This is a genomic window from Coprothermobacter platensis DSM 11748 (genome assembly GCF_000378005.1).
Taxonomy (GTDB): domain Bacteria; phylum Coprothermobacterota; class Coprothermobacteria; order Coprothermobacterales; family Coprothermobacteraceae; genus Coprothermobacter; species Coprothermobacter platensis.
Genome location: NZ_KB899040.1, coordinates 345,811 through 461,153 on the forward strand (window position 1 = coordinate 345,811; position 115,343 = coordinate 461,153).

The 115,343-nt window shown below is 43.7% G+C and carries 110 protein-coding genes, 1 tRNA gene, 1 other RNA gene and 2 pseudogenes (2 of these 114 only partly in view); 74 read left to right on the plus strand and 40 right to left on the minus strand.

Annotated elements, in window-relative coordinates:
- Positions 1-1,180: the 3' portion of an MATE family efflux transporter gene (locus D890_RS07510; RefSeq protein WP_051073660.1), read on the plus strand. It extends 176 nt beyond the left edge of the window; the window shows 1,180 of its 1,356 coding nt (coding positions 177-1,356); its start codon lies beyond the left edge, outside the window; it ends in the stop codon at positions 1,178-1,180.
- A gap of 36 nt (positions 1,181-1,216) precedes the next feature.
- Here D890_RS07510 and D890_RS0101925 read toward each other — a convergent pair whose 3' ends face one another.
- Together D890_RS0101925 and D890_RS0101930 are read right to left on the minus strand one after the other, a co-directional pair.
- Positions 1,217-3,619, minus strand: a complete 2,403-nt coding sequence (locus tag D890_RS0101925; RefSeq protein WP_018962849.1) for an adenosylcobalamin-dependent ribonucleoside-diphosphate reductase — start codon at positions 3,617-3,619, stop codon at positions 1,217-1,219.
- Between the two features lie 3 nt (positions 3,620-3,622).
- A complete protein-coding gene (locus D890_RS0101930) occupies positions 3,623-4,087 on the minus strand; it encodes a GatB/YqeY domain-containing protein (RefSeq protein ID WP_018962850.1) in 465 nt (154 codons plus the stop codon).
- Between the two features lie 111 nt (positions 4,088-4,198).
- On the opposite strand from D890_RS0101930, the gene D890_RS0101935 reads away from it, so the two are divergent.
- From D890_RS0101935 to D890_RS0101970, 8 genes are all read left to right on the plus strand, one after another.
- Complete coding sequence (locus tag D890_RS0101935; RefSeq protein WP_018962851.1) at positions 4,199-5,827, plus strand: uridine kinase family protein; 1,629 nt, start codon at positions 4,199-4,201, stop codon at positions 5,825-5,827.
- A 175-nt stretch (positions 5,828-6,002) separates the two neighbouring features.
- Positions 6,003-6,629, plus strand: a complete 627-nt coding sequence (locus D890_RS0101940; RefSeq protein ID WP_018962852.1) for a redox-sensing transcriptional repressor Rex — start codon at positions 6,003-6,005, stop codon at positions 6,627-6,629.
- Positions 6,619-7,152 carry a ferredoxin domain-containing protein gene (locus D890_RS0101945; RefSeq protein ID WP_018962853.1) on the plus strand — a complete coding sequence of 178 codons (534 nt, stop codon included), beginning with the start codon at positions 6,619-6,621 and terminating at the stop codon, positions 7,150-7,152. Before D890_RS0101940 ends, D890_RS0101945 begins: the two co-directional genes overlap by 11 nt.
- A 10-nt stretch (positions 7,153-7,162) precedes the next feature.
- On the plus strand, positions 7,163-8,287 hold the full coding sequence (locus D890_RS0101950) for a metallophosphoesterase family protein (protein ID WP_018962854.1): 1,125 nt from the start codon (positions 7,163-7,165) through the stop codon (positions 8,285-8,287).
- Positions 8,284-11,205: an AAA family ATPase gene (locus tag D890_RS0101955; protein ID WP_018962855.1), complete on the plus strand. Its 2,922-nt coding sequence runs from the start codon at positions 8,284-8,286 to the stop codon at positions 11,203-11,205. The genes D890_RS0101950 and D890_RS0101955 overlap by 4 nt, the downstream gene beginning before the upstream one ends.
- On the plus strand, positions 11,196-12,230 hold the full coding sequence (locus tag D890_RS0101960) for a hypothetical protein (RefSeq protein ID WP_018962856.1): 1,035 nt from the start codon (positions 11,196-11,198) through the stop codon (positions 12,228-12,230). The genes D890_RS0101955 and D890_RS0101960 overlap by 10 nt, the downstream gene beginning before the upstream one ends.
- Entirely contained in the window at positions 12,220-14,304 is a 2,085-nt protein-coding gene (locus tag D890_RS0101965; protein WP_018962857.1) for an ATP-binding protein, read from the plus strand. Before D890_RS0101960 ends, D890_RS0101965 begins: the two co-directional genes overlap by 11 nt.
- A gap of 42 nt (positions 14,305-14,346) precedes the next feature.
- The gene (locus tag D890_RS0101970; protein WP_018962858.1) at positions 14,347-14,817 is read left to right on the plus strand and encodes a hypothetical protein; all 471 of its coding nucleotides are present in this window, start codon (positions 14,347-14,349) and stop codon (positions 14,815-14,817) included.
- 8 nt (positions 14,818-14,825) lie between these two features.
- On the opposite strand, the gene D890_RS0101975 is transcribed toward D890_RS0101970, so the two are convergent.
- Positions 14,826-15,383 carry a hypothetical protein gene (locus D890_RS0101975; protein WP_083916924.1) on the minus strand — a complete coding sequence of 186 codons (558 nt, stop codon included), beginning with the start codon at positions 15,381-15,383 and terminating at the stop codon, positions 14,826-14,828.
- Between the two features lie 48 nt (positions 15,384-15,431).
- Here D890_RS0101975 and rdgB point away from each other — a divergent pair, with 48 nt between their 5' ends.
- The 14 genes from rdgB to D890_RS0102050 are packed head-to-tail and all read left to right on the plus strand — an operon-like array spanning position 15,432 to position 27,748.
- Positions 15,432-16,052, plus strand: a complete 621-nt coding sequence (gene rdgB, locus D890_RS0101980; protein WP_018962860.1) for an RdgB/HAM1 family non-canonical purine NTP pyrophosphatase — start codon at positions 15,432-15,434, stop codon at positions 16,050-16,052.
- A complete protein-coding gene (locus D890_RS0101985; protein WP_018962861.1) occupies positions 16,042-18,654 on the plus strand; it encodes a valine--tRNA ligase in 2,613 nt (870 codons plus the stop codon). Before rdgB ends, D890_RS0101985 begins: the two co-directional genes overlap by 11 nt.
- A 3-nt stretch (positions 18,655-18,657) precedes the next feature.
- Positions 18,658-19,437, plus strand: a complete 780-nt coding sequence (locus D890_RS07515) for a class III extradiol dioxygenase subunit B-like domain-containing protein (protein WP_018962862.1) — start codon at positions 18,658-18,660, stop codon at positions 19,435-19,437.
- Entirely contained in the window at positions 19,434-19,973 is a 540-nt protein-coding gene (gene amrA / locus D890_RS0102000) for an AmmeMemoRadiSam system protein A (RefSeq protein WP_018962863.1), read from the plus strand. Before D890_RS07515 ends, amrA begins: the two co-directional genes overlap by 4 nt.
- A complete protein-coding gene (gene amrS, locus D890_RS0102005) occupies positions 19,970-20,962 on the plus strand; it encodes an AmmeMemoRadiSam system radical SAM enzyme (RefSeq protein ID WP_018962864.1) in 993 nt (330 codons plus the stop codon). Before amrA ends, amrS begins: the two co-directional genes overlap by 4 nt.
- Before the next feature lie 3 nt (positions 20,963-20,965).
- Entirely contained in the window at positions 20,966-21,208 is a 243-nt protein-coding gene (locus tag D890_RS0102010; RefSeq protein ID WP_018962865.1) for a DUF4321 domain-containing protein, read from the plus strand.
- Between the two features lie 50 nt (positions 21,209-21,258).
- The gene (locus tag D890_RS0102015) at positions 21,259-22,266 is read left to right on the plus strand and encodes a rod shape-determining protein (RefSeq protein WP_018962866.1); all 1,008 of its coding nucleotides are present in this window, start codon (positions 21,259-21,261) and stop codon (positions 22,264-22,266) included.
- 6 nt (positions 22,267-22,272) lie between these two features.
- Positions 22,273-22,956, plus strand: a complete 684-nt coding sequence (locus D890_RS0102020) for an MreC domain-containing protein (protein ID WP_018962867.1) — start codon at positions 22,273-22,275, stop codon at positions 22,954-22,956.
- A complete protein-coding gene (locus tag D890_RS0102025) occupies positions 22,950-23,279 on the plus strand; it encodes a hypothetical protein (RefSeq protein ID WP_018962868.1) in 330 nt (109 codons plus the stop codon). Before D890_RS0102020 ends, D890_RS0102025 begins: the two co-directional genes overlap by 7 nt.
- Positions 23,269-24,993: a penicillin-binding protein 2 gene (gene mrdA, locus D890_RS0102030; RefSeq protein ID WP_018962869.1), complete on the plus strand. Its 1,725-nt coding sequence runs from the start codon at positions 23,269-23,271 to the stop codon at positions 24,991-24,993. Before D890_RS0102025 ends, mrdA begins: the two co-directional genes overlap by 11 nt.
- A complete protein-coding gene (locus D890_RS0102035; protein WP_018962870.1) occupies positions 24,974-25,621 on the plus strand; it encodes a hypothetical protein in 648 nt (215 codons plus the stop codon). Before mrdA ends, D890_RS0102035 begins: the two co-directional genes overlap by 20 nt.
- Positions 25,597-26,400, plus strand: a complete 804-nt coding sequence (gene minD, locus D890_RS0102040) for a septum site-determining protein MinD (protein ID WP_018962871.1) — start codon at positions 25,597-25,599, stop codon at positions 26,398-26,400. Before D890_RS0102035 ends, minD begins: the two co-directional genes overlap by 25 nt.
- A complete protein-coding gene (gene minE, locus D890_RS0102045) occupies positions 26,400-26,657 on the plus strand; it encodes a cell division topological specificity factor MinE (RefSeq protein ID WP_018962872.1) in 258 nt (85 codons plus the stop codon). The genes minD and minE overlap by 1 nt, the downstream gene beginning before the upstream one ends.
- Positions 26,654-27,748, plus strand: a complete 1,095-nt coding sequence (locus tag D890_RS0102050) for an FtsW/RodA/SpoVE family cell cycle protein (RefSeq protein ID WP_018962873.1) — start codon at positions 26,654-26,656, stop codon at positions 27,746-27,748. Before minE ends, D890_RS0102050 begins: the two co-directional genes overlap by 4 nt.
- Here the strand turns inward: D890_RS0102050 and D890_RS0102055 are convergent.
- The 3 genes from D890_RS0102055 to D890_RS07520 are packed head-to-tail and all read right to left on the minus strand — an operon-like array spanning position 27,745 to position 30,262.
- Positions 27,745-28,956, minus strand: coding sequence for a M16 family metallopeptidase (locus D890_RS0102055; RefSeq protein ID WP_018962874.1), 1,212 nt, complete (start codon positions 28,954-28,956; stop codon positions 27,745-27,747). The two genes, D890_RS0102050 and D890_RS0102055, sit on opposite strands and share 4 nt — an antisense overlap.
- Positions 28,957-28,989: 33 nt before the next feature.
- Positions 28,990-29,238, minus strand: coding sequence for a S4 domain-containing protein (locus D890_RS0102060; RefSeq protein ID WP_018962875.1), 249 nt, complete (start codon positions 29,236-29,238; stop codon positions 28,990-28,992).
- On the minus strand, positions 29,225-30,262 hold the full coding sequence (locus tag D890_RS07520; protein ID WP_018962876.1) for a MazG family protein: 1,038 nt from the start codon (positions 30,260-30,262) through the stop codon (positions 29,225-29,227). Before D890_RS07520 ends, D890_RS0102060 begins: the two co-directional genes overlap by 14 nt.
- Before the next feature lie 83 nt (positions 30,263-30,345).
- On the opposite strand from D890_RS07520, the gene D890_RS0102070 reads away from it, so the two are divergent.
- Entirely contained in the window at positions 30,346-32,346 is a 2,001-nt protein-coding gene (locus D890_RS0102070) for a sodium-translocating pyrophosphatase (RefSeq protein WP_018962877.1), read from the plus strand.
- Between the two features lie 39 nt (positions 32,347-32,385).
- Here D890_RS0102070 and rnpB read toward each other — a convergent pair.
- The 8 genes and pseudogenes from rnpB to plsY form a co-directional block, all read right to left on the minus strand.
- An RNA gene (gene rnpB / locus D890_RS07805) (RNase P RNA component class A) lies at positions 32,386-32,753 on the minus strand.
- Between the two features lie 34 nt (positions 32,754-32,787).
- Positions 32,788-33,078, minus strand: a pseudogene (rsfS, locus tag D890_RS08095) (ribosome silencing factor); the annotation flags it as partial.
- A 6-nt stretch (positions 33,079-33,084) separates the two neighbouring features.
- A complete protein-coding gene (nadD, locus tag D890_RS0102085) occupies positions 33,085-33,687 on the minus strand; it encodes a nicotinate (nicotinamide) nucleotide adenylyltransferase (RefSeq protein ID WP_018962880.1) in 603 nt (200 codons plus the stop codon).
- On the minus strand, positions 33,662-34,921 hold the full coding sequence (gene obgE, locus D890_RS0102090) for a GTPase ObgE (protein WP_018962881.1): 1,260 nt from the start codon (positions 34,919-34,921) through the stop codon (positions 33,662-33,664). Before obgE ends, nadD begins: the two co-directional genes overlap by 26 nt.
- Before the next feature lie 2 nt (positions 34,922-34,923).
- Positions 34,924-35,187 carry a 50S ribosomal protein L27 gene (gene rpmA / locus D890_RS0102095; protein ID WP_018962882.1) on the minus strand — a complete coding sequence of 88 codons (264 nt, stop codon included), beginning with the start codon at positions 35,185-35,187 and terminating at the stop codon, positions 34,924-34,926.
- 5 nt (positions 35,188-35,192) lie between these two features.
- Positions 35,193-35,510, minus strand: coding sequence for a 50S ribosomal protein L21 (rplU, locus tag D890_RS0102100; protein ID WP_018962883.1), 318 nt, complete (start codon positions 35,508-35,510; stop codon positions 35,193-35,195).
- 28 nt (positions 35,511-35,538) lie between these two features.
- Positions 35,539-35,626 (minus strand) — tRNA-Ser (locus D890_RS0102105).
- Between the two features lie 101 nt (positions 35,627-35,727).
- Entirely contained in the window at positions 35,728-36,330 is a 603-nt protein-coding gene (gene plsY / locus D890_RS0102110) for a glycerol-3-phosphate 1-O-acyltransferase PlsY (protein WP_018962884.1), read from the minus strand.
- A gap of 135 nt (positions 36,331-36,465) precedes the next feature.
- Between plsY and D890_RS0102115 the strand changes: the two genes are divergently transcribed.
- The 6 genes and pseudogenes from D890_RS0102115 to D890_RS0102140 all read left to right on the plus strand — a co-directional run bounded on the left by D890_RS0102115 (position 36,466) and on the right by D890_RS0102140 (position 42,263).
- Positions 36,466-37,806, plus strand: a complete 1,341-nt coding sequence (locus tag D890_RS0102115; protein WP_040363531.1) for a S41 family peptidase — start codon at positions 36,466-36,468, stop codon at positions 37,804-37,806.
- 71 nt (positions 37,807-37,877) lie between these two features.
- Positions 37,878-38,636 carry a basic amino acid ABC transporter substrate-binding protein gene (locus D890_RS0102120; RefSeq protein WP_018962886.1) on the plus strand — a complete coding sequence of 253 codons (759 nt, stop codon included), beginning with the start codon at positions 37,878-37,880 and terminating at the stop codon, positions 38,634-38,636.
- Positions 38,637-38,688: 52 nt separating this feature from the next.
- Positions 38,689-39,338: pseudogene (locus tag D890_RS07525) on the plus strand (amino acid ABC transporter permease).
- Between the two features lie 11 nt (positions 39,339-39,349).
- Positions 39,350-40,081 (plus strand): ATP-binding cassette domain-containing protein, encoded by a 732-nt coding sequence (locus D890_RS0102130; protein ID WP_026291281.1) that lies wholly within the window; start codon positions 39,350-39,352, stop codon positions 40,079-40,081.
- A 63-nt stretch (positions 40,082-40,144) separates the two neighbouring features.
- Positions 40,145-41,362, plus strand: a complete 1,218-nt coding sequence (locus tag D890_RS0102135) for an aminotransferase-like domain-containing protein (RefSeq protein WP_018962888.1) — start codon at positions 40,145-40,147, stop codon at positions 41,360-41,362.
- Positions 41,363-41,513: 151 nt separating this feature from the next.
- Complete coding sequence (locus D890_RS0102140) at positions 41,514-42,263, plus strand: SDR family NAD(P)-dependent oxidoreductase (protein ID WP_018962889.1); 750 nt, start codon at positions 41,514-41,516, stop codon at positions 42,261-42,263.
- 112 nt (positions 42,264-42,375) lie between these two features.
- Here the strand turns inward: D890_RS0102140 and D890_RS0102145 are convergent, their stop codons facing one another.
- From D890_RS0102145 to D890_RS0102155, 3 genes are read right to left on the minus strand one after another with little or no spacing between them, the layout of a single operon-like run.
- Positions 42,376-43,005 carry a phosphate signaling complex PhoU family protein gene (locus tag D890_RS0102145; RefSeq protein WP_156802652.1) on the minus strand — a complete coding sequence of 210 codons (630 nt, stop codon included), beginning with the start codon at positions 43,003-43,005 and terminating at the stop codon, positions 42,376-42,378.
- A gap of 36 nt (positions 43,006-43,041) precedes the next feature.
- Positions 43,042-44,103 carry a PAS domain-containing sensor histidine kinase gene (locus D890_RS0102150; RefSeq protein WP_018962891.1) on the minus strand — a complete coding sequence of 354 codons (1,062 nt, stop codon included), beginning with the start codon at positions 44,101-44,103 and terminating at the stop codon, positions 43,042-43,044.
- Positions 44,103-44,813: a response regulator transcription factor gene (locus D890_RS0102155; RefSeq protein WP_018962892.1), complete on the minus strand. Its 711-nt coding sequence runs from the start codon at positions 44,811-44,813 to the stop codon at positions 44,103-44,105. Before D890_RS0102155 ends, D890_RS0102150 begins: the two co-directional genes overlap by 1 nt.
- A 107-nt stretch (positions 44,814-44,920) precedes the next feature.
- On the opposite strand from D890_RS0102155, the gene D890_RS0102160 reads away from it, so the two are divergent.
- Positions 44,921-45,676: an NAD-dependent protein deacylase gene (locus D890_RS0102160; protein WP_018962893.1), complete on the plus strand. Its 756-nt coding sequence runs from the start codon at positions 44,921-44,923 to the stop codon at positions 45,674-45,676.
- A 28-nt stretch (positions 45,677-45,704) separates the two neighbouring features.
- Positions 45,705-46,472 carry a 5'/3'-nucleotidase SurE gene (surE, locus tag D890_RS0102165; RefSeq protein WP_018962894.1) on the plus strand — a complete coding sequence of 256 codons (768 nt, stop codon included), beginning with the start codon at positions 45,705-45,707 and terminating at the stop codon, positions 46,470-46,472.
- Here the strand turns inward: surE and trmB are convergent.
- Genes trmB through D890_RS0102180 form a run of 3 tightly spaced genes read right to left on the minus strand, consistent with a single transcriptional unit; the run spans position 46,446 to position 48,909 of the window.
- Positions 46,446-47,399, minus strand: coding sequence for a tRNA (guanine(46)-N(7))-methyltransferase TrmB (trmB, locus tag D890_RS0102170; protein WP_018962895.1), 954 nt, complete (start codon positions 47,397-47,399; stop codon positions 46,446-46,448). The genes surE and trmB overlap by 27 nt on opposite strands.
- A gap of 15 nt (positions 47,400-47,414) precedes the next feature.
- Positions 47,415-48,092 (minus strand): rhomboid family intramembrane serine protease, encoded by a 678-nt coding sequence (locus D890_RS0102175; RefSeq protein WP_018962896.1) that lies wholly within the window; start codon positions 48,090-48,092, stop codon positions 47,415-47,417.
- Positions 48,067-48,909, minus strand: coding sequence for an SDH family Clp fold serine proteinase (locus D890_RS0102180; protein ID WP_018962897.1), 843 nt, complete (start codon positions 48,907-48,909; stop codon positions 48,067-48,069). Before D890_RS0102180 ends, D890_RS0102175 begins: the two co-directional genes overlap by 26 nt.
- A gap of 132 nt (positions 48,910-49,041) precedes the next feature.
- Between D890_RS0102180 and D890_RS0102185 the strand changes: the two genes are divergently transcribed.
- The 15 genes from D890_RS0102185 to D890_RS0102255 all read left to right on the plus strand — a co-directional run bounded on the left by D890_RS0102185 (position 49,042) and on the right by D890_RS0102255 (position 61,733).
- Complete coding sequence (locus D890_RS0102185) at positions 49,042-49,311, plus strand: AtpZ/AtpI family protein (protein WP_245533124.1); 270 nt, start codon at positions 49,042-49,044, stop codon at positions 49,309-49,311.
- A complete protein-coding gene (gene atpB / locus D890_RS0102190) occupies positions 49,301-49,942 on the plus strand; it encodes a F0F1 ATP synthase subunit A (protein WP_018962899.1) in 642 nt (213 codons plus the stop codon). The genes D890_RS0102185 and atpB overlap by 11 nt, the downstream gene beginning before the upstream one ends.
- Positions 49,935-50,174 carry an ATP synthase F0 subunit C gene (atpE, locus tag D890_RS0102195; protein WP_018962900.1) on the plus strand — a complete coding sequence of 80 codons (240 nt, stop codon included), beginning with the start codon at positions 49,935-49,937 and terminating at the stop codon, positions 50,172-50,174. The genes atpB and atpE overlap by 8 nt, the downstream gene beginning before the upstream one ends.
- Positions 50,175-50,185: 11 nt before the next feature.
- Positions 50,186-50,914: a F0F1 ATP synthase subunit B gene (locus tag D890_RS0102200; RefSeq protein WP_018962901.1), complete on the plus strand. Its 729-nt coding sequence runs from the start codon at positions 50,186-50,188 to the stop codon at positions 50,912-50,914.
- Entirely contained in the window at positions 50,904-52,394 is a 1,491-nt protein-coding gene (locus D890_RS0102205) for a F0F1 ATP synthase subunit alpha (RefSeq protein WP_018962902.1), read from the plus strand. Before D890_RS0102200 ends, D890_RS0102205 begins: the two co-directional genes overlap by 11 nt.
- The gene (locus D890_RS0102210; RefSeq protein ID WP_018962903.1) at positions 52,372-53,190 is read left to right on the plus strand and encodes a F0F1 ATP synthase subunit gamma; all 819 of its coding nucleotides are present in this window, start codon (positions 52,372-52,374) and stop codon (positions 53,188-53,190) included. The genes D890_RS0102205 and D890_RS0102210 overlap by 23 nt, the downstream gene beginning before the upstream one ends.
- Entirely contained in the window at positions 53,180-54,535 is a 1,356-nt protein-coding gene (atpD, locus tag D890_RS0102215; RefSeq protein WP_018962904.1) for a F0F1 ATP synthase subunit beta, read from the plus strand. The genes D890_RS0102210 and atpD overlap by 11 nt, the downstream gene beginning before the upstream one ends.
- Positions 54,528-54,872, plus strand: coding sequence for a FoF1 ATP synthase subunit delta/epsilon (locus tag D890_RS0102220; RefSeq protein WP_018962905.1), 345 nt, complete (start codon positions 54,528-54,530; stop codon positions 54,870-54,872). Before atpD ends, D890_RS0102220 begins: the two co-directional genes overlap by 8 nt.
- A gap of 80 nt (positions 54,873-54,952) precedes the next feature.
- On the plus strand, positions 54,953-56,179 hold the full coding sequence (locus D890_RS0102225) for a molybdopterin molybdotransferase MoeA (protein WP_018962906.1): 1,227 nt from the start codon (positions 54,953-54,955) through the stop codon (positions 56,177-56,179).
- Positions 56,176-58,020 carry a substrate-binding domain-containing protein gene (locus D890_RS0102230; RefSeq protein ID WP_018962907.1) on the plus strand — a complete coding sequence of 615 codons (1,845 nt, stop codon included), beginning with the start codon at positions 56,176-56,178 and terminating at the stop codon, positions 58,018-58,020. The genes D890_RS0102225 and D890_RS0102230 overlap by 4 nt, the downstream gene beginning before the upstream one ends.
- Positions 58,021-58,026: 6 nt before the next feature.
- Positions 58,027-58,962: a GTP 3',8-cyclase MoaA gene (locus tag D890_RS0102235; RefSeq protein ID WP_018962908.1), complete on the plus strand. Its 936-nt coding sequence runs from the start codon at positions 58,027-58,029 to the stop codon at positions 58,960-58,962.
- A gap of 10 nt (positions 58,963-58,972) precedes the next feature.
- A complete protein-coding gene (locus D890_RS0102240; RefSeq protein WP_156802656.1) occupies positions 58,973-60,208 on the plus strand; it encodes a bifunctional folylpolyglutamate synthase/dihydrofolate synthase in 1,236 nt (411 codons plus the stop codon).
- Positions 60,201-60,725 (plus strand): cyclic pyranopterin monophosphate synthase MoaC, encoded by a 525-nt coding sequence (locus tag D890_RS0102245; RefSeq protein ID WP_018962910.1) that lies wholly within the window; start codon positions 60,201-60,203, stop codon positions 60,723-60,725. The genes D890_RS0102240 and D890_RS0102245 overlap by 8 nt, the downstream gene beginning before the upstream one ends.
- A complete protein-coding gene (locus tag D890_RS0102250; RefSeq protein WP_018962911.1) occupies positions 60,710-61,240 on the plus strand; it encodes a cyclic pyranopterin monophosphate synthase MoaC in 531 nt (176 codons plus the stop codon). The genes D890_RS0102245 and D890_RS0102250 overlap by 16 nt, the downstream gene beginning before the upstream one ends.
- Complete coding sequence (locus D890_RS0102255) at positions 61,224-61,733, plus strand: MogA/MoaB family molybdenum cofactor biosynthesis protein (RefSeq protein ID WP_018962912.1); 510 nt, start codon at positions 61,224-61,226, stop codon at positions 61,731-61,733. The genes D890_RS0102250 and D890_RS0102255 overlap by 17 nt, the downstream gene beginning before the upstream one ends.
- Here D890_RS0102255 and D890_RS0102260 read toward each other — a convergent pair.
- Genes D890_RS0102260 through D890_RS07530 form a run of 3 tightly spaced genes read right to left on the minus strand, consistent with a single transcriptional unit; the run spans position 61,723 to position 64,997 of the window.
- Positions 61,723-62,592, minus strand: a complete 870-nt coding sequence (locus D890_RS0102260) for an ROK family protein (protein WP_018962913.1) — start codon at positions 62,590-62,592, stop codon at positions 61,723-61,725. The two genes, D890_RS0102255 and D890_RS0102260, sit on opposite strands and share 11 nt — an antisense overlap.
- Positions 62,593-62,628: 36 nt before the next feature.
- Positions 62,629-63,828 (minus strand): NAD(P)-dependent malic enzyme, encoded by a 1,200-nt coding sequence (locus tag D890_RS0102265; RefSeq protein ID WP_018962914.1) that lies wholly within the window; start codon positions 63,826-63,828, stop codon positions 62,629-62,631.
- Positions 63,819-64,997 (minus strand): sodium ion-translocating decarboxylase subunit beta, encoded by a 1,179-nt coding sequence (locus tag D890_RS07530; RefSeq protein ID WP_040363532.1) that lies wholly within the window; start codon positions 64,995-64,997, stop codon positions 63,819-63,821. Before D890_RS07530 ends, D890_RS0102265 begins: the two co-directional genes overlap by 10 nt.
- 61 nt (positions 64,998-65,058) lie before the next feature.
- Here D890_RS07530 and D890_RS0102275 point away from each other — a divergent pair, with 61 nt between their 5' ends.
- Positions 65,059-65,805: a phosphocholine cytidylyltransferase family protein gene (locus tag D890_RS0102275; protein ID WP_018962916.1), complete on the plus strand. Its 747-nt coding sequence runs from the start codon at positions 65,059-65,061 to the stop codon at positions 65,803-65,805.
- Positions 65,798-66,844 carry an iron-containing alcohol dehydrogenase family protein gene (locus D890_RS0102280; protein WP_018962917.1) on the plus strand — a complete coding sequence of 349 codons (1,047 nt, stop codon included), beginning with the start codon at positions 65,798-65,800 and terminating at the stop codon, positions 66,842-66,844. The genes D890_RS0102275 and D890_RS0102280 overlap by 8 nt, the downstream gene beginning before the upstream one ends.
- Here D890_RS0102280 and D890_RS0102285 read toward each other — a convergent pair.
- From D890_RS0102285 to D890_RS0102310, 6 genes are read right to left on the minus strand one after another with little or no spacing between them, the layout of a single operon-like run.
- The gene (locus tag D890_RS0102285) at positions 66,770-67,555 is read right to left on the minus strand and encodes a lytic transglycosylase domain-containing protein (RefSeq protein WP_018962918.1); all 786 of its coding nucleotides are present in this window, start codon (positions 67,553-67,555) and stop codon (positions 66,770-66,772) included. The genes D890_RS0102280 and D890_RS0102285 overlap by 75 nt on opposite strands.
- Complete coding sequence (locus tag D890_RS0102290) at positions 67,522-69,063, minus strand: bifunctional metallophosphatase/5'-nucleotidase (RefSeq protein ID WP_018962919.1); 1,542 nt, start codon at positions 69,061-69,063, stop codon at positions 67,522-67,524. Before D890_RS0102290 ends, D890_RS0102285 begins: the two co-directional genes overlap by 34 nt.
- 2 nt (positions 69,064-69,065) lie before the next feature.
- A complete protein-coding gene (locus D890_RS0102295; protein WP_018962920.1) occupies positions 69,066-69,872 on the minus strand; it encodes a DegV family protein in 807 nt (268 codons plus the stop codon).
- 33 nt (positions 69,873-69,905) lie between these two features.
- On the minus strand, positions 69,906-70,715 hold the full coding sequence (locus tag D890_RS0102300; RefSeq protein ID WP_018962921.1) for a DegV family protein: 810 nt from the start codon (positions 70,713-70,715) through the stop codon (positions 69,906-69,908).
- A gap of 22 nt (positions 70,716-70,737) precedes the next feature.
- Entirely contained in the window at positions 70,738-72,030 is a 1,293-nt protein-coding gene (gene asnS, locus D890_RS0102305) for an asparagine--tRNA ligase (protein ID WP_018962922.1), read from the minus strand.
- Between the two features lie 49 nt (positions 72,031-72,079).
- On the minus strand, positions 72,080-72,508 hold the full coding sequence (locus D890_RS0102310) for a type III secretion system chaperone family protein (RefSeq protein ID WP_018962923.1): 429 nt from the start codon (positions 72,506-72,508) through the stop codon (positions 72,080-72,082).
- Between the two features lie 104 nt (positions 72,509-72,612).
- On the opposite strand from D890_RS0102310, the gene yfcE reads away from it, so the two are divergent.
- Positions 72,613-73,143 (plus strand): phosphodiesterase, encoded by a 531-nt coding sequence (yfcE, locus tag D890_RS0102315; protein WP_018962924.1) that lies wholly within the window; start codon positions 72,613-72,615, stop codon positions 73,141-73,143.
- Here the strand turns inward: yfcE and D890_RS0102320 are convergent.
- Positions 73,140-74,189, minus strand: a complete 1,050-nt coding sequence (locus D890_RS0102320; protein WP_018962925.1) for an asparaginase — start codon at positions 74,187-74,189, stop codon at positions 73,140-73,142. The genes yfcE and D890_RS0102320 overlap by 4 nt on opposite strands.
- 225 nt (positions 74,190-74,414) lie before the next feature.
- On the opposite strand from D890_RS0102320, the gene D890_RS0102325 reads away from it, so the two are divergent.
- Positions 74,415-75,149 (plus strand): radical SAM protein, encoded by a 735-nt coding sequence (locus D890_RS0102325; protein ID WP_018962926.1) that lies wholly within the window; start codon positions 74,415-74,417, stop codon positions 75,147-75,149.
- Positions 75,150-75,165: 16 nt separating this feature from the next.
- Here D890_RS0102325 and D890_RS0102330 read toward each other — a convergent pair whose 3' ends face one another.
- Complete coding sequence (locus D890_RS0102330) at positions 75,166-75,690, minus strand: type II secretion system protein (RefSeq protein WP_018962927.1); 525 nt, start codon at positions 75,688-75,690, stop codon at positions 75,166-75,168.
- A gap of 310 nt (positions 75,691-76,000) precedes the next feature.
- On the opposite strand from D890_RS0102330, the gene infC reads away from it, so the two are divergent.
- Genes infC through D890_RS0102355 form a run of 6 tightly spaced genes read left to right on the plus strand, consistent with a single transcriptional unit; the run spans position 76,001 to position 82,770 of the window.
- Positions 76,001-76,582, plus strand: a complete 582-nt coding sequence (infC, locus tag D890_RS0102335; RefSeq protein ID WP_026291284.1) for a translation initiation factor IF-3 — start codon at positions 76,001-76,003, stop codon at positions 76,580-76,582.
- Entirely contained in the window at positions 76,539-76,733 is a 195-nt protein-coding gene (locus D890_RS08100) for a 50S ribosomal protein L35 (protein WP_083916925.1), read from the plus strand. Before infC ends, D890_RS08100 begins: the two co-directional genes overlap by 44 nt.
- Before the next feature lie 13 nt (positions 76,734-76,746).
- A complete protein-coding gene (rplT, locus tag D890_RS0102340; RefSeq protein ID WP_018962929.1) occupies positions 76,747-77,103 on the plus strand; it encodes a 50S ribosomal protein L20 in 357 nt (118 codons plus the stop codon).
- Positions 77,100-78,116: a phenylalanine--tRNA ligase subunit alpha gene (locus D890_RS0102345; protein ID WP_018962930.1), complete on the plus strand. Its 1,017-nt coding sequence runs from the start codon at positions 77,100-77,102 to the stop codon at positions 78,114-78,116. Before rplT ends, D890_RS0102345 begins: the two co-directional genes overlap by 4 nt.
- A gap of 38 nt (positions 78,117-78,154) precedes the next feature.
- On the plus strand, positions 78,155-80,446 hold the full coding sequence (pheT, locus tag D890_RS0102350; protein WP_018962931.1) for a phenylalanine--tRNA ligase subunit beta: 2,292 nt from the start codon (positions 78,155-78,157) through the stop codon (positions 80,444-80,446).
- Positions 80,443-82,770 carry an endonuclease MutS2 gene (locus tag D890_RS0102355; RefSeq protein WP_018962932.1) on the plus strand — a complete coding sequence of 776 codons (2,328 nt, stop codon included), beginning with the start codon at positions 80,443-80,445 and terminating at the stop codon, positions 82,768-82,770. Before pheT ends, D890_RS0102355 begins: the two co-directional genes overlap by 4 nt.
- A 19-nt stretch (positions 82,771-82,789) precedes the next feature.
- Here the strand turns inward: D890_RS0102355 and panD are convergent, their stop codons facing one another.
- The 4 genes from panD to D890_RS0102375 are packed head-to-tail and all read right to left on the minus strand — an operon-like array spanning position 82,790 to position 85,585.
- Positions 82,790-83,152 carry an aspartate 1-decarboxylase gene (gene panD, locus D890_RS0102360; protein ID WP_018962933.1) on the minus strand — a complete coding sequence of 121 codons (363 nt, stop codon included), beginning with the start codon at positions 83,150-83,152 and terminating at the stop codon, positions 82,790-82,792.
- Positions 83,153-83,171: 19 nt separating this feature from the next.
- Positions 83,172-84,029: a pantoate--beta-alanine ligase gene (panC, locus tag D890_RS0102365; protein ID WP_018962934.1), complete on the minus strand. Its 858-nt coding sequence runs from the start codon at positions 84,027-84,029 to the stop codon at positions 83,172-83,174.
- Between the two features lie 38 nt (positions 84,030-84,067).
- Positions 84,068-84,829 carry a 3-methyl-2-oxobutanoate hydroxymethyltransferase gene (gene panB / locus D890_RS0102370; protein WP_018962935.1) on the minus strand — a complete coding sequence of 254 codons (762 nt, stop codon included), beginning with the start codon at positions 84,827-84,829 and terminating at the stop codon, positions 84,068-84,070.
- Positions 84,830-84,832: 3 nt separating this feature from the next.
- A complete protein-coding gene (locus D890_RS0102375) occupies positions 84,833-85,585 on the minus strand; it encodes a Rossmann-like and DUF2520 domain-containing protein (protein ID WP_018962936.1) in 753 nt (250 codons plus the stop codon).
- 150 nt (positions 85,586-85,735) lie between these two features.
- Here D890_RS0102375 and D890_RS0102380 point away from each other — a divergent pair, with 150 nt between their 5' ends.
- On the plus strand, positions 85,736-87,040 hold the full coding sequence (locus tag D890_RS0102380) for an acetamidase/formamidase family protein (RefSeq protein WP_018962937.1): 1,305 nt from the start codon (positions 85,736-85,738) through the stop codon (positions 87,038-87,040).
- 25 nt (positions 87,041-87,065) lie between these two features.
- Here D890_RS0102380 and D890_RS0102385 read toward each other — a convergent pair whose 3' ends face one another.
- Genes D890_RS0102385 through D890_RS0102405 form a run of 5 tightly spaced genes read right to left on the minus strand, consistent with a single transcriptional unit; the run spans position 87,066 to position 97,662 of the window.
- Complete coding sequence (locus D890_RS0102385; RefSeq protein WP_018962938.1) at positions 87,066-87,887, minus strand: alpha/beta hydrolase; 822 nt, start codon at positions 87,885-87,887, stop codon at positions 87,066-87,068.
- Positions 87,888-87,923: 36 nt separating this feature from the next.
- Positions 87,924-90,719, minus strand: a complete 2,796-nt coding sequence (locus D890_RS0102390) for an SNF2-related protein (protein WP_018962939.1) — start codon at positions 90,717-90,719, stop codon at positions 87,924-87,926.
- A gap of 12 nt (positions 90,720-90,731) precedes the next feature.
- Positions 90,732-93,713: an anti-phage-associated DUF1156 domain-containing protein gene (locus D890_RS0102395; RefSeq protein WP_018962940.1), complete on the minus strand. Its 2,982-nt coding sequence runs from the start codon at positions 93,711-93,713 to the stop codon at positions 90,732-90,734.
- 14 nt (positions 93,714-93,727) lie between these two features.
- Positions 93,728-94,348: a DUF3780 domain-containing protein gene (locus tag D890_RS0102400; protein WP_018962941.1), complete on the minus strand. Its 621-nt coding sequence runs from the start codon at positions 94,346-94,348 to the stop codon at positions 93,728-93,730.
- A complete protein-coding gene (locus D890_RS0102405; RefSeq protein ID WP_018962942.1) occupies positions 94,348-97,662 on the minus strand; it encodes a DUF499 domain-containing protein in 3,315 nt (1,104 codons plus the stop codon). The genes D890_RS0102400 and D890_RS0102405 overlap by 1 nt, the downstream gene beginning before the upstream one ends.
- Before the next feature lie 562 nt (positions 97,663-98,224).
- Between D890_RS0102405 and rpsF the strand changes: the two genes are divergently transcribed.
- The 16 genes from rpsF to tsaE all read left to right on the plus strand — a co-directional run.
- Positions 98,225-98,509 (plus strand): 30S ribosomal protein S6, encoded by a 285-nt coding sequence (rpsF, locus tag D890_RS0102410; protein ID WP_018962943.1) that lies wholly within the window; start codon positions 98,225-98,227, stop codon positions 98,507-98,509.
- 1 nt (position 98,510) lies between these two features.
- Complete coding sequence (locus D890_RS0102415; protein WP_018962944.1) at positions 98,511-98,996, plus strand: single-stranded DNA-binding protein; 486 nt, start codon at positions 98,511-98,513, stop codon at positions 98,994-98,996.
- 82 nt (positions 98,997-99,078) lie between these two features.
- Positions 99,079-99,303, plus strand: a complete 225-nt coding sequence (gene rpsR, locus D890_RS0102420; RefSeq protein ID WP_018962945.1) for a 30S ribosomal protein S18 — start codon at positions 99,079-99,081, stop codon at positions 99,301-99,303.
- A 10-nt stretch (positions 99,304-99,313) separates the two neighbouring features.
- Positions 99,314-100,339 (plus strand): DUF2232 domain-containing protein, encoded by a 1,026-nt coding sequence (locus tag D890_RS0102425; protein ID WP_018962946.1) that lies wholly within the window; start codon positions 99,314-99,316, stop codon positions 100,337-100,339.
- A gap of 6 nt (positions 100,340-100,345) precedes the next feature.
- Positions 100,346-100,810, plus strand: coding sequence for a 50S ribosomal protein L9 (gene rplI, locus D890_RS0102430; RefSeq protein ID WP_018962947.1), 465 nt, complete (start codon positions 100,346-100,348; stop codon positions 100,808-100,810).
- A gap of 52 nt (positions 100,811-100,862) precedes the next feature.
- Positions 100,863-102,233, plus strand: a complete 1,371-nt coding sequence (gene dnaB, locus D890_RS0102435; RefSeq protein ID WP_018962948.1) for a replicative DNA helicase — start codon at positions 100,863-100,865, stop codon at positions 102,231-102,233.
- A complete protein-coding gene (gene leuS, locus D890_RS0102440; RefSeq protein WP_018962949.1) occupies positions 102,223-104,736 on the plus strand; it encodes a leucine--tRNA ligase in 2,514 nt (837 codons plus the stop codon). Before dnaB ends, leuS begins: the two co-directional genes overlap by 11 nt.
- On the plus strand, positions 104,694-105,383 hold the full coding sequence (locus tag D890_RS0102445; RefSeq protein WP_156802657.1) for a ComEA family DNA-binding protein: 690 nt from the start codon (positions 104,694-104,696) through the stop codon (positions 105,381-105,383). Before leuS ends, D890_RS0102445 begins: the two co-directional genes overlap by 43 nt.
- A 4-nt stretch (positions 105,384-105,387) precedes the next feature.
- The gene (locus D890_RS0102450) at positions 105,388-107,133 is read left to right on the plus strand and encodes a ComEC/Rec2 family competence protein (RefSeq protein ID WP_018962951.1); all 1,746 of its coding nucleotides are present in this window, start codon (positions 105,388-105,390) and stop codon (positions 107,131-107,133) included.
- A 107-nt stretch (positions 107,134-107,240) separates the two neighbouring features.
- Complete coding sequence (locus D890_RS07535; RefSeq protein ID WP_018962952.1) at positions 107,241-108,575, plus strand: LCP family protein; 1,335 nt, start codon at positions 107,241-107,243, stop codon at positions 108,573-108,575.
- A gap of 115 nt (positions 108,576-108,690) precedes the next feature.
- On the plus strand, positions 108,691-109,131 hold the full coding sequence (locus D890_RS0102460; protein WP_156802658.1) for a hypothetical protein: 441 nt from the start codon (positions 108,691-108,693) through the stop codon (positions 109,129-109,131).
- A complete protein-coding gene (gyrB, locus tag D890_RS0102465) occupies positions 109,116-111,029 on the plus strand; it encodes a DNA topoisomerase (ATP-hydrolyzing) subunit B (RefSeq protein ID WP_018962954.1) in 1,914 nt (637 codons plus the stop codon). Before D890_RS0102460 ends, gyrB begins: the two co-directional genes overlap by 16 nt.
- A gap of 10 nt (positions 111,030-111,039) precedes the next feature.
- On the plus strand, positions 111,040-113,316 hold the full coding sequence (locus D890_RS0102470) for a DNA gyrase/topoisomerase IV subunit A (protein WP_018962955.1): 2,277 nt from the start codon (positions 111,040-111,042) through the stop codon (positions 113,314-113,316).
- Positions 113,317-113,320: 4 nt separating this feature from the next.
- Positions 113,321-113,704, plus strand: a complete 384-nt coding sequence (locus tag D890_RS0102475; protein WP_018962956.1) for an archease — start codon at positions 113,321-113,323, stop codon at positions 113,702-113,704.
- 36 nt (positions 113,705-113,740) lie between these two features.
- Positions 113,741-115,192 (plus strand): RtcB family protein, encoded by a 1,452-nt coding sequence (locus D890_RS0102480; RefSeq protein WP_018962957.1) that lies wholly within the window; start codon positions 113,741-113,743, stop codon positions 115,190-115,192.
- Positions 115,189-115,343 carry the 5' end (the start) of a tRNA (adenosine(37)-N6)-threonylcarbamoyltransferase complex ATPase subunit type 1 TsaE gene (gene tsaE, locus D890_RS07540; protein ID WP_018962958.1) on the plus strand. It continues 259 nt past the right edge of the window, so only the first 155 of its 414 coding nucleotides appear in the window; the start codon lies at positions 115,189-115,191; its stop codon lies beyond the right edge, outside the window. The genes D890_RS0102480 and tsaE overlap by 4 nt, the downstream gene beginning before the upstream one ends.

The window sequence follows — 115,343 nt, forward strand, 5'->3', positions numbered from 1 at the left end:
TTCCATAGGAGTTGTCTTTGCTACAGGGGCATCTACACTTATCTCTATTGAGCTGGGCAAAGGTCATAGAGAACAGGCGAACAATATCTTCAGTACGATAACTTTGATTGTTATTCTGATAAGCGTTTTTCTGGCATTGGTGACGCTATTCAACTTAAAGAGTATAATTTCGCTCCTTGGCGCTCCGGAAGACGTTTTCCTTTTCTCTTTTCAATATCTGCGTATCATTGTTATATTTGCGGTATTTCTTATACTCTCTTATTTCTTTGAACTGGTGGTAAAAGTGGATGGCTTTCCGGGTTTAGCCATTGCGGGGGTACTGCTCTCAGGGATAGCAAACATTGTTTTAGATTACCTTTTCATAATGCAATTCGGGTGGGGCGTTACAGGAGCTGCTGTAGCCACAGGCATTTCGCAAGTAGCTGCCACATTGTTTTACATTTTTCATTTCTCCCGTGGACACTCGAACTTGCAATTTGTGAAACCACGTATGCCCCGTGAAATAGTTCGTAAGTCCATTGCTATAGGCTTATCCGCGGGTATCATGGAGATTTCCAGCGGTCTTGTAACTTTCATTTTCAATATGGTAATAGGGCTTAAGCTCGGTAGTGATGGACTGATCAGCTTTGGCGTTATTTCATATATAAACCAGTTTGTTTTTATGACTGTAACGGGCATTAGCCAAGGTTCGCAGCCACTAATCAGTTTCTATTTTGGCAAGAGGGAGCAGAAGGCAGCTTCTGAGGTTCTACATCTTGGTATGGTCTACGTAACTGCGGTAGGTGTTGTGGCTTTCGTGATTTGTAACGTTCTCACGTCGCTATTGGTAGGTTTGTTTTTAGACATGCATGATGACCTGGAGGTATTTACGGCGACGTTGCTACCATTGAGATTATTTTCACTATCATTTCTATTTGTGGGATACAATGTGCTTTTTGCCTCGTATTTTTCTTCGGTGACGAAGATAGGAGAGAGTGTTGCCGTTACGGTGCTTAGGGGGCTCGTATTTGCTTTGTGCTCCATGGCTATTTGCATATTGTTTTTGGGTAATTTAGGCATTTGGATATCGCAGTTTATTTGTGAAATAGCTACATCAATATGCATCATGATCATGTTAAGAAGGCAACCTAATTGGAAACACATTTCACAAGAAAGGGAGGAAAGAAAAGTTCCAAGCTAAATTTTCTTCCTCCCTCAAAGGATCATTTAAGCAATGTTATCCGCATTTACTGTAGCCGCAGTTAGGGCAGGTGAGACACCCTTCTTCGTTCAACATGGGTGTACCACATACTGGACACAAGCTTATGCCCTCACTGCTTAGAATCTCTTGTACTCTTTCATCTCCGTAAATTGCTTTCATGGCATCGATCTGTTCTTTATCAAGTTTCGGAACCTTATGGTTGTTTTGACTGTGGCTTCTTTCTTCATTAACACCCAAGGAGAATATGGGTGTAGCGCTTTTCAGCCCATTTCCGAGGATATTAAGCCCTTTATTAACTGCCTCTCTAAGGGACAAAGCTATGCCGTGTGCAGTGCTTCTTAACCCTTCAGGTGATAGTTTATAACTCACAGGATCCACAGGTTGCGTAAGCTGGTCAACGATTTCATCCAAAGGAATGCCATATTGCAAACCGATGGACACAAGGCGTGCTATGGCTTCAATCTCTGCGGGAGCCACAGAACCGCTCACATTTGTGAAAACTTCAATGGGGCGACCGTTTTCGTCGACATTTACCGTAACGTAGAGAGTTCCGGTACCTGTTCTGAACTTCTTGGTAAAACCTGTGAGCACTTCGGGCCGTTTGGGGAAAATACGCTTTGGCTTGCCAACTTCTACGTTTTCTTCAATGGCGCTTTCGCCTTGCGATGTGCTGGACGGTGCGTTCAAAACTTGCAAATCTAATGATTTATCGCGGTAAACGGTTATTGATTTTGCACCAAGTTCATAAGCCAGCGCATATATTTTTTCTACATCTTCCACAGTAGCTTCGTAAGGTAAATTCACCGTTTTCGATATAGAACTGTCGATGTTTTCTTGCCATGCGGCTTGCATTCGCACGTGCCATTCTGGATCTACTTCCATCGCTGTAGGGAACACACTTTTCAATTCTTCAGGCAAATCCTCAATGCTTCTAAGTTTGCCCTCATTGTCAATGATGCGTGTTACAAGTTCTTCGCTATAGAGATTTCTTTGTTTTAGTATATCCAGAAGCGTGGACTGCACTTCCTTGAAATTGCCTGCTGTTATTTTTCTTTCAAAGGCAAGTGCAAAGTAAGGCTCAATACCGCTATTAACATTTGCCAAAATAGAAAGCGTCCCCGTAGGAGCGATGGTTGTTACAGCAGCATTGCGCATGGGCGTACCCATTTCTTTCCATTTGCTTCTGTCATAAAACTCGAAAACGCCTCGCTCCTTTGCAAGCTCCTGGGATGCAAGGTGCGACTTTTCTTTAAGGAAAGCGCCAACTTTGCGTGCTTCATCCAATGCTTCTTCGGAATCGTAAGGAATGCCAAGAAGTGAAAGAGCGTCAGCCCAGCCCATAACACCAAGGCCTATGCGTCTGGCTTTTTTAGCATAGTTCTCTAATTCGGGTATGGGGTAATCATTGGCTTCAATGACGTTATCGAGGAAACGGACAGCAAGTTTTATCGTTTCTTCAAAGATTTCCCAGTCCCATTCATAGCCGGAATCTGTCTCTTTAAGCATATGTTTTAGGTTGATAGAACCCAAGTTGCAAGAACCATAAGGTGGCAGTGGCTGTTCACCACAAGGATTAGTGGCTTCTATTTGGCCATCATCCAAATAATCTTCGCTGTTTATTCTGTCTATGAAGATAATGCCTGGGTCCCCTGTACGCCATGCATTTTCAGCAATTTTGTGCATCAATTCGCGTGTGTTTAATTCACCAATTGTTTCTCCTGTGTGAGGTGCTATCAATTTAAAATTAGCGTTAGCTTTGTAAGCTTCCATGAATGCTTCTGTTATCGCAACTGAAATGTTGAAGTTATGCAGTGGGCCTTTGCCACTAGTGTTTTCTCTTTTTGAATCGACAAATTCCAGAATGTCTGGGTGGTGAACATTCAAAACACCCATCTGGGCGCCACGTCGTTTACCACCTTGAGCCACTACATCTACCATAACGTCATAAATGTGCATGAATGACACTGGTCCTGAAGATTGCCCACCGCTGCTTTTTACTAATGATCCTTTTGGCCTAAGGCGGCTAAATGCATAACCTACGCCGCCTCCTGCTTGCATGATTTTTGCTGCATCCCACAATGTTTTGAAGATCCCATCTATGCTATCTTCCACAGGGAGCACGATGCAAGCAGACATAAAACGCCTGCCTTTGTATTTTTCATCTTTTGGCAAACCAGCATGGAACAGTGTAGGAGTATTTGGAAGGAAATTTCGTTTCCACAGCATGTCAAAGAAACGTTCCTCTATGGTTTGAATTTTGTCTTGATCAGCCCCCCAAACAGATTCTGCCTGCGCTATTCCGTGCGCTACTCTACGCATGAGCTGCTCTGGCGTTTCTATGGTATTCCCTTGCTCATCTTTCAAAAGGTAGCGTTGTTCCAATACCCTGAGTGCAGTTTCACTCCATTGAAGTTCCATACTTTATTGACCTCCGTTCAAATATGCCGCTAATTCTTCGTCCAGTATTTTTCCTACTAAAGCACCCTCTGCTTTGCCTTTCAATTCTTGCATTACAGAACCCATGATTTTACCACGTTCTTTTATATCTTTTGGTTGCATCTGCACTATGTGTGCTTTAATGACGTTTCTTACTTCTTCATCTGACATCATTTTTGGCAGATATGCCTCAAGCACTTCAAGTTCAGCCTGTTCTTTTTGAGCAAGTTCATTTCTTCCAGCCTTTTCATAAAGTTCAATAGCTTCTCTGCGTTTCTTTACTTCCTGCCTTATTGCTTGTAATACGTCTTCATCATCCGCTGTTTTCATTTTTTGAACTTCTATATTTTTTACGGCGGTAAGCACAGAACGAACGACTTCCAATCTCAGGGTATCTCGGGCTTTCATATATTGTTTCAACTCATCTTGTAATTGTTCTTTTAAACTCATTTTTTGCCCCTCCTTTATTTCCATAACTTAAATATAAGACACACTCCCCAATAACACTTAAAGAATATATTATTCTTATATGATACCGTTTTAAGCGGGAGATGAAATGCTATGGTTCATTACCTTTCTGTAGAAGGACTTTTCAAGTGTGAAGTGGAAGATGGACAGCCATTTTGGGATGCCATAAGCACGAACGAGCAGTACCGTTCAATATTGGAAAAAGAAGAAGCCGTGGCTATTCACTTAGGGAAAGATATATTGCCTCTACAAGCGCCTGTAAAAACGGATGGAGCTGTGCGCCTTGTCAGACGAGATAGCGTGTTAGGCCAACGCATAGTGGAAAAGATGTGCTTATTCTTGGTAGGGATGGCTGCTTACAGGTTATTTGGTGAGAAATATATGGAAATAAAGTATTCCTATGGCTCTGGCATATTCTGTTCCATGGAACAGCCGCTAAAGGATAGCGAAGTAGATGCACTCAATAATGAAGTGGAAAAGCTTATAGAAAAAAACGTTCCTATAAGTTGGGAACCTACTTCCTTAAATTCATCCATATTATCATCTTCATTCGTTAGGGGTAAGAGCAGCCTGTTGAAATATCCGAAGGTAGAGCATCAGCTCTTCTACAGTCAAGGATATGGGGAAATATCGTGGCTTCCCATTCTGCCCAGTTCAGGTATGGTTAGAAAAGTCAATGTCATAAACTACACGCCTGGCTTTGTGGTGGTGCCAGAAGGGAATGTTTTCGAAGAAATACCAAAACTATTCCAAGCCTTTTTCGAATACGACCAGTGGTTAAACGTTCTGGGTATTAGAGATGTGGGCGATATAAATGCGTTGGTTCAGAGCCGTGAGATCATTGAACTTATAAAGGTTGCAGAAGCGCTACATGAAAAGCGTATTTCTTATATCGCTGATGAGATTTCTAAAAGAGAAGCAAAGCTTGTGCTCATCGCTGGCCCATCGTCTTCTGGGAAAACGAGCTTCTCTAAGCGCTTGTCGATTCAGCTTAGGGTAAATGGGCTGAGGCCTGTCTACATGGGCACTGACGATTACTTTGTGCCAAGAGATTTGACACCCAAAGATGAGAACGGTAATTACGACTTTGACTCCTTGAATGCTTTAGATTTGCAGACCCTCGTACAAGATATAAACAAACTTTTGAATGGTGAAGAAATTGAGGTAAAAAAGTATGATTTTGTAAAAGGTGTCCGCATAATTCAAGAGAAGAAAATGCGTTTACCCAGTAATGGTGTATTGGTCTTAGAGGGAATCCATGCTTTAAATCCCAAAACTACTTTGGGCGTGCCAGCACATGTGAAGTATAAGATTTATGTGAGTGCATTGGCGCATTTGAATCTGGATGAAGTAAACAGAACGTATACGACCGATGCACGTTTGGTTAGGCGTATGGTTCGTGACAGTTTCTACAGAGCATATCTTGCTGAAGAAACACTCCGTCAATGGCCTTTGGTAAGACGTGGTGAGGACAGGAACATATTTCCATATCAGCAGGAAGCGGATGCGTTCTTTAATAGTGCGCTACCATATGAGCTTCTCGTACTCAAGCCTTTCGCTGAGCCCATGCTTCAACAGATACCCGAAACCTTAAAAGAATATGCCGATGCTTGGAGGCTTAAACGTCTATTAAGCTATTTTGACACATGTGAGTCCGCATTTGTTCCCAACACCTCTATTCTGCGTGAGTTTGTGGGGGGAAGTGCCTTTGATGTTTACTAACGCATGAGGCTGACAATGTTCTGGAAAACGGTATAAACAGTGGGCAGTACTTTATAATTGAAATAGGGCTGCTCATCACGATATGATGGCAGACATCTTTAATGGTATTGGTGTTTTCAGTTTAAATGTGTTTTCCGTATGTATATGAACAAGTTAAAAGGAGGATGATAGCCATATGATACCTTGGGTTGTTCTTGAAAGGCTTTATCTTTATTATTCTTATGTGGACTCTCTACCGCCAGAGATAAATTGGGTTTCTTCCCAGATGTTAGGAGAAGCTTTGGGCATATCTCCGGATTTAGTCAGAAAAGACATGACATACTGCGAAATAAAAGGAAAACCCAGGCAGGGTTATCCTGTTCCTGAACTAAGGAACTATCTTAAAAAGCTTTTGAAACTGGATACGTCAGTGAATTCGGTTATAGTTGGGACAGGTAGACTTGGCTCTGCACTGGCAAACTATGAGGGATTGAAGAAAAGCAACATGCATGTTGTGGGACTGTTCGATACCGATCCGAAAAAAGTTGGCACTACGTTGGGTGATCTAACGATCATGCATTTAGGTAAGATGCATGACTTTATTAAAGAAAATGACGTTGTGTGCGGTGTAATAACTGTTCCGGCTCATAGTGCTCAACAAGTATGCGATCTGTTAGTGGGTGCTGGTGTTAAGGCAATATGGAACTTCGCTCCGGTAGCTCTTAAAGTGCCTGATGGTGTCTATCTGCGGAGTGAGAACATCGTTCAAGGTTTTGTTCTGCTGCGCATTAGCTTGCTTGAGGCAAACCAACATGGATCGTAAAGAAATAGTTGGCGAAAGTTTACACGTATCCGGTGTGCTGGCAGCTCAAAAAATGCTCACTGCGCCGAAGGGTTTAGGTCGTGATAGCATTGACGTCATGCTCATAGAGGATGAAAAAACACTGTCGAAAATATTGGAAGAGGCAAAACAATTTCAAGAAAAATGGCCATTTTTTGACAGAGACGCTCATACGCTTGAAGGCAAAAAGTTTATGATCCTTTTGGCATTCGCAGAAGATAAAAAGCCTGCTAACCTCAATTGTGGTTTATGCAAAGCAGACTGCGATGCTGCTCGCGAAGGAAAGACTTTTTGCGTGTTTTCTGCCATGGATTTGGGCATCGCATTAGGTGTTGCGGTGGATGTATTCAATGATTTTGGTGTAGATAATCGGATACAATGGACTCTTGGTGAAGCTTGTAAAAGCCTTGGCCTTTGCCCTGAAGGAAGCGTTGCCATTGCCATACCTATGAGCGTAAGCAGTAAAAACATATTCTTTGATAGGCTATGGTGGAACAGGAAGTGATGATTCATTTATGAGAGTATTAGTTACTGGCGACTGGCATTTAGGTGCCGTAACATGGAGGCGGAAGCCTCAAGATAGAACACCAGAAATACAAGCGTGCTTGGAAGAAATCTTGGATTATCTTCGTGAAGAACCAGTGGATCTTATCGCAGTTACAGGTGACTTAACACATTATTGGGTTCCTTTGGAAGGCGAAAAGCAGCATTGGCTCATGGACTACCTTTATAAACTATCAGATTTTGCTCCCGTTATAGGTGTGTTGGGTAATCACGATTGGAAGGGTTTGGTAAGTTTTGACAAATTTGCACGTATAAAGAATGTTTTCATAGTGGATAAGCTTGAGCAACTTAATTTGGATGTAGGTGGAGAAAAGGTATGCATCACGGCGCTACCCTATTTTGATGCTAGAAAAATTATCACACCTACTGATACCAATACCAGAGAAGTCATGAATGACGCTGTCCAATCGGTACTGGACGAAATTTCTCCGCGTAATTGCAGCGGGGATTCTACATACCGTTTTTTACTCACGCATGGTGTTGTGGAGGGCATGTCGTATTCAAAGTTTGGTACTAACGAAGTACCCATACCCAGAGTACTGCTATCACAGTTCGATTTTACATTTTTGGGGCACATCCATGATGCCAAGCTTATCACAGACAATCATACGCAGAAGATACTGGGATGTTATCCTGGTGGCGTCGCAAAGCTGGACTTTGGAGAAGAGAGTAGTCAACAGGGTTTTTACATTGTCGACTTCAGCGGTCAAGGTACGAAGACCTATTTTCACCCGTTTATTTCTCAAAAGAAATTGAAACAGGTTACCGTTATAGGGAGCCCTTCTCCTAAAGTTGTTAGTGATTTAACGACTTTTCAAGGTTACGTGAAAGTAACACTTCAAGAGGGCGATTTGGTTGCTGTACAAAGGCTGTATGAATTGCCTTCAGTGGTTTCAGTAGAGCTTGAAAGTGTAACAGCGGACGACACAGAAAACAGTAGAGTGAAGTTTTCATCCATGGAAGAAGCTTACGGACAGTATTTAGAGAAGCAGGAACTTAAATCAGAGCTCAGAGATAAACTGTTAGAAAAATTCTCCAGTTATTTGCAGAAGGCAAGAGAGGACGATACATTGTGAAACCTGAAAAGTTGGAAGTTACCAATTTCTTGGGTTTAAAAAAGATCTCTTTGACGTTTCCTCCTCAGGGCGTTTTTGTCATAACGGGACCTAATGGTGCAGGAAAATCTTCCATATTGGAGGCGATTTACTTTGCTCTTTATGGAAAAACAATGAGATTGCCTGGGGATGTGAAGAACACTGCCATTATTAATAGAAATGCTCGGCATAGCACTGACAACCCTGCCAGAGCTGAAGTAATTTTTACCTTTTCTCAGCAAGGTCGTAAGTACTTAATAAGAAGAGAACTGGAGCGGAACACAAAAAAGGTAGATGATTCTACCCATAATGCATGGTTTTTCGACTTAGATGGTCCCCATGGAGACGTTCCTGAAACCGGTGTAACAAAAGTTAATAAAAAGATTGAGGACGTCCTTGGTTTGAATCCTGAAGTGTTTGCTTCAACGGTTTTTTTGGGCCAAGGCAGAATAACCGATTTAGTAGAGGCGAAACCGGACAAGAGGCGAAAAATTTTTGATTCTATTTTGGAAACGCATAATTTAAGTAAGATGCAAGCACTGGTGCGTGGTGATTTGCAGCAAGTTCAAGCTCGGGTGGAATCGCTCACCGAGGAATACAACCAACTTAGGGAAGGACCGTCCGCTGATGAATTACGCCAACAACTGAGCGACGTTCTATCCAAAATAGAAGAAATTCGCCGTCAGCTTGAGCAGTTCGAACAGATGTCTAAGCGTTTTGAAGAAATCCATCAGGTTAAGAGTGATATGGAAAAAACGCAAAACAACATCAACGTGCTGAAGTCGCAGATTGAGGAGCTAAGGTACAAAGCTTATGAGGATGCCAATATTAAACTAGCAAAAGAATTGCGAGTTAAGTACATTCAATTGGAACAAGACGAAGCGCAGTTTGAACAACTAAAACTGCAAAAACAGGGATTGGAAGAGAATGCAAAACGCTTTGGTGAAATTGCCGAGAAGCTATCAAAAGACATAGAATCTCTTCACCACCGCCTGGAAGAGTTGGGTGAAGAACAGCAGCTTGAAGATGAACTGTCGTACTTGGAGCATAGTTTACAAGAACTAAACGCAGCGAGAAGCAAGCTTGATGACGCCTTTAATACATTGATGCAATGCAGAACACTTAGCAGTGAGATGTTGACTTTGCTGGCTGAGGAAAAAACACTTAAAAAAGATGTTTCTGCCTTGGATAAGCTGCTTCGGTTCCTTGACGAGCGTAGAGGCGTGTTTGAAAAATATTACGAAGCAAAGCAGGAAATAAAAAAACTCGAAGATGAACGCGCTAAAAACATGGAAGAAGCAAATAAACTGCAGCGAGCATATCAGCAGTTAAACAGTAGAATGCAAACTGTCAACGCTGAATTTCCCAACGCGGAAAGAGATTTTTTGGTAAGCCGCATAGTGGAAACTTTGAGCCCACAAGATGAGTGCCCTATTTGTGGGAACGAAATCACAGAGTTAAAAACCGTTTCTCTTCCTGACGAATTGTTGCTGGAGTTTGGCCAACTGGAAATGCAGAAGTATCATGTGGAACAACAGTTGAAGAAAATCAATGAGCACATGGCTGAGTTGGAGAATCGATTGTCTGAATTGCAGGCTGTTGTTTCCAAGTGCCAGGAACATTTTACGCCGAATCTGTCAGCAAGAATAGAGCGCTTATCATCCGTGGGTGAAATGAACACATGGATAGAGAGCCAAGGTCAAATCTATGGCGATAGGAGAGAACGCTTAGCAGTGGTACAGCAACAGCTTTATGCGAGGGGAGTTCAACTAAGAGCGCAGAACGAACGTTTGAAATCGTTATGTTCCAATGTCGAGATAAGATCGGCTCTTCACGAAAACAATCTGCAAGATAAGCTTGTTGCTATGGAAAAAAATATAAAAATGACCGAGCAAAAGATAGCCGCCTTATCTAAACAAATAACGGATTTGAAAGAAATGCGGCAAAGCATAACGGTGGAGTTGGCTAAACGCGGTGGAGAACTGAACAAAACACAGGAAAGCAAAACTGAGACTGAAAAAGCACTGAAAGAGCTAAATCGCCGCATAGACACGATTTTGTCAAGGATAACGGATGAGCGCTCTCTGCTCAAAAATGAACTTTTGGAAAAGGGCCTGACGATGGAGAATTACGAATCGTTAAAGAATCGCGATGTTCAGGGCGCAGACGATAAGCTCAAAATGCTCATGGGTAGTTTGGATCAACTTCAAAACGCATTCAATGAAAAACAGGACCAGTATTTATCATTGCTTGCAGATGTGAAAGAAGAAGGCGACTTGAATTCAGTACAAAGTCAACTTCAGAGTGCCAATGAAACATATAAGCAGTTACTTAAAGAATCTGGTAGCATCGAGGATGCCATTAAGCATGCTGTGGAAAGGGAACAACGTTTGAAAGAAAAAGAGAATCAACGTGCCTTGCTGGAAGAAGAACTTAGCGTGCTTACGCGTTTATGGGAAGACTTAAAAGCTGACCGTTTCCCGGATTTTTACCGTGGTGAGATGATGAATGAAATTGTGACTTCTGCTTCTAACCTGCTTTGGGAGATGAGTGGCGGGCAGTTTAATCTCATTTTTGATTCTGATTCTTTTCGCTTTGATGTTGTATTTGACGACGGTTTGACTTCTGACATAAGTAATCTAAGTGGCGGCGAGAAAGTGCTTGTAGCATTGTCATTGGCATTCGCCATTAGTCAACATTTTGCTGGTTCTTTAGAATCTATTTTTCTTGATGAAGGTTTAGCGTGGTTGGATAAAGAAAACAACACGAAGTTAGCTCAGTACTTGCAGAATATGGAAAATAGCTCTATGGTTGTGGGCATAGTAACGCATTCAGAAGAGTTCGCGATAAACTTTCAGCGTAGACTTTATGTGAATGGGGGCACAGCGCAGTGGACATAACATTCAAAAAAGAAACGCTGAGTATGTGCAAGGATTTGTCTTTGCAGAGGGGTGTGGAGCACTCTTCTTATGACAATGATTACTCCACGTTCGCTAATGTGGAACCGCTGCCAGAAGATTTTGGCGGATTAAACGTTGTCAGCTACACGCCGCTCTCTCCTTCTTTGATAGAACGTTGTGAAATTGATCAATTGGAGAGCCGCATAGCCATAGTAGACGGTGTGCAAATGACCATGCTCCGTAAAATCCAACGTAACGGTATGTGGGCTTATTTGGTGGGATTGGCAGCGGGAGCAGTGGAAATTTGGCCTTCACGTGATCTTATCCCCTCTACTATAAAGCGCGAGTTGGTACTGTTTGTGCCCAAAGAAAATTTAACACTGCCTTTTGACGATTCTTACGGCAATATACGTTTTAGAACGGTGCCTTATGAGCCAGAAAATGAACGTAGACAGCTCAACAGCGTTGTCAGTGATACCCGCTCACAGCTTGAGATAGATGCTTTGAACCAAGCCGTAGCGGATTTCAATGGCGAAGGATTATTGCTCAGAGATGGTAGGCTCACCTATGGGGATCCCATGACCAGGTTTAATGGCCCAGTGGGACTTGTAAAAACGTTGGAGCCTCGAAGTAATGTGAGTGTTTTCAGTAACTACGTACAAAGGTTGAATTTTGGCGAGGTAAGCTGCTTAATAGAGACAGAGAACAAGAACGAAGAGGACGGTAGCGGAATCAGAAGGTATTTTGCTTATTTACGGATTATGGATGTGGGAGACCCTGAATCGCTGGAGGGTATCGTTCGGCTGGATTTCACGGGGAAAGCAGATATTGGTAGTTCCTTGGCAGACGTTGCTCTTCGAGCTGCAAAAGTAGTGTTTTCTCTATCAGTGGAAGGCCCTTATCCACGGTCTCCTTACAACCTGTTGACCATAAACTGGTTAGAAAACAGGTTGAGGTCTCTGCTGCCGGATCCCATGGTTGTAAGTTTGGATATTGCCCGGGAGGTGAACAGGTTTGGAAGCTAATAATCCTGTAGGTATTGTTTCTGGTTTAGAAAAGAATACACCGACAGAATTCTTCGTAAATCTCTTTTCAGAAGATGGCCAAAGCATAAAAGTGCGCATTGGCGATGTCATACGTGTGAGCGTCTTCTACAACGGTCAGGAAGTAACGTATTACGGAACTGTTTATGATATTGTTAGCCGCTGGGATAGTGATGTGGACTCAGGGTTTAAGGAAAAAGCTGTGTTTGAAAAACTCGTCCCGGGAACACGTTTTTACGTGGCTGCAGTTGCGGTGACTCGGGCATGTTATAGTGCTCAAGAAGTTTTTGATGAACCTCTTTCTGTGCCAGCACCAGGCACACCAGCTTTTCTCGTTACTGAGAAGGAAGAAGTAGAAAAAGCGCTGCGCTTTGACGAGCTTAAGAAACGTGGGTCTCACTTACCCGTGGGTGTGATGATAAATGGGCAACCTGCTTACGTTGATTTAGGGTTTATACTCGGTGAGAATGGTGCGCACATAAACATAAGTGGGCAATCCGGCGTGGCTGCAAAAACCAGTTATGCGACATTCCTCATGGCTGCAATGATTCAGAGAGGCAGAGACACAGGCAGATATGCTAATGCGTTACGGCAAGGACGTTACATCGTTTTTAATATGAAGGGTGAAAGCTTGTTCTTCTTGGACTGTGACAGCGAAGATTGGCTAAAAGCTGACGCTCATGACAGGGAAATGTGGATGACTATGTACGAGTCCATGGGACTTGATCCTGAGTGGAAATTTCCTTTAGATAACATTGTTTACTTAGGCGTGGCTGAGGGGTTGGGCGGCGCAAAGCTAAAAAAACCAGATATAAAATCGAGAACCAAGGCTGAAGGACACTTAAGAGTTTATGGATGGGATTTCATAGATATCATACGATATCGTTTGCTGGAACTTGCGCTGGATGAAGAAGAAATGTCTCTAAGTCAGAATATGCAATTACTTTTGTTCAGCATACAAGAGAAAATGGAAGAATTGTTAGAACAGTTGGCTATGGATGTTGAAAGAGTATTCAATGAAAGAAATAGCGGCGTAAACACAGCTTTCTATAAAGACGAAGAAAAACTCAACGCCGAGGATACTGAAGAAAACAGCGATGAAGACTCAGAGGATGTTCTGGAATTACTTAGAAAAGCAAAAAGTAACATAAAATGCTCTGTACCTGAAGACCCTTACGAGCGTTTGCGCTTGGTACTGTACGCCAGCAATGTGGAACCAAGAAAAATCCTACAAAAATACGGAATACCGGAAACCGTTGATGATTTAACCAACTACTTGAGAAAAGCAGCCTTAGGAGAAAAAGCTGACGTAAAAGCAGATGAAATGCATGCAGTGGAAGAATGGCGTAAAGCCATTTTCGAAAACGAACTTGGTACAGCTACGGTTTTTGCTTTTGTGAGACGTCTGAAATTGGCTAGAAAAGAGGGCTTATCGAAGCTTTGGCGTGAATTGCCTTACGGTTTAAGTGGCGATGTAGAAAATTTACCTGACGAAGAATTCGAATATAACGTTGGGCGCTCATGGGACCGTTCTGGTGGCATTACCGTAATAGACTTATCCAAGCTTCACTCTTCCATGCAAACATTTGTGGTGGGGGCCGTTCTTAGGCAGGTCATGGAAGCAAAAATGGCGAACCCATTAGCTACTGAACAGCCTGTATTCATTTTCTTGGACGAGCTTAATAAGTACGCTCCCCGAGCGGAAGGCGGTGCCATGGTCAAATTATTCCGCGATGTGGCTGAGCGCGGTAGGTCTTTCGGTGTGGTTTTGGTAGGTGCTGAACAAACGGCATCTCAGGTTGATTTCCGTGTTGTTACACAGAGTTCTACCACCATTGTGGGGCATCAGAAGGCGGCAGAGTTAAACCATGATGAGTATAAGCATTTACTCGACAGGCAACGTGAGATGGCTTCTTCAGTAGGACCAGGAGTGGTGTTTATTGACCAACCATTCCTACGTGTTCCCATCATGGTTAAGTTCCCTATGACCAGATGGTCTACCAAGGAGACAAAGGTTTCAAATGAGGGCGGTAGGCTCAAGAGGATTTTAGGATAAGCAGGAATCATTACAAATTACAAAGAGGAGAGTGAAATAAGCATGAAAGCAGACCTTCACATAGAGCTGGTTAAAGAAGTTCCTGAGCCGCAAAAAGTGACCAATTGGAATGATTTTTTGGATGGTGCTGAAACCTTTATGAGCGCGGTAGAGTCCAAATTTGAAGAAGAAGGCCTTTATTTTAGTGCTGAGATACGTTTGTATTCTGGAATGGAAGCAGGCGATTTGATAATGGCCTCCACACTATATGATGTGGATATAACAAAGGCTAAAGATATTGTGTTAGCCTTGGAAAGTTGGACCAAGGAAAATGGGTTTACCCTTGGAGAGGTATCCCTGGAATTTGGTCAAGAACAAGATGTGTCTGCTAAACTCAATATCGGTCGACTTTTATCTGAGAATGGCTCGAAGATGGAAATAGAGAAAGGAAAAGTAGCATTAGTTTTTATACCTGCTTCACTTAAGGATTTTGATGAACTGTTTTCTCTGGTGATAAAGGACCTGACTGATTGAATAGCAGTTTACGGAGCAGTTATGACCTTTTGTATTACGTTAGAAACGCCTTTCCCGTCGCTATCAACTGCATACACACGCAGGTTCATGGTTCCTTTAGCCTCGCCGGAAAGGCGTGTAAATTTATAACTGAATGTGCCATTGAAGTCTGTGCGTAAAACCATTATCAATCTATTACCATCCCAGAAAGTGACGTAATAAGCACCTGCTTTGTTGTTTTTTGTCACTTTTCCGCTAAAAACAACCCAATCTGCTTTTAATGTATCCGCTGTGGGATAACTCAGTTGCAAGGTGAGGGTTTGAGATGCCGTTGTCGCTTGATCTGGGGTAGGAAATCCATAAGAAAGCATGCCTGTGGGAGTAGTTGTATTCCCCGTTGGGGAAGTGGCAGTGCAAACTTCCTTCACGACCGTAGTGGTTTGAACTACCGTTTTTGGTATGCAACTTTGACTTTCTATGGCCGGTTTACCGGCCAAGATAAGAAGTGCTCCTAAAAACAAACCGATTGCAAAAAGCAGAATACCTGAGACACTTCTCCTGTTTTGAGGCCTTTCAGGATAGTACATAAGTTTTATTTTATCAGAAGTTGGCGCTATTCGTTGTAAAATTTAGCCATGGAAAGAAAACGTATGGTTTTAGCTACAAGTAACTTAGGAAAGGTAAGAGAAATCTCTAAGATCATAGGAGATATTGTAGAACTTGTTCCTTTTGACGGAGAAATGCCAGAGGAAACAGGCAGTACCTATTCGGAAAATGCTTTTATAAAAGCAAAAGCAGCTTTTGATAAGTACGGCATAGCTTCATTGGCAGATGACTCGGGGTTAGAGGTAGACTACCTTGGCGGACAACCGGGCATTTTTAGTAACCGTTTTATGAATTTGAAAACAGATAAAGAAAAGTACATGAAAATACTTGAATTAATGCAAGGTGTACCCTGGGAAAAACGTACGGCACGTTTCCACACGGTAGTCTGTTTCATTCATGATGAAGGTAAATCGCACTTTTTTGAAGGCATTGTAGAAGGTTTCATTGCCAATGAGCCTGCGGGAAGCAATGGTTTTGGCTATGATCCCATTTTTTATTACCCACCGCTAAACAAACATTTTGCAGAATTAGACGCAGAAGAAAAGAATGAAGTAAGCCATAGAAGCAGGGCTTTCTTGAAATTTAAAGAATTCTATACCGGTGTTCTTGAAGCAAAGCAGACAAAAGGAGGAGAAAATTATGAGCGATAGTGACCAAAAGCAGCCCCAAATGGACGCGCAATATGATCCTTCTCATGAACTTTATTGGTCGAAGAAATGGAAGGAAGACCATGTATTCCACAGTGAAATAGATGAAAACAAACCGCGTTTTAGTATGGTTATCCCTCCTCCCAATGTAACTGGTTCACTGCATATTGGCCATGCTTTGGACTTATCTCTTCAAGATGCGGTTGTTCGCTATAAGAAGATGAACGGTTTCAATGTGTGCTGGGTTCCCGGCACAGATCATGCAGGCATCGCTACGCAGAACGTTGTTGAACGTTCCCTTCTTAAAGAGGGGATAAAACGTCAGGACATAGGGCGTGAAGCGTTTTTAGATAAAGTCTGGGAGTGGAAAGATAAGTACGGAAACAAGATATTGGACCAAATAACGCGCCTCGGTTGTGGTGTTGACTGGGAAAGGCTTCGATTTACCATGGATCCTGTTTGTGCAAGAGCCGTACGCCATGCGTTCAAGGAGCTTTTTGATCAGGGGCTTATTTATAAAGGGCATTACATGATTAACTGGTGCCCTCGATGTGGTACAGCCATATCAGATTTAGAAGTGACTTATGAAGAAGAAGATGCTCATCTTTGGTACATACGTTACCCATTTGAAGACCAAAAGGGTTTTATCGTGGTGGCTACGACACGTCCCGAGACCATGCTTGGAGATACAGCTATTGCAGTTAACCCTAATGATGAACATTATCAAAGTGTTATAGGAAAGTTTGTTTTGGTCCCTCTGATAGGTAGAAGGATTCCCGTTGTTGCAGACGAAAGTGTGGATCCCGACTTCGGAACCGGTGCTGTGAAGGTTACGCCTGCCCATGACCCAACAGATTTTGCTGTGGGACAGCGACATGATTTGGAAGTCATACAAGTTATTGGATTGGATGGGCGTATGACTGATGCTGCCGGCAAATATGCTGGTTTGGATAGATTTGATGCTCGGGAAGCCGTGGTAAACGATTTAGAAAAACAAGATTATTTAGAAAAAATAGAACCTTACAGGCATGCTGTGGGTCACTGCCAGCGCTGCAACACAGTTGTAGAGCCCATGATATCAGATCAGTGGTTTGTAAAATTAACTGCCATGGCTCCTGAAGCGAAGCGTGTGGTAGAGGATGGAGAAATCCAGATTGTTCCAGATCGCTGGGTAAAGGTTTACCAAGATTGGATGGATAATATTCGAGATTGGTGCATTTCCCGTCAGATTTGGTGGGGTCACAGAATACCTGTTTATACATGCCAAGAGTGTGGCTATGTATTTGCAAGCGAAGAAGAGCATGTGGATACATGCCCCAAATGTGGTGGTCCTGTAAAGCAAGAAGAGGATGTGCTTGATACCTGGTTTAGCTCCTCGTTGTGGCCATTTGAAGTTTTTGGTTGGCCAGAGCAGACTGCAGATCTCAAATATTATTTCCCTACGACCTTGCTTATAACGGGCTATGACATTCTGTTTTTCTGGGTCGCTCGTATGGTATTCATGTCCACTACGTTAAACAAACAGGTTCCTTTTAAACAAGTGTTCTTGCATGGTTTAGTCTTGGATGAGCACGGTCAGAAGATGAGTAAATCAAAGGGAAATACGGTAGATCCCATGGACATGATTGATGAGTACAGTGCTGATGCATTACGCTATGCGCTCATTTCTGGCATGAGCTTGGGAGGGCAGGACGTAAACTTTTCAGAATCACGCATAGAACATGGTAAGAACTTGACAAACAAAATATGGAACTCAGCTCGTTATGTTCTTAACGTGGTTGCAGATAAAGATTTGAGCAAAGAACCCGAGCAGCTTTCATCTGTAGACCGCTATATATTGAGCCGATTAGAAGAAACGAAAAACGTAGTTGTACAGTGCTTCGACAGTTACGATTTTGGGGCCGCTTTAAGAGAAATAGAGAGTTTTTACTGGGCAGATTATTGCGATTGGTACATAGAGATGTCTAAGGTAGAGCCGACATATGGCACGTACTGGACGTTGCGCCACGTTTTGGAAGAATCGCTGAAAATGCTACATCCATTCTTGCCTTTTATTACCCAAGAGGTATGGAGTAGAATCGGTTTTGATTCGTACTTAGTAAATGAAACGTGGCCTGCGCCAAGGAAAGATTTTGTCGACTCAGTTGCTGTAGAAAGACTTTCAGTAGTCAAGGACGCTATTAGGGGTATAAGGAACCTCAGGGCTGAACTCAATGTAAAACCTTCTCAACGCATTAGGGTTTTGCTCCAAGGGGATTTAGACAGTTGGTCCGAATTTATACCATATATAAAGTTCTTGGCTCGTGTGGAAGAGGTAAGCCAGACTGCTTCTGCTGTGGAAAATGCCTACAGCGTAGTAGTCGGAACCGACGTATTTTATGTTCCTCTGCAAGGCATTGTGGACATTGAGAAGGAAAAGAGCAGGCTCCTTAAACAGAAAAGCGACTTAGAAAATCGTATCAGCGTTTATGACAAACGCTTGCAGAATAATGATTTCTTGAACAAGGCTCCCAAAGAGGTTGTGGAAAAACAAAAAGAAGAGCGACAAGCATTGGAGGAGTCTTTGAGTCAGTTGGTAAAAAGGTTAAGCGAATTGGGGGGATGAGTTATGCCTGCAATGGGCATCATTACTTGTCACCCGCCCATCATTATTCCTGAGATAGGCGGAAAAGAAACGCGCATGGTTCAAAGCACTATTGATGCACTGAAAAAGGCATCAGAAGATGTGGAGGCATTCGGGCCAGATGTGACCGTTATCATGTCTCCACATGCTGTTAGTCTTAATGGACGCAGTATTCCCGTGCAAGTAACGGATAAGTACATCGGGGATTTCGGGGATTTCGACGCGCCACACGTCACCATGTCCTATCCATGTGCTACTGATGATGCTTACAGCATGAAAAAGTGTGGCGCCTCAGCCATCCGTTATGGACTGCTGGATTATGCATCCATGGTTCCACTTTACTATTTAAAGCCGAAGACTCCTTTAGTGGTTATGGGGTATGCTTTTTCGTTGACTACGCAGGGGTATGTAGAATTCGGCTCTTGCGTGAGAAAACTTTTGGATGATGGAAGGAAAATACTTTTTGTGGCTTCGGGGGACCTCAGCCACAGACTTATCCCTGGAGCTCCGGCTGGATTTAATCCAAATGCCAAGTTGTTCGATGAAAAAGTTGTTGAGACGATAAGCGAATGGTCTCTAACAGAATACCTCACGTTGGAAGAAATGAGAGACATGGCTGGTGAATGTGGCTATTGGTCCATTGCCACACTTTTTGGGTTTATGGGTGAATCTGCTCACGCAGAAGTACTTAGCTACGAAGGTCCTTTTGGTGTAGGTTATTGCGTAGCAGAAGTTGCTCTCTCGATGGAAGGCGACAGTTTATGATGAATAACGACAAGGAGCAGCACCATCCCTTTGTAATGTTGGCAAAACAAGCGTTAGAGACATTTGTCATGAGAGGGGTAGTTATAACACCGCCGAACCCACTGCCTGAAGAATTCAGGAGAAAAGCTGGATGTTTCGTAACGCTCGAGGAGAATGGTGAGCTCAGAGGATGCATTGGAACAATTGAGCCCATTTATGATAACCTGGCTCAGGAAATCATAAACAACGCCATAGCTGCTGGTACAGAAGATCCACGTTTTCCACCTGTTACTGTGGACGAGCTTGATATCATTGACTACACGGTGGAAGTGCTTTCGTCATTGGAAGAAGTAGCTGACGAGTCAGCGTTGGATCCAAAACGATGGGGCGTTGTGGTTCAGTCAAAGTTGCGTCCCTATAGAAAAGGTGTCTTACTCCCAAACTTAGAGGGAGTAGATTCTGTTCAGGAGCAGATAAGAATATGCCGTTTGAAAGGTGGCATAAGCCATAGCGAAGAGGTTAGACTTTTTAGATTCACAACAGAGAAATACAAATGAAGCTATTTGCTAATTCTAAACAAGGTACTTTTTGCTTAGCTTGTCCTCGGGCTTGTAATTTAAGCCGTGTTAAGGCATATTGTGGCGTAAGGTCTGCTCATGGAGAGAATGTTACCTGTGATGTGTATGGCTTGGTAAGTAGTTTGGCAATCGACCCAGTGGAGAAAAAACCAGTATTTCATTATATGCCTTCCAGCGATGTGCTTTCTGTGGGTACGCTCGGTTGCAATATGCGCTGCAAGGGATGTCAGAATTGGGAAATAGCTCATCGTGATTTAGATACATATCATTGGCAACTCAAAAAAATAATGCCTGATGCTTTGTCTGATTTGGCTTTGGCGCATGCCCAAGGCGTCGCCTGGACCTATAATGAACCAACGGTGTGGGCAGAATACGTTCATGATAGCGCAGAACTCTGCAAGGCAAAAGGGCTCTTCACGATTGTCGTTACGAACGGTTATTACTCGGTTCAGACATTTGCCCTATGGGAACCTGTCATCGACGTATTCCGCATCGATATCAAGGGCTATTCCGATAGTACTTATGATAAGTTTGCTCCCGGGGTTAAAGCCTCCGTAGTATTAGAAAATGTTGAGAGAGCGATTTCTCATGGTAAGCATGTAGAGGTAGTAACGAATGTGATGCCAGGCATCAATGATAGTGATCTGCCAGATATCGCATCATTCTTAGTACACCTTAGTCCTGACATTCCTTGGCACATCACGCGTTTTTTTCCTGATTTTGAGCTTTCCGAGTTAAAACCTACACCAATTAAGACGCTGACGGATGCCCGGGCCATGGCCATGGATAAGGGACTGCATTATGTTTACGTGGGAAACGTTGATATGGCAGAAGTGGAAAACACTGTATGCCCTTCTTGTGGTAAGCTTTTAATTGAACGTAAAGGGCTTCTCGTTACGCATAACTTCATTGTGAATGATAGATGCCCTAATTGTGGACAAAAAATCTACGGACGATTTGGAGGTTAGTAATTGAGGCGAAAGAGTTCTCTACCACTGGTATGGAGCATACTCATCGGTTTGTTCTTGGGAACGTACCTGGGTTACATCCTGGGTAACTATATACCTTTCTTCAGTCATGCATGGAATCTGCAGCTGGGGCCGTTAGCGTTAGATTTGGGTTTTTTGAAGCTGCAGTTTAACATAGCTTTGGGTATCAACGCCATGTCACTTTTGGGCGTTTTGTTTATGTTGTATGTGTATTTGGTTCAATAAAACACATGCTAAAAAGGAAAATATAGAGGAAAATAGGAGGTTTTAAAACGATGCCAATAGATTTAGGGATAGATCTCGGTACAGCGAATAGCTTGGTTGCGGTAAAAGGTAAAGGAATCGTAGTAAGTGAACCGTCTGTGGTGGGTTTGGATAGAACGACGCAAAAGGTGTTAAAGGTGGGTAATGAGGCCTTCGAAATGGCCGGAAAGACGCCGGAAAACATCGTTGTAATAAGACCGTTGAAGAGTGGTGTCATTGCAGACGATTACACCACGGAGATCATGGTTAAATACCTCATAAGTAAGGCAAAAGGTCACGCCAGCTTTTCTGTTTTCCCCCAGCGTCTTCGCGTTGTCGTGGGTGTTCCTACCGGTGCAACGCCTGTTGAAAGAAAAGCTGTAGAAGATGCTTGCAGAAATGCGGGTGCCAGAGATGTTTGGGTAGTACAAGAACCTTTGGCAGCAGCAGTAGGTGCGGGTTTACCTATTACGGAACCCAGAGGTAACATGATTGTGGACATAGGTGGTGGAACTACCGAAGCTGCTGTTATCTCTTTGGGCGGCTTGGTTTCTTGGAAGTCAGTTCCGGTTGCTGGTGATGCTTTCACGGAGCGCATAATCGATTTTGTGAAAAACGAATACAACCTGTTCATCGGCGAACGTACGGCCGAAATGATAAAGATAAATATCGGATCTGCTTATCCCATGGAAAAGATGCAGATGGAAGTTACGGGCCGCGACTTACTTACAGGTTTGCCAAAACGTGTAACGATTTCCTCCGATGCCGTTCGCGATGCTTTCAAGGATTTGTTGGGCACGTTAGTTGATGCTGTAAAGGCTACACTGGAAACTACACCGCCTGAATTGATTGCAGATATCATGGAAACAGGTTTCTATCTAACCGGTGGTGGATCTTTGCTTAAAGGTGTAGATAGGCTTCTAAGTGAACGCACGGGTGTTCCTGTCCACGAAGTAGAAGATCCATTGACCGCTGTAGCACGCGGAGCTGGCATAATAGCTGGCAATATGGAGCTTCTGAAAGAAATACTACAAGCGTGAGCATGAATGAAGGTAAATCTTGCCCGGATCTTAGAGTGGACCATAGCTGCTTTATTGATCTTGGCTGTCTTTACCACGGTAAGTTGGAATACTTTTTTTAGCTATGTCTCCAGACCGTTTCTGTGGATAAGGACTGGCGTATACAGGGTCAGTGATGCCATATCTACGTTCTATTGGTGGAACACCGATGGACGTGATGTGTATGAACGGATGCTATCTCAGAATGAAAAGTCGCTTGTTCGCAGTGTTACAGGCAGCGTCAGGTTTGGGCAGATAAAGGTTATTGGTCTAAGGTGGGATAAGGATCATATCGAACTAATTGCCACAGGGGTCAAACCGCAGGTAGGCGACTTGATAACCACTGACACGGATATTTTGGTGGGCCAGGTTAGTCAGATTACGGGGAATGACTTCATTATACGTACTGTTTATGACAAGAGCTTCAGCGTTCCTGCAGTCATTTCCCGCACTGGTGCTGTGGGTAGACTTTTTTATCAAAAGAATCAATTGACCTTTCAGCCGGTAGGTTATGAAGATATTCTTCCGGGTGATTACATCGTTGTGCCTACGTCAACACCACTTCTCGTAGCTATAGTCAGTGATGTTTCAGACAAGCAGTACATAAAGGCGAATACGGTTTTGGTTGACTTAAGAACGTATGGCTTAAAATTGTGGCATAAAACATGGTAGAAAGTCTGTTTTTCTTGGTCACAGGTATGATGTTCTTTCCGCCGTTGGCTATAATGAGAGTGCGGGCTTTGCTTAATAATCTCGGGTTTTGGTCCTGGGTTGTCGTTTTTATCTTGGCTTTGGGTTTTGATGGTGCATACATGCACCCATTTTCGCTTTGCACCGTCGGTCTTTTACTTATGGCACAGATATTTGAATGGAATTGGAAAAAGCTTTTTGGCATCATGGCTGCTGTAGTAGTGCTTTGGGGCTTTATTGTAAATTGGTGGGCGATGCTCATCTTACCACTTGTCTTAATAGAGGCGTGGGCGGATGCGGAGTAATAAGGTTCTTTACGCATTAGGTTCGTTGGTTCTAATCGTGATGGGTTTGTTCTTGTGGCGTCTTTACTATCTTCAAGTTGATCAATATGATTACTATGCTGTAAGGGAGAAAAACAACTATACCCGTTACGTGACTGAAGAACCTGTGCGTGGACGCATTCTGGATACCAAGGGTAGAGTACTGGCTTATGATGAAGTAGCATACAATGTGGCTGTAGTTCCATCGTTAACGAAAAGTGCTTCAGCGACAAAACAGCACTTATTGCAGTTAGGGGCAAAGCAAGCAGATATCGAAGCAGCCTTTGAAAGCAGTGAGCTTTATCCATTTCAGCCTATAACGGTCATACAAGACTTGGATGAATCAAAACGTTTAAAAGTGCTGGAAGTCGAAAATGATGACCCCGCTATCAAACTGGTAATGGGTTCTAAGCGCATTTACCCATATGGTGAATTGGGTGCGTTTATAACGGGTTACGTGGGTAAAGCTTCAAAAGAAGACCTGCAGAGTGATTCCAATTTGAGACCAAGCAGCATCGTTGGCAAGATGGCTGCTGAAAAAGTTTTTGATAGTTATTTGCGTGGACAACCTGGAATCACTGAGGTTTTAGTAAACGTTTCAGGTAAGGTTATCAAAGAAAAAACGGTTTCTACTCCTGTTAAGGGCTATGATGTTTACTTGACAGTGGACATGGATTTGCAAAAAATCGCATGGGATGCAGTGGGCAATGAAGTAGGAGGGGTAATCGCGGCCAATCCAAAGGATGGAAGTATTTATGCTTTAGTTTCTAAGCCAAGTTTTGATCCCAACGTTTTCATAAAAGGCATCGACCAGGCAACGTGGCAACAATATGAGAAAAACAGCAGTTTGGTTAACAGGATGACAAAATCGCAAATCCCTGCTGGCTCAACTTTCAAAGTCGTCACCGGGTTAGCAGGTCTTTACTATCATGCTATTACGCCCGATTTTACCATAAATGACCCTGGGTATCTTCAGATCGGTTCCACAAGAGTATGGAATTACCATCACAGAAGTTATGGCACGGTGGATTTCATAAAAGGATTGGCCATGTCAGACAACGTTTATTTTGGCACTGTGGGCCTTAGAGCTGGCATAGATAACATATATAAAGTGGCAAATACCATGGGGTTGACAACTTATCCATGGATTGAATATGATTCTGTGAGCAAAGGGACCGTACCAAATCAGGCATGGAAGCTAAAGAACATAGGTGAACCATGGTATCCTGGCGATACAGTTAACACAAGTATCGGGCAGGGGTATGTAGCTGTTTCTCCCATTCTCATGGCGCAAGTGTATCAGCAGATAATAAACGATGGGCAGCTTTATAAATTTAGGCTTCTTAAGGAAGTGAAAGACGGGAAAACGCTTATATTACAAGGGAAGCCCGAATCAAGAGCGCAAAGCACCATTTACAAATCATGGTTCCCTGTAATAAAAGAGGGTATGAAGGCTGGTGTGGACTGGGGCCTTCTCACAGGGTTGAAATCAAACCTTTACACTGCTGCGGGGAAGAGTGGTACCGCAGAGACCGAACGTGCAAACAAATACCATAAGTGGCTCATCGCCTACGCTAATTACGATGCACCAGAGATTATGGTAGTTTCTTTAAGGTTGTACACCACCGATACAGAGCCTGTTAAAATTACTAAGACAGTTATGGAGGGTTATTTCCGTGGAAAAACAGTTCGTTAAACTATCTGGTTTGAAAGAGGGATATCTGGTGGAATATAACGGGGATAATCCCCAAGAATTGTCAAATATCCTTACAAAGTATTTATCTTCTTATGGTGAATTGCTAAAAGAGCATACGTTATTTGTCCGTTCTGGTCTTGATGAACAAGCCCTTAACATAGTAAGAAAGAATCTCGAGCAATTTGGTTTTAGCAACCGTGTTTTACCTTATAAACAAGAAGCAGCGCCGAAGGAAGAGAAACGAGAACGAACTGCCGGCAAAGCATTAAAAAATGCTGAATTGCTTTTTCGTATGGTTACCGGACCGCTGCGTGGTGGAGAAAACATTTATTCAAATGAGGGCGTTTTCCTTTGGGGCGATTTGCACAAAGATGGCATAATAAAGGCCCCTTGTGTTATTGTTATGGGAAAGGCGGCTGGCAAGGTAGTTGTTCCTGAAGGATCTTTTGCTTTATTCCGTCAGTGCGAAGGAGCGTCAGTGCAGGTGGGTGATGTTCTTTATGTCGATATTTCTTCGAAAACATGGATACTTGTAAGTGATACAGAACCAAATACGATAGAGGTTTTCACAGATGAAAAACAGGCTGGGAGGAGGATAAGCCAATGGCTGGACAATGTGTTGTTGTGACGTCCGGAAAAGGTGGAGTTGGAAAAACCACGATTACAGCTAACGTGGGATATGGCTTGGCGTCACTGGGTAAAAGGGTTTTGCTCATTGATGGTGATATAGGGTTAAAGAACTTGGATAGTGTGTTGGGCCTCGAGAGGCGTGTTGTGTACGACTTGTTCGATGTTATCAGTGGCAGAGTAGATTTGAAAGATGCGCTGGTAAAAGACAAACGTCTCCCTGAGAACCTGTTTCTGTTGGCTGCGTCTCAAACACATTTCAAGGAAGATGTCCCTGAAGACAAGTTCAGCACTGTGGTAGCGCAGGCAAAAGAAATGTTTGAATATGTGTTTGTGGACAGCCCTGCAGGTATTGAGCATGGTTTTCGTATAAGCAGTCGTTTTGCCGATAGGGCGGTTGTTGTTACCGTGCCTGAGGTTCCATCCATTCGAGATGTTGATCGTGTCGTAGGATTGTTAGAAAACTACAAAGTGAAGATCGATGGGGTAGTTATAAACAGGCTCAATCAATCATTGGTAAAGCAGGGAAATATGCTTTCGCCAGACGATATACTGGATCTTTTGGAGATTCCTTTATTGGGTGTGGTTCCTGACGATACGCTTATTGTCCAAGCAGTGAACCAAGGGGAACCGTTGCTTTCTAAGTATCCATCTTCACCTGTGGCACATGCATACTTGAATATTGCTCATAAACTGCTGGATCCTGATTATGTTGCTCAAGAGGTAAAAAAACCGAAGAGTTTTTGGTCCATATTCGGTTTTTTAAGAGGTGAAGGCTAATGTCCTGGTTCAGTGACCTTTTTGGAAAGCACACAAAAGATGACGCGAAGCAGCGTTTGGAAGTGATGTTGATCCACGACCGAGGTCTTTTTGACAACGCTGATTTGGAGCAGATGGAGAAGGAAATATTAGCCGTAGTAAAACGTTACGCAGACATAGAAACCGGCGCAGCAGAAATAAACGCCGACCGTTTGGAAAATGGTCGGTTACTGCTTAGCATAAGAGTGCCGGTTAGTGGGCAGAAGACTCGACGGTGAAGGTTCGTTTATTTTTTGCTTTTGTCTGTGTTATAAGTGCTTTGTTCTTGGTGGCTTTCGGGCTGGTGGGTATATCAGCCGCCACTCAACCTGGTTACGAGTTTAGTAGTTTTTTTACGGATTCTGTGCGAACGCAAGTTTTTGCTTTTGCCGCTGGTCTCATAATAGGTTTAGTCGTTCTTTATATTGGGTTTTCTTATTTGCTTAGGATTGCACCTTATTTGGGTGGTATTTCCTTAGCACTTCTTGTGCTAACGCTGATTATCGGCCATGAGACGTATGGTGCGCAGCGTTGGATTTCCTTAGGTTTCTTTCAGTTTCAGCCGTCAGAACTTGCTAAACTGACCTTGCCGCTATTCCTTGTTTGGATTTCTGCTCATTTTAGTGGTTGGAGAAAATGGGTCGTGAGCACGTTGGTGGCTTTGTGTTTTATTGGATTAGTCATTATTCAGCCTGATTTAGGTACCAGCATTGTTTTACTTACAGAGTTTTTAGGTTTTCTCGTTGTGGATGGTATTAATTGGGGAGTGCTTTTCTCTGGCGTCTATGCCTTGATATTGATGTTTCCTGTACTTTGGGAAAAAGGTCTAAGAGATTATCAGCGTAGACGTCTTCTCAGTTTTCTTAACCCTTACGATGACACAACGAAAGATGGTTATAACTTGATCCAAGCCTGGACTGCCATTGGCGCTGGAGGTCTTAGGGGGAAAGGGCTTCAAGACGCATTTTTCCTTTACTATGGCTATTTGCCCGTGGATTATGCTGACTTCATTTTTGCGACAATTGCTTACGTTCTTGGTTTTTGGGGCGCCCTTGCTGTAATCATTTTGGTTTGCACATTCTTGCTGGGTGGCTTGGGCTATGCTTTCTTTGTTCCTAACCAAATTCAGCAGAAATTCTGTTTTATGGCACTATGCGCCTGGGCAGTACAGTTCGTTATAAATATTGGCATGAACCTGGGGCTCATGCCAATAACAGGGATACCGTTGCCTTTTATCAGTTATGGTGGCTCGGCAATTCTTATGAACACCGTAATGCTTTTTGTGTTCTTGTCCTATAGACCAGAACCTGAAGCACACGAAACGCATTAAGGCCCAAGAACAACCTCTGCTGAGCCTCCATCCAGACTTTCTCTGAGTGCGCTACTTATTTTTCCCACATCAATACTTCGAATGTAGTTTATCTCACTGTCTGGATTCCAAATGATACCGCGCGACAGAAAGCGGTCTGCTAAAAGCATAGAAATGGTGGACGTGGACTCCAATCCCATAGTGTAAGCACCTAGTGTAAAGCGTTTAAACTTTTCTAACTGTTCTTCATCCAACTCGCCTTGACTGAGTTTTTCCAGTTCTTCATCAACGATTTCCTTTGCTTTATCGAGGCCATTGGGTTTTAAGTCGCAAGCGATCACGAGTGATCCTGCCACAGATGTACCTTCTATGTTTGAATACACAGAATAGCTTAGACCTTCTTCCTCCCTAATTCTTAGGAAGAGCTGGCTGAAACTGGAGCCGCCTAAAATATTAGAGATTAATTGGTATGTGAAAATGTCATCGCTGGTTGTACTACTACCTCTCAGGGCCTTGCGGTAATACAGTTGCTGAGTATCTTCTCTAACCCGGGATTCTCCCGCGTGGAATGAAGGGGCGTCTATTGATAAGCGCTCACTGTTCAACTCGAACGGTGGGTGAAGTTTTTCAATAAAAGATTGGACAACGTTTGCTTCCATGGGCCCGACCATGGCAATACAAGGTTTTCTTGAAAACATCGATTTCCAGAAGCTCTCTATCTTCGGCTTTGTGGCATTTTCTACATCTTCTCGTCTACCCGCTACATCTTCGCCCATGCGGTGTCCATCCCACATCAACTTTTGCAAATAGGAGTAAGCACGTTCTTCAGGCTGGTCTTCTGACATTTGGATCTCACTTATTACCACTTGCTTTTCTATAGAAAGAGCTGTTTCTTCTAAAAGTGGTTCATAAGCCAAACTGAATATGACATCGACTGCGTTCTGCCAAAATGGTGCTGGTACAGTGGCTGTGAAGTATATTGCATCGAACGTTGTAAAACCGTTATAACGGCCACCGACACCTTCAATTTCCATAGCTAAATCTTTACTCGTGGGATACTTCTTTGTGCCCCTAAACACCATGTGTTCCAAAAGGTGAGCGTATCCTAACTGGCCTTCTTCTTCAGCCATGGCTCCACCTGGTATAGCCATGGTGACAGAAAACACGCTGGTGTCTCGCTTCGCATATAAGCTCGAAAATGGTGTATCACCGATCAACTCAATATTCATGAGAATATTCCTCCGTTTTAACGTTTTTGAGTTCTAAGAAATGTCGTTACTCTTCTTCAAACGCTCTTCAAGCTGTGCTTTAGAAGGGCGCTCGTCGTTAAGAACTGTATACCGTGTATAGGCTACTGGTGTGTCTACTTCTATAACATCATTGATTTTTATAGTTTCTGACTGCTTTGCTGTTTTTCCGTTTATGCGCACATAGCCAGCTTGAATGATCTTTTGGGCTAAACTACGCCTTTTAATGATGCCGCTTTCCTTCAAAAACTTATCCAATCTCATGTTTAGATTGTTCCCAAAGTTCATCAACGTTTTTATTTTCTTTGTGTTGAGTTACATAATCCAAACGTTTCTGGAACTTTCTACTGGCTTTCAGCAATGCGTCCTCTGGGTCTACGCCTAAAAGTCTGGCAATATTGATTACAGTAAAAAGCAGATCGCCTACTTCTTCCGTTTCTCCATCATGATTGTTTTCTTCATAAGCCTGCCGGAGTTCTTCGAATTCTTCCGATAGCTTGTCACTTAGTTGCATCGCATTTTCCCAATCCAAACCATTGTGGTGGGCTTCGTCTTGCAAACGCAGGGCCCAAGTAAAAATGTTTGGTGGAATGCTGCTTTCATCTTTTTTCTTACCTTTTCTTGATTGCCATTTGCTCAAAACCGTAGCAGCATCGCTATCTGTGTCTGAGGCGAACACATGCGGATGCCTGGATATGGCTTTTTCAGAAGCCATTTGAAAAACAGTTTCTAAGTTAAACGCATTGGTTTCCTCAGCGATGGTACTGTGGAGGAACAAATGCAGCCATAAATCGCCCAGTTCTTCAGCATAATTCTCCATGTCATTGTTGTTTATGGCATCCATTAATTCGCTGAGTTCTTCACGGCTCAACGTTACTAATTGATATGGTGTTACCTCTTTGTCCCAAGGGCATTCTTTCCTCAGCGTTTCCACAATTTTCTTAAAACGAACGAAATGGAAACCCAAACTTTCAGCAGGGTAAACCTGTAATGGTGTGGGTTCAACGTTTTCATCTAATTTGAATGCTTTTTGCGTTTCTAACGCCGCACGTTCAGAGGTATACCCCATAGTTTTTAAAAACACCTGAGCAAACGTGACTGCTGTATCCACATCCATGCACAGCACGTTTACGGAGTCATGGTTTAGCAGCGCTTCCCAAACGCTTGTGGCAATGTTTGACCAGTCGTTTTCATCAGCGCGTATTTCAATGGCATTGGGCCATTGTTCAGCGCCTTTTTCATCCTCCACAATGACGTGGAGTCCTTTTATGAGCTCTATATTTATCATATTTAAATCTTACACCAGTGCCTTTTGGCTGGTATAATCATAGCTATGTAATATTAACAGTAGGTTAAGAGGAGGGGGAAAGTGTGGTAGGATTTTTTGCGGCGGCAGTATTGTTGCTTGTTACAGTTATTTTGAGTGCTCGCTGGGTACTCCACATAAAAGTGGAAAACCAACGGGCTGCGGACATCAGCCGGCATATACATGATGGTGCCAAGGCTTTCCTGACCAGTGAATACCGGGTCATGTTTCCATGGATAATGTTGTTATTTGTAGCACTCATCTTTCTTACCGGCTATAAGTCTGCTATTGCGTTCATAGTTGGGTCTGCATTTTCTGTGGCAGCAGGTTACATAGGGATGCAGATTGCCACACTCTCCAACGTTAGAACAACTGAGGCAGCCCGTAAAGGGAGTGGAGATGCTCTTTTAGTAGCATTTTCTGCTGGTTCTGTTATGGGGATGACCGTTGTTGCTTTTGGTTTGCTTGGTTTGGGCGTTGTGGCTGCCATGTTTGGTGGATTTGAGGCATCTGGTTCCATCATAAGTAGTTTCAGCTTAGGGGCGTCCTTTGTAGCTTTATTTGCACGTGTTGGAGGAGGCATATTTACAAAAGCTGCCGATGTTGGAGCAGATTTAGTAGGGAAAGTGGAAGCGAACATCCCTGAAGATGATCCAAGGAATCCTGCAGTCATCGCAGATAATGTGGGGGATAATGTAGGAGACGTTGCCGGGATGGGTGCTGACCTTTATGAATCCTATGTGGGTTCTATCGTTGCGTGCATTATTTTAGCTGTAACTCAGACGGACAATGTCGGTTTGAACTTTACTTTGTGGACCGCAACATTGGGTGCGCTTTCTTCTTGGTTCACAGTTCTACTGGTGCGTTACATATCTACTCATTCGCGCATGGAACCAGCAAACATATTTAGATTGGGCAGTGTACTCGTAACGACCATGGCTGTCGTTTTAGTCTGTTTTATCCCCATTTGGACAGGGGCAAGTTGGTCCTTAGTGATTGCCACCATAGCAGGAATGTTAGTGGGAATTACTATTGGTTTTATCACAGATTACTATACCATGGGCAAACCCATAAAGGAAATTGCTAAAGCCAGTGAGACAGGCGCCGCTACCAACATACTATCTGGTATGGCTATCGCTATGGAATCTACATTTCTGCCCGTTATTTTGGTGGGTTTAGCGATCATCGTGGCTTACGTGAGTGCGGGGTTATTCGGCATCGCTTTAGCCGGTGTCGGTATGCTTTGCACCCTGGCATTCTCTCTTTCTGTGGACGCTTATGGTCCAGTGGCAGATAATGCAGGTGGCATAGCAGAAATGGCGCATTTTCCACCTCAAATCCGCGATGTTACGGATGGTTTGGATGCTTTAGGTAATGCTACTGCTGCCATGGGTAAAGGATTCGCCATTGCTTCGGCGGCGTTAACTGCATTAGCATTGTTTTCTGCGTTCAACAGCGCTGTAGGCTTGCAAGCGCTGGACATTTCTGACCCGCGTGTGCTAACAGGTGTCATGATCGGTGCTGCATCTCCATTTTTGTTTTCTTCCATTGTCATAAATGCCGTTTCTACAACTGCGTTTGTCATTGTTAAAGAAGTTAGACGTCAGTTCAAAGAGATTCCTGGTCTTCTATCTGGACATGCTGACCCAGACTATGTTGTATGTGTGAGCATTAGCACCAGCCACGCTCTAAAGAATATGGTCATTCCAGCCTTGTTGGCACTCATTTTGCCGCTGGCTTCCTATTTCTTATTGGGGGTAGCTGGGGTAGGTGGTGTTCTCATAGGACAAACTGTGTCTGGTTTTGTAATGGCTATCTATATGGCTAATGCAGGTGGCGCTTGGGACAATGCAAAGAAACTAATAGAAGGTGGCCTTTTAGGTGGTAAAGGTTCTGAGGCACATCATGCTGCCGTTATAGGCGATACGGTAGGAGATCCTCTAAAAGACACAGCTGGCCCTTCCATAAACATTCTTATGAAGCTGAGCACAGTTGTTTCTCTCATTCTTATACCTATTTTCGTAAAGATGGGCTTACCAGCACTAATAGATTTGATTGTTAAATAAAAAAAGCCTCCAAGGAAGGAGGCTTTTTTTATTTTTATATTAGTGAGCAGACAATAAGCCGAGTTCTGTCTCCACCAAGAATTGGTGGATGGCAACCATTTCTCTGGGCGCACTGTTGCCAATACGCTCAAGCGGCCTACCCGCCAGCTCGCCGAGCAGGGTCTCAGCTGGCTGCTTGGCCTTGCACCGGATGGGGTTTACCATGCCAGCACTGTCACCAGTACTGCGGTGGGCTCTTACCCCACCTTTTCACCCTTGCCAACTATTCCCCGATGGGGAATAGCGGCGGTTTGTTTTCTGTGGCACTGTCCTTGAGGTCGCCCTCACTGGGAGTTACCCAGCATCCCGCTCTGTGGAGCTCGGACTTTCCTCAGTCTCTATTTGACTGCGGTTGCCTCGTCTGCTCTTAACATATTCTACCATGTTGTTCCAGTGGGACTCAATATCGTAATACTCTCTGGTTTTTTGTGTAAAGATGTGCACTACAACATCTCCCATGTCCACCAAAATCCAATCACCCGGATTGAAACCTTCAACTCTGTAATGGATGTGTCTTTCGTCGAGGAAATCCTCAAGAGCGTTAGCCAGTGATTGGCTGTGTATGAGCGAATTTGCCGTGCACACAATAAAATAGTCAGCTACTGTGTCCAGAGAACTTATGTCGATTATTTTTATGTCTGTTGCCTGCTTATCATCAAGCAACTGTTGTATATCCTGCATGTCTTTATCCATAAATGCCTATTCACCTCCTTTATAAAAAGGTATTTTATATAAGTTATGACTTTCTATGAACGACTGCACGGGTTCTGGAACTAATAGTTTTATGGGTTTTTCTTCTTCACACCGTTGCCTTATGTAAGTGGAGGAAATATTCATTGGTGTCTTTTCCGTAAAAATAGCTGTTGCGTCAGGCCTATCCGTGATTATGGATCCTCTTGGAATGACTACAAAAATAGCATTTTCCACAAGGATATCATAATGTTTCCATAAATGTAGGTTTTCCCATTCATCACTTCCAATGATGAAGTACGGTTTTTCACCGATGAGCGCTCTAACTTTCAAAAGGGTCTCGAATGAATAAGAAGGAGTACTGCTTCCTTCCAGTTCTGCAACAACGAATCGTGGTTCTATTTGGAGCGCCAGCTTCAGCATTTGAGTGCGGTTTTCATAAGAGGCTTGTGGCTTCTGTTTGTGGGGTGGAACATTCGTTGGTATGAACCAAATAGAATCCAAAGGTACTGTTTCCATAGCCAAGTAAGCCATGAACAGATGTCCCACATGTACGGGGTCGAAAACACCAGATAATATGCCTATCTTAGAAGATTTCGAAGGCCTTATCATGTATGATCACAGTATCTCCTTCTTTTGCTCCCATGCGCCTCAGCATCTCTTCCAATCTACGTTTCTTTAGTTCATGCTGAATATACTGCAAATCCCAAGGTTTACTTGTATCATATCGTGATATATAGCGCGCCCATCGACCTTCCACAAGCCAGTAGTCGTCTTGACGAGTAACACTAAAATCATCTGGCAGAGGTGGTAGTTGCAAAATGGTTTTTTCTTCTTGCATTTGTGGTTCTTCATCAACTTGTGGGATTAGGGAAAACATTATGTCGACAAGTTCCTTAGTCCCTTCTCCTGTTGCAGCGCTGGTTACTATGACGATCGATTCCAGCTTGGAAAATTCTTCTTTTAGAGACAATTTTTGTTCGTCATTTAGCAAATCAGCCTTGTTTAGAACCAGAATTCTCGGCTTTTTCAAGAGCGATTGGTCGTAGGCATTTAATTCCCCGAGAACAGTCTTATAAGCATCTTCGGGGCTATTCCCATCAATACCTGCTGCGTCCAGAACGACGGCAATCACATAGCTTCTCTCAATGTGCCTTAAGAACGTAAGGCCCAAACCTTTCCCTTCATGTGCGCCTTCAATGAGCCCTGGCACATCACCGACTACCAAAGATTTTTCACCTTTTTTAACTATGCCAAGTACAGGGCTTTTTGTGGTAAAAGGGTAGGGGGCAATATCAGGTTTAGCCTTACTGATGACACTTATGAGTGACGATTTCCCAGCATTAGGAAGCCCGACCAGGCTTACATGTGCGATAAGCTTAAGCTCGAGTTTGAGATGCCTTACCTCGCCTTCATAACCCATTTCTCTAAAATGAGGTGTTCTGCGTGTTGGTGTTGCCATGTGGGTATTGCCTTTACCACCTTTTCCTCCTCGAGCTACCAGTAATTTCATATCAGGTTTGTCCATATCTACGGTGGTATTTGTTTCTAAATCTGTCACTATTACGCCAACAGGTATGTGTATAAAGAGGTCACTGCCATCTTTGCCGAACTGTTTTTGGCTACGTCCTGGTTCTCCGTCCTCGGCAATAAACTCTTTTTTGTACTTAAAATCATAAAGGGTGAGCAAAGAGCTGTCAGCAACAAGGTAAACGCTTCCTCCTTTACCTCCGTCACCGCCATCTGGCCCACCTTTTTCTATGAATTTCTCATGACGAAAAGAGGCGGCTCCATCGCCGCCTTTTCCGCCATGAACAACTATTTCTGCCGTATCAATGAAAACCATTATTATTGCTGTGAGTTGTTAGAAACGACACTAACGAATTTCTTGCCGCCTTTCTTCTGGAACTCAACAACACCATGAGTTAAGGCAAAAAGCGTGAAATCTTTTCCTTGACCGACATTTCTGCCTGGCCAAAACTTATTTCCTCTCTGTGTGACAATTATGCTTCCGGGTTTTACCGGTTCTCCGCCATATACCTTTACACCAAGGTACTGGGGATTGGAATCTTTTCCATTTTTGGCGGAACCCCCGCCTTTGTGGTGTGCCATTTCTTCTATCCCTCCGTCGTCACTGGTGTTTTAATGCTGTTTATTTTAAGTACGGTGTAGTGAATTCTGTGAGATTTTTTCCTGTGATAATTTACTTTTGATTTGAAACGCCATACATTAATCTTTCTTCCTTTGAATTGCCTCACTGTCTCATAATCAACTTTGGCATCTTTCACAGTAGGCGTTCCAATGAGTGTGGTGCCATCTTTTACCATGAGGACATTTATCTCTTCAGGTTTTACTTCGTCCCAGCCGGGCACCAGTATAGCAGAGCCCTCTTTGACTTTATACTGTTTTCCCCTAATCTCAAGTAAAGCGTACATACGGCGTGAATCCTCCTTTTATATATTTTGGCGGAGGGGGTGGGACTCGAACCCACATGGCCCTTCCGGGCCGCCGGATTTCAAGTCCGGTGCCTTGCCAATTAGACTACCCCTCCATCTTTATCATTAGTATAATGACAGCACAATATATATTAGCACATCCCAAGCATTAACTGCAATCTAACCAAAGTAGTTTATTTTACCGCCATTTAAGTGCTTAGCCATTCTTTTCCCAAGGTAATGCAAGTCGGTTTTCTTTGCCATTGAGCAATCGGCTGATGTTCTCGTGATGTCTCCATGTGATGAAAGCCGCTAAAAAGAGTAATGCCCATGGTGTATATGGAAGCAAATAGCAGCCTACGGCAAAGGCAGCCCACAATCCCAGCAAAGATCCCAACGATACCCATCTTGTAATAATGAACGTTATACCCCACACAATAGCAAATATGAGGGCAAACCGTATGTCGAATCCGAGAAGTGCGCCAAAGGATGCTGCAACACCTTTTCCACCTTTAAAATGCAGGAACGGAGATATGCAATGGCCAATGATAGGTGACAAAAAAAGGATCCATTGCTGCGCAATTGAAAGATCACCAAAAAGGTGAAAGGCTAATAGGGCAGGGATAAGACCTTTAGACATATCGAACAGGAATGTTACTAAAGCAAAGCTAACACCCATAACTCTATATACGTTTGTGGCGCCTATGTTTCCAGATCCAACCTTTGTTATGTCAATTCCACGTGTTAGGCCTATAATGTAACCAAATGGTAGAGCACCCCACAAATATGCTCCTACTACACATAGCCAGTAAACAATCATTCGTCGCCTCCTTTTATTTGTTTTTATCCATAAATGTTTTTCTATTAAATTTTCTTCATATAACATTAGATGTAATCTAACTGCGCTGTGTTACACTTTACCATAAAAATATTAAGAAGGTGTTGAGGCGTGAAGATGGCTGAAAAAACACGGAAAATTGCGTTTATTTTGGTTTTGACCATGATTTTTTGGGTTTCACCTGCTCTTAGTTACTCAAATCACACTTTGCAGCTTTTTCCTAACAAAAGGACGGCTATAGTAGATGGGAAAAACTACACGTTGACGGCGACACCGTTACTTAGTGGAGGACGTTTGTTTGTGCCTATTCGTGATGTGTCGGATCTTTTGGGCATCACTGTGTCTTGGGATGCAAAAGTAAAAAAAGCGGTAGTTTCATATCCTTTTGTGCCTGATTTAACGGCTGAAAATCAAACATTGAAAGAGAACTTACAAGACAGCCTATCTTACCTTCAAATCTTAGAGGATCCTCAAACAAATGCGCTTTTAACGACAATAAAAACGATAAAAGAGCAATATCTTTATCCAGAAAAAACGTCGTCGATAGCATATGCTGCAGCCAAAGGTGCGGTGGATAGTTTACAGGATGCATATTCGGGTTTTTATGACCCTGTAGAAGCTAAGCAGGTTTTGGAGGCTGTACAAGGTAATTTTGTCGGTATAGGAGTTTATTTGCAGGAATCTAAAAGTGGTATTGTGATTGTGAAAGTTGTTCCAAATTCTCCTGCGGAGAAAGCAGGATTAAAAGCAGGAGACATCATAACAAAAGTAGATAATCAAGATGTTTCTCAATCATCCCTTGACATAGTGAGTGCACTGCTTAAAGGTGAAGAAGGCACTACCGTAAACTTGACCGTTACCCGTAGTGGGAAAGCGCTGTCTGTAACGGTTCAGCGGAAGAGTATTACAGTACCTACAGTTACGTTGAATATGAGTACGACTACCGTTGCGGTTATTCAGATCGATCAATTTACAGAAACCACGCCTACAGAACTAAAACAAGCTTTGCAGTCAGTTAAGGCACCTAAGCTTGTTTTAGATTTAAGAGGTAATCCAGGTGGGTTAGTGCAGTCACTCGTAGATATAGCTGGCATGTTTTTAGGACCAAAGCCTGTATTCGTTTACAGAGATAATCAACAAACAGCAACCATAGATGCTGAAGGCTCTCAGATCTATACGGGTAAGATGTATGTTCTTGTAGATAAGTATTCAGCCAGTGCTGCAGAAATGCTTTCTGGTGCCCTCCAGGACAACAAGCGGGCCATTATCGTAGGTGAGAGAACTTATGGAAAAGGTGTGGGCCAGACACTTTTCGACTTAGATGATGGTTCCTTACTGTACTTGACGACATTTGAATTCCGCACACCTACTGGAAAAACAATAAACAATTACGGTATTGACCCAGATGTGAAAATTGACCCTGCTACAGCATTGCAATATGTCCTCGGGCTTCCTTAGACAATGAGCTATATAATTAAAGCCAGTAGGTGTGAATGGTTGCACACAATAGTGTGGGAGGTGTTCTGATTATGAAGAGGGTTTTTACATTACTGTTGGTAGTGGGATTAATTCTTGTGGGCTGCGGTGGTCAGAAAACATCCAATACCCTATCTGTGGGAACATCGGCAGATTTTCCTCCATTGGAATCCATCGATGAGAACGGCAATTTTGTGGGGTTTGATATCGACTTGATGAATGCTATAGCTAAGCAGATGGGTTACACCGTAAAATGGGAGAATTCTGACTTTGCTGGATTGGTTGCTTCAGTACAAACAGGCAAGTACGATGCAGTTATATCGGGCATGACCATAACGGCTTCGAGGCAAGAAGAAGTAGATTTTTCTGACCCTTATTTTAGGTCTGACCAAGCCGTTGTTGTGCAGAACAGTAATACCACGATAAAAAGCCAAGCAGATTTAGCTGACAAAAAGATAGGTGTTCAGCTCGGAACTACAGGAGAAATGTTGGCTCGTAAACTGGTAAATGCCAATGGAAAAGTGTTTACGTACGATAGCCCTGACCAAGCATTTTTGGACCTTAATACAGGTAGGCTTGACGCTGTGGTCAACGACTTGCCAGTAAGCAGCTATTTTTTGGAGAAAAATTCAAACTTGCCATTACATATAGCGTTTGACATTCCAACGGATGAGTACTATGGCATTGCTGTGAAGAAAGGCAATACCGACCTCGTTACAAAAATCAATAAGGCACTCGCTGAACTCAAGAGTGATGGTGAATATGCCAAACTGTATAAATCATGGTTTGGTCAAGAACCTCCAACACAGTAAATGGACGAGCTGTTAAATTCTAATCATTCTTTCATAGAAGAGAGGGCACATAATGGATTTTAAAATAGATTTGTTGACAAATATCTTTCCGCTATTATGGTCCGGTTTCCTGACAACGCTGGGACTGACTTTTTCTTCTTTGATAGTTGGCTTGGTATTTGGCCTTCTGCTTGCTTTGATGAAGATTTCTTCAAACTACATTTTCAAGGCAATTTCTATCGTTTATATAGAACTCGTGCGTGGAACACCAGCTTTAATGCAGATAATGTTAGTTTACTTTGGTCTTCCCGCTTTAGGCTTTAATATAGACAGGTTGACGGCTGCGGTGGTAGCTTTAGGATTGAACAGTGCTGCCTATTCGGGAGAAATATTCAGAGCCGGTATTGAGTCTATTGAAAAAGGACAAATGGAAGCGGCAAGAGCTTTGGGTATGACAGGCAGCATGGCTATGCGACTAATCATTTACCTCAAGCCTTCAGGGTAGTCATACCACCTTTAGTTAATGAATTTGTGGCTCTTTTAAAAGATACATCGCTGGTTTCCGTAATCGGAGTCGCTGATTTAATGCTTAGAAGTAGAAACATGATTTCTTACACGGCGAACGTATTCACTCCACTTATTGGAGCATCTCTGCTTTATTTGTTGGCAACTATCCCAGGGTCTCAACTTTCTGGTTATCTGGAGAGGAGGTTCAAATTCTAACTATGCCTCCAATATTAGAAGCAAAGAATATCGTGAAACGCTTTGGAAAACATGAAGTGCTCAAAGGAATAAGCGTGTCTGTGGAACCGCAGGAAATTTTAGTCCTTATGGGACCTTCTGGTGGCGGAAAAACAACCTTTCTTCGCACTCTTAACTTATTAGAAGAGCCGACATCGGGTGATATCTATTTTAAGGGGAAGAAGATTGATCCGCGTGGTGCTGACGCTAACATGTTAAGGAGAAAAGTCAGCATGGTCTTTCAGTTGTTTAACCTGTTTAACCATCTAAATGTATTGCAGAATATTACCATAGGACCTACAAAAGTGCTTGGAAAGTCGCAACAAGAAGCCGAAGCTCAGGCTATGGAACTTTTGAAACGCGTTGGTTTAGAGGAAAAGGCAAAAGCTATGCCGTCTTCACTTTCCGGTGGTCAGAAACAGCGTGTTGCTATAGCACGTGCTCTCGCCATGGAACCCGATGTCATACTTTTTGATGAACCCACATCTGCTCTTGACCCAGAATATACAAAAGAAGTACTGGATGTGATGAAAGAACTGGCGGAAGAAGGTATGACCATGGTGGTGGCCACTCATGAAATGGGTTTTGCAAAAGAAGTGGGCACCAGAATCATGTTTCTTGAAGATGGCCGTGTCATCGAAGAAGAAGAGGCTCGCACCTTTTTTGAAAATGGTCCTAAAACAGACAGGGCTAAGCAATTTCTATCGAAAATCCTTAAAGCTTAATCTTTTGTTTTAACTGCATGTTATAATGATGTTGTCTCATGATTAAGTTAAGGAGGTAGAACTATGGACGCCAAGAACTTTATAAGCGAGCGCGGGGCGAGCCTCAAACCCTCCGCAATTAGAGAAATATTTAAATATTCTGGAGATCCTAATTTCATATCCTTTGCAGGGGGTTATCCTGATCCAGATGTCTTTCCCATTGAACGGCTCAAAGAAGTAATGACAGAGGCTTTGGACAAATATGGAAAAAAAGGTTTGCAGTACAGCGCTACCGAGGGCGTACCAGAACTTCGACGTTACCTTGTTGACTTCATGGCTGAACATGAAAATGTTAAAGGCCAAGGGGAAGAAAACATCATTATAACAACAGCGAGCCAGCAGTCTTTGTTCTTAGTGGGTCTTGTTCTTATTGACCCTGGAGATGTGGTATTGGTGGAGGCGCCAACTTATTTGGGTGCTCTATCTGCCTTTGATCCGTTTGGTCCTGAATATGTTTCTGTTCCCACGGATGAAAATGGTGTCATTCCTGAAAAGCTTGAAGAAATTGTGCGCGATTTAAAGAAGCAAGGAAAACGTGTGAAGTTTCTCTATGTGATTCCGACGTTCCAAAATCCCGCAGGCTATACGCTTAGCTTAGAAAGGCGGAAACGCTTAGTTGAAATCGCCGAGAGGGAGGATTTCCTACTTGTAGAAGATGACCCATATAGTTATCTGGTATATGAAGGAGAACGTCCGCCTTGCATAAAGTCTTTTGATACTAGTGAACACGTGGTCTATCTAAGCACCTTTTCGAAAACATTTGTGCCTGGCTTCCGCTTAGGTTGGATTGTAGCGAACAAAGATATTATTAGACGCATCGCTATAGCAAAGCAAGGAGCCGACCTTTGCACCGGTGCATTCATGCAGTATGTCACGTACCTTTATATGCAAAAAGACTATTTCTTTGACCACATAGAAGCCATGAGAAAAATATATAAAGTAAAGCATGCTGCCATGTTAGAGGCACTGGACAAATACATGTCAGACATTCCTGGGGTATACTGGAGCAAGCCCAAAGGCGGTTTCTTCGTATGGCTGGTAGTACCTGAACAAGTTGATTGCGATCAGTTATTTGATAAGGCAATCGAGAACAAAGTTGTTTATGTACGTGGGTCAGCATTCTTTGCTAACGGCCAAGGTAAAAACACGGCCAGATTAAACTTTAGCCAACCAAAAGTTGAAGATATTGACAAGGGTATAAAGATCTTGGCTGATGTCATAAAACAAACGATAAACAAGTAATTTTTTTGCCTTGTAGTAACAGTGGACATGTTTGAGGAAGCTCTATCACTTCTGGATGGTGGAGCTTCCTTTTTTTATTAGCTATGTTTAACCTCCTTTGTCACGACTTATAATATTTAAAGATTCTAATAACAGAGGAGGTCTTGTGATTATGCTGTTAGAAGGTAAGGTTGCAATCGTTACTGGTGGTGGTTCGGGTTTTGGTAGAGCAACTTCACTTCTTTTTGCAAAAGAGGGAGCCAAAGTTGTTGTAGTGGATTACAACGAAGAAGGGGCCAGACAAACAGCAGAAGATATTAAGAATGCTGGGGGACAAGCCATTTATGTAAAAGCTGATGTGTCTAAAGAAGAAGACGTCAAGCATTTCGTGGATGAAGCTGTTAAAGCTTTTGGAAAACTAGACATTATTTTCAATAACGCAGGTATTTACGTACCGGGAAATGCCGAAGAGCAGAAAACCGAAGATTGGGACAGAATTATCAATGTCAATTTAAGAGGTGTATTCTTCGGGTGCAAGTATGCGATTCCTGAAATGAAGAAGAATGGTGGAGGAGTGATCATAAATACGGCATCGGCAGCGGCCCTCATAGGTTTCCCAGAAGCTATTGCTTATGCTGCCTCAAAAGGAGGGGTGGTTTCCCTCACCAGAGCTGTGGCAGTAGATTTTGCCAAAGCGGGGATAAGGGCAAACTGCATATGTCCTGGAACGTCTGAAACAGCAATTACAAAGGATGTTTTGGCTAACGAGCAACTACGCAATATGTTCTTGGCGCCCATACCTATGGGAAGATTTGGTCAGCCCGATGATATAGCAAAGGCAGCGTTGTTTTTAGCATCTGACCTTTCTGCTTATATTACTGGAGCTACCATTCCCGTAGACGGCGGATGGACCATGGCTTAAACTACTGCTTGTATGTGAGTTTGGCACCAAACTCGCCTGCATTTACACAGTGGGCGAGTTTTTTTTGTTATAGCACGCTTATTTGGGCAAGAATAACATTATGAGAAAAAGGTTAGTTAAGATCGGTTTGCAGACCTGTTACAGCCATGGACGTGTATTCGCAGATGTTTGTCACATAGTCGCCCATACGTTCAAGGTGTTTGGCTGCGAGCATTAAATCAATGGTCTCTTCTAACTTCAAACCTTCTTGACCGCTTCTAAGCCGTTTTTTTGCATCTGCGTAGATAGTATCAAGAACATCATCCTTCTTAGCTACTTGAGCAGCAGCTTCTGGGTCCCGATTTAAGAAAGCATCTATGGCTTCGCCAAGCATTTCTACCACAATTTCGCCCATGCGCTTAAACGTCAATGCGTAAAAATCGTAGTTCTGGCTGGGCACAGTCGGGTCGATGGCAATGCGTGCTACGTTCATGGAGTGGTCTACAAGACGTTCTATATCCTGAGCAATTTTTCCTATGATAATTACTGATGTAATATCCTCGGGGCACTCTCTGGCTGTCTGAAGTACGGCCTCTTGGATGCTCCTATTAAGTGCGTCCACCTTTTCATCCATGGCAAGTACACTATTTGCTTCGGCAGGATTCTTCTTCTCTACGGCTTCCAAAACTGCGATGCAAATGTCTCTTGCTAAAGAAGAAAGATAAATGAGTCTTTCCTCAAGCATATTAACTGCTGACTTCACAAAAAAATTATAACTCACACCCAGGGTGTTTATGCATTAAGCTTTTTTAAGAGCGACATTTACCTTTAGACCATGTGGTTCGTTTTCTTCAAGCCAAAGCCTTCCATCGTGGAACTTAACAACTTCCAGAGCTATGCCTAACCCTAAGCCCAGTCCGTCAGCCTTGTTTGTGGCTCTGTAAAAGTCCTTAAAAACTTTTTCCTGCTGATCTTCAGGTATTCCTTCACCTTGGTCGGCAACTGTTATGACGACATTTTCTTCCTGTTCTGCCATGGTCACCGTTATTTTGGATTTTTCTGGGCTGTACTTGAGAGCGTTGTCCAGCAGATTAAGGAATAACGATTTTAACAAACTCTTGCTGCCTACAACAAAAACATCGTTAGCAGGTAAATCTGCTTCGATAGAAACTTTTTTATTATCGGCCAATACATTCATTTGCCAAATCACTTCGCCGATTAAACTTCCCAAATTAACTTTGTCCATACGGTCGACTAAACCGCGATCCATTTTTACGAGAAGTGCCAAGTCACTGGTAAGTTGATTTAATCTGTCCATTTCGTCGATAATACGTCTTATCAAATCATTGCGCTGTTCTGTGTCATCCTCTTCTTCCAAAAGTTCAAGCATAAGCCTTATAGAGCTCAAAGGAGTTTTAAGTTCGTGCAGCATCTTCTGATAAAGTTCCACATCCTCTTTGCTGCTGCCATGGGCACATTCCTCAATAACGCCAGTAATTTCACTATCTGTTCTCTTCAAATGCAGATAATAAGAACGCTTTTCAGCAGAAGGCTTCAAATAAAATGGCGTAGACGATGTCCCATTCTCTCTGCACTCCTGGAGTGCATCAATAACCTTGTGGTCTTTGAAAAGTTCATATAAGAATTTGTCCGTAGGCACATTTCCTACTAAAGACTCAAACTGCTTGTTGTAGTTTACTATGCGGAAATCACTGTCTAAGACGAATGATGGCACAGGCAAGTTTTCTAAAACGTTGGACGTGCTTTTTTCATCAGATTTATCTTCCACATTGACGGTGCGAAACAGAATTACAACTGCTAATATCGCTACAACTGCGATTATTACGATACCAATATCCACTATTCTTTTCTTACCTCTCCGTTGAATTTATACCCAACCCCGCGTACGGTCAAAATGTATTTGGGTTCATTTGGATTGGGTTCGATTTTGTCGCGCAGCCACTTAATATGAACGTCCAAGGTACGCTTATCGCCATAGTAATCGCTGCCCCATATTTCGTTCAGCAAGTACTCTCTGGCGAGTACTTCTCCGGCTCTCGACATGAGTATTCTGAGAAGTTCGAACTGCTTCTTAGGTAGCAGGTATACGCGGTTGTTAACGCGTAACTCATGACCGCGAAGATCCAGTGCGATGTCATCGCAAACTAAACGACGTTCTCCCACGGTCTTTTTCATACCATAAGTTCTGCGCAACACTGCACGTACCCGAGCCACCAATTCTGGTAAGCTAAAAGGTTTCGTAATGTAGTCGTCAGCACCTAACTCTAACCCAAGAATGCGGTCAACTTCTTCTTCTCTTGCAGTAACAACGATTATTGGTGTGTCGTATTGGCTTCTAATCTCCTTTAAAATCTCTTTACCATCTACAAGAGGGAGCATGAGGTCTAAGAGCACTAAGTTTGGCTGGTGGGCGTAGAATTTCTCCAACGCTTCTTTACCGTTCATTGCCTTGATAACTTTGAAACCTTCCTTTGTTAGCTTTCGTTCAATAGCATCTAAAATATTTCTATCATCCTCCACTACAAGAATTGTTTCGGATTGATTCTCCATTTCTACCACCACCTTCTTCTTAATAATGTTAACTTAACACTGTTAAAATTTCAAGGGCAACCATAGTCCATGGGCCTGTTATACAATGTGTTCGAAGGTGATGCGTTGTGGTGAATGAAACCTCCGATTATGAAGCGGTTGCTCAATTGCTCAAAGAGAGCTCGCATGCCGTGGCATTGACGGGAGCGGGCATCAGCACTGAAAGTGGTATCCCTGACTACCGAGGACCAGAAGGCCTTTGGAAAAAGTATGACCCTATAAAGTATGTAAGCCGTTCCACTTTGTTATCAAGTCCTGACACGTTCTGGTCTTTCAATCTGCCCATGTGGATGGAATATAAAGCCGCCGAGCCTAACGTGGCTCATAAATTGCTGGCACGTTTGGAAGAAATGGGAATTGTGAAGGCCGTGATAACGCAAAATATCGATGGTTTGCACAAAAAGGCAGGTAACAAAAAGGTTTATGAAGTACACGGTACTCTCGATACTGTTACCTGCATGAGATGTCACAAGAAGTATCCTCTGGAGGAAGCCTGGAAACAATATCAAAATGGTATCAAGGTACCCACATGTTCTGCTTGTGGAGGCATGCTTAGACCAGATGTGGTTTTGTTTGAAGACCCTATGCCTCCCCAATTTTTCGATGCCTTAAATGAAGCAAAAGAAAGCGATCTTATGATCGTTATGGGGAGCAGTTTGGAAGTCTATCCTGTGGCCGAGCTTCCGTCTTTGGCACATAAATTAGTCGTAGTAAACTTATTAGCAACACCTTATGATGATAGAGCCGACTTTGTGTTTCATGAAAAGACAGGTGAGTTTTCAGAAAAGCTGGCACAAGTTCTTGGCATAATTGAAGAACTATAAATAAATAAAAAATATTAAGGAGGTACACGTGAAAATACTCATAGCGGATGATGACGGGATTTTCGCTGATGGAATCAATATTTTGGTTTCTCGCTTACTAAAATGGGGTAAAGCTGAATTAACGGTTGTAGCTCCGGACCGTACGAAAAACGCTACAAGTCATTCTCTTACTTTAGACTCCATTCTTAGATTGAGAAAGACGCACATGCCAAACGGGTTTGAGGGATTCTCAATAGTGGATGGTTCACCAGCAGATTGTGTCCTTGTTGGTTTAAACGACATTGTCCCAGATGCCGATTTGGTAATCAGTGGCATTAATTTGGGCACTAATTGCGGCATAGATGTGCTTTATTCGGGTACTGTTGGAGCAGCGTCTGAAGCAGTAATCAATGGAAAGCCTGCCATAGCTATTTCTTCTGAAGGTATAGAGCGTCCTTTCTTAGAAAACAGCGCTGACATATTAGTTTCTTTGATGGAACAGGGGCTTCTAAACGTACTTAGCAAAGATTGGGTTATGAATATAAACGTACCTGCGTTACCCATGGAAGAAATAAAAGGAGTGGCTTGGGCACATATGAGCAAGCATGGGTGGACTAACAGGGTGCAAAGACGTGAGGACCCCAGAGGACAAGTTTATTATTGGGTAACCGGAGAACGGTCAAAAGGAGATGAAGGGCAAGAAGGAGATTACGAACTTCTTAATCAGGGTTTTGTTACACTTACGCCTGTGGGCTTAGATTTGACCAATTACAGCGTTATGCAGGAACTTTCAAAGCGCATGTTCTTCCACATATGATGGTGAGTTAACGTTTATTCTTGCTATATCGTTGGATAGTTCATGGGCAATTATCCAAATGAGTGCTTTCACATTTTCTGTTTTGAACACATCGCTGTGATTGTCTAACTTTACGATAAAACCATCTTCGTGGGATGCCACAGCCACATAAACGTGCTGTTGCAGAGAAACACCCACAAAGTCATCGTCACTCACTATTGCTGGGATGAGCAATGTTCCTTCTTCGTTTTTGTAAGCAGGCCACATTCTTATTGTTCCAAAGTTTGTTTTAACGGTTTTCTCTCTAACTGTTCCTGTTATGTTTTTGATCACAGCGTGTGGCATTACAACCTCCTGTATTATGTATGGTTTTACCGAAACGTGTTTTGCCTTTTGCAGTGACACAGTATATATTCTCTTTCCTTGGTTTATCCATTTTTCTTCGTATTTTGTTCTTATCTGTACGTTATTCCTTATATGGTATGCACTAACATTGAATAAGCCACTTTTTTGAGCATTGTTCATTGCTTCCTCTGCATACTGTTCTACGTCTGTTTGCAATGTAATAGTACCATTGTGTTTGAGACGTGAGCAATAAATCTGAAGTTTTGGCAAAGTAAAAAGTCTCCTGTCGGCATGTTTCTTTTCTGGCCATGGAAGGGGAAAGTTTACGAAAATATGGTCTATGGATTCTGGGGCAAAAAGTTCTCTAACGCCCCATACACCATCCATAAAAATCAGTGCTGTTCTATTCTTGTCTGCTGTTTTTAGAGCTTTCTCTATACTTACCAAAGAAACTTCAAAGCCGACTACTCTTTCGCCGGTTTCTACCAACTGTTCCATAAACTTACCGTTGCCAAATCCTATTTCTACTGCCAAGGGTCCATCATTGTCGAAAATACTGTCCCAGTCTAATGGGAGTAATTTATCCTGAGGTTTCAGAAGCATACTTCCAACGTCTTTCTACCAGCGGTACGGTGCATCATAACGTTGGCTTTTTTCCCGCCTAATCAGCGGAAGAGCTATGAGACCAAACACTACACCGAAAACGAAACCACCTATGTGTGCCCAATATGCCACATAATCCATGGAGTTTAACAATGTTGGAAGAACATTGCCTTGGAAGAACCAGAAAAGAAGCCAAAACCATGCAGGTAATTCTATGATAGTTATAAAGAAAACTAAAAAGACCAATGATGCGATGCGAGCCCGCGGATAAAAGACAAGGTATGCTCCCATAACTGCCGATATAGCTCCTGAAGCGCCTATAAAGAAATCTGCACTGTTAGGCATCATAAATATGTGGGTCAAGCCTGCTACCATGCCGCCTATGAGATAAAAAGGAACATAGAATTTTCCTAAGTCAGATTCTAAGTTGTCTCCAAATATGTACAAGAACCACATATTGGAAAGCAAATGATATAAACTACCGTGGAACCACATACTAAGAAACAGCAACCACCATGCGTTTATATCTAGGGGATTAACGCTGGTCATAGCTAAGAACTTCTGTGGGCTTATGTAGTAAGAATCGGGAAGGTATGGCTGAACGAAAATATAAACCACAACATTGATGATGATTATTGCTATTGTCCAAAAAGGAAATGTGCGGCGCCTATTTATATCGAATAGTGGGAACATTGTCTAAAGACTCATCGCTCCTGGTATAAGATACTGACCGTTGAGATGCACCTGGTTGTGGATACAGCATTAGCAGATCGAATACTTCTGAAGGGATGTTCGTATTTACATTTAGGTTTAAAGCTTTCGCCTGTTCAGGAAAAATCGGGTTATCATGGGTGAAGTGACCTTGACATAAAAGGTCTGCTACTTCTTCAGCCTTCTCATCATCCATGTGCTTATTCAGTAGATCTCTTACCGTGTTTTTTACTTGTTCCAGTGCTTTTTCGCTGATATCTGCCAGTATAAGTGTTTCGTCATCTACATTTTGAACGCCTTTTTCTTTTACTGCCCTAACGATGCTGGCTGCTGGCATGTTATTTATTTGTGGATCTAGCGGTCCTATCACAGCATGCTTATCCATGATGATTTCGTCTGCTGCTAAAGCGATAAGCGTTCCGCCGCTCATGGCGTAATGAGGTATTATCACCGTTGTCTTGGCAGGATGGTTGTAAAGAGCCCTTGCGATTTGCTCTGCAGCCAAAACTAAACCGCCAGGTGTATGCAGCACTAAATCGATAGGGACGTTAGGCGGTGTACTTCTTATAGCTGTTAGTACGGCTTCAGAATCCTCCATAGTTATGTAACGCGCTATGGGAACTCCCAATAAAGAAACATTCTCTTGCCTATGTATTAAGGTAATCAACCTTGAACGTCTCTTTCGCTCCAATTGGTGTATGACAGACTGCCTTGCGGCCTCAAGATAACGTTGATGTATGGCAGGAGATAATGCTGAGAATATGACAATGAGCCACAATATGCTCCAGATAGCATCCAATGTTGTATTACCTCCTTTCAAATTAGTTGAATTATATAACATGAATCTATTTGTTATGAATCATTAAAAATGATTTCAGAATCATAACACATAAACGTTGACTAAAATCCTTTAACGTTCTATAATGTGGGCGTGGTGAAGAGGTTTAGAAAAATAGAAAAAAAGAGACCTGTGGATGGTAATACAGGGCGTTTTTGGGCAGCGTTTAGCGATGCCTATACATTTGGCATAACATTACTTGTTTCTATGGGGCTTTTTGGTGTTGTGGGCTACTATCTGGATGAGTGGGTTCATACCTTACCTACGTTTACGGTAGCTTTTATACTTATAGGTATTTACTTATCTTTTAGAGTGTTTATAAAAGATATTAATCGTCGAGGAAGGGTAAAAAATGGGCAATGAATTGACACTTTCGGTTAACAGTTTCTATTGGAGTTTTGTAGTTACTGCTATTCTTTGGGTTTTATGTTGGTATGTGGGTACTCAGGTTAAAAAAGGTAACACATGGACTTACGCCGTCATGGCTCTATGGAACTGGTTGATTTCTTATGGCAGGCAGTTGCTTGGTGATTACGCGGAAGATGCGATGCCATTCTTGGTATCCTTCTTTGTCTACATCCTGACAGCCAATTGGTTGGGTTTATTGCCGGGCTTCATTGCCCCCACACGTGACCTCTCTGTTACGTTGGGGTTAGCTATTTTACTTCTGGTTTGGATACACGCATTTGCTATCCGAAAGATGGGCTGGAAAAAGTACTTGGGTGTGTTTTTCACGCCAGCTTGGTGGATGTTCCCTCTCAATTTGATGGAGCACATAACGCGTTTGCTCTCTCTTTCCGTCCGTCTTTATGGTAACGTTTCTGGTGAACATTTGGCTGTAGCGGTTATTTCTTTATTAGTTCCGTTGATTGCACCTATTCCACTTATCGGTTTGAGTATGTTTACCGGTTTCATACAGGCATACATTTTTATGACTCTGGGTATGGCTTATACTGCTGAATTTTTAGAAGAAGGAGGTCTTTTACATGACTAATGTTGTTGCTGCCATCTTGTCGGCTGGGTGGCCTTTAGGTATTGCGGCTGGTCTGGCTGCGCTGGGCATGGGTATTGCTGCGGGTAAAGCGTTTGAGGCAATTTCACGTCAACCTGATGCATCAGGAGATATAAGAAGCTTGACGCTTATTGCTTTCGCTTTCATCGAATCATTGGTTATTTATGTTTTGGCCGTGGCGTTTCTTATGCTCTTCGTCAGACCAGGAGTGTAGAGTGATGTGTTATGAGCTTTAGTTGGTTTTCACTCGCAGCTTCAATAATTAACTTACTTATTCTTTATTGGATACTTCAGCGCTACCTGTTTGGTCCGTTGCTAAAGATCATAAAAGATCAGCAGGATTCTTGGCTGAAACGTGAGAAGGATTTAGAGCAGAAAGAGCTACAGATCTCTTCTCGCGAAGAACAGGTAGAGCACGAGCGTCAGGAGTTAGAGTATGAAGTAAGAACGTATTATGAACAAGCCATGAAAGAAATCGAAGCATTTAAGGAAAGCGAACAAGCCGATGCGCGGAAAAAAGCTGAAACGGTCTACCAGCAGATTGTAAACGCTGCTAAAGATGAGGCAAACCGTATTCGCCGTGATGCGCTTCAAAATGTGGACGAAGTTATAAAAGATGCGGTAGCAAAAGTATATGATTCATTCTTTGGAGATGTAGGGCAAGGTAAGTTCATTGTGCTTCTTTTTGAATCACAGTTTGATAAGATAAAACCTCTTTTATCCAAGGACAGAGCCTATACTTTTGTAAGTTCTCACCCCCTCAATAATGACGAGCAAAATGAAGTTAGCCAACTGCTGGAACAAATAGGCGCTTCTGTGGATTCTTTTGAGGTGGATAAAGAGCTCATTCTTGGATTTAAGCTTTCATGGAAGGCAGAAATGGTTGAGTATTCTTTGGCTCAACAGATTAGGGATTATATAACTTTGGAGGAGGCAGGAACCATTGGAAGTTAAAAAATTGCCTTTCCAACTTACGGTCCAAAAACCGAAAATTGAAAAGAAGTTTTATGGGAAAGTGGTGGCTTATCGTGATGGTATAGCCACCATTGAAGGTTTGGGCAATATCGGTTATTACGAAAATGTACAGTTTGAAGGCGGAGCACGTGGTCTGGTTATGGACGTGGATTCACAACTGTGCTACGTCGTGGTCACTGATGGTGATGCGCACATTGACGAACTGTGCCTGGCTACAGGAAACGTACCTGCCATCCCGGTGGGAGAAGAGGTGTTGGGTAAAGTTCTCGATCCGCTAGGTCGGATTTTGGAAGGAACATCGTTTACTCCTTCTCAACTTTATCCTGTGGAAAGGCCTGCAAAACCTCTTTACGAGCGTTCACGTGTAAATGAGCCTGTAGAAACGGGTGTGGCTGCCATTGACATGCTCATTCCTGTTGGTCATGGGCAGCGTGAACTCATATTGGGCGATAGACAAGTCGGTAAGACAACGTTAGCTACGGATATATTGATCAACCAAAAGGGAAAAGATGTTATAGGTGTTTACGTAAGTATTGGCCAAAAGGTTTCAGACACGGCTGCTATTATTAACAGCTTCAAGGTCAACGATGTTATGGATCAAGTAGTCATGGTTGTAGCTGCCGCAAGTGATCCTGCCATTGTTCGTTTCTTGGCTCCTTATGCCGGTGCTTCCATAGCTGAGTATTTTATGGAGCAGGGAAAGAAAGTTATCATTGTATATGATGACCTTTCTAAGCATGCTGTGAGCTACCGTGAGCTCACTCTTATTCTGCGTCGTCCCCCTGGACGTGAGGCTTATCCTGGTGATATATTCTATTCACATTCCAGATTACTGGAACGCGCTGCAAAGATAACAAACGGTGGTTCCATAACTGCTTTTCCTATATGTGAGACGCAGCTTGGCGACTTTTCTGCATACATACCAACTAACTTGATATCTATCACTGATGGTCAGCTTTTCTTAGATAGTGGTTTATTCAATGCTGGTAGAAGGCCTGCAGTAAATATTGGGCTTTCGGTATCTCGTGTTGGAGGATCGGCACAATATCCTGCGGTGAGGAAGCTTTCTTCTGGGCTGCGTTCTACACTGGCTCGTTACGATGAGCTTTCTGAATTTACAAAATTTGGAGGGCGTTTGGATGATGCTTCTCAAAAAATACTGAACCGTGGGGAAAGAACAATAAGGTTGCTCATTCAGGGAGCCCATGAACTTTATAGTTCGGTGGAACAGGCGGCTTTGCTCGTCTTGCTCAACGAAGGCTATTTCGACAACGTGGAAGTGGGCCAGGTTAAAGAAGTTTGGAACAACATCAGAGAGTACTTGCGAACGCAGGTTCCTCAACTAAAAGAAGTCGATCTGCGTAAACCGTTAGATGAAGAAACAACAAAGTTAATACTCATGGCTGGAGAGAGGGCGAATCAAGTTGGCCAGTCTAATGGACCTGAGACGGCGTCTTAATACCATCGATGGTTTGAGCCGTATTTCCAGAGGTTTGCGCATAATAAACAGCTATTACATGGCTGCTGTGCGCCGTGATTTTGAAAAGATGGAAACATATGAGGAAGCTGTAAGAGATAGTGTGGGGTCTGTGCTGGGGCTGCTACCATCTGAATTAGTAGAGCTTTCCAGGTTTGTCTCTACCCCCTCTACGGCGCCTCGTGTTGTATTGGCATTCTACAGTGATGGTGGTTTGTGCGGTAATTACAACGAATTGGTGTCTGAAGGAATTAAGACACTTAAAGTAACCAGTGATGATAAGGTTTACGGCATTGGGACGTTGGCACCTGATAAACTTGGTCAGCTTGACATTAAGCCAGTGGATTACATAGGTGGTTTGTATCAATCGAAGAATACGCCGTTGCTGGTGGATTATTTTCTTGGCATCACAGAAGAGATATTTTCCGAGTTGTGGCTCGTATTCCTACGTTCCGTACCTGCTAAAGATGCTCAGTTTGTTACGCAGCGCATAAGTCCCATAAATTTGGAAGTCGAAGCACGTCAAGGCGAGCTCATAGGTGAGCCTGAAGACATTATTGATCAGGTTTTGAGTTCCTACTTAACGGCCGAGATGCTGCGCGCTTTCTACACAGCCGCATTTAGCGAGTTTTATATGAGGTGGTCAGCTATGACACATGCTGAAGATAAGGCAAAAGAGTTGTCTGGTGCAGTTCGGCTTCAAATTACACGAACTCGTCAGGAACGTATTACCAGAGAACTTCAAGACATTATAGGTGGTATGAATTATGGAGGGTAAAGTTACAGGTATTCATGGTCCAGTTTTGGACATAGAGTTTAGTGATTACACCCCATCTGAGCGAGAACTTATAAAGGTGGGCAATATAATGGTAGAATGCCGTGCGCTCTTAGGCGAAGGCAAAATAAGAGCTGTGGCTCTCGGCCCCACAGAAGGAATAAGGAGAGGGGACAAAGCCGAAGCCATGGGGAAATCCATGACCATAAAGCTCAGTGAGAAACTCATAGGTAGGATTTTGTCTGGTATTGGTGACCCACTGGATAAAAAAGAAGCACCTGAAGGTGAAGAAAAGGCTGTTTTTAACCCGCCACCTCAAGTTACTGCTGTGCTTCCTGTTTCTACAGTGTTGGAAACAGGTATAAAAGCACTGGATTTGCTCGCTCCATTCCCACGCGGTGGTAAGATAGGGCTTTTTGGAGGAGCCGGCGTTGGCAAAACGGTATTGGTTATGGAACTTATCCACAACGTTGCCACACGCCATCGTGGTTATTCAGTGTTCGCTGGTGTGGGAGAACGCACCAGAGAAGGCCAAGAACTTTGGGAAGAAATGCAGGAAAGTGGTGTCATGGACCATCTGGTCATGATTTTTGGTCAGATGAATGAACCGCCTGGCGTCAGAGCTATAACTCCTTATACTGCTGCCACTGTTGCAGAGTATCTCCGGAGTCATTTTGGCGGAGAAGTGCTTTTGTTCATGGATAATATATTCCGTTATGCACAGGCGGGTATGGAGGTCTCGACACTTCTGGGACGTATGCCTTCTGCCATGGGATATCAGCCAACATTGTTTTCAGAGGTGGCTGAAGTGGAAGAACGCATCAACAGTTTAGCTGAAGGCGCCATTACATCTGTTCAGGCTGTTTACGTTCCTGCTGATGACATCACAGACCCTGCTCCGGCAACCATATTCGGCCATTTGGATTCCTCTGTTGTGCTATCACGTGCGCTCACAGAAATTGGAATCTATCCTGCCGTTGATCCTTTACAAAGCAGCTCAAAAATGCTTGACCCAGAAATTGTAGGTGCAGACCACGTGGCTGTTGCCGGTCGTGTTAAAGAGTTCTTACAGCGTTACGAAGAGCTTCGCGATATCATAGCCCTTTTGGGTATGGAAGAGTTGAGCCCGGAAGACCGTGAAGTTGTGTTACGCGCAAGGAAAATTCAAATGTTCTTAAGCCAACCTTTCTACGTGGCAGAGTCATTCTCCGGTTTGCCTGGAAAGTATGTCCCGCTGGAAAGAACCGTTGAAGGATTTAAAGCTATTATCGATGGAAAACTGGACAATGTTCCAGAGAGTGCATTGTACAACATCGGCGATATAAGCGAGGCAGGCGTTAATGTTTAGGGTAAACATTGTGAGTTCTGACCAGGTTCAGTTTTTTGAGGCAAACGAAGTCATCCTACCTTTGGTGGATGGTTACATGGGAGTGCTATCACGTCATAGTCCATTTGCTGCCAGCTTGGATGTTGGTTTGGTTACCGTAAAGACAACGGATGGCATGGAAAAGAACTATGCTATTGCAGGTGGAGTCGCGTCGTTTGCTTCAGGTTTTTTACGTATAATTACTCCTGCGTTATATGAAACTGATGATATAAATGCTTTTATAAAGCAACTGGATGAGGAATATAAAAAGGCGCATGAAGCAAGCAGCCGTTACCGATCCATACAGCTCAACCCTTAGTGATTCTAAAAATGTGCTGCAAATAAATACAATGCCGTTTCGTTGTTCATACCATATGGGCAATATGCCATAATATCTCTATGGCTTTTTTGAATTTGTTTGATCAGGGGAAGATAAAACAAATTGCCGAGCAATTGCCACATCCCTGCATAGAAAAGCAAAAACGGTCAGTATTAGATGCTTTGGGATATGTACTGGCGGAAGATGTCATTTGTGAAGAAGATATTCCTCCTAAAGCGCGTTCCGAAGTAGATGGTTACGCGGTCAGAAGCCGAGATGTAAAGGGAGCATCTGTGGAACGGCCTTCCCTTCTAACAAAGGTAGGGACAATAGCTGTGGATGAAGTTCCCACGTTTACACTGCTTCCCGGAGAGTGCGCGTACATTCCCACAGGGGCAATTTTACCCCAAGATGCTGATGCTGTCGTTATGATAGAACATGCGGAAGAAAGTGGTAACTTTGTGGAAGTATTTAAGACTGTAGCTCCACTGGAAAATGTTATATCGCCTGGCGAAGATATGAAAAATGGTGATGCTGTGCTTAAGCAAGGTGATGTTATCGACGCTGCTGCAGTTGGCCTACTGAGCTATTTGGGGAAAACCGATGTGAGTGTTTATGCGCCACTGAGGGTGTATGTCGCGGCAACAGGTAATGAAATAGTAGAACCCAGTGAGGCTGCCCCTTTAGGTCGTTATCACGATGCAAACAGTTTCAGTGTAACTGCATTGCTTAATGACCATGGTTTTCTTGCGACGCGTGGTCCTATCATACCTGATGACATAACGTTGTTGAAGCAAACCCTTAAGGAAGCATCAGAACATTTTAATGCTGTAGTTTTCACAGGTGGCAGTTCGGCCGGTGTACGCGATTTGGTTGTGAATGCTTTAAGAGATGAAGGCGGAACTTTGATTGCGCATGGCTTTACCATAAAACCGGGGAAACCGACTATTATTGGTTCTATGGGCAGCAGCGTTTTCATAGGTCTTCCTGGTCATCCCATGTCCTGCTACGTTTCTGCTTCACTTATTCTTCTTCCGCTACTGCGTTCGCTGAGAAATGAAGAAATAAAACCTCTACCACTTCTCAAAGCTCGGCTAAGAACATCTGTCTTTTCTAAAATAGGCGTAGAAGAATGGATTCCCATGAAACTTGATTTTGACCATGCATCCGCAGAATTATGGGTTGAGCCTGTGTTTTCTAAATCTGCTATGGTTAGCAGTTTGGTAAGAAATGACGGATTTCTCAGGGTTCCTCCCGAAAAGGAGGGGCTGGAAATGGGAGAATTGGTGGAGGTACTGTTATTATGAGCAATTCAAGAAAGATTTATTATAATGTGGTTTCTTTAGAAGAGGCTCGGCGCATTGCAGCCAGCCTTGCACCACAGAGAGTTACTGAAGTTGTTCCCACGCGTGTCGCCCTCAATCGTATCACAGCAGACCATGTTTTAGCTTCTCGTAACGTACCTCATTATGTGGCTTCTGCTTACGATGGGTATGCAGTGGATGCTTCCGTAAGCTACGGTGCTTCTGAGAGTAATCCACGGGAACTTTTGACATATAGAGCTGTAAACACTGGTGATCCGCTTGAATCCAATGAGAACTGTGTTATTCCTTTAGAGGACGTAGTGGAACAAAATGGTAAGAAGCTCATTTTCAAAGCGCATGCTGAAGGAAACAATGTAAGACAGATTGGTGAAGACGCTATAAAGGGCGATCTGCTGGTTCCTGCTCTGCACCGGCTTGAACCCATGGATTTGGCGCTTCTGCTTGCAGCTGGTGTTTTTACTGTGCCAGTTATAAAAAAGCCCCGAGTTATTGTTATTCCTACTGGTGACGAAGTTGTTGCACCAGAAACAGATCTGGAAATAGGAAATATTCCCGAGACAAACAGTGTTTACATAACTGAAGAGCTAAAATATTATTTTGATTTTAGCGTTCTCCCTCCTGTAAAGAATGACCTCGAGGCATTGAAATCGGTTGTTGATGAAAACATTGGCAGTGCGGATATTATTATGACTATAGCGGGTTCCTCATATGGAGAGAAAGACGTTACCACACAGTTTCTTTCCGCTTCATTGGATGGTGAGGCAGATATTCTTCTACACGGTGTGAACATCAGGCCAGGGAAGCCTTTATGGCTGGGACGTTACAAGGGGAAACCCTTTGTGGCGATGCCCGGGTTCCCCGTATCTACTTGGGCTGTTTCAAACTTTGTCTTAGACGCTCTGTTGAAAGAATATTATGGTTTTATTCCTCATCCGTTCCATGATGTTTCTGCCTTAACGGGTCGGAAAGTTCCGTCTGAAGGTGGAGTTGTGGAGTTTGTCAGGGGCGTTATAGGCAAAGCCGCTGAGGGCATTTCTGTATTTATGCCACTAAACAGGGGAGCGGGAGCGATGTCCAGTGTCGTTAGCGCCAATGCCGTGCTTGCCATACCTGCCAACTCGGAGGGTTATATGGAAGGCACGAAGGTGAATCTGATGGCTCGGTATGAAGATTGGCCTTTATTGGTTGCATCTGATGACATTGCATTGAAATTCTTGCTCAGTGAATTGAGAAAACATGGAGTATTCATAAACTATGTATTCACAGGTTCATCTACGGCTTTGCAACTTATCAAGCGTGGCTTTTCTGCCATAGCCGGTGCGCATTTGCTGTGCCCTGATGGTTCCTACAATACCTGTATGGCACCGGAAGGTGCTATAAAAGTGCCTTTTGTTAAACGCCAGCAGGGATTCATGGTTAAGAAAAGCAATCCGAAACATGTTATGTCGGTTTCAGACTTGTGCCGCCCTGATATTGTCTTTGTTAATCGTGATAAAGGTTCTGGAACGCGTGTCTTATTGGATCATATGTTGCAGTTGGAAAAGGTGAACCCGGATGTGATAAGAGGCTACGATCATGAAGAGGTTTCACATCTTCGAGTGGCCATGGCTGTGGAAAGCGGTGTAGCGGACGTAGGTTTGGGCATAAAGTTTGCCGCAGATGTGGTGGGATTGGACTTCATTCCTGTTGTGGAAGAAGAATATGATTTGTTTTTCTTGCCCGATTATGCGTCTACGGCAGAAGATGTTCGGTCTGTTATGAATGATACAGCTTTTAAAGATACTATAGCGTCTATGGGTGGTTATACGCTCATAAGCGATTGAGCAATCATGCTTGATAGTTACGGCCGAAATATTGACTACATAAGAATTTCCGTAACCGATAGGTGTAACTTTCAGTGCCTTTATTGTAGCCACCGTTTGGATGTCCTCCCACGTGAGCAAGTGCTCAGGTTTGAAGACATATTGAACATTGTTAAAGCGGCGAAAGATCTCGGATTCAAAAAGGTTCGTTTGACTGGTGGTGAGCCACTTTTACGCCGCCACATCGAGCAATTGGTGGCCATGCTTCAGCCTGTGGGTTTGAGCATTCATATGACTACCAACGGTTACTTCCTCCATGAACTTTCCAAGCCCCTGTTTGATGCAGGATTAAATGGCGTGAACGTAAGTTTAGATTTTGTAGACGCTGAAAAATTCAGAAACATCACTAACGGCGGTCGTGTTGAAGATGTCATTGCGGGCATAGATAGTGCTTTGGATGCAGGATTGAAAGTCAAATTAAACACGGTTTTTACTTCATGGCATACAACGGATGATATGAAACAATTGATCATGTTTTCCAAAAGTAGAAGCATACCCATACGTTTCATAGAATTGATGCCAAAAAATGAATCGTCGTTCTCTGCCTTGTTTAGAAATATCTCTGAAGCAAAAGAAATGATGGGCGCGTTTACTAAAATGACGGTTGAACAAGTGAGCGGTTCAGACGGCCCTGCACAGTACTTCGTAACAGAAGATGGCGTAAAGGTGGGTTTTATAAGTTTCTTTAATCTAAATCAGTGCAAACAGTGTAATAGACTCCGTGTTAGCAGTAACGGAACTATTTATCCGTGTCTTCTGAGCAATAAAAAGCTTGATGCTTTTGATGACATAAAAGCAGGTACAGATAAAACCAAAGAAGTATTATCAGAGGCCATTCTTATGAAACCTATTCATGGGAACGCCAATGAGGTGGGGCCCTATATGTCAGAGATTGGTGGTTGATTATCCGAATATGGACACTTATGAAGAAATAACTCATGAATTAGATACAGCACCGTGGTTCGGTAGAACTCCTGAATTAACGCGTATGGACGCGCTTTTAGATGTTCTGGGCTTACCTCAATTTGGTACAAAGAACATCATCGTTACAGGTACAGACGGTAAAGGCAGTATTTGTAGTTACCTGCATTCTATCCTGAAACAGAACTATAAAGTGGGTCGTTTCATATCGCCGCATTTGGAAGAATGGACGGAACGAATAAGAGTGGGGGATGACGATATTCCCAAGGAGGATTTTGCTCGCCTTTACCTTAAGGTTATGCAAGGTGCTGAAAAAGCGCGTCCATTGTCGGGCGAAATGCCTACGGTCTTTGAACGTCTATTGGCTGTGGCGTTGCTTTATTTTCAAGAACAGCGTACCGATTGGAACGTAATCGAAGTTGGCATAGAAGGGCAGTATGATTCCACAAATCTGCTTCCCGCGAAAGCTGTGGTGGTTGCATCGGTGGGATTAGACCATATGCGTCTATTGGGCAATACTGTGCCTCAGATTGCGCATACTATCGCTTATGGTTTTAGGCCCCACAGTATCGCTGTCATAGGGAACACAGACAAAGATGCTTCGGAAGTTCTTGAACGGCGAGCGCTGGAATATAAAGACTACGTATACCGTTATGGGCGCGATTATTGGTACGATAACGGATTTTGTGGCTACGGAGGTAACATTCCATTTGAGATTAGCCTCAAGGGGGTTCATCAGTGGTACAATGCCTGCGCTGCCATACAAACAGTGCTTGCGCTTAATGGGAGTGCCTTGACGGTTAGCAAGAAAGACATACAGACGGGACTCAAAAATGCTTTTTGGCCCGGAAGGATGGAAACTCTTCGAGAGCATCCTTTGATGATTTTAGATGGAGCACACAACGCACATGCCGCAAAAGCGCTTAGAGAATCTCTGGACCTTTATTATCCAGGGAAAAAGTGGACAATCTTTTTTGCAGCCATGAAAGACAAAGATTGGCGATCCGTACTTCTGAATTTCATAGACATCGCTACTCACATATATGCCGTTCATATGCCTTATGAGAGGGCAGAAGATCCATCCAATATAGTGAGTTATTTGAAAACGCAAGGTGTTTCTGCGTCTACCTGTGATGAGAGCGATGTACTGCGTTGCAAAGAAGACGCCTTGGTTTTCGGGTCTCTTTATTTAGTTGGTGATGTGAGGAGGTTGAACGATAATGCATGAGTTTAGTCATTTCAAAAATGATGAAGCCATAATGGTAAACATCGGTGAGAAGTTTCTTACCCATAGGCGTACAAAGGCAGTTCTTTTCGGAGCTCGGTTCAACAAACGATTGGCAAGAAAGGCCATGTCCCTTACTCATGAGTTTATCCCCATGGCACATCCTCTGCCCATGTCTCCCATGGATGCAACGTTTAAGAAAAACGGCAACATGGTTGAAGTAGAAATACATTGTGATTATAAAACTGGTCTGGAACTTGAATCGCTCATGGCATCCACAGGTTTCATGCAGGATTTGCCTTATCTTGGATTTGCTGCTGTCACGCATAAGGAAGGTGGGAAATCCGGCATTATGGATAGAAAGATAGAGACTTACAAAAAGGGAGAAACCAGTTTGGATAAAGGTGTATGGTATCGTGTTGTAGGAAAAGGTTGGCTTAAGCTCACTGATCATGGAGAAGAAAAAGTCTCTGATTTTGAACTTGAAGAGGGGGACATAATCATATGCAGCTTACAGTAAGTGCAAAAGGCACTGTAGCATTTAGACCTGATAAATTCGAATTGGTTTCTTCAGAGAAACTGCCTAAGGGACCTTTTCTGGAAACAGCACGTTTATCAGCCTTTTTAGCGGCAAAACGTGATAGTTTCTTTGGAACAAAGGTTTTCATCAATCACATGGAGGTAAATCATCACTGGGGCCCTTCGGAACTCACCTTTACCGTACGAATGGTTGTCGATGGCAACTATGACGACATAATACGAAGAGTATGGTTTGCAGCTTTTACATGTTGTATCACATGCTACGACATGGTAAAGGCTGTTGACCCTGATGCCATCATTGAGGATGTTTCACTATTGTCAATAAATGACAAAACATTGCCTGTGAAGCCCTTACAACAGGTGAACCCGGTTTCCGATGTAGCGTTTTCTCCTACTGTCATCATCTCAGGTGGGAAAACTATTCATGCAGGAGCAGTTTTACCTAACCAGTCGAAGATATATGTGAGGTGCCTTGACCATGAACAATGCGAGTGATAAAAACATGCAGTCATCGTTAAGCTGTTGCATTCTCATATGCTCTGACAGAAGTTTTAGAGGTGAACGTGAAGACAAAACAGGACCTTTGCTTGTAGCAAAGGCAGAAGAGTTGGGTTATGCTGTAAAAGAGTTAAGAATACTACCTGATGAACGGCAATTGATCGCTGAACAAATTCGGCGTTGGTGTGAACTACCTGTTGACCTGATTTTAACATCAGGAGGCACTGGGGTAGGGCCTCGTGACGTCACCCCTGAAGCTACCATGGATGTCGTTGATAGAGAAATTCCCGGGATTCCTCTTATGGCACTCATGTTTTCTCTTAAAAGCACACCAAACGCCGCATTATCGCGGGCTAAGGCTGGAGTTATACAACAAACCATAGTGGTGAATTTGCCGGGTTCACCAAACGGTGCTTCCGATATTTTCCAGCTTATCGACCCTGCGTTAAAGCATGCTATTCCAATTGTTCACGGGCAGATTATCGAGTGAGACCTTGTTCTGCCAATGCTGCTGCACCGAGCAGTGCCGCATCTTTGAGATTACTTACCACCGTCTTTGTCTCCTTTAATGGAGGAAGTGCTCGCTTCTTGAACTCAAGAGCGTAAATGTCCTTCCAAAGGGGATAAGTACTACTGATGCTGCCGCCCAAAACGATTATTTCTGGGTTTAGTATGTTTGCCAATGATCCAGAGGCTACCCCCAAGTAATAACCTAAACGCTGATACAGATAAAGGGCTTCTTGGTCGCCGGCTCTGGCACGTTCATGTATTTGGACGCCGGTAACTTTTTCTCCTGTGCGGTCGTTGTACCACTTCTCCAATGCCCATCCACCTGCTAACGATTCTAAGCATCCTTCAGAACCACAAGTACAATTTGGCCCACCTGCTTCTATGACCATGTGTCCTATTTCCAGTGTTGCCCCTTGAGGGGAACGTAGAACTTCTCCGCGGTAAACAAAGCCGCCACCTATACCAGTTCCCAGTGTTATGCCCAGGAGCGCATGAGGTTCATTATGAAATTCATACTTCCATACCCCCAGTGCAAAGATGTTCGCATCATTTTCTACAAACACTGGTATGTTCAGTTCATCGGCTACGAGTTTCCCCAGAGGGAAGTTTTCCCAACGCAAATTTCGTGCAAATATTACATTTCCTGTTTCATAGTTCACTTGGCCTGCCACACCTATGCCCACAGCATCTATTCCTCTGCCTTGGCCGTAGGATGCGATTAAACTCGCTATGTTTCCGTTTGGGCTGTTCAAGAACCTGTCTTTAGAAATCAATGTGCCATCTTGCATTACGCCAATATCTACTTTTGTTCCACCCACATCCACCGCAAGTACTTTCATTTTTGAATTGTTCCTCCTTTCGTTTTCACCACAATGCTACTTTTGTTCGCGACTAAGCCTCCAAGAAAGTTCATCTTTCCATTTTATGGTTTGTTTGCTATCTGCCTTGGAAGAAAAATGGTTCACTACACATTCAGCAATGTGTGCATGGACGTTTGAATCCATAGCAGGTATAAGTTTGCCCTCACTTAAAGAAGATAGAGACAAACTACTGGCAATGTCAGTGCCTACTTCAGCATTATACTGCTTACGAGTGACCAGTAAACCTAACATGAGACCTGGAAATATAAGCGAATTATTCACTTGGTTTGGTTCATCGGACCGTCCAGAAGCATATATGTCTACACCGACGTTTTCTGCTTCTTCTCGCGAAATCTCTGGAATGGGGTTGGCAAGCGAGAACACAGCTCTCGGCTTTTTCATATTCTTAATGTACTCTACAGGGAATACACCAGGGCCAGGTCGAGATGCGGCTATAAGTATGGATGCGCCTTTCAGCGCTTGTTCTAATGAATGCTTTTTGACCAGATTCGTTTTACGTAACAGTGATGACATCCAGTGATTGCTTGCATTATCTGAACCATATGTTTGGTCTTTATCTACGACGACCACGTTTCCCACATCACCAGTGAGAGCGTCCAACAGTTGGAGAAAGCCCATATTTGCTGATCCTGCGCCCAATAGTACGATTCTCTCGTCTTCTAACCTTAATCCCATCATCGTTACTGCAGACAAAAGCGCTGTAAGTATGACTATGGCGGTGCCTTCCATGTCATCATGGATGATAGGTATTTCCAAATCGTTACGCGCTGCTGTTAGCACATGAAAAGCATCTGGCTGCTTTATATCTTCTAAATTGATGCCTCCCAGAGATGGTTCAATGGCTCTTACGAAAGAAAGTATGCCTTCTTCAGATGAAGCCTTTATGCAAAGTGGCAATGCGTCTATCCCAGCATAGTACTTATAAAGAGCCGCTTTTCCTTCCATCACAGGCAGACCTGCTTCCGGCCCTATATCGCCTAAGCCCAGAATACGTGTCCCATTGCTTATGACACCTATGGTATTCCATCTGTTTGTCAAGGACCAAACTAACTCTTTATCAGCGGCAATGTCTTGGCATGGTTGTGCCACACCTGGCGTGTAATAAACATGTAAGTTTCCAGAAATGGGAACACGTACAGTCGTTCCCCATTTACCTCTATACAGTTTATGTAGAAAAGAGGGTGTTATTTCCATTTTCTCACCACGCTAAAAATCACGACTAAAACGAGCATAGCAAGTAAGCTCCTGCTAAAAGCTAACAAGCCAATTTCGAGAGGATTTGTTATACCTGAAAGGACTACCTGAAGCAAAAACGTACCTGCAAATACGGAGCCCAATTGGCCAGCCACATTGGCACTAACCGCGGGTAAGAGCAAAAATGTGGCTGGTTCCTTTTTTTGTGCGTACTTGTGTACAACTCGTGCTGCCATGGGGAATGCGCTGTTTCCTGCAGCACCCAGAGCGGGATTAAAGTTATGATCAAACAGGTGCATGAACTTTGCCACCAAAATACCTGCTGCAATGTTTATTATGAACGCTAATAAGCCTATGCCCATGATTGCCAGTGTTTGGAGCTGGAAGAACGTCTCTGCTCTTATAGACCCACCTATAAGCATCCCTACGAAGATAGTAGCAACAGGTGCCAGTATTTCCTCGGCAGCTTCCTTAAGTGACAGCGTTTTACCATTTTCTTTAAGGAAATAACCGAAAACCAAAAAGCCCAAGAGTGGAAGTGACATGGGAGCAAGCAAACCTGCCGTAAGAATGACAATGAATGGGAAAACCATTCTTGCCGAACTGGATACTTCAGAATGCGCTGTAGTTTGAGCTTTTATTTCATTCTTTGTTACCAATCCTCTTAAAAGAGGTGGTATAAGCAAAGGTACGATGGAAACATAACTGTAAGCTGCCATGGATATCGTACCTACCAAGTCTGGCTTCAGCTTGGAAGCCACATAAATGGATGTAGGGCCATCTGCCGTTCCTATGCTTGCTATGGATGCGGCGCTGGGAATATCAAACCCCATACTTATTGCAATAAAAAACGCTATGAAAATACCGACCTGTGAAAACAAGCCCAAAACCATGTAACTTGGATTAGCAATAAGTGGTCCGAAATCCATCATCGCGCCTACGCCTATGAAGATGATGAGCGGCAACAATTCTGTCCTAATAAGCGCATCAAACATTTGATCCATGAGTCCATTCGGTTCGGCCAACGGGCTGTTGGGTATGTTTACTATGAACATGAAAAACCCAATGGGGATTAGAAGGAGTGGTTCCAAATCATACCGATATGAAAGATAAACTAACGCTAGCCCCAGAGCCATTAAAGCAATTTGCGACAATAGCAAACTGTCCAAGAATACAGCACCTCCTATGCTTACAAGAAGTATGTTAACATAGCAAAAGAGAGGTGAAATCTTGAAATTTGTCATATTAGCAGCAGGAGAAGGCAAACGCTTAAAACCGCTTACTGAAGATCGGCCAAAAGCCATGGTCGAAGTTCTCGGCAAACCCTTGGTTCAATGGCAGATAGAAAGTTTACAACGTGCTGGTGCAAATAGCCATGACATAGCCGTGGTAGGTGGGTTCGGTTATGACGTTCTGAAACAGTTTTTGCTGGGCAAAGATGTACAGATACTTTACAACCCTTATTGGAGTGTGGCAAACAATGTCCTAACGGTGTATCACGCTTTTCAACAAATTGATGACGATATTGCCATAATAAACTCTGATGTTATCGCTCAAGACAACGTTTATGGGCTATTAACACCAAGTACAGAGCCTTATGCCGTGGTTGACGGAACGGTTAAAGCGGCGGAAGAGGAAATGAAAGTGAAATTGGAAAATGACAAGATTGTCGTTTTTTCAAAATTCATTGACCCTCTGGAATCTGCTGGTGAGTACATCGGATTTTCCTTCATTCCAAGGCGGCTCCGTTCAAAAATGCTCTCTATCATTGAAGGCATGTGGAATCGTGGAGAAGTGCAAAAATGGTACGAAGATGCTTTTAACATTCTCTGCCAGAGTCATCCCATGCTACCCATTTTTTGCGATGGCTTACTTTGGACAGAAATTGATACGCACGAAGATTTGGAAAGAGCGAAACACATCGCTACCGAATTAACCAGTAGCGATTCTTTGAGAGGTTTACCTAAGGATGTTTAGCAAAGCGGTTAGCTTACCCATATTTTGGGTTATCGGAGAGAACGTCATGGGTGATATAAAAGACGTTCTTTCCCAGTACAATATGGTTTTTCATCATCCTTTGGTTGTCACCGGCAGCGGAGCCACAGCGGTTCTGGGCGAGAAGTTTTTCTCCACATACCACCGTGTAGCTGTATCTACGAATCGCATAGCCGATGTGGAAAAAGTTAAAGCGGAGTCGCGTTCTGTTGGATCTGATTTGCTTATCGGTTTCGGTGGTGGCAAAGTCATCGATGTGGCAAAAATGGCTGCTACAGAGCTGAATTTGCCCTTCCTATCTGTACCTACTGCCACTAGCAACGATGCCGTAGCATCGCCTGTAGCCGTCATCGATTTTGGTGATTATGTAAAGTCCATGGGTGCCATGGCTCCCATTGGTGTTGTGGCTGACTTGAACATATTACGTAATCAGCCAAAGAATCAATTCTTAGCCGGAATAGGAGACCTTTTTTCTAATTTATCGGCTTTGGAAGATTGGAAGCTTGCTTCCGAACGCGGTTTTGAACGTGTGGATCCAGTGGCAGCTTACCTGAGCAGGAATGCCGTGGAAAATCTATTTGAGGCCATTGAAAACAACGATGATCTTTACCAAGCTTTAGTCGAAGGCTTGGTGGTTTCTGGAGTGGCCATGGTGCTTGCTGGCAATAGCAGGCCCAGCAGTGGAGCAGAACATCTGATTTCTCACGCATTGGATAAGTTTCCAAAGCATAGCTTGCATGGTTTGCAAGTGGGTGTAGCAGCGTTTTATACGTTGAGATTGCACGGTCTTGATTATCGTTATTACAGGTCGCTTTTAAAACGCATTGGTTTCCCCACCACTTTGGACGCATTAGGTGTTGACAAAGAAACCTTCATGCAAGCCATAGCCATTGCGCCTCAGACACGCACTGGCAGATACACCATTCTTAGCGAAGTAACGCCGGAGTTATTGGAGGAAGCGTACAACGAAGTTTACGGTGTAGGCTCCAGCATCAACGGGGAATTCTCTTCCCAGGATTAAGTAGTTTTCGTACAGTTTTCCTAAGATAGCACTTGCATATTGCTGAGTAGATGTGCCGGTTTTGTCATAAAGTTGGCTGCCTTCCTTTTTTATCTTTGCCACGCCGCCGTCGCCTGCAAAATATGCTACAAGACCCCAATAAGTGTTGCCGTCCCAATGCTGTATACGTTTTGATAAATAATACGTTCCTGCTTTAATATTGCTGCATATGTCCGTGGGGTCACTGGAAAGGCCCAACTGTGGCCTAAGTTCTTCGTATAGAGCTGGCATTATCTGCATCAGACCAGCTGCACCTTGTACGCTCTTTGCCTTTGGATTAAATCCACTTTCTTGTTCTATGACCGCTGTGGTGAGTAGTGGGTCAACATAATAAAGGTAAGAGTATTCTACAATGCAGCTACTCATAGTCGTTCTATCCTTATCACTAAGATTTCTATTAATGGCTGTTTTTAATGTAGATGCTTGAATACGCGCTTCTATGAGTTTACTGATTTCTTCTACTTTGAACACCGGAAAGGAATAAGCAGGGAAGTTATCCAGGTCTTTTGGCTTCAGTGTTCGTGAAACAACAGGTGAAAGTATGCTAACTATCACTGAGTGATCCAACGAATCCCAATTATTTTGAATCATGTGCTCCACATAAAAGCTGGCTACTAAAGCCAAAATAAGCAGTACCGTTATGACAGAGTGAACGAGTTTGCCACGAACCACCAGTTTTTCTCCTTTCTCGGACTAATTGTACCTTTTTCCGCCAAATATTGTTCGAAATAGTCTCTAAGCAGGGTAGGGGAATAAAACTCTATGGGTTGGTTCTTAAGCATGCCGAATCCACCAGCTCCTGAAGCTCTGTAACTGGTTAGGCTAACCCAGTAATTTTGCCTCTGATGGATTTCTGCTCCCATATATTTCGCTTTTCTCACCCTGCATCCCTCAGGCTCTGTCAGGTCATATATAACCTCCACACCACCTATTGTCTCAAAATTGTATGGCTTTACAAATGGATGCTTCACAGGTTTTACCCACTTGGGACTGATAGAAAGCAGATAATAATAACGGGCATTCCATTCCAGTGCCTTTTTAAGAGTGGCTCCACTTATTTTTAGAACTACAGGCTCGTTCTCAAAGGGGTATAAGTTGAAAGCGTCCTTGCGTGTGAGCCACCCTTTTCTAATTACTGCTGGTTCGAAAGGGGAAGTGGGGTGCATGGTTATTTCATTTTCTGTGGCATAGCGTAATACGTCCAAGTACAAGTTGGATACTGGTTCCGAAGAGATTTTCCATGTATCACTGACAAAGTCCTCTGAAGCAATGCCGATCACTTCATTTATCCAGTCGTTAATTTTCCTATGTTCGCCCCAAAACATATCCAGTATTGCCGGGTCATCTTCGACACCATATAAATCTACGTTTTGTACATTTGTTATGCGGCCATCATTGATTTCAATTAAAGCGACACCACGGCCGTAAGATGCTGGTTGAAGGATTATGGTTTTGCCAACTTTTATTGGGCCGAAAGCCCTGTGTGTGTGACCAAAAACGATTACGTCAATGCCGGGGACCTTGGTAGCCAACGCGTAAACGAAATTCTCTTTTGATGATTCAGAAACTTTTCTCCGTTTTATTGGGTCATACTCTATTCCAGAGTGTGCAAGGACGACAATCGTATCGACCTGCTGGTCTTTTAATTGAGCGACTAACCTCTTTGCTACAGTTATTGGATCATCAAAGCGAAGGCCTTTCCATTTCCATGGTAAATCGAAGTCTTCTATGGCAGGTGTCGTGAGTGCTATAACGCCTATGCTCTTATTTCCGAATCGATATACCTTGAAAGGCAGCCACCGTGTTTGGTTTGTTGTTTCATCTTCAATATTGGCGCTCAGCAGTGGGAATCGTGATTGATTCTCAATTTCTTTTAAATATCTCAGTCCATAGTTGAATTCATGATTCCCCACAGCCATTCCGTTTAGTTCTAATTCGTTGTATGCTTCTACCACTGGATTGACTTTGTTGCCAAAAAACTTATGAGCGTAGAACGTTAAGGGAGAGCCCTGAAATGCGTCTCCGTTGTCAAAAAAGAGCGTGGGGTTCTTCTCGCGTTGTTTCTTTAGAAAGGTACTTACTTTTGTCAAGCCACCGGGGAATGCTTTTCCGTGCACGTAATCAAAGGGTAAAAGCTGGCCATGTAAATCTGTGGCAACTACAATGCTAACCGCCGACACGTCTAAGGGTTCCCTTTTCGAACATAAGCAATGCCGTAAGCATTGTTTCCTACGAAAGCACCTATCACCGGGCTTGCCTGCAATAAATATGCTCCTTTTGAACGCGCCAGGGTAATAATGTCTTCATTCAAATCCGTATACGCCATGCCTACTGGGTAACTGTTATCGATATCGCTGGCTATTTCTTCTACGTACTTTTTAAAAATCGTAAATGGGTTTCCTCTTTCGTTTCTTAACGGTTTTACTTCTCCACCTTTTACCTGGATAAGCGGAACAGTTTTCAACAGGCCTCCCACAAAACCCGCAATAGTGGGAAGGCGTCCTAACCTAACCAAGTTCTGTAGCGTCGCTATTACCGCTATTACATTCACTCTATCTCTTAGTTTCATAAGTTCTTCATATGTTTCTTGCATAGTCTTTCCTTGTTTTCTTAGCTGAACGGCTATATGAGCTAAAACTCCGCCTCCTATGGAGGCGCTGAGTGTATCCATTACCATAATGTTCTTTTCTGTTTGCAATGCAGCGCTTTGAGCTGATTGGACGGTGCCACTGAGTTTTGATGAAACGTCAAGAACCAATATATCTTTCTCCGGCACCTTGTCAAATACTTCTTTAAAATCTTCTGGCGTTGGTTGGCTCGTAGTAAAGCTATTTACCACAGAGGACAAAATCTTGTAAAAATAGTCCCGTGTTATCTCCACACGATCTTTTAAGAACTTTTCACCTATGCGTAGATAAACAGGAACGACACTGAGGGCAGGGTAATTTTCAAAGTGGTCAATCGCTGAGTCTATCACAATGTGAAACATCCCTTTGATGTTGCCCCCTTTCTTAGCGTGCTATCATTCTTGTTTTTGTATGTAAGCTACAGCAAAAGTATTATTCCCTGTATAAGCACCCACTATGGGGTTTCCACGAGCCAGCAGTGCATTATGCTCTTTCACCAACTGTTCAATTTCCGGGACATAATCCGTGTACCCTATGATAAAGGGGTGAGAACGATCGGCATGTTTCTCCGCTTCATCTACGAGTTTTTTCAGAATATTGAATGGATTGCCGCGTTCATTCCGCACAGGCACGATGTCTCCTTCTCTTAATTCTACCAGTGGTTTTACTCTGAGCATTTCGCCAACTATCCCAGTAAAACGCGATATTCTACCAGTACGTACAAGGTTCTTCAACGTTGCTATGACAGGCGTAAAGCGAACTTGCTCACGAAGCACATACAGGTTTTTCACAACTTCTTCCATGGACATGCCCTTTTCACGCATGCTCATGGCTTCTAACGCCAACACACCGGCTCCCATGGACAAGTTCCATGTGTCGAACACAGTGACGTTTTTATTGCTTTCCTGTGCGGCAGAAAGTGCAGAAGCGTATGTACCGCTCACTTTGGAGGTTATAGTCATAACAAGTACATCTGTTTCTTTTGCCGTTTCTATGGCAGATACGAAATCTTGAGGGTTTGGCTGACTGGTGGAAATGTGGTCATATTCTGTAGGGAGTATTTCAAAAAACTCTTCTCGACTTATATCCACCATGTCTTTCAAAAGACGGTCTCCCACCTTTACATACAGCGGCACTATGGATAAATCGTCGTAATGCATTCCTTCTGGCAAATCAATTGCAGAGTCGATTACGATGTGAAACATCCCGTTTGTTCCTCCTTCCGCCTTACGGCGTGAGTTTGTGGAGCATCCGCGGGAACGGTATAGTTTCTCTAATGTGGTCTAACTTGCATATCCATGCCACAGTACGTTCTAAACCTATGCCGAACCCTGAGTGGGGGACAGAGCCATAACGTCTCAAATCTAAATACCACTGGTATTGTTCTTCATTGAGATTGAATTCCTTCATCTTTTGCAATAGCAAATCATAATCGTGTATACGCTCGCTACCTCCAATTATTTCACCATATCCTTCTGGTGCGAGCAAATCAGCTGCTAATACGACATCCGGGTTTTCAGGGTCAGGTTGCATGTAGAAAGCTTTTATCTTTGCAGGAAAATGTGTTAGAAACACAGGCTTATCAAAGTAATTTGCTAAAAATGTTTCCTCTGGTGAGCCTAAGTCATCTCCCCACTGTACATCAAAGCCATTCTTCTTGAGAAGATCTACAGCATCAGTGTACGTGATTCTGGGAAATGGAGGTTCCACTTTTTGCAATGGTTCTAACGGCCTTTCTAATATGGACAAATCTGCTTCATTCTCACTTAGCACACGCTTTACAATGTATGTGACAAATTGTTCCTGAAGCTGAAGGTTGTCTTCATATTGAAACCAAGCCGCTTCCGGCTCAATCATCCAGAACTCGAGAAGATGACGTCTGGTTTTGCTCTTTTCGGCTCTAAATGTGGGGCCAAACGTGTAGACTTTGCCCAGAGCCATAGCTCCTGCTTCTGCGTACAGTTGTCCGCTTTGGCTCAAATATGCCTTGTCACCGTGATAATCTACTTCAAACAGTGTGGTGGTTCCTTCTGCAGCAGCTGTTGTTATTATGGGTGTATCAAACCTGTAAAATCCGTTGTCGCTAAGGAACTGAATCATGGCATTTTCTATGGTGTTTCTTATGCGAAGTATGGCGCTTTCTCTTTTACTCCTTATCCAAAGGTGACGGTTGTCTTCTAAAAACTCGATGCCGTGTTCTTTTCTGCCCAATGGCCAGTCTTTTGTGGTATGGAACACTTCTAAGAAAGACGCATGAATTTCATAGCCGCCTGGTGCCCGTGGCTCACTTTTAGCAAGCCCACGAACAATGATAGAACTCTCTAAAGAAGCTTCATGAAGTTGGTTCCACTGTTCTGGTTCCAACTTTTCTTGTTCAAGAACAATTTGTATGAAGCCAGAACCATCACGCATTACCACAAAAGCTATTTTTCCCTTCTCTCTTTTTGTGTGAATCCAACCTTTAAGTTGTATTTCTTCGCCTTCGTGTCTTCCAACATCTTTTACGCTAACCGTTTCCATCGTATCTCACACACTCCTTGCCGTCGTGTTCTCGTCTATCGTTTTATCATCACATTATTTGGTTCTTTTGGTTCTTCGGAACCTCGAACCCTATGGGTTTTGCCTTCAATGCGGCAATCTGCGGAATGAAATCGAAGGCTGCTGTTACTACAATCTGCATAGAGACTTGAAACTCCTCAAAGCTCAAATTCACTGTGGGGAAATCGCACACAAGCCGTATCATCCCGTCGTCAGCTATGGCAAACTTTGCCATGGCTATGCGGTAATTCATCTCAAAAAGCTGGTTAAGAAGTTCTTGGGACACGGTTTCTTCAGCCATCAGAGGTACCTCGAAGCGCAAAAAGTTTTCACTAAGCATGAGCATGAGGTCCACTTCTACATTATCTTGGTGAAAAGGTATGACCCATTGTGCACCATTGTATTGGAATTGGAGATTCAAAATTCTTAAGTATTCATTTACAATGCCTGGTGTGACCATGGCTTTTTACCTCCTTTTAACATGTACTGATAGGCATTTATCATTGCCACATGATTGTTTGTTATATTATAAGCTTATAAACTCTTGTCTGGAGGTGGCTTTTTGTGAAGATTCTAATTGCGTCTGACTTACATGGAAGCGTAACAGCTTTTCAAACCATACTTGATAGGGAACAGTTTTTTGACATGGCACTTCTGTTGGGCGACTATCTTTATCATGGGCCAAGAAATCCTTTGCCCCAAGGTTACAACCCTATGGAATTGGTGAACGTCATTAATAGTTTGGACGACGCAGTATTGGTAAAAGGCAATGTGGATGCCGACATCGATCAAGAGCTCATAAAATGGCCTATGAGCCCGGTGGTGCATGTTGTACTGCCTGATGATGTACACATACTGGCACATCACGGAGATAAGCCGTTAATGGGAAAGTTTTACAAAGCACAAGCTGTTTTGTCCGGTCACACGCATATCAAAGTTCTGGAATACGACGATGAAGGGGTCCTGCGCATAAACCCAGGAAGCCCATCTTTACCTAAAGACAATGTGCCTTCTTATGCAGTTTTAGATGGGCTTCATGTCATGCTCAAGTCATTAGACGGCTCTGTATTAGCTGAACAAGACATCCTTAGCTAATGTAGATTCCATCCTGGGTCTATCTTTAGCTGTATGACTGGTTTTATATTTCCCACCAATTCTTTTCTGTGGTTTTCTACGGGTGGGCAATAAAGATGTTTTAGTGGCTCTTCGTTCAATTCTTCTGAAGATATAAGACCAAGCTGGCGTAGTACCTCTAAAGAAATTGCCCCCAAAGCTCTGCTGCTTCCATCTACGACTTTTATCCCAACACCAATGCCTTTGCCAACGACAGAGATGAGTTGGACAGCTTCTGCTCCCCCTTTAGTTAAGAACGATCCATGGAACGCCAGCATGAACTCTGTATCGAAGCGTCCATGCCCAGCGATGAGATGTGGATATGTGGTCATGGCATTGATTACTTTTTTTGCTGGCTCTTGGTATTCTTGCGGAAGAACCTCTGGCTTTCCCAGTTTAGCAAATGCCAAGGCTGCATTAAACAACGGAACGCCAAACACGGGTACTCCACAGCCATCTATGCCAATATTAACGCGTTCTTTTGGCATTTCGAAAAAGGAAGAAACGACTTTTAAAATGCGCTGCTGCACGGGGTGATCAGGCAAATAATACGTTTCTACGGGCCAATTGTTGTAAACGCATTGAGCTAACATGGCCGTGTGTTTGCCTGAACAATTGTGAAATGCAGGTGTGAGGGGAATGTTGTTGATTTTGATATAATCTGCTGTTTGTTTATCGAAGGGTTCATGCATTCCACACTGCAAGTATGTTTCATCAAGACCAATTTTCCCCAAAGCTGATCTCACCAGCGAAACGTGTTCCAAGGTACCTGCATGAGATGCGCACATTACAGCTAATTCTTCAGTGGTAAATCCGTATTTTTCATCCAAATGATCCATGAGCAGAGGTAAAACTTGTAGCGGTTTTGATGCTGAGCGCAAAAACGTTACGCGCTGAGGTGATCCGGCGGAAGCAATCAATCTTCCTGAACAATCAACGACTACCGCATCTGCATAGTGAACACTTTCCACCAATTCGTTTCTTGTTACTACAGCACCCAGAGTGGGTTGATTCGCATATTCGTCCACAGTATCACTCCTTGAGAATTATCGTTAAATCTCCGTTAAATTTTAGCACTTTTGCATGCAAAAAACGCTTTTGGATAAATGGTGAATTACGCATAGTAATATGAAGTATTATTAAGTAATACGCAGCAAAATGGCGCATTGATTTCGCTATGGCATTTGATACAGGAATACATGGCTTTATACTTGTTAATTGTGAATAATACACTGAGGAGGACACGAAAAACATTGAATAATGAGCTGAGTTTGGGGGAACAAAAACAATCTTTAGTCTATGGTCCTGTTACAAGCAGACGTTTCGGTACAACGATTGGAATTGGCTTGGTTCCTTTAAAAGTTTGTTCTTTTGATTGTGTTTTTTGTGAACTTTCTGTACATACAAATGTTCATACATTGGAACGGAAGACTTATGTAAGTGTTGAAGAAGTACTCAGCGAGCTACGTAAATTCCCAACTCAGGAGGCCGACTATCTTGCGCTTTCAGGGGCAGGAGAACCGTCATTGGCTGCGAATATGGGTGAGGTCATCGATGCATTGCATGCTAAATATGAAACACCCGTAATCGTGCTGAGTAATGGAAGTACCATTTACATGAAAGATGTACAAGATGAGTTAAGAAGGGCAGAGGCGGTAAAACTGACCTTTTCAACCATGGATGAACAAGCGTTTAAACGGTTGAATCAACCGGTGGAAGGGCTTACTGCAAAAAAGGTCGCAGATGGCATTGAACAGTTTGCATCAGATTATGAAGGAAAGCTCTATTTTGAGGTCGTGGTTGTGAAAGGCATAAATGATGAATTGTCCGACGTTAGACGTACTGTAGAATTTTTGTCACGTTTCAACCCTTATCACATCGATATTAACAGGCCCGTGCGGCCTGGAACAGCACGTTATCTGGAGCTACCGGATCGCGCAGTTTATGAGCCGCTAACCGGTGAGTTTTCAGCTTTGCGTGTCTTTTAAAAAAGCAGAAAAAGGTTCAATGCAGTTTAACCACTGATGGGTCAGCGGTGCTGGTAGCACAGACAGCGTAATCAAAGCCTGTTACTACCGGCACTTTTTCATCTTCAGAAAACATTTGCGCACTTGTCAATAATGAGCTTTGAGAGCTCGCTTTGTTCGCCGATTTGTCCAATGGCCAGCATATGGCAAACGTGTGTCCATCTTCCGATTCATAAGCAAAAAATGTTTCTAACGTTTTTTGGTGGTTCCAGGGCCATGGTGTGGTTTTCTCGTAGTAGTTTGAAATGTCATCTGAAATGCTTGCTTGAGGCGATTCCGTACTTAACGCTTGAGAGCCCACAGGATATGTCCCATGGTCGATTTGATATAGTTCTAAATAATGCATTACTTTAGGCGACGAAGCCAACAATGTGCTTACGTTTGCGCGTTGCCTTGAAAGTGTGTACGATGGATAAAGTGTCAGCGTTAGCAAAGAGATAATAGCCAACACAACCATTAGTTCCATTAAAGTGAAACCACGCTTCATTGAACTGCCAGACACAGTAACAACCTCCCACCATTTTTAAGCGATGAACGGGCTTCTAGCATGCCCGTGTGTGTAATAAGCCTCCTGGAAATACTGCTCCATTTTAACATGGCCTCAATAGGGAAGGTATTTACGCCTTTATGTTATAATCAAAGACAGAAAAAGAAAAGTGGAAGTAGGCGCCGTGCCTCACCTATCGGCTGTAAAAGTTAGTGATGCTTGATAGGTTTATATGTTGAGGGCCAGTGGGTGCATACTTTCACCCACTTTTTTAATTTGTGCATATGAAGTATGCAAAACCTTTTTCATAAGGAGGTAGAAGAACATAAGCAGTCCTAAGGATTTAGGTCCCAGGGTTAACGAGCAAATCAGATCGCCTAAAGTCAGGGTGGTCGACGAAAATGGAAAGCAAATGGGCGTTTTCATCACAGCAGAAGCTATTAGAATGGCACGCAGCAGAGGTTACGATTTGGTGGAGGTTGCTCCCACAGCTGATCCACCCGTGTGCAGGTTCATCGATTATGACAAGTACCGCTTTGAAATGGCGAAGAAAGCTAAAGAAGCGCGAAAGAATCAGACAGTCATTGAAGTGAAGGAGATTCGCCTTCGCTTAGGCACAGATGTACACGACATGGAAACAAAAATTAAGAAGATGAGGGAATTTCTGGAAGATGGAAACAAGGTAAAAGTAACCCTGCGTCCTAGAGGCCGAGAAAGGGCTCTTGAAGAGCAGATTCGTCAAAAATTGTTGTCCATTGCAGAAAAATTGTCTGACGTGGGACAGATTGAACAAGATGTCCGCGCGGAAGGCAGAAATTTCTACTTTATGATAGGGCCGAAGAAAAAGAAGGAGGCAACTAAAGATGGGAAAACCGAAGAACAGCAGGACAGCGGAGAAACGCTTTAAAATCACTGGTTCCGGAAAGTATATGTACCGTTCTGCCATGAACCACTTAAGAAGACATAAAAGTGCTTCCCGGCTTAGGAGACTAAAAGCACCAAAAGTCATCGATGAAACGTATTTGGGCCACGTACAAGATTTGTTGCCCAGGCCTTAGGAGGTGTTCTTGAATGCGAGTTAAAAGTAGTGTTACACAAAGGGCAAGACATAAGAAAGTACTAAAAGCGGCAAGGGGTTATTTTGGCTCTTCTCACCGCATTTACAGAAAGGCGCACGAAGCTGTTTTAAAAGCTGGTGAAGACTCTTTTGGAGGTAGGAGACAGCGCAAACGTGATATGCGCAGTCTCTGGATTACCAGAATAAACGCTGCTGCCAGAAACAATGGTGTGACGTATTCTCATCTCATGCACGGTCTGAAAGCTGCAGGCATACAAATCGATAGAAAGATGCTTGCTGAACTTGCCGTGACTGACCCGGAAGGTTTTACCGCTTTGGTTGAGAAAGCCAAGGAGGCAGTAGCCGAATGATGCAGGGAGCTGATGAGGTCGAAAACGTATCAAAATCTTTTGATGAGGACCTCCACAGTCTGCCCTTAGAAGAACTTAAAAACAAGTACCTGTCGAAAAAAGGCTTGATTTCCAAGCTTTTGGAAAAAATCCCGACGTTGCCACCCCAAGAGCGTCGGGATTTTGGTAAATACGTAAACAATCTTAAAAAACACATAGAAGAGACCATTAAAGAACTCGAAACCGCAAATCAGACAAATGAAGTTAGTGGTGGACGGCGTATCCTTTTTGACAACGATGTCACCTTAGAGGGCAAAAAACCGCCACTGGGTAACAAACACATTTTGTTTAAAGCACGTGATGAACTCATGGAGATTTTTAAATCCATGGGTTTCAGTTTTTTTGATGGTCCTGAGTTGGAAACAGATTTCTACAACTTTGAAGCATTAAACTTTCCTCCTTACCATCCTGCTCGTGACATGCAGGACACGTTGGTTGTTGGAGAGAAAGTTCTGCGTACCCATTCTTCAGCCATGCAGGTCAGGGCTATGCAAACATGGGGCGTTCCCATAAAAGCCATTCTTCCAGGCAGAGTCTATCGTCGCGAAGAGGTTTCTGCACGTAAGTACCCAGTGTTTTATCAATTTGATTGCCTCGCTGTGGGAAAGACCATCGGAGTAGGGCATCTTAAGTGGACACTGGAAACATTCCTCAGCGCTTACTTCGAAAAAAATGTTACCGTTCGTTTCCGTCCCAGCTACTTTCCCTTTGTAGAGCCCGGCAATGAGGTGGATGTAAAGTGTGTCTTTTGTGATGGGAAAGGATGCAGCGTTTGTGGCGGAACAGGATGGCTTGAAATACTTGGCGCGGGTATGGTGCACCCAACCGTATTGGAATATGCTGGTGTTGACCCTGACCAGTTTAGCGGTTTTGCCTTTGGTGTGGGTGTCGACCGCATGGCCATGCTCAAATATGGCATCAACGATATACGCCTCCTTTATGAAGGGGACGTAAACTTTTTGGGGTCGCTTTAACATGCTTGCGGACCTTGTAAACGTGGTGGTGAATGTCGATGAGATTTAGCTTTAACCAACTTAAAAACTGCTGGATTGATGGCGAACATGTTTCCTGGAATGATGTCAGAGCTTACTTGGAAAAGCATTTGGAAGTTGAAGTAGAGGAAGAAACTCCTTTTGATGTAAATCCGTCTTTCTTTCTTAAAAGGGTGGTTTTTGATGACCCTTGTTATGTAACCTTAAATGATAGGAATGTTCTTCCCCTGCCAAACGAAAATCTGAGTAGTGTTCCAGCGGAGCCCCTTTACGTCCTTGTTGACCAGCAAAATGGTCGTCTGCTGAAGCAAGAAGACCTTCCGGGCTTGCCCGAAGGTTTTGATATTTTTCATGTTCTCCCTGGTGGTCTTCTTACTGTCAAGGGAGCCATGGAAGGGTCACTTCGCGACATTCTGCATCTTCCGGACATTTCCATAAAACTGAGTGTTTTGCCTAATCGTGGTGACTTGAGTCACCTTTATGGTTTGGCTCGGGAGATTGCGCTGGGCATGGGTCTTGTTTTAAAAGAACCAGAGCCGCACATCAGCTTTACTCCAGGCAACGGTCTTGTCACCATTGAAACAAAAGGCTGTTCTGCCTATGCTGGGCTGCTTGTGGAAGATGTGCACGTAGAAGAAAGTCCTTTTTGGCTCCAGTATGACCTCATACGTCTTGGCCAGCGGCCCATTAACAACGTGGTGGACTTAACGAATTATTTCCTTCTTTACTATGGCCAGCCCATGCACGCTTTTGATTATGATAAATTGGAAGGCGGCCGCATTATCGTTAGGCAAGCAGCACAGGGTGAAAGAATTGTATTACTAAGTGACCAAGAATTTTCCTTAGATGAAAACTGCATGGTCATTGCTGACGCCAATAAACCTGTAGCTGTTGCCGGCGTTATGGGTGGTAAGTTCGCTTCTGTAAGTAATGAAACAAAACGTGTTCTTGTAGAAGTAGCAGCATTCCTTCCTTCTCAGGTAGCGAAAAGCTCTCGAAAGCTCGGCGTAAAAACCGATGCCAGCATGCTTTATGAACGTGGCGTGGCACCTTGTGGCCAGACGTCATTTGCCTTTCTTTTTGCGGAATTGATGCAAGAATTAGGAGCTGGCACAGCTAAAGGGCTTTGGTTTGCCGGGAAAGAAACTTCACAGAAAACAGTTCCGTTCAATGCAAAGCGCATTGTTACCTTGGCGTGTGCCAGTGAGAGCGATCTTGAGCAGATGATACTCACAAAAAAATGGCGTGTGGATGAACAAAGCCAACAACTCGTTTTGCCCTCTTACCGATGGGACATTGTTCGAACGGAAGACTTAGTTGATGAATTGGTTAAGTTTGTGAGTTATGATGCTATTCCATCATTACCGTTGACAGAGTTTGTACCGTTCAAAGAAAAAGACTCCATAACCAAAGAAAATGAACTGCGCAAAGCGGCTTCCATATATTTTCAGGAAGTTTTCATGGTATCTCTTGTATCTGATAAGGACATGCAGAGTTTATCCAGTGAAATGCATTTTGATATGAAGCATGCTGTAAGCGTGGACAATCCTGTAAGCCGTGAACTGGCATTTTTACGGCCAACTTTGCTTGTAACATTGCTTAAAGCAGCTCAACTCAATCAAAACCGTTTCCAAGATAATGTGCACATCTTTGAGATTGGTTCCGTTTTTGAGCGCATAAGTGATAATGATGTGTCAGAACGCAGACACATCGGCTTTCTTGTAAAAGGTTCCTATTTTGACAGTGCACCAGATAGACGCCAAGCGTGGACATACCGTGATTTTAAAGGTGTGTTAGAAAACGTCTTATCTCGCACTTATGGTTTGACTCTAAAATGGGAAAATGCTCCGGTAGATTGGGCTGATGCAGAGTCGTTTAGTGGTACTATTACCTGCCTTGGTCAAGTTGTGGGGCACTTGGGCCTAATAAAGCCTTCACTGTTAAAAGCTTTTGATGTACGTGGTCCCATCTTTGCTGCAGAGCTGGACATCGATGCTTTGCCTCTGCCAGGAGAAAGACAACCGCAGTTCCCGCTTCGTTTTCCACAAAGCTGGCGTGATTTTTCTGTGGTTATGCCCCAGTTTGAGCCGGTCGGAAAGCTTGCCACCCTGTTTGAAGGAGAACCGCTGGTGAAAAGCTGGAGCGTGGTGGACATGTACCGTGGAGAAAAAATAGGTGCTGACGAGAAAAGTGTCACGGTGCGCATGTGGCTTGGCACGGATGAGCGCACGATAACCAGCGAAGAAGTAGACGAGGTTGCGAAACGTGTACTCACGAAATTGGAAAAGGCGGGCTGGCATTTAAGATCATGAGAGATGATTTAGCAAGCATTGAGTTTGACAAAATTGTTTCTCAAATAAAAGGTCGTGCGGCTTCTGATTATGGCCAGCGTTATTTGGATAGCCACCAACCATCTTCAGAACGGGCACAAGTTGAAAAGTGGTTAAAAGAAACAGAGGAGGCATGGGAACTCATTCGGAAGAATGTAGACCCCTTTGTTTTTTATGTCCCTGATGTGGATTCCATTATTTCTTTGCTTGAAAAACAAGCATTCGTTTCCATAGAAGAATTTCTCTCTTTTGTTAAAGCGGTGGAAGTACTTACACAACTAAGAAATAAAGTCGGGCCCGAACAAGGGCTACTGGGCGGTTTGGCAAAACGCATAGTACCTTTGGACGATTGGGTTTCTGAAGTACGAGCTAAGGTTGACGAGAGCGGTTATGTGCGTGACGATGCCAGCAGAAAACTTAGCGATATAAGACGCGACCAAAAGCGTGTCCAATCAGAAATTCAAGAAAAGCTGCAAAAAGAAATGGACCGCTACCAGCGGTTTCTTTCTGACCGCCTCGTAGTAAAACGTGGAAACCGTTATGCCATACCTGTCAAGAACTCTAATGTGTCGTCTGTGCGTGGCATCGTTCTCGACTGGTCTGGGTCAGGGCAAACAGCTTATGTAGAGCCTTTTGCTGTGGTGGATTTGAATAACAGGCTTGAAGAATTGCGGTTTTTGGAGGATCAGGAAATACATCGCATTTTCCAAGATTTATGTGCTGAGCTGTATCCTGTCACTGAAGAACTTAAAACATCTTTGCGTATCCTGGCAGAAATCGATGCCAGCTACGCTAAAGCAAAATGGGGTTCTTCTGTGCGTGGTACATTACCCACCATTTCTGATGAAGGCACGGTAAGCATAAAAGGCGCACGTCATCCACTCATCCCGCACGATAAAGTTGTTCCTGTGGACATCGTTGTTCCTTCGGGCAAAGTGGGTGTCATCCTGAGTGGACCAAACACGGGTGGTAAAACTGTTACATTGAAAACCATCGGTTTGTTTGCAGCACTTTTAAAAATAGGTGCGCCTGTACCTGCTTTAGAAGCCCAACTGCCACTTTACGACAGCATTTTCACCGATATTGGTGATCAGCAGAGTATCGAAAGTAGCTTGTCTACCTTCGCGTCTCACATAGCACGTCTAAAGATAATTGTGGAAGAAGCTGACTCTGGTGATTTGGTGCTCATCGACGAACTGGGCTCTGGGACAGACCCTGATGAGGGCGCAGCCATCGCCGAAGCGCTGGTGGATTTCTTAGTTCAGCGGCGGGTTCAGTTTTTCATAGCCACCCACTTATGGCGCTTGAAAACACTGGCGGCAGATAGACCAGAAATATTAAACGCATCAGTGGACTTCGACTTGGCTAATCTGAAACCACTCTACAAGCTAAACATGGGTGTTCCTGGCAGGTCTTACGCTTTAGAAATTGCACAAAAATATGGCATGCCTGATCTTTTCATAAATACGGCTCGATCCAAACTTTCAGAGGACCACGAACGTGTGGAAAAACTCATAGAACAATTGCAGCAAAAAGTGAAGCACTATGAGGAGTTGGAAAAGGAAATCTCTAAATTGCAGGCTGAAGTTGAGGAAAAGAATGCAAAATTAACCAAAGAGTTGGACCAACTGGAGTCGCGCAAAGGAAAAATACTTGAGGAAACGCGTGCCAAAGCGAAGCGTATGCTTCAAGAAGCAGATGACCAGAGCAGGCAATTACTTAAAGAGCTGAGCCAGCAGAATAAGGCAAATCAGCGTGCTTATCAGATCCGTGAGCAGATTAAAAATATGCTTGATGAGGCAGTAAAAGAAGGTAATGGCACCGAAATCGTTGCAGGGCGTGGTCAAGAACCTGTGGTAATGGAAATCAGGGAAGGGGATACCGTCTACGTTAGCAAGTTCAAACAGTTGGGATTAGTACTTAGCCTTTCCGACGACACTGCTGAGGTTCAAATAGGACCTTTGAGAGCAACGGTTGCACGTAGTGAGCTTAGCAAAGCTGAGCCTAAAAGAGAACACCATCGCACATCCAATAGGGGCATTGAAGTGAATGTTACCGAGGATGTACCGATGAAACTGGAGGTACACGGGTTAACGGTTGATGAAGCCTTAGAACGTGTGGATAAATACCTTGACCAGGCTTATGCTGCTGGCTTACCTTATGTTTACATCATTCATGGCAGGGGAACGGGTACTCTTCAGCGTGCCATCCATGAGTACTTAAGAGAACATCCCCATGTCAGCCGATTCCGCTTCGCAGAACCTAACGAAGGCGGAACCAGCGTGACCATGGTTTATTTCAAATAAGAACAAATCTGTCTTTTTTTTAAACGTCTACTTCTTTGATGTCTTTTACGTTATTGTGTTCATCCATGATGAGTATGGTAGCTTTCACCTGTTCTTGGGGTTCTTTTTGGGCGAAAGACATGATGATTACAGGGTCGCCTACCACTGCTAAACGTGCTGCCGCCCCGTTTAAGCCCACTTCTTTTGAACCTGCCTCAGCAGGTATGAGGTATGTTTCAAAACGCTCACCATTTGACACATTAACGACCAAAATGCGTTCGTAAGGGACCATATTGGCTTTTTTTATGAGCTCTTCATCTAAGCTCAAACTTCCTTCATATTCTACGTTGCACACCGTTACCCTTGCATTATGAACTTTACTTTTCAATACTGTTATCGTCATGGCTTTTCGTGAATGACTTTCACTGCACCTCCATTACTAAATTGTCTATAAGCCGCACCTTACCTAAGAAAACGGCGGTGGCAATAATGATTTTGCCTTTTGTTTCTTGCATTAGCTGTAATGTATCATAATCAACTATTTGAAAATACTGTACTTTAAAACCTTTTTCAGCTAAATACGTGCTGCACGCCTTAACAATTTCTGAAACGGAACGTATGCCTTTTTCTTCTATAAGCTGTTTCGCCATCTGCAAGGATTTATAAATTGCTGCAGCTTTTTCGTGCTCTTCCTTTGTCAGATATGTGTTTCTTGAAGACAGTGCCAAACCTGATGGTTCACGAACGGTTGGAACAGGCACAATGTCAATGTCCATATTGAGGTCTCTTACCATTTCTTCAATGATGCGAAGCTGCTGAATGTCTTTCATACCAAAAAATGCTTTATCGGGGCGCACAATGTTGAACAATTTGCTTACCACCGTAACCACACCGCGAAAATGCCCGGGGCGGAAGCGTCCACACAAGTTATTATCTAAATTTCTAACATCGACAAAAACATCCACTTGCCGCGAATCTTTGGGGTACATCTGTTCTACCGTGGGTGCGAAAACATATTCCACACCGTGTTCTTCGCACAATTTTGCATCATGATCTAAGTCTCTGGGATACACCTGGTAATCTTCTGTAGGGCCAAACTGCATGGGATTAACAAAATCACTCACAACCACAACGTCTGTTTGGGTTCGTGCCGCGTCTATGAGTGCCAGATGCCCTTCATGAAGGTAACCCATGGTCGGTACGAGGCCCACTGTTTTTCCATCATGTCTGGCCTCTGCTACCTTCTGTCTCATTGTTTTAACGTCTGTGATAATTTCCATTTTTTATAGAAGCCTCCTGTAATGTCAAGCGGATAAAGTTACTTTACGTTTTCTTCTGCATCCTTTCTGTATGCTTCAGCCGCCGCTTTTAACTCATCTCTTAAGTTAACATATGCTTTGGCAAATGGCGGCCTGTTTTTTGTTAGCCCGATAAAATCATAAAGTACAAGAACTTGTCCGTCGCAATATGGTCCTGAACCTATGCCTATTGTAGGTATGTCGATGCTCTGTGTAATGGTTTGTGCCAATGGCGCTGAGATATTTTCTAAAACAATAGAGAAAGCACCAGAATCGCTGAGCGCTTTTGCGCTGCGTCTTAAATACTCTGCATCTGATACTTCCCGACCGCGTTTGCTATAACCCAGTAGTTTTCCACTTTGTGGTGTAACACCAATGTGAGCCATAACGGGTATGCCAATTTCTGTGAGTTTTCTTACCAAGTAGGCGATTTCTTCGCCGCCTTCCAGCTTAATTGCATCGCAGTTTGTTTTCTTCATTACGGCACCGCAGTTTCGCAATGCTTCTTCTAAACTCACTTGATATGACATAAAAGTCATGTCCGCAACCACAAACGTGTTTGGAGCTCCGCGTTTTACCATCTCTGCGTGGTAAATCATCTGATCCAATGTTACCGGCAACGTTGTGTCTCGGCCCTGCACCACGTTACCCAGTGAATCGCCCACAAGCAGGGCGTCAATCATGCCCGTTTCCTCTAGAGCATTGGCGAAGGAGTAGTCGTAGCATGTGAGCATCATAATCTTCTTTGTACCTTTAAGTTTCTTGAACTGTACTGCGTTCACTGTTCATACATCCCCCTTCATAATAATATTTGCCAGTAACGTGTAAACAATGGACCAATCACCCTTCAGCGCAGCTGCTTCAGCTTCTACCACCTTCAAATCTTTTCTTACTGCTGGTCCTGTTAAGCTTTCTTTCCCCATTTTAATGTAATTATCTATGGTAGTGGATACGATTTCCTTTACAAAGATTTCACGTTCGTCTTCTTTAAGACCTACTTCGTTAAGCATTTCTCCACCTTTTATCATCAGTGCATCTACGTAGTTCGAAAGCAGCACGGCTGCGGTGTGGTAAAGAACTTTTTTGTCACTCTCTATTGTAAACAGCCTTAGCGGAATAAGGCGTGCCAAATCGCTGGCAACATCCAATGCGGTTTGGTCGCCTTCAAAGGTAGCGATGGCATCGTGAAGTAAGCTGGGGTCCTGACTTGGTATGGGCAGCCATGGGTGCAGAGATCCCACGCTATCAGCCATGCCGTTCAAAATACTTGATGAGTGAAACCCACTGGTATGTATAGCAACGGTGAATCTGCCCTTAAAGGTTTTTGCCACATCACTGAGCGCGCTATCGGTTACAGACACGAATGCCAGATAACCATTAACATCATCAGCATTTTCTATAACATTGCACTGAACAGTTTGTGCAAGGGTTACTGCATGTTCCAGTGTTCTGTTCCACACCCTTAAGGTTCCAAGCTGTTTCAAAAATGGTGCAAAGGCTCCTGCAACACGCCCCGCTCCAATAAGTACAACGTCCATATTAGCCTTATTTTATAACGCTTTAGTCATATATAAAACAATATATGAGCAAAAGCTATGAAATGTTGATAGCGTATCTTTCTATACGCAAACTTATATAATAGAGGGAGTTAATCCTCATTTTAATAACTTCAGGGAGGCGAACAGTTTATGGAGGAAAAGAATTTTAAGCCCGTAGTGTATGTGGACAAATTCACCGACGGCATTCTTGACCCAAATAAGGAGATGGAGTATTTCGTCAAAGATGAGGGCTACATTATTGCCAACACGGCTCCGGGTTGCTGGGGACCCATGATTACTCCAAAGCTGAAAGGCGGGCACGAGGTAGCAAAGCCTGTTTACGTGGAAGGTGCAGAAGTGGGGGATAGTGTTGCCATCTATGTTAAGGGGGTGCAGGTAACATCTTTAGCCACCGCTTCCGGGCACGACGTGGTTATGGAAGGTCGCTACGAAGGTGACCCATTCGTATTAAAGAAGTGTCCGAACTGCGGCACCGTTAGACCTGACACAAGGATTGAAGGCACAGGACCTGACGCCGTAAGATGTGCAGTCTGCGGTGCCGACGTTTCGCCTTTTAGGATAGAAAACGGTTACACTATTGTTTTTGACCACCAGAAGGGTATTGGCATCACAGTTTCTGAGGAAATAGCAGACCAGATTGGACAAGACCCACGCTATTACATGCAGACACCGGCAAACTCTGTGCAAAATCCAGTGGTTGTCATGGCTCCACATGATTTGGTTGGTACGGTAGCGCGCATGCGACCATTTTTGGGTCAGCTTGGTTCTACACCATCGATTCCATTCCCAGATTCGCACAATGCAGGAGATTTTGGTCAACTGCTCATCAATGCTCCCCATGAATATGGTATGACCAAAGAACAACTCGACGAACACAGAACCGATGGACACATGGATATAAAGATGGTTCGCCCAGGTGCTGTGGTGATTGTGCCGGTTAAGGTAAAAGGTGCAGGCATCTATGTGGGAGACATGCACGCCATGCAGGGCAATGGAGAAATTGCTGGACACACCACCGATGTTGCAGGCATTGCCACTTTGCAGGTGAAGGTGCTCAAAGGCGTTACGATTAAGGGCCCCATCATACTACCTAATGTAGAAGACCTTCCTGATGTTGCTAAGCCATTTAGCGATGAAGAAATGGATGCAGCTTATGGTCTTATACAAGCATGGGGGCAACAGCAGATAGAAGAAAGTTACCCACTCAGCTTTGTTGGGACGGGAGCCACCATAAATGATGCGACGGAAAACGGTTTAAGACGTGCTTCAGAGTTCTTGGGCATACCTTATGGAGAAGTGCTTAACAGAGCCACTATCACAGGCGAAATTGGCATAGGTCGTTTGCCAGGCGTTGTTACGGTGACCATGCTTGTCCCTGAAGAAATTTTGGAGAGAAAAGACCTCATCACTTTAGTTGAAGAGAAATACAGATAAAAAAAGTGCGTGTGGGTTGCAGGGCTTATGCCTGTGCAGCCCACTTTATGAATTTTCTGAAGTAGACTCTCCAATACTCTTCGCTGTGGGTAGCTAAGGGGTCCACCGTTAGCGTTGCATTTTCAGGACCAAGCTTTTCTTGAAGAAGCTTGCTTATACTTATGTTTGTGTTTAAGAAGCCTCTTGCTTCATCAGGTCTGTCGGGGTCTGTTACCTCGTTTCCGCCCACATACATCCACACCCTCAAAGGGTTTTCTATTTCCACTCTGCTTATGAAATCTGCCATCTCATCGTATGCGAAGAGCAATGCGGTAGAGAAGGCGCCTACTTTGGAAAATATGCCATTGTACTTGAGTCCCATGTAAAGGGAAATTAAACCCCCCATGGAACTGCCTGCCACTAAAGTATGCTCTCTGTCTGAGAGTGTTCTAAATTCTTCATCAATAGCGGGTTTTAGCGTGTCCACGATGTATGCAGAGTAGTCATCACCTTCGCCGTCCACCAGCACATAGTTCCACGGATCATCAGGTGTTTCATAGATGCGGCACTGCCACGGGCAGTACTCATCCAACCGTTTAGTGCCTTCTGTGTTGCTGTCAATGCCAACGACGATGAAGCCATACTTATCACTGCCCATGTTGAACAGATCGTCCAACGTCTTATCGACCTGCCAAGAATAACCAGAAAGCACGCTGGGTTCAAAAAGATTTTGGCCATCCTGCATATAAAGGACGGGATAACGCCTTTCCTGATTGCTAAAGTAATCTGGAGGCAGGTAAATCCTAACGGTTCTGCTCCTTCTAAGCTGAGGAATGCGTGTTTCTCTTATTATTAGCCGTTCATCCATAGGTATAGCTCCCTTATGAGCAAAAGAAGGGCATCGCTAAATGTTTTCCCATCCCTGCATTAGCAGCTGGCGTCTCTCATCGTCATTAATGACCAGCGGGCAGGTCTCAAAATCCACGTGGCTTAGATGTTGCCTGTACTTCAGTTCAAACGGATGTTTGCTTTCGTCGCCAATTCCTTCTTCGTCAAGGGTTTCTCTTAGAATTTTCATAAGCTCTTCAGGTAAAACCGAGTTAACTCTGCCGATTACTTTTTCTTCTCCCATAATGCGCTCTAAGATCCTTCTTTGGACTTCTTCCTCTATGGTACCTGCGTAGTAAAGGTTGTAAACCCACACATCGTCAAACACTTGACCTTCACGACGGAGCCTTCCTATGCGCTGTTCGAGGCGGACCGGGTTCCAAGGCAAATCTACATTGATTAAGCTACCAAGCATTTGGAAGTTCAAGCCTTCACCTGCGGCATCTGTACCTACTAAGAAACGGAGCTGTCTATTGGTTACCATGTCTTTGACATCGTTCCTGCTAAGTGGCTGAAATGCCCCTCCCTTAAACAGACCAGAACCATTGGCAGTTCCCGAATACAAACCAATGAGTCTATCGGGGAAATCTTCTGACAAGCTCCGTGCCACGGCCCTTGCTGTATCGTAATACTGTGAAAATATCAAGCAACCTCGCTTTTCCCATTCCCCCGTGGAGAGAAGTTCTTTTATTTTTGTGTACTTTGGGTCTTTCTCCACTTGACCCTTCAAGAGTTTGATAATATCTTCAAGTACGCGCATTTCTTCTCCTTGTACTTGAAAACCGCTCGCGCTTCTTTGCAACTCCTCAAAATCTTCTATGTCTTCTTGCTCTGTTTGGGTGAGCATATCCGTGCTTATTGCACGTTTGTAATAGATTCTTTCTGCAGAATTCAGGCCTGCTTCAATAGAGCTTCCTAACCTTCTGAGTAGCAGCACTCGATAGAATCCTTTTGCACCTTGCCCACCCAATATATTCGTAAATTCAATTGCTTTTAGGTATGCTTTCTCCATATCTGGCGTCAAGTGTAAGCCGTTTTCCTGACCCTCTACAAAATTAACCTTTATAGGAGTTAGGTAAAACTTACCTGTAGAGGGATCGATAGTTGTTTCCAGCATTTCTCTGCGTCTTCTTACGATACAGCGAATAAAAGGATTGTAATTTTCAAAGAAACGTTCTCTTACCAGCTGGTCAACTATCCCTTGAACTATGGGATCTAAGTTGTCAAAACTAATGTTCCTATTGTTTGAGCCCGTTATTCCAACTTCATTCTTCCTCAAGCCCATATGTGTTTGAAGCTCACCTATCAAAGGATGTTCTGAGGCTGGAGGGAGAGGATTTCTCATCCAGTTCCACGCCTCTCTACTGTTCCACCCTTGTGGGTATTTTCCTGTAATTATTTCAATTGCTTCTTTTGGATTTCTAAGCCACCGAGATGATGCATCTCCTAAAACCTTCTGGCAAACAAAAGGTCTATCATCCTTAGTCTTCCAGTTGCCATTTTCATCCTTGCATCCATCTCCACCTGCCAAAGCGTACAAAAGGTGCCAAATTTCAGCAGGATCCAATTGTATCGGCGTGGCAGTAGCAAAGATCATTGTTTTCGTTCTCAGAGATATCTTATTGAGAAAAGCCATAAGGTTGTTTGGCGTGGCAGAGTAGGGGTCTGTTGGCTCTTTTACCCTCGCCTTATGTGCTTCGTCCACAATCACAGCAGCATATTCGTTACGCAGTAATTTTGACGACGGGCTGTTATCATCATCACTGCCGCTATGAACCACCATACCTTGAGAGATTATGGCAATTTTTCGCGGCGCACTGCCGATGTCGTGGTCGCGGTCCTCTGTGCCATCTTCTAAGTGCCATCCTCTGCCGGTCCATGCGGCGCTCGGAATGCTCCACATGCTGTTAAGTTCGTCCTGCCACTGTTCTACCAATGGCTTAGGGACGATGATTAGCACAGGCTTGTCGTCGTACAGTGCGATGAGCTCGGCAATTATGGCAAGCTGGGTTGTCTTACCCAAACCCACTTCGTCAGCCAATATATAGCGCGCCCCGCCCTGGGATACATGATCTTCAAAAGCCATCTTTATAAAATGTTTCTGATGGTTCCATAGAATATCTCCGCGTTTGTAGAAAGGTGATTCAATTACAACGCTGCACGGCGAAACCTCACGTTTCTGATTAGCTCTCCAGTCTGCTAAGCTTATCTCTTGGCGTTTTGCAAGGCGTTCAATTTCCTGTTCTACTGCTTTAGAGAGTGGTACTGATAGCTCGTTATTCCAAAAGTAGTCAAATTCTTTTTGAACCCACTCAACAGCATCCTCCGATTCGTCTGCCCACAATAGCTCATAATTTTCAGCCCACCCCGGTTTGGTCTCGTTCATGCTACCCAAGAACGCTACCTTGCTTCCATCTTTTCTCGTTATTACACCCGCTTTACCGTGTGCCAAACCATATATTGCTTGAGGAACTACTCTTACATCAAGCTTTCCACTACTTAGAAGGTCATAAAGTTTTTGAAACCTGCTCTGCATCTGAGGCAGATGTTTTTCTAAGTTTGCCTGTCGGAATTCCCGGAGCATCTCTTGCTCAACTAAACGAGCCACTTGAACATCCTCCGGCTCAACGTGCGAGTTGCATATAACTCTTACTCCGTTTTGTACGCTTTCTATTGCTTCACCAGCGACCTCAAGCACGGACGAACTGAAATACCCTGCGAGCCTGTCGTACCGCTGCGCATCGATAAGGTTTGGGTTAAGGAATGATTCCAGCAATGGTTTCTCACGAGACGTAAAACGTTTAATGCTCATCCCTTGTCACCTCTACATTCTGTCTGCAGAAACACGGTCTGCTATGTGTGAAGCTATCCGTGCATCATCTTTCCACTGTTCCATACCTACGACGTCTTTGAACTGAGCGATGTATCTTAATAGTTTCTCTATTTTGTCCTTTTTTGAGAAATACTGCAAACCGAATGTTTGCCTTAGCCACTCAAAACCTGCTTCTATGCCTAACAGTTCATCGTTTTCTTCTTCAGCTTTCTTTCGTGCCACATACAAGGCATTGAGCACAAGGAAGAGGTCTGTGCTTCTGAAAGGGTGCTCATTGCTTAAGTGTTCTTGACCCAGTTCCCATGCGGTTTTAAGCCTTGCCCTATTTGCTTTAGTATCAGCAAGCAGTTTATCGTAGTCTTCAACTTGCAAGGATTTGGATGTATCTTGGAATGCTTTCAGTTTCTTTTCTCCATTGTACTCAAGCTCTAAACCCCGAATGTAGTACTTTTCATAAGGACTTAGTCTGTTCCAAAAGTCTTTCATTTCGTCCAGGTCAAGGTTGAGTACCCTTAAGGTAGTAGGCAAGACTAAGCCGCTTGCGTACTGCCTCATATCGTCAATAAACTGCTCTATTTCTTTTTGGCTTGCCTGCAGGTTGTAAGAGGTCAGAACTCTAAGTGCGGCATAGCTCCCTGCCAGCTCGAAATCGGCAGGGCTAAACAGCGTACCATTTGCGTGTTTTTCAGCTTTCGTCATATCTTCTATTTGTTTTTCTATCTCTTTTCTTGTAGGCTGCCGGAGTTCTTGAGGGAAGGCAAGATCCTTGCGTGACTTCGGGTCTTTCTGGAGTATGATGGTAACCGTTGACTGCACGTAGTTACCTTCTTTTAAGCCGGCTGCCTCCGTTTCTGTGGAAACAGACCATGCATTTAGTACCTTCAAATTGGTTTGAAGAAGCATGTCAACCAGCATTGCGTAAACCTGGGTGCTTTGATGGGTGAACATGATAGCTACGTAGCCACCATCTATAGTGTTTTCTTCAATTTTTGTCAAAGCTTCGCCCAAACCAAACTTAAAGGCATCGTCCTTACCTTTTATGGCTTTGTCGCGCATGGAGGAGGTGTACCAATCGGGGAAAAGTTCTTTGAGCCATTTTTTGTCCCAAGCTAAGAAAAATTCTGATATTTCTTCGTAGTTCACAGCATCAGCATAGGGTGGGTCGGTGAGCCAGATGTGAGCAGAATAATTCAGTGCCCTTGCATCCTGTGTTTGGGCTGAATTTTCAGCAGGCTCAAAATACTTTTCAAGGCGTAAAAACCAAGTGCTTTCAAAAAAAGAAATGCCACGACATCCATAAACGTAAAGAGTGTTAAGCGCCTGGTTTGAGAATGTGTTTTCGGTTTTGTCACCGTACCTATTCAACATACATAGTTTCGATCCTCTGTCAGCGGCTCTATTAATTGCTAGCATCCCTACGACCTTTTCTTCTTTTGTCTTAGCTTCTTTGTCTACCAGTTCGCTTAAAAGCCCAATCAGCAATAGTTGACGAGGGTTAAACAGTTGGTGCCAATATCTCCAACCACGCTCTCTTCGTAGCCTACTTGTCTCTTCACCATCTTCTATGCGTTCGCTTGGTATGTATCCCTTTTTCTGCCACTCATGGAAACGCTCACTGAGCAGCTCTATTACCTTTTGCTCACGCTCAAGGTCTTCTTCTGTCGGCTTAGCGTAGTACCAGTTGCCGTTTTTGTCAATCCACATAATGCAGTAAAGCCGCTCCTGAAAGACATCATCAGGTTTGGGCACAAACTCATCCTTTTCCCACTCTCTTAAGCCCCATTTTATGGTTCCATCAGGCAGCCTTTTGTCACCTCGTACCACTTCAGGTGCATTAGTGTGCCCACAGTGAGGGCATACAATCTTGCCGTTTCTTACAGTGGCGCTCTGCTCTGCCTCCTGCATTTCCTTAGCACTAACGTTGTTAACAATGTCTATATCAAAACTTCTCGATGTTGGGTTCTCTTTAAGCTTTGCTACCGTTTTCTTTTTCTGGCTTATCACCCAGGTAGGGGAAAGTGGTATACGCCATCCGCAGTCTGGGCAAACAACTTGGTTTAGGTAAATGTAAGCTTTTGCTCTGTGACCTTTGCTGTTATGTTCAATGCCCCACTCCGTTATCTGCTTACCAGCCAGGTCATAGACACGTTTTTGGAAATGTTCAAGCTCTTTGATTTTATCTTCAGGTAGAGAAAGCAAATTGATTGCTGCCCAGGTGAGTGCAGTGGCTAAGGGGTTCAAGTCTGATGCGTATGCGTTAAAGCCTAGACGCGCCGCTTCAAAGGGTATACTGCCACCACCGCAAAATGGGTCACCTACAGTAGGCACTTCTCCAAAACGTTTCTTGCCCATTTGCTCTACAAATTCATGGTAACTGTGAGCGTTGGTGCCCAGATAGTCATTAATTTCTTTCCATGTTTCCTCGGTAAGGTTATCTACCTTGTCTAAGCTGTCACAGTAGCGTATTTGCAGGTCGTGGGGAAGACGGTGGAATACGTTAAGCTCTAATTCTTTTGCTTCTGTCTTGTCAATGGTGGCAAACGTAATCTTGAAATCTTTTGCTTTTTCCTCTTGTGTAGCGTCGTTAAACGCTTCGTCCGGGGGAAGGTGCGCAAGTTCGCTGTTAGAACCTGCATAGGTTACCTGCGCTCCATATTTAACCCTTTCTGCGTCGGACATGTAAAGATATTTAAGCCATGGCTCAATCGCTTGGTTCTTTCTTAAATCCAGCTCTCTTTCACCTAAGCCTAAGAGCTTTAGATAAATCTCAAGGTCTTTATCTTTTTCATTAGAGGCGGGCATGAGAATGCCAAGCAAGACTGCCCTGACGTAGCTTAAAGGCTTACGTCCCCACCATTTACCCAGTGCCGTGAGTATTTGCCCTGCACCAGCCTTTCTTTCTTTATATGCCTCTTGCGAGATTAATGTGGTAGGGAAAACATCCTCAATTACGCTTCTGTAATAATCGTTCATGCTAAAAATCCTTTCTACAATTCATAAGAATCTTGAGGAGGTTCAAACAGCTCAAGCTGTTTTATCTCTTCCTCGTTTACGGGGTTTTCCAACAATCCCCACTTTATACCTGTGCGCCAACCTTGCCTATCGTGAACGCCGCCGCTGGCTGCATTTACCAAGTCGTAAAGAAACCAGCGTTCTTCAGGCCTTAGCCCTCTCCAGTTGATTATTGCTTTAAGAAGCCTTATATCGTCTGGTTCTTCCACATCCTCTATTGCCCAAAATAGCAATGTAATTTCCTTACCCAGCAGCCAATGTATGGGGTTGTTTCCTACCTGCCATTTGCTTGTCTTGTATCCGTCTCTGTGAAGGCGGAAATTGAGGTCCTGCGTTAGGAATGGTTTTACCTTGTCAAATATGGATTGGCGAAGTTCAACCCTATGTCGGTTATTTATGGTTTGTCTAAAGTTTTCTGCTGCCAAATCCTCTTCGCCTTTCCAGTCGAAGCGCTCAACCACCCTTACGGGGTCCTTTTTATTCTTTGGTATTACCACCATAAAGTGGTGCAGCGTTTCCAGCGGTTCAAAGCCAAAACCGTAGGTCGGCCCCATGGGTGTTGGCTGTATTCTTTTCTGTTTCCTTGTAGAGCTCATTAGTCTTGCTCCCATTCGGTAGAATCAAGGTTTTCAAACTTGAAGTTTGATTGACCGTTCACCCAACTGCTGAAATCTCTGCCATGTTCAAAGTAGATCGTTCTAATTTGGGCGCTGATATTCACCGAATCGTTTTCGTCGGTCTTAAGAAGATCCGACATTTTTTCCACAATGTCAAAAAGCTGGTCCGGTTTCTGATAGATTCCTTCTTTAGTCCGCAGATATATGGTCGCGTTCTGCGATGGTGTATCTGCCGTTATATAAGCCTCAGCTATTGAAGCATTGTATCTCGCTAATGTGTCTACCAATGTTCTCAAATCTCTAAGGCTGGGAGCGGTTATGTATTTATCGCTCTTTGGGCTAAAGAGCAGTGGCTTGGCTTGGTCCACGTGCTTATCGACAGCTACGGTAGTTAGAGGTAAATATTCTTCTCCTTGTGGAGCTTTCACCTGTACTTGGCTTGCTTCTGTTGGAACGACCAGTTCCACAGCCGATGTAGCCTCTGAGGCAGTAAAAGTTTCTGTACTTGACCCATATTCATACACAAGCTTATCTACTTTCGGCAGGACCTTTAACTGCACGTGGATGTTACCGTTTTCATCGATGGTCTTTTCCGTCTGCTTGACCTTAATAGGGATGTTTATTGTAGTGGGGTCACCCAGCGTTTCACCAAAGGCTGGAATAATTGTAATTTGTGTGTTATTCTCAGGATTAATCGTGAGCTCGGTTAAATTAGTTTCCCTGTTTGCGTCTGAAATGTTTTCTAAACGGTTTCCGAATGTCCAATATATTGCGTCTGCGTCACGAGTGTATAGGCGTATTGTCACCGTTTCATTTTCAAAATCGTACTCCGCTATGTCGTAACTAAGGATTTCGGGAATCTTCTCTGGGCTCAATATGATAGTGTTTCCATCAATTTTCCACATGCCCTGTTGAACCATCCAGTGGATGAAGCCATCGAGCACGTTCATGTCATGCCAGATCCAACGAGGCAGCCTCGCCATGCGTTCTTTTATCTCGTTTGTGGTTATTTCCTTTCTGATAGATTGGTCTCCGAGGATAACGGTTCTAAACCTGTTTAGAAAATTTTCCATGTCTTCTGATTTATCGGCACTAAATTTGAAATACTTTTTCCCTTCCAGCGACTTTGTTATCACTACTGCCCCGTCTCTGTTGTTACCTTGAAGGATTTGCCATAGGTCGTCAGCCCTCTGATCACCTGCGCCTCTGAGCTGACCTTCAGGCAAGAACGAGCTCTGCATGGGGCCGCGAACGCCGCCGATGGAAGAATAGTCAATCTCTAACTCATCCAGTGATGCCGCTCGAGTAGAAATGTCGTAACTGGGATAGTAAATTTTGTTAAAAGTGTTTTTCATATATTGGATCGTATCCAGGGCAGCCTGATTTCGTGACTTGGTAGCACGCTCAAACTCTGGGTCGGTTTCTCTTATTCCGCTGTCGCGGAGGTTTCTGATTACCTTTTCCCACGCTATGTAATTCTTTGTTTTTTCTATCAAGGTATCGTAATAGCGCTCAGAACCCGTGAGAAAGAGAACGCGGTTTTTCCACTCTAACGTGCTGAGCCACCATTCTTTGAGTTCTTCGTTCAGCTCGCCGCGGGGGCTGACGGGCTTAGAAATTATCAATGTTATATAATCGCGCCTGCTTCTTACACTGCTTTCCATTGTTTTTAGGTCGTTGGGCATAGCCTCTACGTACTGATATACACAATCCGTGTTGCCTGGATCAAAGAAGTTTTTGAGTAGGTTTGTAGCTGTGCTTTCCGCCTCATCGAGAGTTATTGTGTTGAACGTCGCGTTGAAAAGCGCCACAACATTTTCCCTGTAGGAAAAATACTTCTTGCCCTTGTCGTTTTCAATGCCAAATCGCGTTTGGTTCCAATATTCGTCAAGTATAGGACGCGCGTCAGCTATGCTGTCGCCGCGTTGTAGCGCATAGAGAAAGATTTCTTCATCGAAAACGCCTACTGCATTGGGATCAGTGGTAGAAAGGGATGCAAAAAGTACTGCCCGAGCGAACTTGCTGGCTAAATCAGTGTTGTGGCTTTTGTCCACTAACTGCGCAGCGGCACGTCCGCTCACGGCGTGGACATCTTGCTGCAAAGCATTATTCAGGCTTGGATTTATGGATGTTATCAACGTTCTTGTATCTTCATCGTCAAGGCTGTAATCGGTAACCCCTATGAAATACTTTTTCTTAGCGAGTTCACCGTCGTTCGCATATAAGTATTTAACAAAACGCCGCATGAGCCTTAGCAAGCCACGGGTTTGTTGAAAGTTCAGGTTGTTTTGGAAGTTCTTTGCAAGATCGATGATGCCCGGGTGGAATGGGTAGGTTTTGGAAAAATAAGCTATAGTGGCATCGCCAAAACCTGTTGAAATCAAACCGGATTTTTCCACTTCACCAACGAAGCGTTTGTAGTCAGCAACGATCTCTTTGACATCAGGGTTGTCTTGATTGTCTCCTGAAACTTGTGGATACTCTTTGAAAAGCTTCCTTCTTAGAATTTCATGGATATCTGGTCCACTGGTGTCTACGGGCGTTATAGGTTCTCCTGTTCGGTTAGCTTCTTTGCTAAGTGCACCGGCAACCACGTTTGTTACATACTCTCCACCTTTTTCGTAAGCTGCTTCAAGGTCGGCGAGCAATACCATAACCTGAGAGAGCTCATCGCTATTCATCGCATTGAACAGGTTGGCTAAACCTGTCTTTATCAAATCGGCTAAGGTTTGTTCACCAGCAGGAATGGATAAAGCATAGTCAAAATAAAATGGTATTTCATCCATAAGAATCAGGGTTGGTCCACCCTTTAACAGATTCTTCCATTCGCGGTCGCTGGGCGCTGCCGCACCCATTAACACTTCTCTGCGCAACAAGTCTTCTCTACCGAGTTGTTTAGCAATTTCTAACCACGGTAATGTATCTGTCCACCTACCGGTGAAGCCCAGTACACGTACTTCACCGTCGTATGGATATGGGAAATTGGCATCTAAAACGTGTTTTCTGACGTGGGGATATTTGCAAAGCAAGCCGGTGGCGATCATAGTGTGAGTTTTACCGCCACCCATGGCTTGTTTTAAGACAATAAGACCGCTACCGACCTTTTTGTCGGAAAATCTACTGAATGTTTTTTCAAACACTTGCTTCATGCTGCTTGTGACGTATGTTTTGTCGAAAAAATTCTGGGGGTCAATTTGTCCATTTAGAAGTTGATCTAATTCTTGTACGTCATCTGCGTCATTGCCGGCTAATGTTTCTTGCCTTGGAACACATAAATCATACAGTGTTTTCATAAACCCACGCCTCCAATTGACTCATACATGGCGCACGGCATCATTTTTTGACAATCACTCCTTGCAAATGTAACGTCTATAAGCTGATGCATACGCACTATATGTTATATGTTTATTATATATAACAAGAGCTTAGCGTATAGCGAAAACATGACCATTATCATGATGGACAATTGTTGCTTTATCAAGGAAACCAAGAGAAAACGAACAGAATAAAGGGGTAGGGCACAGCGTCTGCAATAATTGATAGGCTGATCATAGCTAAGGTATGCTATGCAATTTGAGGTTCGTGACTATTTAGTGCAAGAATGGTAAACAATTTTGGTGCTATTACTGTACTCACATAACTTTATTGGCAAAGCAGTACGGACGTTGCCTATGTGATGTATATAAAAAACAATCATACGGAAAGAATAAAGCGTGGTATAAGGGCGGTCACCATTGTTGTAAAATAATAGTGTAGTTTGTTAAAATATTTTCTTGGTTGTTACGAGAAAAATAACAAACCCTGCTTTCCTAAAACAAAGAGATGGAAAGCTGTTTAGACCGAAGGGAGGAACTTATGAACAGAAAGTATGAACTCATGGTAATTTACAGAGCCGAAGATGACAACGGCTACCAAGAAGGTAACGACTGGGTTACGGAAAAGGTGCAGTCGTACCAAGGACAAGTTACGAAGTTAGACCCGTGGGGTCTGAGAAGGTTTGCTTATCCATTGGAGAAGCGCACACAAGGTTATTACAGCGTATTTCAAATTGAGCTTCCCATTGAGAACTTAGACGAGTTTTCTCAAGATATGAAAGTGGATGAGCACATCCTTCGTTTCATGATTACTCGAGGCGAGTAGAGTGCTGAATAAGGTTTTGCTTATCGGTAGGCTTACCGCCGATCCGGTTATTAAGGCTTTACCCAGTGGCAAAAGGGTGGCTAATTTTACGTTGGCCATAGACAACCCCGGTAAAGACCAATCAGGAGCTCCGCTTCCGGCAGATTTCATTGACTGCGTTGCTTTCGGTGATAATTTGGTGCGCCTTTTAGACCTTTATGTGAAAAAAGGACGTCTCATATTTGTAGAAGGAAGGTTGCGCATTAGAAGTTATACCGACCGCAGTGGCATTAGAAGAAAAGCTGCAGAAGTTGTACTAAGTTCCATTCAGTTTTTGGATTCCAAACGTGATGCATCGCAGAGTGCGGCGGCTACTTCAGGTAGCGGCAGTAGCATGCGGCCAGATGACATAGATACCATGGATATTCTTGATGAAGTGGAATCAAAGCTGAAAGAAACGGAGAGTTCCAGCGATTTTGACGACGATAATTTTGATGTGCCATTTTAATGGCAAAGATAGAGCTTTTATGGAACGTCGGTGTATTAAAAGGCAGGAGACTGCTGACTACATTTAGGAGGTGACTTAAGCAATGCCAGTACAAAGGAAAAGAAGAGTAAGACTGTGCCCTCTTTGCGCAGATGGCGTAAGAGAAGTTGATTATAAGGATGTAAATAGGCTAAAAAGGTACGTATCGGACAGAGGCAAGATTTTACCGCGCCGCGTTACAGGTGTGTGCGCTTTCCATCAGAGGTCTCTTTCCAGAGCTGTAAAGCGTGCTCGTGAAATGGCTCTGCTCCCTTACGTAGTGCAGTAAACAAAAGGACATGAGACAAAACAACACAGTTGCCATAGTTGAGAGCGGGCTTATGTCCGCTCTTGCTGTTATATTAGTGCTTCTCGGCTGGTACATACCTGTGGTGGGTGCACTGATTACATTGATTGCACCGTTACCGTTTTTGGTTGTGTCCGCTAAATATGGCCTTCGTTATGGCGCTATAACGGTGGTGGTATCAGCTCTGATAAGTTACTTTTTCACAGGTGATCCGCTCATAATTGTTAGTGTGGTGCTTTCTTTGGGAAGCATAGGGCTTGCTTTAGGCTATGCTGTGGCGCACCATTTTACTGCCGAACGAACGCTCATTTTGGGCGCGGCTGTATTTGTGGTGGTTAGCGCCATCATGCTGTATGGAAGCCAGCTACTTCTTCACCAAAACCTACTAAAAGATTTTGCCGATATGCTTAGACAGTCTGCGGATATCATCGCAAGGCAGTTCGGTTCTGTGAGCACGGCCACAGGCACGATAACGAGTAGTACGGCTACTGCCGTTACCGCTTCAGGTGCCATGACATCTACGGCAAGCGCTGTGGGAACGGCTACCCCTGCTTGGCAGACAATTGTTGATTCGTATAAAAGTTATGCGGATCAATTGGAAAGCGGCATGCTCACACCTGCACTCATACTGGTAGGCAGTATCGCCCTTTCGTTCTATAACTATGTTATTTTGAAGCCGTTCGCCGGGAGGTTGGGCGTTTCACTTCCCAACATGCCCACCATGCAGGAGATTAGGCTGCCTGCTTTAGGTGTATGGCTTTTACCTATTGCTATGCTACTTATGGTGATAAAGAGTAATTACACTGCCTATATGGGCTTGAATTTGTACATAATAGGCTTGTATTACTTGATATTCTGTGGTTTATTTTATTTAGCACGGATTCTCCTTAAAGACAAAGACAACAAGCTCATAAAAACGTTGTTCATTGTAGGTCTCATTTTCCCCTATGTGCCGGAAATATATTTCCTGTTCGGCATTTATGACTGCATGATGAGACTTATAAGAAGGGAGGGGTAAAACGCTATGAAAGTGTATCTTCTTAAAGATTTGCCAGGAACAGGCAAAAAGGGACAAATTGTGGATGTAGCAGAAGGCTATGCGCGTAATTACTTGTTTAAGAACAATTTGGCTGTGGTAGCCGATGATAAGCTCATTGAAGATGTAAAAAAACGTGAAGAACGCCAGCAAAAAAAGGAAGAAGATCGTTATAGAAATGCTCAAAACCTGAAGGCTGAACTTGAAGGTAAGCTGGTGACCGTAAAAGCTCCTGGTGGTGAAAGTGGCAAGTTATATGGGTCAGTGACCACACGTCAGATTGCTGAGGCTTTTAGAAAACAACTTGGATTGGATGTTGACAGTAAAGAAATCAACATGCCTGAAACGATAAAAAGTGTGGGAACCTACGAGATTAGCATTCATTTGTTCAAAGATATTTGGGCTACGGTTAAAGTGCGTGTGGAAAAAGACAGCGATAAGGAAAGCAAATAAAAAGAAACGACAAAAAATAAAATAATTAGGAAAAAGATGGCGAAATGCAAAAATGATAAATGAATCGTTGGGTATGCCTTATTCTCATGAGGCCGAGGTTTCTGTTTTAGGCGCGTGCCTCATAAACAAAGATGCTTTAGCTGAAGTATCTGGCTATTTAATTCCAGATGATTTTTATGAAGAGCGCCATAAAACCATGTTTCAAATGATGACACAGATGTATGAAGAAGGCGTACCTGTTGATTTGGTTACGTTCGTAGAGCGCTTGAAACGTGATAATCTGCTCGACGGCGTGGGCGGGCAGGATTATATTGCTCAGGTGGCCTCTTCTGTTTATACGGCTGCCAATGTGAGTGCCTATGCAAAATTGGTCAAAGAACGTTCTTTGCAGCGTTCGTTAATCAGGGTCGGAACAGAAATTGCACGTTTGGGTTACACAGGCAAGAATGTGGAAGAAGATTTGGATAGGGCGCAGCAGTTGGTGTTTAACCTTTCCATGTGGAAATACATGAAGTCGGCTGCCCCAGTAAGCGAGTTGGTAAAACAGTACTACCAGCTCATAGAAGAACGGTACGCACAAAGAAGCAGGGTAACAGGTTATCCTACGGGCTTAAAGAGACTGGACGAGCAGCTCGCCGGTTTGCAAAAATCTGACTTGCTCATTTTAGCCGCTCGGCCAGGCATGGGAAAGACGGCTTTTGCCTTGAATATAGCGTCATACATGGCCATTGAAGCACATATCCCTGTACTTTTCTTTTCTTTGGAAATGTCTGCTACCCAGCTTGTACAACGTTTGCTTTCGTCGGTTGCTAATGTTCCTTCTCAAAAACTAAAAACGGGTTATTTGGGCACCGATGATTTTGATGCGTTAAGGATCGCTATGTCGCGTTTGGAAGATGCTCCCCTTTGGATCGATGAATCTCCGGGCTTGTCTGTTTTGGAAATTCGTTCCAGAGCACGAAGGGCAGTGGTAGAGCAGGGCATAAAAGTGATAGTCATAGATTACTTGCAGCTTGTACGGCTTGGCCAGAACATCGATAACCGTGTGCAAGAGGTTTCTGAAATAACACGTTCACTTAAAAATTTGGCCAGAGAGCTTGACATACCACTGCTGGTTCTCTCACAGCTCAGCAGAGCAGTGGAACAGCGAGCAGATAAGCGCCCTCAACTAAGTGATTTGAGAGAGAGCGGAAGCATTGAGCAGGATGCCGATGTAGTCATGTTTTTATACAGCGAAGATTATTACAAGCAGCAAAAAGGACTCAGACCTGAAAGTTCCACTATGGATTTAATGGTTGCAAAGCACAGGAATGGGCCCACTGGTGAAGTAAAATTACTGTTTAGGAAAGACATAGGACGGTTCTATTCATTGGAAGAAAACGCAGATATTTGGGGTGATGAAGGTGCAGCAGATGGAGAATAATGATAATAATAACAAGAATGTAAGCACCGAAGCGAAGGAGTATGATTTCAGGCAAGCTGAAGAGCGCTGGTCTAATTACTGGCAGCAGCGTGACATGCATAAGGCTGAAGAAACCACGAAAAAGCCTAAAAAATATGTGTTGGAAATGTTCCCTTATCCATCGGGAAGGCTTCACATGGGCCACGTTCGTAACTATACGTTGGGTGATGTGGTAGCACGCTACAACAGGATGCGCGGCTTCAACGTACTGCATCCCATGGGATGGGATGCTTTTGGTTTGCCTGCTGAGAATGCAGCCATAGAGAGAAACATACACCCAGAAACATGGACACTTTCAAATATTGATTACATGAAACAGCAGATGAAAAAGTTAGGGTTTAGCTACGATTGGGACCGTGAATTAGCAACCTGCCTACCAGATTACTACAAGTGGACGCAATGGCTTTTCCTCAAGCTTTATGAAAAAGGTTTGGCTTATAAGAAAAGAGCAAAAGTAAACTGGTGTCCTCACTGCAAAACCGTTTTGGCAAACGAACAGGTCATAGATGGCAAATGTTGGCGATGCCATACACCTATCGAGAAGAGAGAAATAGAGCAGTGGTTCTTTAAAATAACCGCTTACGCGGATGATTTACTTAAAGATTTAGATGATTTGGATTGGCCAGAATACGTAAAAGCACAGCAAAGAAACTGGATAGGGCGGTCTGAAGGTGCTACGGTTAGGTTCCAAATAGAGGGAACAGACAAATACATAGAGGTATTCACAACCAGGTTAGACACCATTTATGGCGCTACGTTTATGGTGCTGGCTCCAGAACATCCGTTGGCAAAAGAGCTTACTCAGGGCACTGAACTTGAAGAGGATTTCAACGCATTTTTGAAAGCGATAACGTTAAAACCTGAGATAGATAGATTGAGCACCGAAAAAGAAAAAGAAGGCTTCTTCTTAGGCAAGTATGCGATTAACCCATTCAACGGTGAGCGTTTACCCATTTATGCTGGTGACTACGTACTGATGGAATATGGCACAGGAGCTATCATGGCTGTTCCAGCGCACGATGAGCGTGATAATGCATTCGCAAAAAAGTATCATTTGCCTATAATACCGGTGGTGGTTCCCAAGGATGGGACCAAGGCAAGTGAAAAAGGAGAAGATGTTTTATTTACCGATTATGGTACGTTGGTTAACAGCGGGCCATACAGCGGGAAAACTTCTGAAGAAGCTTTAGATTTGATGGCCACATATTTGGAAGAACACCAGCTGGGAAGCAAGAAGGTTACCTATAGGCTGAGAGATTGGCTCGTAAGTCGACAACGTTATTGGGGCGCTCCCATACCCATGGTTTACTGCGAAAAATGTGGTATGGTTCCTGTGCCAGAAGAAGAGTTGCCTGTGGTTCTTCCTCGTGAGGTAGATTACATGCCTGGTGATTTGGTATCACCACTGGCTACAGACCCTGCTTTTGTGGAGACCACATGTCCCAAATGCGGCGGTCCGGCACGTCGCGAAACAGATACCATGGACACGTTCGTGGACAGTTCATGGTATTATTTCCGCTACGCAGATGCTCGCAACGAAAACGAGGCTTTCAGTAAAGATGCCGAGAATTATTGGCTGCCAGTGGACATATATATCGGTGGCGTGGAGCATGCTGTTCTGCATTTGCTTTACAGCAGGTTTATAACAAAAGCTCTCAAAGATATGGGATACACCCATGTGAGCGAACCTTTCAGCAAATTGTTCACTCAAGGCATGGTGACATTAGGCGGTTCTGCGATGTCCAAATCGAAAGGTAATATTGTGGACCCAGACGATATCCTTAAGAACTATGGTGCCGATGCCGCTCGTATGTACACGCTCTTTGTGGCACCTCCCGAAAAAGACTTTGAATGGAGCCAGCAGGGGTTGGAGGGCATTGTGCGGTTTCTTAGGCGCATATGGAACTTCTATGGCAAACACGCTGCGCGCCTTGAAGGTGTAAATAGCGCAAATGAAAATGTCGAGGCCCATAGCGAATGGGATAGCAAAGCATTAAGGGCATCTAATAGACTGGTTTACAGAGTTACATCAGATATTGAAGACAATTACAGGTTTAATACTGCTATTGCTGGCATGATGGAGTTTCTTAATGAAATCACCGAGTATGACGACAAAGTATCCAGCGCTGTTATGAAAGAGGTGCTGGAGACATTTGCAAAAGTTTTAGCTCCGTTTGTGCCGTTTATGGCAGAAGAGCTTTGGTCTACCATGCTCGGTAATGAGCCATCCGTGCACGAGCAAAGCTGGCCTGCCTTCAACGAGGAACTTCTCGAAGAAGCGCAGGTTGAGGTGGCTGTACAAATAAATGGCAAGTTCAGAGGAACAATTATTGTGCCCAATGGGGCTCCGGAAGAAGATGTTAAGAATGCAGTTTTGCGAAGCGGTTCATTCACGAAGTATTTCGACCAGGGGTACAAGAAGTGTTTCTACGTGCCGAACAAGATAATAAACTTCATCGTTTAGATTTTTGGAAGAAAGCCACCACTTGGTTGGTGGCTTTCTTTTTAGTGGGGGCAATTTTCTTTGAGGTTGGGTACCGTTTTGGTGCAGCTAACGCTTTTTCTCAAAAAAATGCTGCTGCAATAAAGAATAGTGCAGATAAAACCTCAACAGCTTCTTATAATATGCAAATCCAGAATGACGAACCGATAAGCGTTTATGTAACGGGTGCCGTGAGCAAACCGGGGGTTTATACAGTTATACCTGGTAAGCGTATAAATGATGTGGTAACCATGGCAAGCCCTAAGAATGAGGCGGATTTAAGCAAGCTGAATTTGGCTGCTAAGGTGTCTGATGAAATGATGATTTACGTGCCCTTGAAAGGCGAGGTACCCCAAAGTCCAGTATCGTCACCTTCGGGCAGCTCGAGTGGTGGTACGTTGTCAGGTAACGGTGGTTTTAGTCAATCAGTAAACGGGCTGATAAACATTAACACGGCTGACGCTGCCCAACTGGACACACTCCCCGGCATAGGACCTACATTAGCGCAGCGTATAATCGATTACCGTGAAGCAAATGGCCCATTTCAGAATATTGAAGAGATAAAGGATGTAAGTGGTATAGGTGATAAGAAGTTTGAAGATATAAAGAGCATGATAACGGTACGCTAAAACAATGGTGCTCACCGTTTTATGCGCTGTTTTTGCTCTCCAGTTTTACCCATGGGGGATACTTTCATTTTTTGGTGCTTTCTTTTTGCTTAAGGATAAACGATGGATAGCGCTCATAGGGATTCTTATTACCCTTTTGGGCTATAGCAGTATTTACCAGTCTCTAAAGATGGATGGTACCACATTCAATGCCGTGGTACTCATCGATAGCGACGGAAAGGGTTATTATGGTCGCTTACCAGTTTGCTCGAGCAAGGTAGGTTTGCAATCGGGAAGTTTCGAGATGAAATGGGAAAAGTACCACTGTGCTGTACCAGTGAAGACGAAAACAGTTAGTACTCCGCTTTTTTCTCTAAGATCGTTCATGGAAAAGCGTTTGAATAATCTTAAATCTGCTCCTCTTCTTAACGCTTTAGTACTTGGAGAAAAACTTCCTGTGAGAATACAGGAACAAGCGATAAAAACAGGAATATTACATGTCTTTGCCATATCTGGGTTGCAAACGACATTGCTATTGGGTTACATTCAGCGTTTCGGTAAGAATAAAATGCTGACACTTCTTGCTGGTATGGTATTGGTGTTCTTTTATGGCTTTGCTGCGTCAGTTCTTCGTAGTGTGCTAATGTACGGTGTTATGCTTGCCATACCCAAGGGGAGAAAGTTAGGCTTGGGTGGAGTAGCGGCAGCGGCATTGCTTGCATCATTTCTTGATCCTCTGTTTCTTACGCGCATATCGTCCATCCTTTCTGTAGTGGGTGCAGCGGCTGTTGTTTATTGGGGAGACAGCTCATGGTCTGGTGTAAAAATAAGCCTTTCTTTGTTACCGGTGAGCTTGGTTTTCTTCCATTCATTCTCTCTTATTAGTGTCGTTTCTAATGTGCTGATGGTTCCCATCTTCACCTTGCTTTACGGTTTGGGGGTGCTTTATGTGGCGGCGCCACTTAGACTTATTGGCTTTGCTACCGATGGCATCGGTTCGTTACTACTTGCTTTGCACCAATGGGTTGAAGTTTTGCCATCTTGGTTTGTGTTGAATTTTAGCTCTTTGGAGGTGTTCATCATACTTGTCGCTGTGGTGCTGACCTTTACTCTTAAAAAGTGGTGGATACCCATACTTGCTTCCATCGTCTTTGTGCTTGTGCCAGCTCAGAATAGGGTAGTGTTTTTAGACGTGGGTCAGGGGTCTGCAACGCTGGTTCAGAAAGGTTCGTACGGTCTACTGGTTGATGTTTCAAAGAATGACGTGGTTTTGCGCGACGTGAGGTGGTACGGAATAAGGCATTTGGCAGTTATCATCAGCCACGATGATAATGACCACAATGGGATGTTGGAGCAGGTTCAATTGTCGTTTCATCCAACCGTCTTTACGACTTTTGAGGGAGACACTGTCTCTTTTGGTCCTATAACGGCAGAAACGCTTTGGCCTCCAAAAAACTTTGTAGGAACAGATAACGAGCAGAGCAAAGTTATTTACTTGCCAGAATGGAATGGACTTATCACGGGCGATGTGCCACAAGCATATTTGCCTGCTGGGGATTATGATTTCTTTACTGTTCCACATCACGGCGCAAAGATGACATCGCTTAATTTGACTTCTTCTGTGGGTGTTATTTCTGTGGGGAAAAACAGTTATGGGCACCCTAATGCGCAAACGTTGAATTTGTTGGAAAGCAAAGGGATAACCGTTTATCGTACAGATGTGTGTGGCGACATTGTTTTGGAACGTGGTCAGTTTTCTTGTAACCCTTAGTAAACTGCAAAAGTGTTGTTTTAGGCATCTAATGAAGTGTATCAAAACCTCATTTTTTCTGCTTCAGTGCTGTATTTTGTGGCTCTTTTAGTGATATAATTTTTAATATGAAAAGTAAATTTAGCCTTAAAAACGTATTCATAGCAGTGGGTTTAATTGTGGTTTTCGCCTTATCCTTCGTAGGCGGTGTTTACGCTCAGAAGATAGTAATGCCACAGCAAGGAAGTGTGGATATATCAGATATCTTGGGCACAGCTACTGATAGATTATCCAGCTTAACTGGTTCTAAGGCAGATCAGGTTTGGCTCATAGCTGGTTTGGACACGGTGGGTAAGATGAACGAAGGAGGTTCAGTGGGTCATAATGATACACTGGTCCTTGCCTTTATAAGAGGTTCTACAGTGAATCTTCTTTACATACCGCGTGATTCGTTAGTGAACATACCCGGGTATGGGGTAACAAAAGTGACGCATACATCCATGTATGGTGGCGTTAGAAAACTGGTTGAAGTGCTAAAGCAGAATTTTGGTGTAACAGTAGATCATTATGTGGTTATAAACTTTACCACGGTCATAAAAATGGTGGATTTAATGGGTGGCTTAACAGTGGACGTGCCACAGCGTTACTGTTACCAGGGTGTTGGTGTGCCAAAGTACACGTGTTTGAGCGCAGGAACCCATACGCTCAATGGAACACAGTTCCTGGTTTATTGGCGTATACGTGATTATGGTTCCACTCACATGTCTGACTTAGATAGAATTTCCAGGCAGATATCGCTTATAACGGGCACCAACTTAAAAGACCAAGTTATCTCCAAATTGTCACCATCTTTCTTGTCTAACGGTATCAATTTGTGGAGCGATTATGTTCTTTCTGATATGAGCTTGATGGAAGTGGCTGGCATGGCAAATAAACTAAAAGACGCTAAGCTTCAAGTGGACATGCTCCCGGGAGACGCTTACACCACGCATGTGTTTGACTTAAGTGTACCCGTGTCTGTTTATAAGTGGGACGCAGACTGGCTGAAAAACTGGTATGCACAAACGTTGGGTTCTGTGGGGCAAGCATTTGCGTCGCAGGTTAATCCACCTGAAGTGAATTTATCCAGTTCGTCGAGCCGAGGGTCAGAAAGCGGTTTGCCATCCGTTTCTACCGGTACCGGTAAACAAACTACATCAACAAGCAAAACGGGTTCTTCTAAGACAAGCACCAATAATACGTCCAGCCCAACAACTAGCAAGAGCGGAACCACGGGTAAAACGAGCGGCAACACGTCGCCTTCTGGAACGGTTACTGCAAGTAGTGCGAATCCATCTACGGGAAGTGGTAGCGAAGTGGTGAACCCTGTAGAAAACAGCACAACGGCAACTGAATCTGAAGTTTTGCCTGACAATAGTAGTACATCAACCAGTAGCACGGCAACAGAGGGAACGTTACCTTAGCGTATTATAAGAAAGGCCTTTTGTTAGCTAATAAAAGTAACCGTAATTGATTATGACATTTGCAGAAAATAAGTACTAAATAGGTAAAACGGGTGATTTGAATTTGGCGCATTCCATGAAAAAAGTTTATTACTCGCTAAAAGAAAGCGACATTGTTCCAGCGAGTGTACTCTTATTTTTGGAAGTTTCGGCAAATTGGGATAAAGTTGATAGCTGGATGAAAGATTTGTTATTTCCCGCTCAATTGAGGGGCAACATAGTGACCATGGATTACTACAGCCCTGTGGGAAGGATGAAACTACTTTATAACAAGAAAGATGTTTTGGAGGAGATAAGGCGTCTATTGCCTTTTGTTGAAGATGTTCGTTTGGGAAAGGCACGGACCAAAGTTAGAAATGCAGGTGATTTTGCTGCACAAAAGGATAATGAAACTAAGCTTTTGACACCGTCCGATGAGCATGTGTGCACGGATGGCATTAAAGATAAAGAACTGGCTGAACTTTTTGAGAAGTACGTAAGGATTAGGAGGTCATGGCAGGAATGGAAAAGAGCTTAAAGACACAGAATTACGGTGCAGATCAGATTCGAGTGCTCGGTGATCTTGAGGGCGTGCGAAAACGCCCTGCCATGTACATTGGAAGCACCGATAAAAGTGGTTTACATCACCTGGTATGGGAGATTGTCGATAATGCAATCGACGAAGCCATGGCAGGTTTTTGCGACTACATAAAAGTTACATTGCTTGATGACGGGTCTGTGGAAGTAGAAGATAATGGGCGTGGCATACCGGTAGAAATTCATCCACAAGAACAACGTTCAACGTTGGAAGTTGTTCTAACAAAATTGCATGCGGGTGGAAAGTTCGGCGGTCAGGCTTATAAGGCCAGTGGCGGATTGCACGGTGTTGGTTTGTCGGTTGTGAATGCGCTTAGTGAGTGGCTGGAAGTTACAGTAAAGAGAGATGGAAAGATGTACTGGCAGCGCTATGAATATGGCAAGCCAGTTGCTGATGTGCAGGAAATAGGCGATGTCGATGATCCTAATATTTCTGCCACGGTGGTGCATTTCAAACCAGATAAGACAATATTTTCTGAAACCCGTTTCGATTATGAGGTCATAAGGCAACGCATAAGAGAGCTGGCTTTTCTTAATAAAGAAGTGACCATAGAGCTTAGAAAAGATGGTCAAGAGCCAGAAATATTTCACTATGAATCAGGTTTGGCGGGCTTGTTGGAAGAAATTGCCGAAGGTGACCAGAAGGTAACCGACATACTCCACTTTTCAGGAGAGCAGCAAGACATTCAGGTGGAAGTAGCGTTCGTTTATGTGGATGATTTTGACGAAACGATTGTATCTTTTGTGAACTCTGTTAGAACAGTTGACGGCGGAACACACGTTCAAGGGTTCCGTTCTGCTGTTTCAAAAACGCTTGCTGAGGTTGCCAGAAGAAAGGGTCTGTTAAAGGACAACAACGTATCTGGCGATGATTTTAGGCAAGGTTTGAGAGCTGTGGTTGCAGTAAGGGTTCCAGAGCCAGAGTTTGAAGGGCAAACAAAAGGTAAGCTGGGCTCTAAACAAGTCAGAGGCGTAGTGGAAGATATTGTATCAAAGGCTTTTGACAGTTACCTGGAAACTCAAAACGAAGTCATGAAGACTTTGGTTCAACGAGCCTTGGCTTCTGCAGAGATGCGTGAAACATTTAAACGTACTAAAGAAATGATGAAGAACAGGCTCAGAGTGGAGTCAACGGTATTACCTGGTAAACTCTCTGATTGTTCAAGTAAAGATGTAGAACGCAGAGAACTCCTCATTGTTGAGGGTGAAAGCGCTGGCGGTTCGGCAAAGCAAGGTCGAGACAGAACTATACAGGCTGTATTGCCTCTTAGAGGTAAGATTCTCAACGTGGAAAAGGCAAATTGGAAGCGTGTCGTAGATAATGAAGAAATACAGGCATTGATAGCTGCCATAGGAACTGGTGTGTCTGACCACTTCGATTACACCAAGCTAAGATATGGAAAAATCATCATCATGACCGATGCTGATGTGGATGGTGCTCACATTCGTACGCTGCTCCTTACATTCTTCTTTAGGATGATGAGGCCGCTGGTGGAAGAAGGACACATATATTTTGCTCAGCCACCCTTATATAAGATTGAACGAAAAAGAAGCAAAGATGTGACATACCTTTATACCGATGAAGAGCTTCAAACATTTTTGAAAAAGCATGATGGAGAGAATTTTGAAATACAGCGTTATAAAGGTTTGGGTGAAATGAATGCTGAGCAGCTTTGGGAAACAACTTTGGATCCGGAAACACGAAATCTTTACCGTGTCACGGTAGATGATGCTGAAAAGGCTGATGAATTGTTCTCCATACTCATGGGTGAAAAGGTTCAGCCCCGTAAGGAGTTCATTTTTGCGAATGCCGATTTGGTTAAGAACTTGGACGTGTGAGGTGCTGTAAATGGCTGGTATTCACGATAGGTTTATTACTGAAGAATTAAAACAATCTTACATCGATTACGCGATGAGCGTAATCGTTGGTAGGGCACTTCCTGACATTAGAGATGGTTTGAAACCAGTGCAGCGCAGGATTGTGTATTCCATGTATGAGACGGGTAGTACATACAATACGCCATACAAGAAATCTGCTCGTATTGTGGGTGACGTGTTGGGTAAGTACCACCCACATGGCGATGCTTCTGTTTATGACGCACTGGTCCGCATGGCACAGGATTTTGTTATGCGGTATCCGCTGGTAGACGGCCATGGAAACTTTGGATCCATGGATGGAGATCCGCCTGCGGCTATGCGTTACACCGAGGTAAGGCTTACACGTTTAGCTGAGTTTTTGGTTCAAGATTTGGACAAGAACACGGTGGATTGGATACCTAACTTTGATGGCACTCTAAATGAACCACAGGTTTTGCCTGCAGTATTTCCTCAACTACTGGTTAATGGTTCTAATGGTATCGCTGTGGGCGTGTCTACTTATATACCACCTCATAACCTAACCGAGGTCATAGATGCTACGCTGCATTACATAGAGAATCCTGAATCGAGTTCACGAGATTTAATGCGTTTCGTCAAGGGCCCTGATTTCCCCACTGGAGGACAGATCATAAATCCTGCAGATTTAGTTCGTGTGTATGGAGAGGGCAAAGGTGTCATACGCGTTAGAGGTAAGGCACGTTTGGAAGATGGCCATGGCCAGAAGAACAAGTTGGTCATTTATGAAATTCCCTACATGGTCAACAAAGCTGAACTTGTATCCCAAATTGCCCAACTAATCAGGGATAGAAAACTGTCAGGCGTAGATGAAGTGCGTGATGAAAGCAACAGACAAGGGGTTCGTGTGGTTCTTGAGCTGAAAAAGGGTGCAAGTTTTCAGCACATACTTAATCAGCTTTATGAACAAACAGGTTTGGAAACCTCTTATGCACTGAACATGGTAGCGCTCAAAGATGGTGCTCCTGTGCAGTTCTCTTTGAAGGACTACATCAGTTCGTTTGTGGAGTTCCGTAAGGAAACTGTTATAAGGAAAACAAAATATCTTCTCGATAAAGCAACCAAGCGCCGTGAAATTGTTGAAGGTATATTGAAAGCGCTGGATAGCATAGATTTGGTCATCAACATTATCAGAAATGCAGAAACTACAGAGCAGGCCAAACAAGATTTGATGGCAAAGATTGGACTCACTGAAGTACAGGCTGAAGCAGTCCTTGAAATAAAGCTTAGATCGCTGGTACACATGGAAAAGGAAAAGGTGCAGCAGGAATTAGATGCTCTGCTTAAAGCCATAGAAGAGTACAACGAAATACTCGGCAGCGAGAAGAAACTACTTGAGGTCATAGCAGAAGATCTTCGCAATGTGAAAAAGTTGTTCGGCAATAAACGTAGAACGCAGATAGGCTTTTCTGAAGCACAGATACAGGGTAGTGAGGAAGGCACAGAAGAGTTCTATGTAGAAATGATGGACCTCAGCATCGTACGTAGGTCAAAGAATGTTCCTGCAGGCGTGGACTATGTGAAAGTGCAAGGTAGCGATACGGTAATGTTCTTAACGAGTTTCGGTAAGATTTTTGCCATATCGGCTTATGAAATACCAGAAAGTCAAAAAGGTGTTGCGCTGAATGCGTTGTTCCCCATGGGGAATGATGAGCGTGTAATCATGATCGGCACTGAAGGTCAAGAGGTTATTGCGCTATCTGAGAAAGGAAAAGGTAAACGGTTTAAGCTTGATTCTAGCAAGATTCCTACGCGTGGTGGATACTATTTCTTGCTCGATCCAGGAGACACGGTTGTCTTGGTAGTGCCTGTAGCTCCAGAGATCGTTATCGTAACGGCTCAAGGTAAAGCTGTGAGACTGGATGCGGAGAGCATTCCAGAGAGGGGTCTACGCACTGGCGGTGTGAAAGTTGTCCGTATTTATGACGGAGACAAAATCGCTGGTGCCACTGGAATTACCACACCATATGTGGTAACGATGACTGAAAATGCTTATGTGAAAAAAACTCCGGCTGCTGATATACCAAAACGTAGGCGAGGAGCGGCTGGTGTCTTCATACATAAAGCCAATGAAAACACTGGCCCTGTTATAGGCGTTTCCTGCAGTAACGATGAACTACTTTATAGAGCCGGTAGAGAATGGAGAAAACTCTCGGTTAAAGATGTGAGAGTCTGCTCAAAGGTGTCTATGGGTAAAAAAGTGCTGAGGACGACAATAAATAGGTTGGTGTAATCGTATGCCTTATACGTTTTTGGACCACACAGCAGACTTAGGTGTTGCTATTAGTGGAGAGTGTATGGAGGAATTATTCCAGTCGTGTGTGGATGCACTACGCGACTGGAGTTTCTCCGAAGTTGGGAATGGCACTCTTGTCCACAACATTGAACTTAGTGCGGAAAGTGAAATGGAGCTTTGGTTCAAGTTCCTAAACGAGATTGTTTTCTTTATGGACAAAAATGAGGCACCAACCCATGTTACTCTAAAAGAGTATCATCTTGGAGCTGTATGCTATCTGAGGGCAGAGCTGACCGTCGTTCCTGATAGTAAAAGGAAACAAGACATAAAGGCCTTTACTTTACATGATTTCGGTTTTCAAATGCAACTTGTTTTCGATGTGTAGAAAGCGTAGCCGAAGGAAAGAAGGCGGGTGAGTGCCATGGCTTCTTCGCCATTATGGAATAAACGTGATGAGTACATTTACGAAATACCAAAAGGTACAAGAGAAGGTATGAATGTTCCAGGAGTGATCTTTGGCTCTGAAGAGATTGTGAGACAAGCGGAATCCGATAAGGCTCTGGAGCAAGTTATTAACGTGGCTACCTTACCCGGTATATTGAATTACTCAATGGCTATGCCTGACATACATTGGGGTTATGGATTTCCTATAGGCGGAGTGGCGGCATTCGATATAGACAACGGAGTTATAACTCCTGGGGGCATTGGTTTTGATATAAACTGTGGCGTAAGATTGCTCTCAACCCCAATGGATGAAGAAGAGTTGAGACCAAAACTGTTAAGCCTTTTAAATGCTTTGTTCATGGAAGTGCCCAGTGGAGTCGGGTCACAGGGTTTTCTAAAACTACGAGGGAAAGAGCTTAATGGCGTCCTTGAAAAAGGCGCAATGTGGGCAGTTGAAAATGGATTTGGGTATGATTCCGATCTATCAGGCATTGAATCTCAAGGGCATATGGATGGAGCGGACAGCGAAAAAGTATCATCCAAGGCTAAAGAACGGGGTTCTGATCAACTTGGAACACTTGGGTCGGGTAATCACTTTTTAGAGGTACAGGTAGTAAGGCACATTTATGACCAGACCATAGCTGAACAATGGGGGCTTCATGTAAACCAAGTTGTCATCATGCTTCATACAGGTTCACGTGGTTTAGGCCACCAAGTGGCCACCGATTACATAGATGTCATGCTTCGTGCTTCAAAAAAATATGGCATAAAGCTTGTGGACAAGCAGCTTGCTGCTGCTCCTTTTAAAAGTGAAGAAGGGCAAAACTATTGGTCTGCTATGCAATGTGCTTCAAATTATGCTTGGGCAAATCGGCAAATTATTACGCATTACGTTCGCAACGCATTGAACAAAGTGTTTGGCAAAGATGTAGGCGAGCAGACCCGCGTAGTTTATGATGTGGCTCATAACATTGCCAAGGTAGAAAAACATCAAGTAAGAGAAGGTTTAAACCTGGACGTATTGGTTCATAGGAAAGGAGCTACCAGATCTTTTCCCGCTGGTCACGATGCATTAGCCGGTGTTTTCAAGGAAACAGGTCAGCCCGTAATCATACCTGGCAGCATGGGAACCAGTTCTTACTTGTTGGTGGGCATGCGTAAAAGCATGGAGATGAGCTTTGGGTCTACGTGCCACGGTGCAGGTAGGGTAATGAGCAGAAAAGAGGCTGTGCGTCGCGGCGATTACAATGTCTTAATATCACATCTAAATGAGCAGGGTATCCTTCTAAAGAGCACAGACCGTGAAACGGCGTTGGAAGAGGCCCCTGAAGCTTATAAGAATGTAGATGAAGTGGTTGACGTAGTGGAAAAAGTTGGGCTAAATAAAAAGGTTGCTCAAATGTGCCCTATGGGAGTTGTCAAAGGTTGATAAAAACGTGTAGTGCTGAAGAAACGGTCGCTGCGGGTTTTGATTTTGCTCAATATCTTCATGTGGGTGACTTGGTTCTATTATTTGGCGCACTGGGCACCGGTAAAACGACCTTTGTGAGGGGTATCGGTCAAAGGCTTGCACCTGGTGC

Coding starts and splice junctions, on each gene's coding strand:
- amrA (WP_018962863.1), top strand. CDS start 19,434: ATGATGAATAACGACAAGGAGCAGCACCATCCCTTTGTAATGTTGGCA.
- rpsR (WP_018962945.1), top strand. CDS start 99,079: ATGCCAGTACAAAGGAAAAGAAGAGTAAGACTGTGCCCTCTTTGCGCA.
- atpE (WP_018962900.1), top strand. CDS start 49,935: ATGACTAATGTTGTTGCTGCCATCTTGTCGGCTGGGTGGCCTTTAGGT.
- D890_RS0102225 (WP_018962906.1), top strand. CDS start 54,953: ATGGCTTTTTTGAATTTGTTTGATCAGGGGAAGATAAAACAAATTGCC.
- D890_RS0102380 (WP_018962937.1), top strand. CDS start 85,736: ATGGAGGAAAAGAATTTTAAGCCCGTAGTGTATGTGGACAAATTCACC.
- D890_RS0102060 (WP_018962875.1), bottom strand. CDS start 29,238: ATGAGATTGGATAAGTTTTTGAAGGAAAGCGGCATCATTAAAAGGCGT.
- D890_RS08100 (WP_083916925.1), top strand. CDS start 76,539: ATGGGAAAACCGAAGAACAGCAGGACAGCGGAGAAACGCTTTAAAATC.
- D890_RS0102210 (WP_018962903.1), top strand. CDS start 52,372: ATGGACCTGAGACGGCGTCTTAATACCATCGATGGTTTGAGCCGTATT.
- D890_RS0102385 (WP_018962938.1), bottom strand. CDS start 87,887: ATGGATGAACGGCTAATAATAAGAGAAACACGCATTCCTCAGCTTAGA.
- D890_RS0102175 (WP_018962896.1), bottom strand. CDS start 48,092: ATGTTCCCACTATTCGATATAAATAGGCGCCGCACATTTCCTTTTTGG.
- D890_RS0102265 (WP_018962914.1), bottom strand. CDS start 63,828: ATGGAAATAACACCCTCTTTTCTACATAAACTGTATAGAGGTAAATGG.
- pheT (WP_018962931.1), top strand. CDS start 78,155: ATGAGATTTAGCTTTAACCAACTTAAAAACTGCTGGATTGATGGCGAA.
- D890_RS0102255 (WP_018962912.1), top strand. CDS start 61,224: ATGAACAATGCGAGTGATAAAAACATGCAGTCATCGTTAAGCTGTTGC.
- D890_RS0102260 (WP_018962913.1), bottom strand. CDS start 62,592: ATGAAAGTACTTGCGGTGGATGTGGGTGGAACAAAAGTAGATATTGGC.
- D890_RS0102355 (WP_018962932.1), top strand. CDS start 80,443: ATGAGAGATGATTTAGCAAGCATTGAGTTTGACAAAATTGTTTCTCAA.
- D890_RS0101945 (WP_018962853.1), top strand. CDS start 6,619: ATGGATCGTAAAGAAATAGTTGGCGAAAGTTTACACGTATCCGGTGTG.
- rplI (WP_018962947.1), top strand. CDS start 100,346: ATGAAAGTGTATCTTCTTAAAGATTTGCCAGGAACAGGCAAAAAGGGA.
- D890_RS0102475 (WP_018962956.1), top strand. CDS start 113,321: ATGCCTTATACGTTTTTGGACCACACAGCAGACTTAGGTGTTGCTATT.
- D890_RS07535 (WP_018962952.1), top strand. CDS start 107,241: ATGAAAAGTAAATTTAGCCTTAAAAACGTATTCATAGCAGTGGGTTTA.
- panD (WP_018962933.1), bottom strand. CDS start 83,152: ATGACGATAACAGTATTGAAAAGTAAAGTTCATAATGCAAGGGTAACG.
- D890_RS0101975 (WP_083916924.1), bottom strand. CDS start 15,383: ATGTACTATCCTGAAAGGCCTCAAAACAGGAGAAGTGTCTCAGGTATT.
- panC (WP_018962934.1), bottom strand. CDS start 84,029: ATGGAAATTATCACAGACGTTAAAACAATGAGACAGAAGGTAGCAGAG.
- rdgB (WP_018962860.1), top strand. CDS start 15,432: ATGGAAAGAAAACGTATGGTTTTAGCTACAAGTAACTTAGGAAAGGTA.
- D890_RS0102480 (WP_018962957.1), top strand. CDS start 113,741: ATGGCTTCTTCGCCATTATGGAATAAACGTGATGAGTACATTTACGAA.
- D890_RS0102155 (WP_018962892.1), bottom strand. CDS start 44,813: ATGGAGAATCAATCCGAAACAATTCTTGTAGTGGAGGATGATAGAAAT.
- D890_RS0102115 (WP_040363531.1), top strand. CDS start 36,466: ATGGCTGAAAAAACACGGAAAATTGCGTTTATTTTGGTTTTGACCATG.
- D890_RS0102015 (WP_018962866.1), top strand. CDS start 21,259: ATGCCAATAGATTTAGGGATAGATCTCGGTACAGCGAATAGCTTGGTT.
- rpmA (WP_018962882.1), bottom strand. CDS start 35,187: ATGGCACACCACAAAGGCGGGGGTTCCGCCAAAAATGGAAAAGATTCC.
- D890_RS0102230 (WP_018962907.1), top strand. CDS start 56,176: ATGAGCAATTCAAGAAAGATTTATTATAATGTGGTTTCTTTAGAAGAG.
- rplT (WP_018962929.1), top strand. CDS start 76,747: ATGCGAGTTAAAAGTAGTGTTACACAAAGGGCAAGACATAAGAAAGTA.
- D890_RS07515 (WP_018962862.1), top strand. CDS start 18,658: ATGCCTGCAATGGGCATCATTACTTGTCACCCGCCCATCATTATTCCT.
- nadD (WP_018962880.1), bottom strand. CDS start 33,687: ATGATAAGGCCTTCGAAATCTTCTAAGATAGGCATATTATCTGGTGTT.
- leuS (WP_018962949.1), top strand. CDS start 102,223: ATGGAGAATAATGATAATAATAACAAGAATGTAAGCACCGAAGCGAAG.
- D890_RS0102405 (WP_018962942.1), bottom strand. CDS start 97,662: ATGAAAACACTGTATGATTTATGTGTTCCAAGGCAAGAAACATTAGCC.
- D890_RS0102310 (WP_018962923.1), bottom strand. CDS start 72,508: ATGGTCACACCAGGCATTGTAAATGAATACTTAAGAATTTTGAATCTC.
- D890_RS0101970 (WP_018962858.1), top strand. CDS start 14,347: ATGAAAGCAGACCTTCACATAGAGCTGGTTAAAGAAGTTCCTGAGCCG.
- mrdA (WP_018962869.1), top strand. CDS start 23,269: ATGCGGAGTAATAAGGTTCTTTACGCATTAGGTTCGTTGGTTCTAATC.
- D890_RS0101925 (WP_018962849.1), bottom strand. CDS start 3,619: ATGGAACTTCAATGGAGTGAAACTGCACTCAGGGTATTGGAACAACGC.
- D890_RS0101940 (WP_018962852.1), top strand. CDS start 6,003: ATGATACCTTGGGTTGTTCTTGAAAGGCTTTATCTTTATTATTCTTAT.
- atpB (WP_018962899.1), top strand. CDS start 49,301: ATGGGCAATGAATTGACACTTTCGGTTAACAGTTTCTATTGGAGTTTT.
- trmB (WP_018962895.1), bottom strand. CDS start 47,399: ATGCTTCTGAAACCTCAGGATAAATTACTCCCATTAGACTGGGACAGT.
- D890_RS07520 (WP_018962876.1), bottom strand. CDS start 30,262: ATGATAAATATAGAGCTCATAAAAGGACTCCACGTCATTGTGGAGGAT.
- D890_RS0102140 (WP_018962889.1), top strand. CDS start 41,514: ATGCTGTTAGAAGGTAAGGTTGCAATCGTTACTGGTGGTGGTTCGGGT.
- rplU (WP_018962883.1), bottom strand. CDS start 35,510: ATGTACGCTTTACTTGAGATTAGGGGAAAACAGTATAAAGTCAAAGAG.
- minD (WP_018962871.1), top strand. CDS start 25,597: ATGGCTGGACAATGTGTTGTTGTGACGTCCGGAAAAGGTGGAGTTGGA.
- amrS (WP_018962864.1), top strand. CDS start 19,970: ATGAAGCTATTTGCTAATTCTAAACAAGGTACTTTTTGCTTAGCTTGT.
- plsY (WP_018962884.1), bottom strand. CDS start 36,330: ATGATTGTTTACTGGCTATGTGTAGTAGGAGCATATTTGTGGGGTGCT.
- D890_RS0102390 (WP_018962939.1), bottom strand. CDS start 90,719: ATGAGCATTAAACGTTTTACGTCTCGTGAGAAACCATTGCTGGAATCA.
- D890_RS0102395 (WP_018962940.1), bottom strand. CDS start 93,713: ATGAACGATTATTACAGAAGCGTAATTGAGGATGTTTTCCCTACCACA.
- D890_RS0102295 (WP_018962920.1), bottom strand. CDS start 69,872: ATGTTTCACATTGTGATAGACTCAGCGATTGACCACTTTGAAAATTAC.
- D890_RS0102240 (WP_156802656.1), top strand. CDS start 58,973: ATGGACACTTATGAAGAAATAACTCATGAATTAGATACAGCACCGTGG.
- D890_RS0102450 (WP_018962951.1), top strand. CDS start 105,388: ATGGTGCTCACCGTTTTATGCGCTGTTTTTGCTCTCCAGTTTTACCCA.
- D890_RS0102200 (WP_018962901.1), top strand. CDS start 50,186: ATGAGCTTTAGTTGGTTTTCACTCGCAGCTTCAATAATTAACTTACTT.
- D890_RS0102245 (WP_018962910.1), top strand. CDS start 60,201: ATGCATGAGTTTAGTCATTTCAAAAATGATGAAGCCATAATGGTAAAC.
- D890_RS0102250 (WP_018962911.1), top strand. CDS start 60,710: ATGCAGCTTACAGTAAGTGCAAAAGGCACTGTAGCATTTAGACCTGAT.
- D890_RS0101985 (WP_018962861.1), top strand. CDS start 16,042: ATGAGCGATAGTGACCAAAAGCAGCCCCAAATGGACGCGCAATATGAT.
- D890_RS0102220 (WP_018962905.1), top strand. CDS start 54,528: ATGTTTAGGGTAAACATTGTGAGTTCTGACCAGGTTCAGTTTTTTGAG.
- D890_RS0102375 (WP_018962936.1), bottom strand. CDS start 85,585: ATGGACGTTGTACTTATTGGAGCGGGGCGTGTTGCAGGAGCCTTTGCA.
- D890_RS0102425 (WP_018962946.1), top strand. CDS start 99,314: ATGAGACAAAACAACACAGTTGCCATAGTTGAGAGCGGGCTTATGTCC.
- D890_RS0101930 (WP_018962850.1), bottom strand. CDS start 4,087: ATGAGTTTAAAAGAACAATTACAAGATGAGTTGAAACAATATATGAAA.
- D890_RS0102345 (WP_018962930.1), top strand. CDS start 77,100: ATGATGCAGGGAGCTGATGAGGTCGAAAACGTATCAAAATCTTTTGAT.
- asnS (WP_018962922.1), bottom strand. CDS start 72,030: ATGGAAACGGTTAGCGTAAAAGATGTTGGAAGACACGAAGGCGAAGAA.
- D890_RS0102025 (WP_018962868.1), top strand. CDS start 22,950: ATGGTAGAAAGTCTGTTTTTCTTGGTCACAGGTATGATGTTCTTTCCG.
- D890_RS0102055 (WP_018962874.1), bottom strand. CDS start 28,956: ATGAATATTGAGTTGATCGGTGATACACCATTTTCGAGCTTATATGCG.
- rpsF (WP_018962943.1), top strand. CDS start 98,225: ATGAACAGAAAGTATGAACTCATGGTAATTTACAGAGCCGAAGATGAC.
- minE (WP_018962872.1), top strand. CDS start 26,400: ATGTCCTGGTTCAGTGACCTTTTTGGAAAGCACACAAAAGATGACGCG.
- D890_RS0101950 (WP_018962854.1), top strand. CDS start 7,163: ATGAGAGTATTAGTTACTGGCGACTGGCATTTAGGTGCCGTAACATGG.
- D890_RS0102470 (WP_018962955.1), top strand. CDS start 111,040: ATGGCTGGTATTCACGATAGGTTTATTACTGAAGAATTAAAACAATCT.
- obgE (WP_018962881.1), bottom strand. CDS start 34,921: ATGGTTTTCATTGATACGGCAGAAATAGTTGTTCATGGCGGAAAAGGC.
- D890_RS0102300 (WP_018962921.1), bottom strand. CDS start 70,715: ATGTTTCACATCGTAATCGACTCTGCAATTGATTTGCCAGAAGGAATG.
- D890_RS0102280 (WP_018962917.1), top strand. CDS start 65,798: ATGTTTAGCAAAGCGGTTAGCTTACCCATATTTTGGGTTATCGGAGAG.
- dnaB (WP_018962948.1), top strand. CDS start 100,863: ATGATAAATGAATCGTTGGGTATGCCTTATTCTCATGAGGCCGAGGTT.
- D890_RS0102460 (WP_156802658.1), top strand. CDS start 108,691: ATGAAAAAAGTTTATTACTCGCTAAAAGAAAGCGACATTGTTCCAGCG.
- D890_RS0102020 (WP_018962867.1), top strand. CDS start 22,273: ATGAAGGTAAATCTTGCCCGGATCTTAGAGTGGACCATAGCTGCTTTA.
- D890_RS0102120 (WP_018962886.1), top strand. CDS start 37,878: ATGAAGAGGGTTTTTACATTACTGTTGGTAGTGGGATTAATTCTTGTG.
- D890_RS0102135 (WP_018962888.1), top strand. CDS start 40,145: ATGGACGCCAAGAACTTTATAAGCGAGCGCGGGGCGAGCCTCAAACCC.
- D890_RS0101935 (WP_018962851.1), top strand. CDS start 4,199: ATGGTTCATTACCTTTCTGTAGAAGGACTTTTCAAGTGTGAAGTGGAA.
- atpD (WP_018962904.1), top strand. CDS start 53,180: ATGGAGGGTAAAGTTACAGGTATTCATGGTCCAGTTTTGGACATAGAG.
- D890_RS0102235 (WP_018962908.1), top strand. CDS start 58,027: ATGCTTGATAGTTACGGCCGAAATATTGACTACATAAGAATTTCCGTA.
- gyrB (WP_018962954.1), top strand. CDS start 109,116: ATGGAAAAGAGCTTAAAGACACAGAATTACGGTGCAGATCAGATTCGA.
- D890_RS0102400 (WP_018962941.1), bottom strand. CDS start 94,348: ATGAGCTCTACAAGGAAACAGAAAAGAATACAGCCAACACCCATGGGG.